This window comes from Niabella beijingensis, from assembly GCF_020034665.1.
Classification (GTDB): Bacteria; Bacteroidota; Bacteroidia; order Chitinophagales; family Chitinophagaceae; genus Niabella; species Niabella beijingensis.
In genome coordinates this window covers 858,607-973,949 of the sequence record NZ_JAIQDI010000001.1, presented here as the reverse complement: position 1 = coordinate 973,949, position 115,343 = coordinate 858,607, and the positions used below count along the sequence as shown (strand labels likewise).

The window sequence follows — 115,343 nt, the reverse complement described above, 5'->3', positions numbered from 1 at the left end:
GAAGTGCGGATTTTTCTGGTTCCGGCCACCCGTGGAATAAAAAAGGACAGGATTGGGCTCCTGGCGAACAAGATTTTTACTCCACTTTTCATTCCCGATTGATCGGGAGAAAAGTGGAAAACAAAATAAAAAAACTGTCATAGCATGGTTCGTGTTCTCACCATAACCGTCAATTTATGGCCCGAGCCTATGGCGCTCTGTTCTGTGTTACCCTTCTATACTGGGAGCTTCAGTTCGCAGTTGCTGAGATTGGTTGAGGCGAAGCCTCCTGACCTTCAAACGTGATACAGAAGGCCATAGGCCTGATCGCTCTATCAACTACGGAATTTATTCCGGAGATAGAACGCGCTAATGAGAGACAGAGTGCCATAGGCACGGTACATTTCAGGCAGGGGATCAGTATTGTAAGCTTCGCTTTTTGCTTAAGTTGACGGCTATGATGTCCTCACGAACCAGTTATTGAAATAAATAGTTACATGAAAAAGTGGATAGGCCTTTTTGGCATTATAAGTTTATTAGCTCCGCAGCAACAGGTTGCTGCTCAGTATCCGGTAATACCCAAATCCATGGAGGATTCTGCGGATGCGGTAATGGCCGGCTATCGTAAATTATCAGACGCCGCCTGGGAAAAAGCATTACCGGCTGTTGAAGCGGATGCAAAACGTGGCAAGCCTTTTGTTCCCTGGGCATCAAAATCCTCCGATCTGATAAAAGTAACACTCCCGGCTTTTCCGGGTGCTGAAGGGGGTGGGGCGTATACTCCGGGTGGACGTGGCGGAAAAGTATTTGTAGTGACCAACCTGAACGACAGTGGCCCCGGAAGTTTCCGCTGGGCCTGTGAGCAGGGCGGTGCGCGGATCATTGTATTCAACGTGGCCGGGATCATCCGGCTGAAAAGCCCGGTAAGTATCCGAGCGCCTTATGTTACCATCATGGGACAAAGTGCACCGGGCGACGGTGTTTGTATCGCCGGGGAATCGGTGCTCATCGATACGCATGATGTCATCATCCGCTTTATGCGGTTCCGGCGTGGTGCCACCGAAGTGACCCGCCGCGATGACGGGCTTGGGGGAAATCCGGTAGGGAATATTATCATTGATCATGTATCTGCCAGCTGGGGCCTGGATGAGAATATGAGCATTTACCGTCATGTATATGATCGTAAAGCGGATGGAAAAGGGGAGAAGCTGCCAACGGTAAATGTGACCATCCAGAATTCTATTTTTTCAGAAGCACTGGATACGTATAACCACGCCTTCGGCAGCACCATCGGCGGACGCAACAGCACTTTTATGCGCAATCTCTGGGCAAACAATATTGCCAGGAATCCTTCGGTAGGTATGGATGGTGATTTTGGGTTCGTGAACAATGTGATCTTTAACTGGTGGAACCGCAGTGCCGATGGCGGCGATAATAAATCGTTTTACAATTTTATTAATAATTATTACAAACCCGGTCCTATTACACCAAAGGACCGGCCGATCGGTTATCGTATTTTGAAACCCGAATCAGGCAGGGCGTTTAAAGACAGCCTGGTCTTTGGAAAAGCCTATGTAAGTGGAAATATTGTTGCCGGCAACGATCGGGTAACAAAGGATAACTGGGATGGCGGGGTACAGCTGGAAGATGTAAAAGACGCCGCAGAGTATCTGCAGCAGATACGGGTAGATCAGCCGTTTCCTATCGCTGCATTCCCGGTATTGCCTGCTGAAGATGCCTATGGCTATGTATTGGAAAATGCAGGGGCGCTGCTGCCGGTACGGGATGCGGTAGACAAGCGGATCGTCGAAGATGTTCGTACCGGAGCGATCACTTATAGTCCGGATGCACATACCGCTCCGGTATCAAAGTTTCTGAAGCGGCGGTTTCCGGCCGATTCTTATAAGAACGGTATTATTTCAGACATCAGCCAGGTAGGTGGTTATCCGGAGTACAAAGGCAGGCCTTACAGGGATTCTGATAATGATGGTATTCCGGATGTGGTTGAGAAAAAGATGGGGCTGGACCCACGGAACCCTGCAGATGCCGTAGCCATTGCGAAGAACGGTTATAGCAATGTTGAAAACTATCTGAACGGTCTTGTGGCATTGAAAACGGTAACGCCGGAGAAAGGGAAACCCCTGTCTTCATTTAAATAAAAATCGGGATACCTGGTTCAGGGTGTATTGCAGCTAAACGCTGATAGCTGAATATTTATGGCTGAGAGCTACTTCTCGATTCTCAACGCTCAATTCTCGGCCCAACTGATTAGCTTTGTTGAACGGTGATAAATTTGCAATAATGAAGTTTTTTTTCTTCGTTTTATTAAGTGTGCTGGTTACGGTCGTGAACGGTCAAAAACCAAAGCCTCCAAAACCGGTATTGCCCGTTTCGGTTGAAAAAGGCCAGCTGATCTATAATGCCGATTCCGTAACCGGTGACCGTATCCCGGATTATTCGTATTGTGGTTACAAGGCATCAGAAGCGGCTATTCCCTTGGTCCCGGTTAAGGCCGTGGTTCCGGTTAAAGCGGGTGATGCCACGGCACTCATTCAGGCTGCTATTGATTATGTGGCCACACTTCGCCCGGATAAAGAGGGATTCCGCGGTGCGGTGCTGCTTCAAAAAGGAATGTATGCAATAGAAGGGCAGCTGCTCATCCGTCAATCCGGTATTGTGCTGCGCGGTACCGGGGCGGCCGGCGAAACGGTGTTGAAAGGAACCGGATTCAATCGTGATGCACTGATACGGGTGGCAGGCAAAAATGATAAAATCGTTGGCGCTGAAGCGGCGGTAACACAGGACTATGTCCCGGTAAATGCCACGGCACTTGCGGTTGCAGATGGAAACAGTTTGAAACCCGGCGATCGCGTGGAGATCCGTCGTCCTTCCACCGCGGAGTGGATCGATGTGCTGGGCACGCGCAGCTTTGGCGGTGGTCTATCCGCCCTGGGCTGGAAGCCCGGAGATGCCGATCTGGTTTTCGAAAGAACGATTACTGCTGTTAAAGGGAATACGCTTACCATTGATGTGCCACTCACTAATTCACTGGATACAAAATATGGTGGCGGTACGGTAACCGCTGTTTCCTGGCCGGGCAGGATCACTAATGTCGGGATCGAGAACCTGTCGCTGGTTTCCGAATTTGATACAAGGAATCCCAAAGATGAAGACCATCGCTGGATGGCCATTACCATGGAAAATGTGGAAGATGCCTGGGTACGCCAGGTGTCCTTTAAACATTTTGCCGGTTCTGCGGTGCACCTGCTGGAATCGACACGACGCGTTACGGTCGAAGACTGTATTTCTACAGAGCCGGTTTCGGAGATCGGCGGACAGCGGCGTTATACCTTCTTTACCCGTGGTCAGCAAACGCTCTTCCAACGCTGTTATGCGGCCAATGGATATCATGATTTTTCGGTAGGACATACCGCAGCGGGTCCCAATGCATTTGTGCAATGCATGTCGGAACGGCCTTATAATTTTTCCGGGGCAATTGATAAATGGGCTTCCGGGGTCTTGTTTGATGTGGTGTCGGTAGACGGGAATGCGATCCGTTTTGGCAATCGTGGCCAGGATGGTCAGGGTGCGGGATGGGCGGCAGCAAATAGTTTGTTATGGAACTGTTCGGCGGCACGCATCGATTGTTACCGGCCACAAACAGCGCAGAACTGGGCGCTGGGCTCCTGGAGCCAGTTTGCGGGCGACGGCTACTGGGGCGAATCGAATAATCACCTTACACCAAGGAGTTTTTATTACGCGCAGTTGCAGCAGCGCCTGGGTAAACCCAGCCCGCAACAATCCTTTATTTTAAACATCGGTACGGAGGCTTCCAGCAGCCCTTCTGTGGAAGTGGCACAGGCGCTTACAAAAGAAGCCATACAACCAAAAGTACAACTGATCGACTGGATCAGGGAGGCGTCAAAACACAATCCGATCGCGATCGATGCAAAAGGTGCCAAGCTTATTGACAAAGCTTCATCAGGCGGCTGGTCGGTGGGACCTCCTGCAGCATATATAAACAAGGGCTGGCTGGTGGGAATGAACGGTCATGTGCTTACGGGAACCATACAGGAAGTACCCTGGTGGACGGGCGGCGTGGAAGGAAAGGACCTGGAACAGGCTACAAAAAAACTGGCGATCACCCGTTTTGTACCGGGGCGCGTAGGGCCGGGGCTTACCGATGACCTCGAAGCCGTGGTGGATTCGATGAAAGCCAATCATATTGTGGGTTTGAACCAGCACTATGGCCTGTGGTACGAGCGGCGCAGGGATGATCATGAGCGTATCCGCAGGATGGATGGCGAAGTATGGCCTCCGTTCTATGAGCTGCCATTCAAACGAAGCGGGGTAGATACGGCCTGGGATGGCTTGAGTAAATATGATCTCACAAAATATAATTCCTGGTATTGGAACCGCATGCGGCAGTTTGCGGTCCTGGCAGAACTGAACGACCGGGTATTATTGCATCAGAATTATTTCCAGCACAATATCATTGAAGCCGGTGCGCATTATGCCGATTTTCCCTGGCGTATGGCCAATAATATCAATAACACCGGCTTTAATGAACCCGTAAATTTTGCAGGCGACAAGCGTATTTTTTATGCGGAACAGTTTTATGATGTATCGAACCCGGTACGGAAAGAACTGCACAGGCGCTACATACAGCAATGCTTCCGGAACTTTACCGGAAACCCCAATGTGATACAGTTTATCGGGGAGGAGTTTACCGGCCCGTTGCATTTTGTAAAATTCTGGCTGGACTGTATTCGGGAAATGCCGGATCAAAAACACAATCAGAACAAGATTGGTCTTAGTGTAACAAAGGATGTGCAGGATGCCATACTGAAGGATCCCCGGTACGAATCGATGGTCGATGTGATCGATATAAAATACTGGCATTACCAGGCCGACGGTTCGGCGTATGCACCGGAAGGCGGAAAGAACCTGGCGCCGCGTCAGTGGGCGCGCTTACTAAAACCGAAGGCCAGCTCTTTTGAGCAGGTGTACCGCGCGGTAAAAGAATACCGGTTAAGGTATCCGGATAAGGTCATTATGTACTCAGCAGACGGTGCGGATAAATTCGGATGGGCGGTGCTGATGGCCGGCGGTTCGCTGCCGGTATTACCCTCCACAGTTGATAAGGAGTTACTGAAAGCAGCCACTGAAATGCGGCCCGCAACATCCGGGGAGTTTTCCTTGCAGGGTACAAATGGCCTGATCGTGTATGCCTTGCAGCACAATAAAGTTCCGGTGGATCTGAAGGGCTTCACCGGCAACGTAACACTTCATTACATCAGTGCAAAGACCGGGCAGGTCATAAAAACGGAATCTTTCACTGCAAGCGGAACCACCCAATCGTTTGAGCTTCCGGAAGGCGCAGCGCTGCTGTGGATCAGCAGGTGATCAGGACAAAGTATCTATTAGAGCATGTGGTAGGTTTTTTATTGTCCCGGCTGTGGTGCTCATGGCATCAGTCTTGCGTCGCACACTTCGGCACCCCGATATAGGGCAGCTTTTATGCTCCGAGCCTATGGCTCCCGGCTTTTTGTGGGTGGTGCTGATCAACAAACTGAAGTTTGTTGTTGACCAATTCAGACGAGGCGCAGCCTCTTCCCCTCACTTGTCACCTAAGTCACCCCGTCCCCACAAAACATCATTCAGCTTTTCCTGGCCAGAGCATGGATTCAGTGAAGGCCATCGGCTTGGGCGTTCTTACAACTCCGGAATTTATTCCGGGAGCCATCATATGCTGTGGAGCGCAGGAGTGCCATAGGTACGACCCATAGCTGGTACCTTGTCCCACGAGTCTGCCCGGTCACAGCCCTGGCAGTTTATGATCCGAGCCTACGGCTCTCAGCTTTTTGTGGGCGGCGCTGATCAACAAACTGAAGTTTGTTGTTGACCAATTCAGACGAGGCGCTGCCTCTTCCCCTCACTTGTCACCTAAGTCGCCTCGTCCCCACAAAACACCATTCCGTTTTTCCTGGCCAGGGGCATGGATTCGGTAAAGGCCATCGGCCTGGGCGTTCTTACAACTCCGGATCCGAACGTTCGGATTATTCCGGGAGTTATAACATGCTACAGAGCGCAGGAGTGCCATAGGCACGATCCATAGTTGACACCTTGTCCCTCGAGTCTGCCCGGTTACAGCCCTGGCAGTTTATGATCCGAGCCTACGGCTCTCAGCTTTTTGTGGGCGGCGCTGATCAACAAACTGAAGTTTGTTGTTGACCAATTCAGACGAGGCGCTGCCTCTTCCCCTCACTTGTCACCTAAGTCGCCCCCGTCCCCACAAAACACCATTCAGTTTTTCCTGGCGAGGGGCATGGATTCAGTAAAGGCCATCGGCCTGGGTATTCTTACAACTCCGGATCCGAACGTTCGGATTATTCCGGGAGTTATAATATGCTACAGAGCGCAGGAGTGCCATAGGTACGACCCATAGCTGGTACCTTGTCCCACGAGTCTGCCCGGTCACAGCCCTGGCAGTTTATGATCCGAGCCTACGGCTCTCGGCTTTTTGTGGGTGGCGCTGATCAACAAACTGAAGTTTGTTGTTAACCAATTCAGACGAGGCGCTGCCTCTTCCCCTCACTTGTCACCTAAGTCGCCCCCGTCCCCACAAAACACCATTCAGTTTTTCCTGGCGAGGGGCATGGATTCAGTAAAGGCCATCGGCCTGGGTATTCTTACAACTCCGGATCCGAACGTTCGGATTATTCCGGGAGTTATAATATGCTACAGAGCGCAGGAGTGCCATAGGTACGACCCATAGCTGGTACCTTGTCCCACGAGTCTGCCCGGTCACAGCCCTGGCAGTTTATGATCCGAGCCTACGGCTCTCGGCTTTTTGTGGGTGGCGCTGATCAACAAACTGAAGTTTGTTGTTAACCAATTCAGACGAGGCGCTGCCTCTTCCCCTCACTTGTCACCCAAGTCGCCCCCGTCCCCACAAAACACCATTCAGTTTTTCCTGGCAAGGGATATGCATTCAGTAAAGGCCATCGGCCCGGGCATTCTTACAACTCCGGATCCGAACGTTCGGATTATTCCGGGAGCTATCACATGCTATGGAAAGCAGGAGTGCCGTAGGCACGACCCATAACTGGTACCTGCTTGTCACCTAAGTCGCCCCGTCCCCGCAAAACATCATTCAGTTTTTCCTGGCCAGGGGTATGGATTCGGTAAAGGCCATCGGCCTGGGCCTTCAAACAACTCCGGAATTTATTCCGGGAGCCATCACATGCTGTGGAGCGCAGGAGTGCCGTAGGCACGACCCATAACTGGTACCTACTTGTCACCTAAGTCGCCCCGTCCCCGCAAAACATCATTCAGTTTTTTCTGACCAGGGGCATGGATTCAGTAAAGGCCATCGGCCTGGATATTCTTACAATTCCGGAATTTATTCCGGGAGTTATAACATGCTACAGAGCGCAGGAGTGCCATAGGTACGACCCATAGCTGGTACCTACCTGTCTCACGAGTCCTCTGGTCACTTAATGAAGAATAGCGAGTGCTTTACCTTTTAATTAATTTAAAAAACTCTTCGAGCGTTAAGTCTCTTGCATTGCAAATTTTTTCAAGAGTTTCAATCGTCATTGCATAGCCTTGATGGCCAACAATTTTTCTGGCAAGTTTTTCTTCAATATAATGATCCTTAGCAAACTCCGTGTATTTGTATTTGCCATTCGGATATTTATAATCCCGGAACCAATGATCAATTATATATTGGTTTATAACAAATTTTAGTTCCTTCATAGGATTAGTTGAAGCATTCGCCTTTGTGGGGTGGGTAGATGATTTTAATAATGCTATTTTCTTGCCTTTTTTATAATCTCTTCAGCCTTTGTCATAAGTTTTGAAAGAGGAATATTGTAGTATTCGCAAAGCAGGCTTAAGTTGCTGATGGAAATATTTCCAACAGCGGTTTCTATTCGGCCTATATGAATGGCGATATCTGTTCTGATTTTTATATCATTGACAACCTCCTCCTGACTAAGCTCAAGCTTCTCCCGAAGTTGCTTTGCTACAATAGCTATGCCTGTTAGTAATTCGTCATTCCGATATTGATTATGTGAAGTGGACAAGATATACTGAATTTTAATTGGTTTTTTTCTTTTTATCTCTTTTTAGAATAACTTTTTCAGGGAGGAAATCTTTGGGGGAGAGATTAAAATGATCGGCCAGCAAATTAATATGCGTGAGATTATATTTTGCTCGGTTATTAAGACTTTCTATGTTTCCTATGAAGGACTTGGATTTGCCAATGATATTGCCAATATCTTCCTGTGAAAGATTCTTCGCTTTTCTTAAATCTCTTACATAGTCAATGACATATTGCTCAATGGGTGATATATGTTCCTGCTCATTCACGTATCCGAAGTAATAAAAGAACAAAAAAAACATGCACACACATGTATGTGCAATTGTTTTTTTAATTAAATTTGTTTTGAAGATCTAAAAACATCAATATTTTAAGTATTTAGATATAACGACAGAGTTGATTATAATAATTTAAAGCATTCGCTTTGAGTCTCGACTTGAAAACTGGTAATTTTTAAATGAAACGAGATAATAAGTAGAATAGCTCACGACCTAGGCGTGGGCTCTCTTATTCGTTTCAGGGTATGCCAGTACCTCAAGTCGATAAGTTGAGCGCCACGCCTTTTTTGTGCGGGCGCCAGCCTAAAAATTTTTGTTATGGATAACGCCGTTGCTACACACCCACAAAACACCAACACCAGTTTTAATGAAGCGCAGTGGCTGCAAGCCCTTTTTCTGCTGGCAGATACACAAACCTGGCTGCAACAATTACAGGAGGGGCTTATTTGGCAGCTGCCGGTAAAAAACCGTAAAAAGCTGCTGCGCCAGGGCTGGTACCTGAGTGCCAAAGCACTGGCGCATATTTTAGAACGCCATTATTATAAAGTGCCCCGCCACCCCCTTACCGGCAAATTTACTATAGCCGTACCGCAGATTGTGGCCTGCATTAGAGATGCATGTCATCAGCCACCGGAACCGGTGCCGCGCAGCCAACACCTGCAACGGGTATGGGAGGCGGGCGTGCCCGTAGGTTATGATTCGGCTGGCAATACCGTAACCACCATTACGGTTATAGCCACCACCGGCGGGGAAATTATGACCGCCTTTCCCGGTACCATGCCGGTGCAAGAAGCTGTATCGTCACCCTGAGCGGAATGCAATGGAGCCCAAGGTGCTTTCAGCTATTGCTACTGCCTGTATTGCGGAGATTCCTTCGCTCCACTTTGTTCCGGTCGGAATGACAAATAATGCCTCACCCTAAAACAAAAAAGGCCATGAAAAACAAACACACTAAAGATCCGTTTAATACCCGTTGCTGGTTAAGCGAAACTATTACAGACCCTTACCAGGTGCTTGCCTGTTTGTTCTTTGAAGCGCATGTACATGACTTTCGCAAGCTGGTTAAAAAGCTGGTACATCATGCCGGTGGAGGAGGCGTATATAAACGCCAATCTCCGGCGGATGTATTATTATATATGAAAATGATCCGCTCGCTTATAAAAGCTGCAAATGTTTTAAAACATACAGAATGCAGCCCTGTTATTATAAATGAGGGCGATCTGCTCAATACAAAGAACTACCGCAGCCATTATGTTACGGCAGATGCATGGATGGAGTTTCCGCGCCACCTGTCAAAAAAAGAATACTGCAACCCATACCGGGCCTTTCAGCAGTTTTTCAATCACCTTCCGGTAAAAGATTGGGTACAATGCTGGGAGCAGGTAGTGGAGGCCGCTCTTTGCCGTGATGATGCTTTTACTCCCGTTGCACCGCTAAAAGTGTATAGCAGGTTGGCCAAACTGGTGGAAGCCGCGCATTTGGTGGATGTAAGGGAGGTTACGCATGTGGGTGGCCAGTTAAAAGGAAGGGCAGCCTCCTCTCCATAGTACTGTACAATGTGGCCCGGGAAACGGCTTTATTATATGGTGTACTTACCGGATGGAATATCTTTCTAAACTACTGGAAATATTTACCGGCAGACCGGTTTTATCCGGTATCCGGTCTATCTTTATTAGGTCGCTGTTAAGCACCATAGATGCTTGTCATTTTTTGATTGCGAAGTTTAACAGGCGGCATCATCTGACGCCCGTTGTTATGAGCAGACTATTTTACATCCTTATTCTTTTCCTCAGTATACCGGGCCCCGGCTTTGGTGTACAGGCGCAGGAATTATCTCTGTTAAAGATCTCAGAAAACCATCGCTTTTTTCAAACCGCAGACGGTAAGCCGTTTTTCTGGCTGGGAGATACCGGCTGGTTATTATTTGTACGGTTGACCCGGGAAGAAGCGGTTCAGTATCTTGAAACACGCAAAGCACAGGGCTTTAACGTGATCCAGGTAATGGTATTGCACGATGTAAAAAATGCACGGAATGTTTACGGAGACCTGGCGATCGAAAATGACGATGTGTCTAAACCCGTTACCACACCGGGAGCAGATCCTGCCGACTCTGTGGCCTATGATTTTTGGGATCATGTGGACTTTGTGATCCGTGAAGCGGCAAAAAGAGGCATCTATATGGCGCTGGTACCGGTTTGGGGCAGCAATGTAAAAGAGGAGAGTGTTAACCCGGCACAGGCGGCTGTTTTTGCAACATTCCTGGCGGAGCGGTATAAAGATCAGTCCAATATTATCTGGCTGAATGGTGGTGATATAAAAGGTACCGATGGTCTGGATGTATGGAATACGATCGGATCAACTATTAAAAAAAAGGATCCCAACCATCTGATGACCTTTCATCCCCGGGGGCGTTATTCTTCTTCCGACTGGTTTCACCAGGCAGCATGGCTGGATTTTAATATGTTTCAAAGCGGCCACCGTACCTATGCACAGGATACCAGTGTGAGCGAAAAGAATCATTTTGGAGAGGATAACTGGAAATACGTTAATGTAGATTACCGGCTGAAGCCGGTAAAGCCCACACTGGATGGCGAACCTTCTTATGAAAATATTCCGCACGGATTGCACGACAGCTTACAACCCAGGTGGAAGGCCGCCGATTTGAGAAGATATGCCTATTGGAGTGTGTTTGCTGGTGGCGCGGGCTTTACTTATGGCGAGAATGCGGTAATGCAGTTTAACGCAAGAGGATTTAAAGGCGCCAACTACGGAGTAACCCAAGATTGGATACAGGCCGTGCACGCCCCGGGCGCAGAACAGATGCAATTTGTTAAAGCACTACTATTGGCACATGATTATAACAGCCGCATGCCGGCGCAGGAGATACTTGTTGATAATAAGGGAACGCGTTATGATCGTTTGCTGGCTACAAAAGGAAAGGGGTATGCGATGGTATATACCTACAGCGGAAAACCGTTTAAGATAGATCTTTCAAAACTGGGTTTTAAACCGGCGCAGGCAAAATGGTTTTGCCCGGCAAACGGAAAATATACACCGGTTAAATTAAGCCGGACGGCCGGTGTGGCATCATTTGCTCCCCCCCGGGCGAAGACAGATGCAGAAGGTACAGACCGGGTGCTGGTATTGGAGGAGTAAGAATCATGCAATCGTCACCTTGAGCGCAGCGTAGCGAAGTCGAAAAGTCTTTCAGGATTTAGGAGATGCCTCGGCTGCGCTCAGCATGACGTTCGGTTGGTGTGTCTATTTTTAAACCCGGGGCGGCGAACAATAAAGTAACAACATTGAAAAGAATCGTAAACATACTTGTTATTCCGATCATTCTAAGCGCTTGTTCCAATAGGGTCTACCTCTTCACGTCCTTTCATGAGCCTGCGGATGCCGGTCTGCGTATGCTGTACAGTTACGATGGCTATCATTGGACCGATTTTGATACGGTTTTTCTAAAGCCGGCAGTAGGGCAGCAAAAAGTCATGCGCGATCCATCAATGGTGCAGGGACCGGATGGCGTCTTTCACCTGGTATGGACCAGCAGCTGGCGGGGCGATAAAGGATTTGGGTATGCTTCCTCCAAAGACCTGGTGCACTGGAGCCCGCAGCAATTCATACCGGTGATGGAACAGGAACCCGCAACCGTGAACGTATGGGCGCCGGAATTGTTTTATGACGATGCCGCAAAAGATTATAAGATCATCTGGGCCAGCACCATTCCCGGTCGTTTTGAGAGAGGAGCAGAGGAGGATAGCAATAACCACCGGATGTATATGACCACCACAACGGATTTTAAAACATTCACCCCATCAAAACTATTCCTGGATCCGGGTTTTAGCGTGATCGATGCTGTGATCGTTAAAAAACTGAAAAAGGATTATGTACTGGTGTTAAAGGACAATACAAGGCCGGAACGGAACCTGAAGGTAGCTTTTTCAAATACAGCGGAAGGACCCTGGCAAAATGTATCCAAGCCGTTCTCCAGCAATTTTACCGAGGGACCTTCGGTGGTGAAAGTAAAGGACCGGTGGCTGATCTATTATGATTCGTATCGTAAAAAGATCTACGAGGTAAAAGCAACAAAGGACTTTCATCATTTTGAGGACGTAACCGGCCAGGTTATGGTGCCGGAGGGGCATAAACATGGCACAATTGTGCCGGTGAAGAAAAAGGTAGTGCGGCGATTGGTTAAACAATTTAAAAAATGAAAACATATAGCCCGGGGTTGAAACCCTGGGAAAACAGCATGCAATTGAAACATTATATAACAGCATTTTTAGTTTTAGCCGGATGCATCCTGCACGCACAGCAGGACACCATCCGCTATACGGGCAAAACCTTATCCAATGTGGATTATCACCACGGGCAATTAACACCGGCCGTGGGGGTGCACAATATCCAGGTGTTCCGCGCCAACCGGCAGCACCCGGAGTGGGCGGGCGGCATGAACTGGACCTACAATCACCAGCCCATGCTGGTGAGCTGGAACAACACCTTCTATCTTCATTTTTTAAGCGATCCGGTGGGGGAACATGTGGCTCCGGGAGCTACCTTCCTGGTTACCTCAAAAGATGGTTATCAGTGGTCGGCTCCGGTAACGCTTTTCCCGGAATACAAGCTGCCCGAAGGCTTTGTAAAGGAAGGTCGTACCGAAGTGGCACACAACAGGTTTGCCGTAATGCACCAGCGGATCGGCTTTTATGTTTCCAAAGAACAACGGTTGTTTGCACTCGGCTTTTACGGGATCGCCCTGGGGCCAAAAGATGACCCCAACGATGGCAATGGTGTGGGGCGGGTGATCCGGGAAATAAAGAAGGATGGCAGCTTTGGTCCCATCTATTTTCTGCGATACAACCACCGTTTCAGCGAAAAGAACACCAATTTCCCGTTTTATAAAAAGGCAAAGGACAAGGGATTGATCGCGGCTTGTGAAGAGATCCTGGCTACACCGCTGCTGATGCAGCAGATGGTGGAGGAAGCCGACCGTAACGATCCGCTGATCCCGCTGAAAAAAGATTATAAAGCCTTTAATTACTACCATCTGCCGGACGGACGTGTAGTAGGACTTTGGAAGTATGCATTGACCAGCGTCAGCAGCAATGAAGGCAAAAGCTGGGAATACATGCCTACCCGCGCGCCCGGATTTGTAAATGCCAATGCAAAGATCTGGGGACAAAGAACAGGTGATGGTAAATACATAACCGTATACAATCCTTCGGAATTTCGATGGCCCCTGGCGTTATCGGTGAGTGATGATGGCCTGCATTATAAGAACCTGCTGCTGGTGAATGGTGAGATCACATCGCTCCGGTATGGCGGAGCCTATAAAAGCTATGGACCGCAATATGTACGGGGCATACAGGAAATAAACGGCAAAGCTCCGGAAGATCGTATATGGGTGAGCTATAGCATGAATAAAGAAGATATCTGGGTGGCAAAGATCCCGGTTCCGGTAACAAGTGAAGTGACAGCTGATGTGGCGGACGATTTTGATGCATTGAAGCCGGGCGAAGAATTGCAGCGCTGGAATGTGTACAGCCCGCTATGGGCGCCAGTTGCCATCGAAATGCTGAATGGCAAAAAAGTATTGGCACTTACGGATTATGATCCGTTTGATGTAGCGAAAGCCGAACGGGTAGTGCCGGAAGCTGCAAAAATGAAATTGGAGTTTAGTGTAACGCCGGGGCAAACAACAAATGGCCGGCTGGATATTGAATTGCAGGATGCAAAAAATACGGCTGCTGTGCGGATCTCCTTTGATTCAACCGAAGCCATCATTACAAAGGCGGGTTACCGGGACCGGGGGCTGGCAACCTACGAAGCCGGAAAGACATATGATTTTGTGATTGAACTGGATGCGGAAAAGCGGTTTTATACCGTTTCGGTCAATGGAGGTAAACCGGTGAACGGTATTTTCTTTGCGCCGGTGCATAAGATCCATCACGTTACCTTCAGAACAGGACCGGTGCGAAGATTTCCTGATGCAGATACGCCCACTGATCAGGAGTACGATCTGCCCGGGGCTGGGGAAAAAGATAAGAAAGCCGTTTACAGGGTTGGGTATTTCAGAACAGCAAAGCAATAGCAGTACATGCGTATAAAAATTTTCAATGGTATTTTCTTTTTGCTGATGGCAGCGGCTGCAGCCCAGGCGCAGGTGTTGCAACCGGCAGCCTTTAAACACTACGTGGATCATTTTAACGCTATGGAGCAGGAACCGGTGATACAGGCCATACCCAATACAGACTCCTGGAACTGGATGCAGCAAAATATTCCCCTGTTTGAGTGCCCGGATAAAAAATTGGAGGAGATCTATTATTTTCGTTGGTGGACCCTTCGCAAGCACATTAAACAAACCCCGCAGGGCTTTGCCTTTACCGAATTTCTGATCCAGCGGTCGTATGCGGATAAATACAATCTCATCAGCAGTGCATTGGGGCATCATATTTATGAAAGCCGCTGGCTGCATGACCAGCGCTACCTGGATGAGGATGTACTAACCTGGTATCGTGGTAACGATGGTAAGCCCTTAAAGAAACTGCGGTTTTACAGCAGCTGGAACACAGACGCGCTATACAATAGGTACCTGGTAAACGGAGATGCGGCCTTTATAAAAAAGATGTTCCCGGACCTGCGGGCCGATTACGAGGCCTGGGAAGCCGAGAAGCGATACCCCGGCGGCCTGTTCTGGCAATATGATGTGCGGGACGCCATGGAGGAGACCATCAGCGGCGGACGTAAGGAAAAGAATCCGCGTCCCTCCATTAATGGATATATGTATGGGAATGCAAAGGCCTTATCCGGTATTGCAGCGCTAACGGGTGATAATGTTGCGCGACAGTTGTACGAAGCCAAGGCTGATACCTTAAAGCAACTGGTGCAGCGGGAACTGTGGAATGATAAGGCACAGTTTTTTGAAGTACGGAAACAACCGGCTGATACACTGGCGAACGTAATGGAGGAGATCGGGTTTATTCCCTGGTATTTTAATCTGCCGGATGCGCAATACAGCAGGGCCTGGAGCCGGTTGATGGATGTGGCCCATTTTAATGCACCGGCGGGCATCACCACAGCCGATCGCAGTCACCCCGGGTTCCGTACCCACGGTTGTTGCAAATGCGAGTGGGACGGCGCCGTATGGCCCTTCGCCACGGCACAAACATTAACGGCCATGGCCAACCTGCTGAACCATTATCAGCAAAAGGTTGTCAGCAAAAAGGATTACTATCAGCAGCTGCGGAAATATGCCCTTTCCCAATACGCGAATGGTCAACCTTATATCGGCGAGTACATGGATGAGAAAACCGGCAAATGGCTGACCGCCGATGAGCGTGGGCGGTATTATAATCATTCCACCTTTAACGACCTGGTGATCACCGGGCTGGCAGGATTACGCCCCCGGGCGGATAACCGGATCGAAGTGAATCCGCTGCTTCCCGCAGGCGAATGGGATTGGTTTGCCCTGGACAATGTATTGTATCACGGAAAGATCATTACGATCATCTGGGATAAGACCGGAAAAAAATACGATAAAGGGAAAGGCTTATCTGTTTGGGCAGATGGCAAACTGGTACAACGAACAAAGCGGCTGACAAAAATCACAGGAATATTATAATGAGATACGGGCTGACGATAATATTGATGACAGTGCTGCTGACAAAGCTGAATGCACAATTGACCGTTGCAAAGATCATCGGGCATAATATGGTATTGCAGCAGGGACAGCCATTGCCGGTATGGGGGCAGGCTAAAGCAGGCGGAGTTGTAGCCGTACGGTTTAAAAAACAGCAACAGGAAACCAGGGCCGATGCCTCCGGAAGCTGGAAGATTGTGCTGAAGCCGGAGAACGCATCTTTTGAACCGGCTGTTCTCGACATCCGGTCAGGTAATGAAACAATAAGATTGCAAAACATCCTGGTAGGGGAGGTATGGCTTTGCTCGGGACAATCGAATATGGAGTTTGCCATGCGGAAGATCGGTAAGCTGCAACCGCCGCCGGGCGCAGACTGGCCGGTTGACGAACTGGAAACGGCACATAATACCCGTATCCGCATCTTTTTAGCCGAGCGTAAGAAAATGACACCCGATGCCACCCACTCCGGATGGAATGTGGCGGAAGGAACGGCGCTGCGCAGCTTTTCGGCAGCCGGTTATTTTTTTGCAAAGGAATTACAGGCAAAGCTGAAAGTACCAGTAGGCGTGATCTCAGCGGCTATACCCGGTAGCCGCATTGAACCCTGGATGCCGCGGGAGGCTTTTACCGCACTGGAGTTTTTCCGGGAACAAAAAGACAGCACGCACAAAATAGATGGCGACCCCGGTAAGTTCTATACTACGATGATTGAGCCATTGATACCGTTTGCCCTGAAGGGGTTTTTATGGTACCAGGGAGAGTCCAACTGTTTTTTAAATGAGCGGCTGCAATACAGCTATAAAATGAAGGCGCTGATCAACTACTGGCGTAAACAGTGGAACAATGAGCAGCTGCCTTTTTACTATGTGCAGATCGCACCCTATTATTATTCCAAAGCCACTGACCGGCCTTACACCGTGTACAGCGAGCCGGAGTTCTGGGAGGCACAGGCAGCAGTATTAAAGATGCCCCATACGGCCATGATCAGTACCCTGGACCTTAACGATGATCCGGCTGACCTGCACCCGGTAAACAAATGGGACCTGGGAAAACGACTGGCAGGCGCGGCGCTCAGTGCCACCTATAAAGTGAGCACAGCGGCCGCAATGGGCCCGGTATTTAAAAGCGCTGTAAAAAAAGGAAATACATTTGTGATCGATTTTGACCATAAGGGAAAAGGGCTGATGAGCAAAGATGGAACGACATTGCAGGGCTTTGAAGTGGAGAATGAAAAAGGAGTGTATACAAAAGCAGCTGCCCTCATTAAAGATAATAAGGTTTGGGTGCATGCAGCAGGAGTAACAGCGCCGCAGGCCGTGCGTTATGCCTGGCGGGAGGATGCCCCACCTGCATTGTACAACAAGGATGGCTTGCCGGCATTGCCGTTCCGGACGGATGATAAGTTAAATAAATCTTTCAATGCGGAGTGAGATAATTATTATGCCGTCATTTCGACCGGAGCGTAGCGGAAAAATCTCCTGCCTGCATTGTTACGCTGCCATTAGGTAACAAAGTGGCAGTGCTGCACTGGCCGGGAGGCCACGGCAAGATGATGCCCGGGAATATAAAGACAAAAGCCGGGATATGCACTGCCGTTGCAGTGAGTGACACAAGGAAGCCGATAGCAGCACTGCCGATGACAAAATAAAAACATGCGCAGACTTATTTATATATTTTTCTTATTCCTCTTTGTGAGCGCCAATGCCCAGCAAACGGAAGTGCAATACCTCTCCGGTAAAGGCAGCGATGATAGGGTGCAATGGGATTTTTATTGCACCGGCGGAATGAATGCCAATAAATGGACGACCATTGGAGTGCCCTCCTGCTGGGAGTTACAGGGCTTTGGGAACTACAATTACGGCTTTGCCAAAGACAGTGCTAAGGGAAAAGAACAAGGCTTGTACAAACACCGCTTTACTGTTCCTGCGGATTGGAAAGCTAAAATGGTGAACATTGTTTTTGAAGGCGTGATGACGGATGCCGAGGTAAAAGTAAACGGAAAGACGGCCGGGCCCTTGCACCAGGGCGCCTTTTATGCATTCCGGTATGATATCAGTAAGCTATTGAAATATGGAAAAGAAAACCTGCTGGAAGTAACGGTGGCTAAGCATTCGGCTAATAAATCGGTGAATGCAGCTGAGCGCGAGGGCGACTTCTGGATCTTTGGCGGTATCTTTCGCCCGGTATGGCTGGAAGCGTTGCCACAGCAGCATATCAGCCATGTATCCATCAATGCGGGAGCGGATGGGTTGTTCACTACCGTGATCAATACCAATGCATCCAAACAGGCGCTGGTGAGGGTCGAGTTCTACAATAGAGAAGGAGAAAAACTGCCTGATAACATACCCGGCACTTTTGATCTGCAAAAGGATACCCTTTTTGTAAAGGGCAAGGCAAATGCTGTTAAGCCATGGACACCGGAAACACCGGAATTGTATACCGCCGTTTTTACCTTGTATAAAAATAACCAACCGGTTCACCAGGTATCCCAAAAATTTGGTTTCCGTACAGTGGAGCTCCGCAAGCGGGATGGGATTTATGTAAATGGGGTGAAGGTAAAATTCAAAGGCATCAACCGGCATTCCTTCCGGCCGGAAACAGGGCGCACATTGAGTAAGCAGAACAGTATTGAAGATGTATTACTGATAAAAGAAATGAACATGAATGCCGTACGGATGAGTCATTACCCGCCGGATGATCATTTTCTGGATGTATGCGATTCACTGGGATTGTTCGTGATGGATGAGCTGGCCGGCTGGCACGGTCATTATGATACGCCTGCCGGAACAAAGCTGCTGAAGGAGATGATCGGTCATGATATCAATCATCCTTCGATCGTACTCTGGTCGAACGGCAATGAGGGCGGACATAATATTGATCTCGATTCGCTGTTTACGGAGTTTGACCCGCAACAACGGCCGGTGGTGCATCCCTGGCAATTGTTCAACGGTATCGAAACACAGCATTACCGGCAATACAATTACGGGATCGGCAATTATGATAACGGGCATGATATTGTACTGCCCACCGAATTTTTGCATGGACAATACGATGGCGGGCACGGTGCGGGGCTGGAAGACTACTGGGATAAAATGTGGCGGGATCCGCTGCATGCCGGAGGCTTCTTATGGGATTTTGCTGACCAGGCGGTGGTGCGGAAAGACCTGAATGATTCGCTGGATACCGATAAGCACCGGGGTGCGGATGGCATTCTGGGACCGCATCATGAAAAGGAAGGCAGTTTTTATGCCGTGAAGCAGATCTGGAGTCCGGTATATTTTGAGCGAAGGGAGATGACCCCGGATTTTGATGGCCGGTTAACGATAGAGAACCGCTACCTGTATACCAACCTGGATCAATGTAGTTTTAGCTGGGAACTGAAACGGTTTGGCCACACTACCCTAACGAATAAAAAAGGAGGAGCTGCTGCGCCATCCATTGCTCCGGGTGCCAAAGGGCTGCTGGAGCTGAAGCTGCCTGAAGACTGGAACACCTATGATGCATTGTACGTAACGGTTAAGGACCGGAACCAAATGGAGCTTTTTACCTGGAGTTTTCCGATCAGTCTGCCCGGTAAGAAGGCTGCCGAAATCGTAAAGAAAGCGGGAACAGGCGCCGTACAAATCAACACTATGGATTCGTTGTATCAGATCCGGGTAAAAGAATTGCAGATCAGCATCAGTAAAAATACGGGGCTGCTGGTGTCCGTAAAAAATGGGAACCGGAGCATACCGCTTACGAACGGACCGCGTATCCAGGAAGGCATTACCAACTTCAAAAACTTTTCGCACCGCTTTGAGGGAAAGAACCTCATTATTGAATCGGCATTTGATAAAAAAGAAAGCTTCAATACGTTGCAGTGGACCATTTATCCCAGTGGCTGGGTGCGGATGGACGTGCATTATTTTCCGCTGGCATTGCATACCAACATGCTGGGCGTGAATTTTGATTACCCGGAATCGCAGATGCGCTCGGTAACCTATATGGGTAACGGCCCTTACCGGGTCTGGAAGAACCGGATGAAGGGCACTGCTTTTGGTGTCTGGAACAAACAATATAATAATACGGAAACCGGTGAACAATGGGTATATCCTGAGTTTAAAGGGTATTATTCCAATTTTTACGGGGGATACTTTAATGGATCGGATCAGCGCTTTGCCGTAGCTACGGAAACAGAAGGTTTGTTTTTGCGGTTGTTCTCCGCAGCGCCAAAGACCGACCCCTGGCATAATTATGAACCGCTTTTTCCGGATGGTGCTATTTCGTTTATGCAGGCGATCCCTGCAATTGGGAATAAAACACAGACCAGCGAAACGACGGGTCCAATGGGTCAGAAGAATATATTTTATGATTATGAGAAAGATCCCGGCAGGGCGTTGAAAATGGTATTGTATTTTGATTTTTCATCAAACCCGGAAGCCAAATGAAGCGGTGGCAGATGATCATCGGATTATTAATGGTGCTGCCGGCGGCAGTACAGGCGCAACTGGCGGTGCAGGCGCTTAAGTGCGAGCAGCTGAAAAGTCCGGTTGGTATCGATGTTCTGCAACCGCGGCTGAGCTGGCAATTAAAAAGTGATCGGAAGAATGTAATACAAACCGCCTACAGGATCTGGGTGGCTTCCTCAAAAGCCTTGCTGGATGCGGGTACACCGGATCTCTGGAACAGCAGCAAGGTTGCTTCGGACCAGTCGGTACTTGTGGCCTATAACGGGAAACCGCTTACCACCAATGGCAGCTGTTTCTGGAAAGTACAGGTGTTTTCCAATAAGAACGACAGTGCATGGAGCACTACGGATCAATGGAGCATGGGATTGTTGCACCCTGGTGACTGGAAGGCAAAGTGGATCGGCTACGACCAGGCATCGCCCTGGGATAGTGTTACACAATGGTCGCGACTATCTGCAAGATATTTCCGGAAAGGATTCACGGTACAGCAAAAGATAAAAACGGCCGTACTGCACATTGCCGGTCTGGGTTTGTATGAATGCTACCTGAACGGGAAAAAGATCGGCGACCAGGTGCTGGCGCCCGTGCCTACGGATTACCGGAAGTCGGTACTGTATAACAGCTTTGATGTATCTGCCGGTCTGACCGGCGGAAAGAATGCCCTTGGTGTGGTGCTGGGCAATGGCCGTTTCTTTACCATGCGGCAAAATTACAAGCCCAAAAAGATCAACACGTTTGGTTATCCAAAACTATTGCTGCAACTGGACATTACGTATGCCGACGGAAGCCGGGAACAGATGCGTTCGGATGACACCTGGAAATTTACGGCAGATGGTCCCATCCGCACCAATAATGAATACGACGGGGAGGAATACGATGCCACCAGAGAATTTCCGGGATGGACAACCGCGTCCTTTAATGATTCAGAATGGGGCAGCCCACAACTGGTAGCCGCACCGGAAGGAACACTGCGGGCGCAGCTGACGCCGGGTATGCGGGTCATGGATTCCATTCGACCGGAAAAGATCAGCCGTTTAAGGGATAGCGTTTATATCCTCGATCTTGGTCAGAACTTTGCGGGGTGGCTGCGTATGAAAGTAAAGGGCATGCGCGGACAAAAAGTAACATTGCGTTTTGCAGAGAGTCTGCAACCGGATGGCTCCCTGTATACGGCCAACCTGCGGGATGCACGGGTCACCGATATTTATACCTTAAAGGGCGGTGATGAAGAGCAATGGCAGCCTTCTTTTGTGTATCATGGATTCCGTTATGTGGAAATTACCGGGTATCCCGGTGTTCCTGCAATGGATGATTTTACCGGATTGCTGGTGTATGATCAGATGACGACAACCGGTAAACTGGAAACCTCCAATGCCACGCTGAACCAGGTATTGAAAAATGCCTGGTGGGGCATTGCCTCCAATTATAAGGGGATGCCGGTGGATTGTCCGCAGCGCAATGAGCGACAGCCCTGGCTGGGCGATCGTACCCAGGGAGCGTTGGGCGAAAGTTATTTGTTTAATAATGCCACCTTATATGCCAAATGGCTGGATGATATCCGCGAGTCGCAGACGGAAGAAGGCGCCATCCCGGATGTAGCGCCGGCCTTCTGGAATTATTACAGCGATAATGTTACCTGGCCTGCGGCCTATATACTGGTGGCGGATATGCTGTACCGCCAATATGGCGACCGAGAGGCGATCGTGAAGCATTACCCTTCAATGAAAAAATGGCTGGATTATATGCAGCGCAAGTACATGAAGGGGGAGCTGATCACAAAGGATAAATACGGCGACTGGTGTGTGCCACCGGAAAGCCTGGAGCTGATCCGCTCGAAAGACCCGTTGCGGAATACCGATGGAACGCTGATGGCTACGGCCTATTATTATCATTTATTACAAACGATGAAACGCTTTGCAGCGCTCGCCGGCAGGTCCGGGGATATCGCGGGCTATAACCAGCAGGCAGCACGCATAAAAACAGCATTTAATAAAACATTCTTAAAGAACGGCGACCATTATGATAACAATACGGTAACCGCCAACCTGCTGCCGCTGTATTTTGGAATGGTGCCGGAGGACCGTATAACAAACGTCAGCGCACAGCTGATACAGAAGCTGCAACAGGATGGCATGCACATCAGTACCGGGGTGATCGGCACACAGTGGCTGATGCGCGGACTGACGAAGTATGGTTTCCCCGATGCAGCGTTTACATTGGCCACGAATACCACCTATCCCAGCTGGGGTTATATGGCGGAGCAGGGGGCTACTACCATCTGGGAGCTATGGAATGGAAACACGGCCAACCCGCAGATGAACTCGCAGAATCATGTCATGCTGCTGGGCGACCTGATCACCTGGAGTTTTGAAAGCCTGGCGGGCATCCGGACAGATCCGGAGACCGTCGCTTATAAAAAGATACGGATGCAACCGGTCTTTGTAAAAGGTCTGAATATGGTGAATGCTTCTTATGAATCGCCTTACGGATTGATCAAAAGCTCCTGGAAGCGGGAAGCCAATATAATCAATTGGGAAATTGAAATACCTGCCAATACAACGGCGGACATAAACATTCCATCGGATAAGATAACGGTACCGGGTCAGCCATTAAAAAAGGTAACAGATCTGAAGCGCCACTCAACCCATCTTGAACTGGGAAGCGGCCGGTATTCTTTTAAAATAATTATGGATCATTAAAAACCAGGAGATGAAAAAGATTCTAGGATTTTGTTTGTTGTTATGGTTGTTTAATCCTGTAAATGCGCAGGATACGGGTGCGGCGGATGAATTGCAGCAAAAGGCGCAACGATGGGTGGAAGGGCTGAAGCTGAACGACCCGGCTAAGGTTACGAAGGTTGAACAGGCAATAGCGACGCATCTTACAGCGGTAAGGGACTGGCACAACAGCCATCCGTTTACACAGGTTCCGGCGGGGCTAAACCCGGCTACCGGAAATAAATTGTCGGACCTCGACCGGCAGCTGATCGTATGTTCATCGAAGCCGGCAGCGATTCATACAGCGCTCATGCAGGTGCTAAATGCAGAATTGAATTCGGAACAGGTGGCTTTTATTCTCGATCAATACACGATCGGTAAAGTAGCATTTACCTTAAAAGGCTATGAAGCCATTGTGCCCGACCTGACGGAAAAGGAACGTGCAGAGATCCGCAAAAACCTGGAACAGGCACGTGAACAGGCGATCGACTATAAAAATATGAAAGAGATATCGGCAATCTTTGAGATCTATAAAACAAAATGTGAACAGTACCTCAATAACAACGGAAGAAACTGGAGGCAGTTGTTTAAGAATTATGTGGATAAGGTAAAGGCCGAAAAGGAAAAGAAAAAAAGTTGAGCTTTGTGAACGGGAAGCATTTTTGTCATGCTGAGCCTGACGAAGTATGACGGGCGAATCATATTTTTTACAGCGCCCTGATGCCATTTGCACTGCAGCACAAGTGTGCGACGCAAGTAAAGCCGCCACGGGCACTTTTGCCGGGCTAAAAATAATAACGGATAAAGAACCAATAACAATGATAAAAAAAGTAAACCTGTTGACCATTTGTTTGCTGTTGGTAACGGCGCTGGTTACAGCACAGACCAACCGCTGGAAACAAGGCATGCTGGTGGATGAATTTATTTATGATACGGCATCCTTTCCGCAGGCGCATGCTTCTACTATTGCCGAAACACCTGACGGGCTGATCGCTGCCTGGTTTGGCGGTACAAAGGAAGGGAATAAGGATGTCTGTATCTGGATGAGCCATTTGGTTAACAACAAATGGACGGCACCGGAAATGGTGGCCGATGGTGTGTTGAACGATTCCACCCGCTATGCCTGTTATAACCCGGTGTTATATTACGCGCCTACGGGCGAGCTGTTATTGTTTTACAAAATAGGGCCCAATGTAGCCGGGTGGACGGGCTGGCTGAAGCGCTCCCGTGATCATGGTAAAACCTGGAGTCAGCGGGAGGTCCTGCCGGAAGGCTTCCTGGGGCCGATCAAGAATAAACCCGAGCTGATCAACGGCGTTTTGATCTGCCCTTCGAGTACCGAACAGAACGGTTGGAAAGTGCATTTTGAATATACTAAAGACTGGGGCCGCACCTGGACCAAATCAGCACCCATCAATGATGGCGTGCAGTTCTCGGCCATACAACCTTCTATCTTAAAATATAAGAACGGAGATCTGCAGGTTGTAGGTCGCACGCGCAATACAGTGATCTATCAAAGCCGGAGTAAGGACAACGGAATAACCTGGTCGCCGATGTCTGCATTGGATCTACCCAACAACAATTCCGGTACGGATGCCGTTACGTTAAAGGATGGCCGGCAGTTGCTGGTATACAACCATGTGCTGCCGGACTCTAGCTGGAAGAAGGGAAAGGGACCGCGTACACCCTTGAATGTGGCGCTTTCAAAAGATGGGAAAAACTGGATGGCCGCCCTGGTGCTGGAAGACTCGCCCATCAGTCAGTATTCCTATCCCTCCGTGATCCAGAGTAAGGATGGTATGGTGCATATTGTATACACCTGGCGCCGGCAGAAAATAAAATATGTAAAGATCGATCCGTCAAAACTGAAACTGAGCCCTATAAAGCATAAGCGCTGGCCGGGCGCCATCAGTGCGAAGGGGGTGGTGACGGATGATTAAAGTACTATGCGCCGAGCTTACGGCTCTCTGCCCGATGATACTCCGCATACTGCGAACTGAAGTTCGCGGTTGGTAACTGGCCGGGGCGATGCCTCTGGCGTACTCTCAGAGAAAGCCTAAGGCCATCGGCCTGACCTATCTTCCAACTCCGGAATTTTATTCCGGAGACGGAACCCACTAACGGAGCGTTGAGTGCCATAGGCACGATCTGTCCACACGAAACAGTCATCGTAACACAAACCATCATGCTAACCAGGGCTATAGCTCATAAAGCAGCAAAGGCCATCGACCTGACCTATCTTCCAACTCCGGATCCGAACGTTCGGATTATTCCGCAGACGAAACCCACTAACGGAGCGCTGAGTGCCGTAGGCGCGGTCTGTCCACTCGGAACTATCCTCCTAACACAAACCATCCAGCTAACCGGAACTATAGCTCACAAAGCAGCAAAGGCCATCGGCCTGACCCATCTTTCAACCCCGGAATTTATTCCGGTGACGGAACCTGCTAACGGAACGCTGAGTGCTGTAGGCACGATCTGTCCACACGTAACAGTCATCGTAACACACCCCATCATGCTACCCGGGGCAATAGCTCATAAAGCAGCAAAGGCCATCGGCCTGACCCATCTTCCATCTCCGGAATTTTATTCTGGTGACGGAACCCACTAACGGAGCACTGAGTGCCGTAGGCACGATCCATATTACAACAACTCATGGAAAAGATACTCATCATCGTAACTGATCTCGAATTCTTTGAGTAGTTCCAGGTACTCTGCCAGGAATGTTCTTTTCTGGTGGTGCGCTTCCTGGTTTTGTACATACCGGTAGATCATGTCCACATCCCGCTGGTTGTACGAGAAGACGCCGTAGCCCCGTTGCCATTCAAAGCGTTCCCGGGTAAGACGATGATCATTGATGTACTTGGAAGATTTCGCTTTCACCGTCTTCATCAGTTCCGATATGGAAATGACCGGACTAAGTTTGAAAAAGCAATGCATGTGATCCTCCATACCATTTACAATAAGGGTTCTACTGTTGGTTCCGTTAATCAGGTTGCCGATGACGGCCTGTACCTGTTCCCGCCAGGATGCGTGGAGGACGGCAGCGCGATACTTCACCGCAAAAACTGCCTGAATGTATACTTGTTGGTAGGTGTTTGCCATAGGTTTTTCATTTTATAAAGGTTGCGTGTTTGCAATGTATACAGCGACTGTGGCCAATGCTATTTTCTCAGGCAAAAGATTCAGGTTCGTTCTTGATGACTGACCGGCAACCGCTTTTACTTCTTTTCCAATAACTTCTCCAGCCTTGCCATCATTTCATCCTTTTCCTTCAGCATTCGTTCATAAAGAGCAATTTTTTCTTCATGTAATTGAATAAGTTTGTCGATAGGATGAAATGTTGGGTTATGATTAATGCCATTCAAAATAGAACCATTATCAAATGTATTCGCGATGATATTAACAGCCATATCTTCATCAAAATTCCGAATTGCTTCTGCAGGTATTTTTAGTGCCGTGGAAATTTGTTGCAACAATACCGGATCAATGGTTTCTTTTTGTTCCAGTAAGGAGATTTTTTGCTGGTTCCAGTCATCGCCCAGCTCAAAAGCCAGCGCATCCTGTTTGATACCCAGCATTTCGCGGAAGCGTTTTACGTTTCGTCCTTCATGTACCTTCTTGTCCATAACATTAGTATTTACCATTGGTTCAAATTTAGCGTTTTTCTTTAGGATTTACCAGGTATAAAGTTAGGTAAAATACATAATATAATTGTATAATACCTGATTTGCTTGCATAGAGTTCATTTCGGAAGTAAATCTCATAAGAAGCATCGGTTGCTGTGGCCCGTTACCTCTGCTTGGGATAGAGCTATGCCGGATGTGCCGAGCCTACGGCTCTCTGCTCAGTGATACTCTGCTATACTGCGAACTGAAGTTCGCCGTTGATGACTGGCCGAGGCGATGCCTCTTACCCGCAACACAGAAGGCCCTTGGCCTGATCCTTCTTTTAACACCGGAATTTATTCCGGAGACAAAGCCTGCTAACGGAAGTCTGGAGTGCTGTAGGCACGGTTTGTCTGTGTGAAGTTGCTCTGCAGTCGACTACCCGGCTGATGGTCGGGCTATACTTCATGAGTTGCTATGTGCCGATCCTACAGCCCTCTGCTTGGGGATACTCAGCTATACTGCGAACTTCAGTTCGGAGTTGGTGATTTGGCTGCGGCGACGCCTTTTGTCCCCAACACAGAAGGCCCTCGGCCTGCCCCATCTCCCAACCCCGGAATTCATTCCGGGGGCTGAGCCCACCGGGCGAGCGCCGAGTGCCATCGGCACGGTCCATCTGCTCGCCCTCAAAAAATAACAAAATCCTACATCTGGTTAGTAGTATCCTACAGTCTATACATAAAAAAATATACAAACTTTATCGGTCTCAAAAAATGGATCCATGAAAGCGATTGCAGGAAAGTTTGTACCGGTAATGATCACGCCCTTCAACCTGAAAGCCGGTATCGATTATGACGCGGTAACGGAGCTGGTGGCGTTCTACCTGGAAGCCGGGGTAGAAGGCTTTTTCGCCAACTGCCTCAGCAGCGAAATGTTCAGCATTACAGAAGAAGAACGGCTGGCACTCACACAGCATGTGGTCAAATGTGTCAACGGACGCGTACCGGTGGTGGCTACCGGTTCCTTCGGACTTACGGTGGAAGATAAGGCACTCTTTACAAAAAAAATCTACGATACAGGTGTGGACGCGGTTATTATGATCAGCGGCCATTTTGCAAAAGTAGAAGAAGACGATGCGGTATTGCTGCGCAATTTTGAAAAACTGTTTGCGCTTACCGGTGATATCCCTTTAGGCATTTATGAATGCCCGGCACCTTACAAACGTATCCTGGGCGCGGATGTTTTTAAGCAGCTCTTACAGTCCAACCGGTTGGTCTATCACAAGGATACGTCCATCACGCATGAAAATGTAAAAGCCAAGCTGGATGTGCTAAAAGCGGCCGGCAGTACGCTTGAGTTTTATGATGCGCATACGCCCAATGCCTTGTTCAGTATGCAACAGGGCGCCGTGGGCATGTCGTCCATATCCGGAAATTTTTATCCCGAGGTGCTGGTGTGGATGGTGAAAAATGCTAGCAATCCGGAGCAACAGGAACTGGCAAAATGGTTGCAGGAGGAGCTGACCAGTGTAGATCCCATGATCCACCAGGCCTATCCCATGAGCGCCAAATATTTTCTGGAAAAACGCGGACTGCCGGTGCGTACCATCAGCAGAGCCTATGCTTTGCATCTTACTCCGGAGCAGAAAAAGCAAGTAGATGCGCTGTACGACCGGTTCCTGGGCTGGTGCAGCCGGTTAGGAATTCAGCCCGTGGGGGTATAATTTGCCGCGGTACCTGTCCGCACGTACCGCTTTATGATTAAATTTATTATTATTTCACCAGCTTCAGTACTACTATTATGCTTTACTTGCGTCGCACTCTTGTACTTTGGGTAACGCTGCTCGGCTTTTTTGCCGGGGCACAGGAAAACACGGATAACCGTTATGCCGAGCCGTTAGATCAGGTATTGAAGCATATTGAAACCCGCTATGGCATTGCCATCCGTTATCCGGATTCATTGGTAAAAGGAAAGATGCTCAACTATGCCCGTTGGCGTTTTCGTCCGGATGTGGAGGAAACGTTGAAGGACGTGCTGGCTCCCTTTGATCTGAAAGCAAAAAAAGACGGCGACAAAAAATATAAGATCGGAGATTACGAATATTATCGCTGGGCAGTGGAAGATGGCTGGGCCGAGCTGGATCGGATTGCGGCACAGTATAAAAATACAACGGAATGGGAGGCACGAAAAAAAGAATTAAAACAATGCATTCTTGAAAAATTGCAGCTGGCAAAATTACCATCCTGGCCCATCAGCAAGCCCATCATCACCCCGTTAAGAAAATACAACGGCTATTCCGTTGAGAATATTGCGCTGGAAATACTGCCCGGAGTCTGGATCAATGGATCCCTGTATAAACCTGCAAACTATAAAGGAAAGATCCCGGTGATCCTGAACCCGGATGGTCACTGGCCGCAGCAGCGGTACCGTGCCGATTGCCAGCTGCGTTGCGCGGCTCTTGCAAAGATGGGCGCCATGGCCTTTAGCTACGACCTGTTTGCTTGGGGTGAATCCTTATTGCAATTCAGGTCCCAAGATCATCGCCGGAGTCTCGCCATGACCATACAGGCATTGGGTGCTATCCGCATCCTGGATTATCTGTTAGCATTAAAAGATGCAGATACCAGCCGGGTGGGTATTACAGGCGGCTCTGGTGGCGGAAGTCATACGGTTCTGATGACGGCCATTGATGATCGCATAAAAGTGTCTGCTCCGGTAGTTTCGCTTTCATCTTATTTCTATGGCGGCTGCCCTTGCGAAAGCGGTATGGACATTCATAGTTGCGGAGGTGGTACCGATAACGTAGAGATCGCTGCCATGGCCGCACCGCGTCCGCAACTGGTGGTAAGTGATGGAGGCGATTGGACGGATAAAATGCCCGAACATGATTTTCCTTACCTGCAGAAAATGTACAGCTGGTATGGAAAGAAAGCCGATGTACAGAACGTACATCTGCCCGCGGAAAAGCACGACTTCGGTATTAACAAGCGGACTGCAGTATATCATTTTATGGCGCAATACCTGGGACTGAATATTAAAGCCATTGAAAATAAACAGGGGTGGATTGATGAATCAAAAATCACGATCGAAGAAGAAAATAAAATGTATGTCTTTGGTGATCATGGCGAACGATTACCGGCGCATGCGGTAAAAGGATTTGATAACCTGTCAGCCATTTTTGAAGCAGCAATAAAATAGTTCGTTACATGATTTAATGCAAGAGGCATCGCCTCGGCTTATTATTTCAGCAACGAACTTCAGTTCGTTGCTGAAGTGGCGACAACAAAGGCAGAGAGCCATAGGCTCGGTTCGTAAGCTGGTAACTATTCAAAATGTCTCCGTCTTGAACAAATGTTGCATAAAACTTACCGGAAATGAAAAAAATACTCTTATATCTCTTTATCCTTGCATTACCATTTGCCGGTATGGCCCAAAAATCTCAACGTTACAAAATCGCATTGATCGACCTGATGCTGCTGAAGCGCCAGAAGCTCAGCGCGCTGCCGCTCGCAAAGGAGCTGAGCGCGGATGGGATTGAGATCGATATGGGCGGACTGGGCAACCGGGAGACTTTTGATAACAAACTGGCAATCGATTCCGTAAGAACGCAATACCTTCAGAAAGCAAAAGAGCTGAACCTGGAAATTCCCTCCCTTGCTATGACGGGGTATTATGCACAATCCTTCTGCGGCCGGGAGCAGTATAAAAAATCAATTGCCGATTGTATCGCCACTATGAAGCAAATGAATGTTAAGACGGCTTTTCTGCCCCTGGGTATACAATGTGATCTGAAGAAGAATCCCGAAAAACGACCGTCAGTAGTAGCCCGTTTAAAGGAGGCGGGTAAGATGGCACAGGATGCCGGGGTGGTGATTGCGATAGAAACGGCGCTATCGGCAAAAGAGGAAGTAGCGCTGCTGAAAGAGATCGGCTCGCCGGCCATCAGGATCTATTTTAATTTCTCTAATCCATTAAAGGAAGGCCGGGGTCTGTTTAAAGAACTTCGCATATTGGGCGCTAAGAACATCGCCATGATCCATTGCACCAATAAGGACAGCGTATGGTTGCAGAACGATCCGCAGCTGGATCTTTACAGGGTGAAAAAGACCTTGGATCAAATGAGATGGAGTGGCTGGCTAGTGGTAGAGCGGTCCCGCGATGCACAACATCCCCGGGATGTAAAGTATAATTACGGCGCCAATGTGGCGTATCTTAAAAAAGTATTCCAGGGGCAGGAAAAATAAGAGGAGCGTCTCCCAGGTCGCCCGTCACCCAACCCAGGATGTAGTCAACACCCCCTCCAATAAACCATTTTTACCAATTATAAAACAATTTATTCACGAAAGGCCGCTACCGGATGGCACAGGATAGGGATTTGGATTTTATTTGCTAATCTTGCTGTTTTGACAAACGGTTTTCTTTGCGAACAGAATTATGAGTACAAATTTACTGCAGTATAACTCCCAATATCCTTCCGTAGCGGATCTGAAAAGAAAGGCAAAAAAGCGCATCCCGAAATTTGCGTTCGACTACCTGGAAGGTGGGTGTAACGACGAACTGAATGTATGGCGGAACGAGGAAGATTTTAAACAGATCTTCCTGATGCCTCAGTACCTGAAAAAACATAATGGTGTGGATATGCGTACCGAGTTATTCGGACATACGTATGACGCTCCTTTTGGTATTGCACCTGTGGGGCTGCAGGGGCTGATGTGGCCCAATGCCCCGGAGATCCTGGCCAGGGCGGCATTAAAGCATAACATCCCTTATATTTTAAGTACGGTTTCAACCAGCAGCATTGAGCGTATTGCGGAAGTTACGGAAAGTAAATTCTGGTTCCAGTTGTATCATCCTACCGAAAATGAATTGCGGGATGATCTCCTGCGCCGGCTGGGAGCGGTGAACTGTCCGGTCCTGGTGGTGCTCATCGATGTACCTTCTTTCGGGTTGCGGTATCGCGAAATAAAAGCCGGACTTTCCATGCCGCCCAAAAATACGATCAGCAATTTTGTCCAGGCCGCCATGCATCCCGTGTGGGGACTGGAAACCCTCCGGGTTGGTATTCCTTCCTTTGCCACGTTAAAGCCCTATATGAAAAAGGGAATGGATATGAAGAAGCTGGGGAAATTTATGAATGCTACATTCACGGGCCGGGTTGATGCGGATAAAGTGGCGGCCATCAGGGAAAAATGGAAAGGGAAACTGGTGGTAAAGGGAGTGGTAAGTGAGCAGGATGCGGAGTTGTGCGCAAAGATCGGGGTGGATGGGATCATTGTTTCCAACCACGGTGGCCGCCAGATCGATGCAGGGGAATCGACCATTCGTCCGCTGAAAGGACTGGCTGAAAAGTATAAAGACAAATACAAGGTGATGATCGACAGCGGTCTTCGCTCGGGCCCGGATATTGGCCGGTCGCTGGCCTGCGGTGCCGATTTTACCTTTATGGGCCGGCCTTTTATGTATGGGGTGGGTGCGCTGGGCAAAGCCGGTGGCGATCATACCATTGCAATGTTTAAAGCGCAGCTGAAACAGGTAATGGAACAGCTTTGCTGCGAAACCATCCACGATTTTCCGGCAGCGCTGATACAGTGATATGCTAGCGCTCCCGAATAGCGGGCTATGCTAACCGTTTTTTTTAATATGCATCGTGCCTACGGCACTCAGCACTCCGTTAGCAGGTTTTGTCACCGGAATAAATTCCGGTGTTGAAAGACAGATCAGGCCATTGGCCTTTAGCTTTCTCAGCATATTACCAGAGGCATCGCCTCGACCAGTCATCAACTGCGAACTTCAGTTCGCAGTATAGCAGAGTATCACGGAGCAGAGAGCCGTAAGCTCGGCGCATAGCCCCCATGAAGTATGGCCCGCTCATCAGCCGGATAATCGGCTATCGAGCGGTCACATAGGCAGGCCGTGCCTACGGCACTCAGCGCTCCGTTAGGAGGTTCCGTCTCCGGAATAAATTCCGGAGTTGGGAGATGGGTCAGGCCGATGGCCTTTACTGTTTTGTGAGCTATAGTTCTGGTTAGCATGATGGTTTGTGTTACGATGACTGTTTCGTGTGGACAGACCGTGCCTACAGCACTCAGCGCTCCGTTAGTGGGTACCGTCATCGGAATGATCCGAACCTTCGGATTCGGAGTTGGAAGATGGGTCAGGCCAATGGCCTTTGCTACTTTATGAGCTATGGTCCCGGTTAGCTGGATGGTTTGTGTTGGGAGGACAGTTCCGAGTGGACAAGCCGTGCCTATGGCATTCAGCGCTCCGTTAGTGGGTTCCGTCACCGGAATAAATTCCGGAGTTGAAAGATGGGTCAGGCCAATGGCCTTGAGCTATCTGAGAGCGCACGCCAGAGGCATAGCCTCGGCCAGTCACGAACTGTGAACTTCAGTTCGCAGTATAGCCAAGCAACATCGAGCAGAGAGCCATAGGCTCGACGCATAGCAACTCATAAAGTATAGCCTGCCCCTCAGCCGGTTAATCGGCTACCGAGCGGCTTCACGCAGACAGACCGTGCCTACGGCACTCAGCGCTCCGTTAGTGTGTTCCGTCTCCGGAATTCCGGAGTTGAAAGATGGTTCAGGCCGATGGCCTTTGCTGTTTTGTGAGCTATAGTTCAGGTTAGCCGGATGGTTTGTGTTACGATGACTGTTTCGTGTGGACAGACCGTGCCTACGGCACTCAGCGCTCCGTTAGCAGACGCTGTCCCCCGGAATAAATTCCAGAGTTGGGAGATGGGTCAGGCCGATGGCCTTTGCTGGATAAGGCTCAATGGCATCATGGTTCATAGCTTTCTCAGCATATACCAGAGGCATCGCCTCGGCCAGTCACCAACTGTGAACTTCAGTTCGCAGTATAGCAGAGTATCACGGAGCAGAGAGCCGTAGGCTCGATCCATTTTATAAAACACCGCCACCGATCATCAGCCGGAAAATGCCTACCAGGATCACAATGATACTAAGTGTCTTGCCGGTAGATGAACCTCCGATTATAGAGAAGATCAGGGAAAGTATGCCGATGGGAATGACAACCCAGTACAGCCAGCCGAGTAAGGGGATAAATGCCACAACCGCCAGGATGCTTGCTATAAGGGCAAATAGAACACAAATTGCTTTCATCATGTTTGCTTTTATTTAAGGATACAAAAATGGCGTTTTTAGAGTCCGATAACCAGTGCCGATCGGTAAAGCGGGCGAACCTGCCGGTAAACAGGCCTGCAACGCCCTTTAGTAAAATCTTCCAGCACATTAGTGGTTACACGCATCTTCAATAGTGCAGTTTCCAGTACATTTATTGATAAGTATTTAAGTTGGAAAACGGAAATAATGCCATTGTGAAACGGTTGTGCCTTGCTTTGATTACGGGAGTTTTTGCCTCGCTTTTTGCGGGTGGTCAGGTCTATGTTTCGCCACAGGGAAATGATGCCGCTGCGGGTACCATCGATGCGCCCAAGGCTACATTAGCGGCGGCCCTCCGGGAAGTAAGGGAAGCAGGCCGGACAAAACAACCGCATACACTTGATAAGATCATCCTCAAAGGCGGTACCTACTATTTAAAGGAACCGGTTTTGTTAAGGCCGGAGGACAATGGCAGCCCGTCAAAGCCGCTGATCATCGGAGCGGCTCCGGGTGAAGCGCCTGTTTTAAGTGGCGGCGTTTTAATAAAGAACTGGAAAAAAACTACCGGCCGGATAGAAGGATTACCGGAGGCGGCGCAGGGTAAGGTCTGGGTTGCTGACGTGCCGGTGGTAAATTACGTTTCCTTCCGTCAGCTTTGGGTAAATGATCAGAAAGCCACCAGGGCAAAAAGTACATCCGGCAATAGCATGCAGCGCATTTTGAACTGGGATAAAAAAACGGGGACTGCGATTATTCCGTTGCATTCTTTTGAAAACCTTGAGGTAACAGAAGGACTGGAATTCTTTATTCATCAATGGTGGGAGGTAGCCAGCTTGCGCGTCCGCAAACTGGAGAAAGCGGGTGATAGCTGCCGGGTTTATTTTCACGAGCCGGAAAGCCATATCCAGCATGAGCATCCCTGGCCGGCGCCCTGGCTCTCATCCGAGACAGGCAACTCTGCCTTTTACCTGGTCAATTCGCTTTCCTTTCTGGATGAACCGGGAGAATGGTACTATGATGCGGCAACAAAAAAGATCTGTTATTATCCAAAGGAAGATGAGGATATGACCACTGCGGAGACGGTGATCCCTGTTTTAGAAAATCTTTTTGTCGTGAACGGGACACCGGAATATCCCGTCGAAAATATTGTGATCAGGGGGATCCGCTTTCAGCACAGCGGCTGGAACCGCCCGTCCCTGCAGGGACATGTGCCGCACCAGGCGGGCTTGTACATGACTGAAGCCTATAAGCTGAAGCCGGCGGGCACTCCGGAAAAACCATCGCTGGACAACCAGGCCTGGGTAGGGCGACCGGAGGCTGCGGTTGCCGTATCCTTTGCAAATAATATCCGTTTTGAAGACAATCGTTTTGAACACCTGGCCGCAACCGGTCTGGATTTTAAGATCGGGGTAAAGTCGTCAGCGGTTGCCGGAAATCTTTTTAAAGATATCGGCGGAACGGGTATCCAGGGCGGTTATTATGGCGATGATGGTACGGAGATTCACAGGCCCTATAACCCCGCGGACCTGCGGATGATCTGCGAAAATATCGCGGTTTCCAATAATCTCATCACTGATATTGCCAATGAAGACTGGGGCTGTGTGGGGATCGGAATGGGATTTTCAAGACGCGTGATCATCGAACGGAACGAGATTGAAAATATCCCCTATTCAGGGATCAGCATGGGCTGGGGGTGGACACCCGCAAAAAATATCATGGAGCGCAACAGCATCCGGTATAATAAGATCCATCATTATGGCCGGACCAACTATGATTGTGCAGGGATCTATACATTAAGCGCGCAACCGGGAACAGTGATCGAGGAAAATGATATCGACAGTATTTATAAGGCGCCCTATGCGCACCTGCCCACGCATTGGTTTTACCTGTACACAGATGAAGGTTCATCGGGCATTACGGTGCGCAATAACTGGACGCCTGCTCAAAAATATCTGCAGAATAATAACGGTCCGGATAATCATTGGGAAAATAATGGTCCGCAGGTGGCAACAGCGATAAAAGAAAATGCCGGATTGGAGCAGCGTTACCGGGAACTGTTAAAGGAAAAAACAAGCGGCCATGTACACCAGGCGGTCAACCGGCAACGGAAGGAGTTGATCGAGCTGATCAGCAATAGCAAAAAGAAGATCGATGGAGAGAAGCTGAAAGCATTCTTACAGGAAAGAAAAGTACAGCAGGCAACCATTGGGCAGTGGCATGATCATACCGTGATCTATGGCCTGGTTACGGATGTGAACGTGCTGCGCGGACAACTGCAAAAAGCATTCCCGGAAACGACTGTTAAAGTATACCAGGACCTGGTGTATGAGTTTGACCGGCAGGCTCGTTGTCCCGGTGCAGGTATTGCAAAAGATTGGACGGATATCATCATGACCGCCAACCTGGTGAACGACTCCAAAAAGCAGCAGGAATATCTTGGCTACCATGCTACACAATTCGAAAAATGGCCGGAGATCTCCAACGGGTTTTGCAACGCCGATTTTCAGCAATTACGGGTATTTAAAAACGGAAAGCAATTGATGCTGGTGATCAGTATTCCGAAGGGGAAAAAGCTGGAAGAGCTAAACCCCAAAACAACGGAAAATAATCCGCGGGTGAATGAATGGAATCAAATCATGAGCGACTACCAGGAAGGGATTGAAGGAACGAAGAAGGGTGAAACCTGGGTGGAGTTTAGTGAGAAGTGAATAGAGAATCGGTTAGCTCCATAGGAGCGGTATATTTATAGCCGTGGTGAACAATGGATGATAGCCCAGCTCCGGAGGAGCGTAATATTTATAGCCCCGTTGGGGCAATTGGGATAATAAAAATAAACGTATGTTAAATATTGGGATCGTTGGATTAGGAGAAGGCCGCAGTACGATGTCGGCCGCATTGCAAAGCAAAAAAATGCAGTTGAAAATGATTTGCGATGCCAATGAAGCATTATGTAAACAACGCAGTAAAGAGTTCCGGTTTGAGCATTATACCACACATTATGAAGCATTGTTGAATGATCCGGACATCGACATTGTTGCTATTTATACCCCGGATCATTTACATGCGCAGCATGTGGCGCAGGCATTGCAACATGGTAAGCATGTAGTTTGCACCAAACCCTTTATTGATGATCTTGCTGATGCAAAGGATTTATTGAAGCTGCAGCAAAAGACCGGGAAGAAGGTGTTTGTAGGACAGAGCTCCCGTTTTTTTGAACCCTATAAGCGGCAGCGGGCGGATTTTGAAAAAGGCCTGATCGGTGAGCTGATCACGGTAGAGAGCCATTATAATGCCGATCACCGCTGGTTCCTGAAAAAGAAATGGGCCCTGGAAAAATCGTTTAAATGGCTGTATGGCGGATTGAGTCACCCGGTGGATTTTATCCGCTGGTACCTGCCGGATATCGAGGAAGTGATGGGCTATGGGATGATCAGTGCCAATGGAAGAAAGGCAGGATTGAAAAATGAAGATACCATGCATTTTATTTTCAGGAATAAGGACGGACGCATAGCCCGTGTAAGCGGCGCCTATACAGGGCCCATTCAACCTGCTTACCGTGAAAGCGGGATGAGCTGTATCCTGCGCGGGACGGAAGGCGCCAGCCAGGCCGATTATCATGAATTGCGTTATGCCATCACCAATAAAAAAGGAGAGCAGCAATTGATCACCTGGGGCGATCAGCAATTGAATCATTATTTCCGGTTTGAAGGGCAGAGCCATCATGCCGGGGAGTATCAGAATTATCTGGAATATTTTGCCGACGGTATCACCAATAATACAACGGCCTATCCGGATATGGCTGAGGGCATCGGGACGGTAGCATTATTACAGGCCATGGACCGGAGTTTAAAAACAAGGCAGCCGGTTTTGGTAAAGGCACTGCTGAAGGAGTATGGGTTGGGGAAGTTGCAGTGAAGAGTGAGAAGTGGGTAGGAAAAGAGAATAGTGAGAAGTGAATGGTGAAAAGAATATAGTGAATTGTGAATGCTGAGGAGTGAATTGAGCATGTTGGTCAATGGCTGGCGCCAGCTCCGTAGGAGCGCAACATTTATAGCCGAAAGCGCATGAGCCGCAAATGTTATGATGATTGGTAAACAACCCAGCTCCGTAGGAGCGCAACATTTGTAGATGTTTGTACCGTAGTACAAGCGTGCGACGCAAGACAGACGATAGAAGCACAGCAGCCGGGAACAAAAAATAAAAGGATAACAAATTCATGAATCATCTTGTTTCAAAATTACAGCCGATCGATTATGCCATTGTGGTGGTGTATCTTGTGGTGTTGCTGATCATTGGTTACCGCGCCAGCTTTGGTAAGAAGAAAAAGGATGAGACCCTGTTCCTGGCGGGCAAATCGCTCAACTGGTATAATATCGGGTTTAATATGTGGGGCACCAATGTAGGGCCGTCGATGCTGCTGGCCTTTGCCAGTATCGGCTATGCCACGGGCATTGTGGCCGGTAATTTTGAATGGTACGCTTTTGTATTCCTGCTGCTGTTGGCGATGGTGTTTGCCCCGCGCTACCTGGCCAGTAAGGTAACCACCATGCCAGAGTTCATGGGACAACGGTACGGCGAGGGCACGCGGAACATACTGGCCTGGTATGCATTGATAAAGATGCTGATCTCCTGGTTGTCGCTGGGCCTGTTTGCCGGTGGTTTCCTGGTGCGGCAGATCCTGGGCATACCGATGTGGCAATCGGTGATCGTGCTGGTATTATTTGCGGCGTTGTTTGCTGTAGCGGGCGGATTGAAAGCCATTGCACGGGTGAATGTCTTCCAGATGATCCTGCTGATCATTGTGTCCTGCATCCTTTGCGTGCTGGGCGTTCAGAGGGTGGGCGGACTTACCGCATTATTCGCCAAAACACCGGCATCTTATTGGAGTCTTGTTAAACCCGCATCGGATCCGGGTTATCCCTGGCCTGCCATTTTACTGGGTTATCCCGTATCGGCGGTTGCTTTCTTTTGCACGGATCAGGCCATGGTGCAATCGGTGCTGGGCGCGCGCAACCTGGAACAGGGACAACTGGGGGTGAGCTTTATCGGCTGGCTGAAGATCCTTTCTATTCCTTTGTTCATCATCCCCGGTATCGCCTGTTCGGTATTGTACCCGCAGCTGGCAAGTCCGGATGAGGCTTATATGACGATGGTCACCAACCTGTTCCCGGCCGGACTGAATGGCCTGGTGATCGTGGTGCTGATCGCGGTGCTGGTAGGCACCATTGGCTCTTCTTTAAATGCATTGAGTACGGTTTTTACAACGGATATCTATGTAAAGAAAATAAATCCTGCTGCTACCAACCGGCAGATCATTAAAGTGGGGCGGCTTACCGTGCTGGCGGGTTGCGGGTTTGCCATCTTAATGGCCATTGCCATTGACAGCATCAAAGGGCTTAATTTGTTTGATGTGTTCCAGGCGGTGCTGGGCTTTATTGCACCGCCCTTGTCGGCGGTGTTCCTGCTGGCGGTATTCTGGAAAAAGACCACACGCAGGGCCGTTAACTTTACGCTTTCCTGGGGATCGGCTATCAGTCTGGGTATCGGGATTGTTTACCTGTGGGTATTGCCGGCGAAAGAATATTCCTTCTGGCCACATTATTTGTTGTTGTCTTTCTTTATCTTCCTGTTGCTCGTTGTTGTTGCGGTGCTGCTCTCCGTTGCGGATCCGCATCCGGTGCGCACAGCAGTGGCCACACAGGAGCTGGCAACGCCTGCAAAGCGGGTAAAGATCGTGTGGGGTGCCTTGTGTATGGTAATGATCATTTTGTATTTAATATTTGGTTAGCATATGATGAATAAAAATAATGAACCCGGCAGTGATACTACTATGTGGCTTTACTTGCGTCGCACACTTGTACAGCAGTACAGGTCTCAGCTTTTCAAACCCTTCGTGCTACTTTGTGCCTTCGCGTCTTTGTGGCTTACCGCATCTGCACAAACCTGGATCTGGTATCCCGGTGATTATGAAATATGGCTCTCTAACGAAATGCAGAACCGGCGCACCGAGCGGGGCACTTTTTACCCGGTGTTCTGGAAGGTTGACAGTCATTACCCACTGGTGGATTTTCATAAGGAGTTTAACCTGGCTCGGCCGGAAACCGTAACGATCCATGCCGAAGGACAGTACAGCATTAAACTGGATGGCAGGGCGTTTTCCGGAACACCGGCGGCGATTGAAGTACCTGCCGGTAAGCACAAGATCAATATCAAGGTATTCAACCAGGCCACGCCACCTGTGGTGTTTGTAAAGGGACAGACGATCGTCTCCGATAGCAGCTGGCAGGTAACCTTTGAAGATAAAGAATGGATCGATGAAACGGGTAAGGCATCGGATCTGTCGGCCACCGTTTTTAAACATGCCGGCAGCTGGAATTTTAACGATGTGGCAGCACGGCCTTCAGCCTACAAACTGCCGGTAACCCCCGTGGCAGCTGCATCAGCAGAAAAAGTAAACGGGGCGTTGCTGGTCGATTTTGGAAAGGAAACCTTTGGCTTTGTAAAGCTGCATGGGGTAAAGGGAAAAGGTACGATATCCCTCTATTATGGGGAAAGCCGGGAAGAAGCACTGGATACAGCGGCTTCGGAGACCTTTGATCGGATCAATGTGGATATGTCGGCGGCTGCTGACACCATCAACCCGCATTCAAAAGCGTTGCGGTATGTTCATATTGTTACAAATGGAAACGTGCAGCTGGATCATGCTTCTCTTTTGTATGAGTACGCACCGCTGCAAGATAAAGGTAACTTCCGTTGCAATGATGAAGAAGTCAACAAGATCTATGAAGTATCGAAGTATACATTGCACCTGAGCACCCGGGAATTTTTTATCGATGGCATCAAGCGCGACCGCTGGATCTGGAGCGGAGATGCCTACCAAAGCTACCTGATGAATTATTACCTGATGAATGATAATGAAACGGTAAAACGCACGACCTATGCGCTGCGGGGGAAAGACCCGGTGACCGGTCATATCAATACCATTATGGATTATACCTTTTACTGGTTTATGGGAGTGTATGATTATTACCTGTACAGTGGGGATAAAGATTTTCTGGTGCAGAACTACGGGCGTATGAAATCGCTGATGGACTTTGTGTGGAACCGGCGGAATAAAAACGGCTTGCTGGAAGGGCTGCCGGGCGACTGGATCTTTATCGACTGGGCAACCGGGCTTAGCAAGCAGGGAGAAATCAGTTTTGAACAACTGCTTTTTGCGCGGGGACTGGAAACGATGGCGCTCTGTGCGGAGTTGGCGGGTCGCCGTCAGGATGCTGAGCATTATAAAGCAGCGGCGGTAGAACTGAAACAAAAATTATTTTCCATATACTGGAGCGATAAAGCAAAAGCGTTGGTGCACAGCAGGGTGAACGGACAGCCAACGGAGAACGTGACCCGTTACGCCAATATGTTTGCAATCTTCTTTAACTACTTCAATGAGCAACAGAAGCAGGCGGTTAAAACCTCTGTATTGCTGAATAAAAACGTTCCCGAGATCACCACGCCCTATATGCGTTTTTATGAACTGGAGGCGCTCTGCGCGCTGGGCGAACAGCCTTATGTATTACAGGAAATGAAAAATTACTGGGGTGGCATGTTGAAACTGGGCGCCACTTCTTTCTGGGAGGAATATGATCCCTCCAAAAAAGGAGCGGAGCATTATGCGATGTATGGAAGAAAATATGGCAAAAGTCTTTGTCATGCCTGGGGTGCCAGTCCGCTGTATTTATTGGGCAAGTATTACCTGGGGGTAAGCCCAACGGCTCCGGGTTATGAACAGTATGAAATAAAACCCGCATTGGGCGGCTTAAAATGGATGGAAGGTAAAGTGCCTACTCCCGCAGGGAATATCGAGCTGTATTGCAGCAATAAGGAGATTAAAATCGTAGCGCCGGTGGGTACCGGGAAACTGATCATTACCAGTAAGACAAAACCGGTATGCAAAGAAGGGGAAGTGATGAGCAAAGGAAATAACGTGTATGAATTAATGATCGGAAAGGACCGGAAATATACGGTCCGGTACCAGGCTATGTAAATTATGTTTGAAGAACCGGGTTATTGCAGGGTGTCCAAATGCTCTTTTTCGGTTGGTAAGGGGCCATAGCCCTCAGCTTAAGCGAAAAGCGAAGCTGATGGGATTGATCACATGCCGGGAATGTAACGTGCCGATGGCACCCAACACTTCGTTAGCGTGTTCTGTTCTCCGGAACGATCCGAGCGTTCGGATCATTCCGGAGTTGGGATAAGGCAGGCCGATAGCCTTCTGGATTGTGTTGAACAAGAGGCATCGCCTCGACCAATCATGAACTGCGAACTTCAGTTCGCGGTATGGGAGGCTAACATCGAACAGAGAGCCATAGGCTCGGACCATAACCATGTTGCAGCAATGAACCAGGTAATGGAAAAAGCAGAACGTGTTTTATAATATAAAGTGATTAGACTTCAGATCAGAAAGCAATATCAGTGAAACGTATAATTGAATGAGCTGTTAAAATGAAAAAGTATTTTTTGATAGTGTGTGTTATCCTGTGCAATATCAGCGCTGCTGTGTATGCTCAAAAGGGACTGGTGAACACCGGTAAAAGTCCTTATGTGGCTTTATCAACAGTAGGACTGGGAGATGTACGATTCACCAACGGTTTCTGGGCGGAGCGCTTTGCGGTTTGCCGGGATGAAATGGTGCCTGCACTCTGGAGGACCTATACCAGTGACACGATCTGTTATGCGTTTCAGAATTTCAGGATTGCGGCGGGACTGGATACCGGAAGTTTTCGGGGACCTTCTTTTCATGATGGCGATTTTTATAAGACCCTGGAAGCACTGGCCGCTATGTATGCGGTTACAAAAGATCCGCAACTGGATCAGTGGCTGGAGAAGGCTATAGCGGTGATCGGTAAAGCACAGCGGGCAGACGGATATATCTATACAAAGAATATCATCGAACAGCAGCAAAGCGGTGCACAGAAGATGTTTGATGATAAGCTCAGTTTTGAGGCCTATAATTTCGGGCACCTGATGACCGCGGCCTGTGTGCATTTTCGTGCTACCGGTAAAACCAGCCTGCTGAATATTGCTGTTAAAGCAGCGGATTTCCTGATCGGTTTTTACAACACCGCTACGCCGGAACAGGCGCGTAACGCGATCTGTCCTTCACATTATATGGGACTGGCCGAGTTATACCGGACCACACAACAGCAAAAATATCTTGATCTGCTGAAAAAGCTGATCGATATCCGCGGCACGGTGGAAGGCACGGACGATAACAGCGACCGGGCACCCTTCCGGGAGATGGAAAAAGTAGTTGGGCATGCCGTAAGGGCTAACTACCTGATGGCAGGAGTGGCGGACCTGTACGCGGAAAATGGTGACAGAAGTTTAAAACATACATTGGATCAGTTATGGAATAATGTCATCAATACAAAGATGTATGTAACCGGAGGCTGCGGCGCGTTATACGATGGCGTCTCTGTGGATGGTACTTCTTACAATCCGGATACGGTGCAGAAAGTACACCAGTCCTATGGCCGGGACTATCAGTTACCGAATCTGAGCGCCCATAATGAGACCTGCGCCAATATCGGCAACGTGCTCTGGAACTGGCGGATGTTCCTGCTGACGGGGAAAGAGCAGTATATGAATGTGGTGGAGCTGGCGCTTTATAACAGTGTGCTGAGTGGGGTGAGCCTGGATGGAAAGAATTATTTTTATACCAATCCGCTGGCCGCAGCAAAAAATTACCCCTACCAGTTGCGATGGAGCGGCGGACGTGTGCCCTATATCGGCTTATCCAATTGTTGTCCGCCCAACCTGGTACGAACCATAGCAGAAGTGGGCGACTATATGTATAGTATGGGTAAGGACGGGTTGTATTTAAATATCTATAGTGGCAACCAGTTAAAAACAAAGTGGCGGGATGGCAGCGCCGTAACGCTTACACAGCAAAGTAATTACCCCTGGGACGGCAATGTCACGATCACCGTTCAGAAGGCACCGGCGGCAATGCCCATTCATCTGCGTATTCCCGCATGGTGTAAAACGGCTGTTATAAAATACAACGGTATCGCACAACGTGTTACCGGCGGTCAATATATAGGGCTGGATAAAAACTGGAAAACCGGGGATAAGATAGAACTGATCCTGGAAATGCCGGTGCAGCTGATGGAAAGTAACCCGTTGGTAGAAGAAACCCGTAACCAGGTGGCGGTAAAGCGCGGCCCGGTGGTGTATTGCCTGGAATCACCGGATTATATAGGAGGGGCAATAACACAGGTACTGATCCCTTCGGGTATAAAATGGAGCCCGGTTCCGGTCACTTTAGCGCGTGCAACATTTATGGCATTAACCGGAACCGCCAGGAGGATCCCCAATGAAAATTGGAAGCATACCCTCTACAGGGAAGTCAACAGGGAGCAGCAACCGGTAATGGTAAAGCTGATCCCCTACTATGCCTGGGCCAACAGGGGACCATCTGATATGCGTGTATGGTTACCTTTGGTACGCTGACAGTTCGCTATTTAGTTGAGGACAAAATAAGAGAATGAATATTTATATTTAGCGCCATCCTGAGCGCAGCGTAGCGAAACTGAAGGATCTGTCGATTTGGGAAGATGTTTCGACAGCGCCGCTGCTGCGCTCAACATGACGAAAGTATGAATGATGGTAAAAATCATCCGGAATGAGTGATCAACAGAAAAAAAAAGGATGGATCAGGCAGGTGCTCCTTTGCCTTTTTGGGGCGGGCAGCATCCTGGTAGCGGATGCCCAGCAGGCGGATGCAGATGTAACGGCAGTTTTTGCTCACCCGCCGGAAGAGGCAAGGCCCTGGGTGTTCTGGTACTGGATGCATGCCGCCGTTTCTAAAGAAGGGATCACCGCGGATCTGGAATCGATGAAGGATGCAGGTATAGGCGGTGCCTACCTGATGCCGATCGGCGATACTTCTGTGAAACTGCCCTATGAGCACCCCGTGCGGCAACTGACACCGGAATGGTGGGGGATGGTCAACCATGCCATGCAGGAAGCAAAGCGCCTCCATCTAAAACTGGCCATGCATTTCAGCGACGGTTTTGCGCTGGGCGGCGGACCATGGATAAAGCCGGAACAGTCTATGCAAAAGCTGACCTGGATCAAACGGTATGTGAAATCAGGATCAAAAGAGCCCATAAAGCTGGATCAGCCACAATCGAACGAAGGTTATTACCGGGATGTGTCCGTGTTTGCTTATCCCGCAAAAAACTTCGCTGCTTTTGCAGACAAAAAGGTCAGGCCGTCAGTAACCACCAACACCGGCGTCAACGCTGATTTTTTAATAGCACCTGATCCCAACAATAAGCAAAGTTTTAAATCTGATTCTGCTGCATGGATCCGGTATCAATACCCTGGGCCTTTTACTGCCCGGTCGGTGCGCATTCATATTGGTGGCAATAACTACCAGGCACTGCGCCTGATCGTGGAAAGCAGTGATGACGGGCTGCAATTTAAAACGGTTACCCGGCTGGAGCCGCCCCGCCATGGCTGGCAGGATACGGATGAGGACTATACGTTTTCCCTGCCTGTTACTACTGCGAAATATTTCCGTTTTGTTTATGATAAAACGGGATCTGAACCGGGAGCGGAAGACCTGGATGCCGCTAAATGGAAACCCTCCTTAAAAGTAATGGGTATCTATTTAAGCGATGAGCCGGTGATCAACCAGTATGAAGCAAAAAATGGTAGTATCTGGCGCGTGACTGCAAATACGGATGCCGCGCAGGTTCCGGACCGGGACGCAGTCCCCTTAAAAAAGATGATCGATCTCTCCGGTAAGATGACACAGGACGGAACGCTGAACTGGACACCCCCGGAGGGCAATTGGGTGATCGTTCGCGTTGGGCATACGAGTACCGGTCATGTAAACGCTACCGGCGGAGCCGGGAAAGGACTGGAGTGTGATAAGTTTGATCCGGATGCCGTAACACTTCAATTCAATAACTGGTTTGCAAAAGCGTTTGAAAAGACCAACCCGGGACTGGCAAAAGAAGTGCTGAAAATTTTTCATGTAGACAGCTGGGAATGCGGCAGTCAGAACTGGAGCAGCAATTTTCTTTCTGAGTTTCAGAAACGGCGCGGGTATGAGCTGCGTCCGTACCTGCTGGTGATGACCGGTGTGCCGCTCGAAAGTGCCGCAGCTTCTGAAAAGATCCTGCATGATGTACGTACCACCATTGCCGAACTGGTGCAGGATGTGTTTTACACAACGTTGAGAACGCTTGCTCATGAAAAAGGTACCGCTTTCAGCGCGGAGAGCGTGGCACCTACCATGGTAAGTGATGGCTTGCTGCATTATAAGGAAGTGGATATTCCCATGGGAGAATTCTGGTTGAACAGCCCCACGCACGATAAACCCAACGATATGCTGGATGCCATCAGTGGGGCGCATATCTATGGGAAAAATATCATACAGGCAGAGGCGTTTACCACATTGCGGATGAACTGGAGCGAGCACCCCGGTAATATCAGGGTGCTGGGCGATCGCAATTTTGCAATGGGAATCAATAAAATGGTATTGCATGTGTTTGCCCATAACCCGTTCATGGATAAAAAACCAGGCGTAACACTTGACGGGGTTGGCCTGTATTTTCAACGGGATCAAACATGGATGAAACCCGGTAAAGCCTGGATCGATTACCTGGCAAGAACCTCCGCTCTATTACAGTTGGGAAAGCCGGTTACGGATATTGCTGTCTTCACCGGTGAGGAAGTACCGCGGCGTTCGGTATTGCCGGAGCGGCTGGTGAGCACATTGCCTGGTCTTTTTGGCGCTCCTGCTGTAGCGTATGAAAAAAAGCAGATCGCGAATGAAGGGCAACCCATGACCACGATCCCTTCGGGTGTGTCACATGCCGCAAATATTGCGGACCCCGGTAATTATATAAATGCCCTGCGCGGTTATAAATACGATTGTGTTAACCCGGATGTTTTATTACAAATGCGTGTGGAGAACGGAAGGGTGGTAACACCAGGCGGTGCTTCTTATGCAGTATTGGTGATACCGGGGAAACAGGCCATGAATCCCAACAGCCGGTTGCTTTCAGTTGCAGTGGCAGAAAAGATAAAAGAACTGGTACAGAGCGGAGCCACAGTGATCATGGATAAAGGATTTGATACCCCGGTCGGGTTTAAAGAAGATCCGGCGGAATTAAAGACGATACTGAAGGATTTGTATGGTACGGAGCATCACCGGGGCAAACTGATCGCGGCGCCCTACCGGCAACCCGACCTCCGGAGCCTCGGGCTGGAAAAGGATGTGGAGGTGCTGAAGGGCGGAGATACGGTCGCCTGGGCGCATCGCCGGCTGAATGATGAGGAACTGTACTTTATATCCAACCCCTTTGAACGGAAACGCAGGCTTGAAGTGGCGTTCCGGGCAACAGGCGTCCCGCAGTTCTTAGACGCGGTTACCGGTATGGTAACCGATAGGGTACGCTGGCGCAGGGAAGGTATGCGTACGGTTGTTGCGATAGAGCTGGAGCCGAACGCCTCCGTGTTCGTGCATTTTAAGAAAGCTCCGGTGTCGCAATTGTCACCCGCAAAACAATTAATGCCGGAATGGAAGGTGCATGCGGTAGTAGCAGGCAACTGGAAGATACAGTTCGATCCGGCTTTTGGCGGCCCTGCAACAAAGGTCAGCATGGACACATTAAAGCTTTGGAATACTTTTGACGAGCCGGGTATCAAATATTATTCCGGTACCGCAGTGTATAAAAATCAATTTGACTTGGGCACTATTAACGCGGGGCAGCCCGTTTGGCTGCAGCTGGACAGTTTGTATAATATGGCTTCAGTAAAAGTAAACGGGGTGGATTGTGGTACGGTCTGGACCTGGCCGTTTTGCATAGATATTTCAAAAGCGGTAAAAAGGGGCACCAATACCCTGGAATTAGCCGTGACCAATACCTGGGCCAACCGGCTGAAAGGCGATCAGCAATTGCCGGAAGAAAAACGGATCACCTGGACCACGGCACCCATTCGCCTAGAGGATAAACCCTTGCTGCCGGCGGGTTTGAAGGGCATGGTGCGGATCGTTCAGTAGTTTTCTATATGCATCGAGCCTACGGCTCTCAGGTTACAACGTATTTCCCAGCAACGAACTGAAGTCCGTTGCTGGAAGACCAGTCGAGGCGCTGCCTCTTGTTGTATAGAATGCGACTGGCACCAAACTTAAAAGATCGGTCTGCGTATGGTCTATGCCTTCAGTTTGCAATATGCCGATAGGCAACGAACTGTACGTTTGTTGTTGCAGGATGAGGTAAGGTACTCTCTGTTTGCCCGAGTAGATAAAGACCATAGGAATGTTTTTTGATTCTAAGTATCCGGAATCAACTTGATAAAATGAAGGTGCAGTAATTTGAATAGAATACAAAAAGATACGAAGTTTCAAACATCTGTAAATAGATCCGTATAGGTCGAATCTATGGCCTTTAGTTTACAATATACGGCAGGCAACGAACTGTACGTCTGTTGTTGCAGGGTGAGGTAAGGTACTCTCTGTTTGCTTGCGTAGATAAAGACCATAGGAATGTTTTTCGATTCTAAGTATCCGGAATCAATTTCATGAAATGCAGGTGCGGTGATTTGAATAGCGTACAAAGAAATACGAAGTTTCAGGTATATCTTAAATGAATCTGTATTTCTCTGGCTAAAGCCTTCAGTTAGCAACCGGCAGGCAACGAACTGTGCGTTTGTTGTTACAAAGTGAGGTAAGGTGTTCTCTGATTACTCGCGCCCATAAAGCCATAAGAGTGTTTTCGACTCTGAATATCCGGAATCAATTTCATGAAATACAGATGCAGTGATTTGAATGGAATACAAACTGATACGAAGTTTCAAACATCAGTAAATAGATCCGTATGGGTCGAATCTATAGCCTTTAACGAACTGTGCGTTTACTGTTACAGGATGAGATAAACCGCTCTCTGTTTGCTCGCGCAAACAAAGGCCATAGGCCTGTTTTCCGATCTGCCGGCATCGGAATTTATTCCGATGACAACGTTGCAACATTATTCTAAGTGCCGTAGGCACGAAACATAATGCCTATATAATTTATAAGGCAACCTCCTGTGTATCTTATTCCAATTCCTCCTTAAAAAAACGGATGCTCCGTCCCCAGGCCAGTTCGGCAGCCGCTTTATCATAGCGCGGCGTGGTATTGTTATGAAAACCATGATTGGCATTCGCATACATATAGGAGGTATATTTTTTATTATTGGCTTTTAATGCGGCCTCATAGGCCGGCCAGCCTTCGTTTACGCGGGTATCCAATGCAGCGTAATGCAGCTGCAATGGCGCCTGGATTTTCGGAACATCCGTAGCTTCAGGTTGGGTACCATAAAACGGAACGGCTGCTGAAAGGTCAGGAATACGTACGGCCATCATATTTGCGATCCATCCTCCAAAACAAAAACCCACCACGCCTACTTTTCCATTACAGTCAGGATGATTTTTGAGATAATCATAAGCTGCAATAAAATCTTCCAGCATTTCATTTTTATCACGTTTGGCTTGTAATGCGCGCCCCTCATCATCATTGCCGGGATAACCACCCAGCGGTGTTAAGGCATCGGGTGCGAGCGCAATAAAGCCTTCAAGAGCCGCTCTTCGCGCCACATCTTCTATATAAGGGTTCAGTCCGCGGTTTTCATGAACTACAATAATACATCCGGTTTTCGTTTTCAGTGATTCCGGTTTTGCAAGTAAGGCTTTCATAGATCCGCCGCCCTTTGGGGAAGGGTAATGAATGTATTCGGTCTTTAGTCGTTTGTCTTCCGGTGAGATGGTTGCCGTTGTCTTATAGTCGGGCATTAAAAAGCTCATAAGTGCCGGTACCGTAAGTCCGCCTACTGCATAGGCCGACAGCTTTTGCATAAAGCTGCGCCGGTCGATGCGATTGTGCGCATAGTCGTCATAGAGGTCAAATACTTCCTGGCGGATCGCTTCTTTTTTGATGGGTTCCATGTTTACAGTTTATAGGATTGAATGATCTGTCTTATTCTTCCGCGGTGCGGAAATGTTTCAGGGAGCTACTTCAAATTTACACTGTTTTCCGGAAGTTTGTTGACCGGATGAATAAAAGCTCGGGGGATATCCTATAGTAGGTCAGATGCTGAGTGCCACCGGATCGACGGATGCCCAGGTTGTAACCGTCAAAAATCAATGCAGCATGTTTATCACATCTTTTTCCCGGCTTTGCGGGATGACCTTAAGTGCGGTAAGCTTTCCGTTCTTTAAACTGCCTTCCACGGTTGTTTGCTGCGGGGCATGTAGTTTGAAGGATACATCCCATTCTTTTGGCCACGCCGGAAAAAGAAAGATCTTGTCATCAACAGACTGCAACAACATCTCCTGCAATCCGATCATCCCGGAACCACCCCAGTTGTGATCCGGCACCCAGTCATATCCCGGTCCCCAGAAAGCCGGGAAACGGCGGCCGCTGTCTCTTAATTTTAATGTGGTCAGCCTTTTCGCTTCTGCTGTCAATCCGAGCCGGGCAGCAAAGATGTTGTCCTGTTTCCAGCCTGCATGACTTCTGAACTTCAGGGCAAAGCTGTCCAGCAAATAGGTATTGACGGCTGTATCCAGTCCTGGTCTTCCCACTCCAAAAATTCCCCAGGGAAAAACGGGATAGAGCATGGATGATTCAGTATTGTTCACCCGCGCCCAAACCTGCGCAGGAGCGATGGTGGTCTTGCCGTGGTATTGCATGTACGGGATCGGGGGAATCCTTTTCAACAATTCTTCAAAATAAATTCTTTCTTCACCTGTTAACGGCACTGATGCCGACAGCAACTTTTTGGTCACTGTTTTTAACGCCGCAATAGTAGAGCTGGCGTTGTACGCCAGTTTGAAGGTTTCGGCACCGGATCCCGGGTACAGTATCAGGTGGCCGTGCTGATCCAGTGTTTTATTCCCTCTTTTTTTTGCCAGGTACCGGTAGTGCTCGTCAAAGAAAACAAGACAGCTTTTGATCAATGGCAGATAGGATCTGATATCCATTCCTTCATAGTCGGCGGCTTCCAGCATCATCATGCAAAATTCCAGCGCGGCGTCCCATTCGTATTCCAGCCAGGCATTGTATTCCATACCGGGATCAAAGTCATCTGGTCGCTTCCAGCCATATTCCGTGGGATTGGGCAGACCAAAATTCTCGATCTGTTCGTTAAAATTGGCGCCTTTATGATTCCAGTACATCTTGCTGCGGAGTTCGGCTGTGGGCAACAACCGGTTGTAAAAATCAAATTGTGACCTCATCAGATCCACATCCCCGCTTTTAAGCATCGGCCAGTATACCAGGCGCTGGTTCTGCGCGGTAAAAGTGCCGCCACCCCAGTTACGATGATCCGGTGTGCCTTTAATACTGTTGTCCGTAAAAACAGGATCAACCGTGAACAGTCCGCCATTGAATTTTGTAGGATAAGCACCATAGGCGTTGGCCGCCAGCAGGTACCGGAAGAGCTGGTAATTGCGCCCGATCTGCCAGGCGGTGTCGGCCGGGTCTTTTTTATCCGGATTGATGCAGATATAGCTCCGGTTCCAGAATTGCTGCCACCACTGTAATGTAGCGGTCTGGTCCTTTGCGGTATGACTTTTCCGGGCCAGTTGCTGCAGCTCATTCAGCCAGGTATGCACACTGGTCGTTTGCTTGTTGTGCAAAACGATCCGTAGCTCATGGTGTTTTTCCGCGCTGCGGCTTCGCAGGCTCCAGCTTCTGAAAGGGGTACCCGTGTAAACACCGGTATCTGTGGTGCCGGTAATAAAACCCGTTCCTTCGATGAGGCCGCCGGAGGTAAGTCGCTGGAGTGGATTGAAAAGCTGTTGTTTGACCGCCTCCAGTTTTTGCTGTGTTACCGTTGCATCAAATACGGTCGAATCCGTATTGCGGTGAAAAAAAAGGATTTGGTTATTATCAAAGCCGACAGTATCTTTTTTGGTGATCACTTTTACGTGACCAGCCCATTTCCAGGAGTTGGCATTGTTCTGTTTTCCCTTTTGCAGCCGGTCGGCAAACCGCCAGTTCTCATAAACCGCCTCGGCAGAAACCGGAACCGAGCTGTTGATCTTGATATGGATCACCGGCTGAAAAATTGAGATCCAGACCCGCAGCTCCGCAGTTCCCTTCTGATTGGTTGTCCGGATGATGGCCATGCCTTTTTGCAGATCCAGCTCCTGCCGGAACGTTCCGTTTTCAAAGAGGTTAGGGGATAAGCGGATCCGCAACCGTCCCCCTTTCAGCAATGTATTATTTTCGTCAAAAGCACCGCTGCGGGAAAAATAGAGCAATGCCTCATTGTGTTCTACCCAGAGATTGGTCCCGATAGAACCACCGCCAACGGGCATGGATTCCGATGCATTTTTGCTCTGTGTATTCCATACAACAGTATAATCCCGGACTGCCGGCTGTGCCGGGATGGAAGACGTGACGAAAAAAAACAGGGCTGAACAAACAAGCAACCGGAACATACTATATAATTGTTATTAATACAATTATAAAATTAAATCAAATATCCCTGTATCAGCGGGATTTACGGTCTTTATTTTTGCGGATTGTTGCTGCAAGGCTTCCATCAGCGCGATCCGCGGGCAACCGCGGCGATTTCTGCCGGTGATAACATTAAAGTTGACGGTAAGCCAAAAGTTTATTATTATTGACCAGATTTTTTGCCTCACGGACATGGAACAAGCGGAAAAGAAACAGGGATCCTTTAAAAATATCTGGTACGGCATCGGGCGTAAACGGATTGAAATTCCTTTTCCTGTGCTCCGCGATAAGATCCTGAAGGATCCGTTGCTGAACAGTTTGTACATATCCAGCCTGGGATTCTATCCCAATGCCAAGGCGCATTTTTCCAAGCGTAAGAAAGGACTCCCCGGCAATATGTTATTCTATTGCGTGGATGGGCATGGTTTTTTTGAATACCGGGGAGAGCGTTTTGATGTTGGACCCAATGCGTTCTTTATGCTTCCCTGTAATGAGGCGCATGCCTACGGGTCGGCTGAGAAAGACCCCTGGAGTATTTACTGGATCCACTTCGGCGGAATGAACCTTCCGTATTTCAATGAGATGAATGCAGTAAAGGACAGTTTTAAACCCACGCATGTGAAGGATAACGGGGAGATCCCGGCGTTGTTCAATAAAATGTATGAGGCGCTGGAACTGGGGTACAGTGCAGACAATCTGTATTTTGCCAACCTGGGACTACGACAGTTTTTTTCTTATTTTATCTATAACAGCCGGCATTACCCGGCAGTTGAAAAGAAAGAACTTGATGCGGTGGATAGCGCCATTTTATACATGCAGGAGCGGCTACAGGAAAGTATCACATTAAAGGACCTCAGCCGGCACTCGAATTATTCCGTATCCCGTTTTTCAAATTTATTCAAGCAGAAAACCGGCTATGCACCAATGGATTATTTTATGCAGATGAAGATCCAGCAGGCCTGCCAGCTGCTTGATTTTACGGACAAGGCCATTAAGGATGTAGCGATCACTATGGGTTTTGACGATCCCTATTATTTTTCAAAACGATTCAAACAGGTTATCGGAATGCCCCCGTTGAAGTACAGGGCTATAAAAAAAGATTAAAAAAGTTTATGAGAAAGCTTAACGTATTTGGAGTTCTGATCGTACTGGCAATGATTTCATGTGCCCCGAAAAGTGCACCCGTAAAAAGCGATGCCGGCAAAAATGCCATTACCTTTATGACCTACAATGTGCACCATTGTAATCCTCCTTCCAAATCAGGTGTTATCGATGTGGATGCCATTGCCGCAGTGATCAAACGGGAAAACCCGGATGTGGTGGCCCTGCAGGAAATCGATGTGAACACAAACCGTTCTGGAAAGATAAACCAGGCGGTTTTGTTGTCAGAAAAGACAGGGTATCATTCTTTTCATTTTTCAAAATCGATCGATCATGACGGAGGCGACTATGGGATCATGATCCTTTCGAAATATCCGTTATCAGATATGTCAACGCATAAATTGCCAACAGACCCTGCAACTGGTGGAGAGCCGAGGGTGTTGTCACTGGCCATAGTAACGTTACCCAACGGGAAAAAGATACGTGTAGCCTCCACGCATGTGGATTTCAAAGGCGCAACAAACGGAAAGCTGCAGGTGGCGGAGATCAACCGCCTGCTGGCGAATGAAAAATTGCCTGTGATCATCGGCGGTGATTTTAATGCCACAGAAGACAGCGAACCTATCCGGTTACTGGATAAGGTGTTTACACGCACCTGTACGAACTGCGCATTTACCATTCCTGAAGTAGCTCCCCGGAAAGCGATCGATTTTATCGCCTTCAAACCGGCTGCTGCTTTTACCGTTACTGAACACCGGGTGGTGCCTGAAAGTTATGCTTCTGATCACCGGCCGGTGCAGGCTGTGCTGAAGATCGAGTTCTGATTGGTGCTGTTCAGTTCGGATATTACGGCCGATTGGGAAAGGACTCCGGCATCTGTTGAAGCAGCACCATGCCTTGGAGCATATGATGTGGTGATAAATGAAACAGAATATCTATTTTGCAGATTTTGACAGGGCCTTTTAAACAAACAGCCTGCGGCAGAGTCAAACGATCATGTTCTTGCGAACGAAACCGGTTCTTATGCGTAAAATTTTTCTTTTTTCTTGCCTGTTGCTCGCGTCCGGCGTACGGGCACAACCCCGCAATCAACCTCCCAATATCATTTTCATCCTGGTGGATGATCTGGGTTATGGCGATGTTGGTATCTTTCATCAGAATGCCCGGAAAGCTCAGAAGGACCCAGCTGTACCTTTTATGCTAACACCCTCGCTCGACCGTATGGCCGCCAACGGGGCCATCTTTACACAGCAATATGCCAATGCCCCGGTATGTGTTTCCTCAAGATCCTCCCTGCTGACGGGTGTTACACAGGGGCATGCCGTTGTACGTAACAATCAGTTTGATAAAGCCCTTGAAGACAATTACACCATGGCTTCCACGCTGAAAGCAGCGGGGTACAGTACTGTGGCCATCGGGAAATGGGGGCTGCAGGGAACCGGGAAAAAAGACTGGCCGGGGCATCCGCTGAAAAGAGGTTTTGATTATTACTATGGATACATACGGCATAGCGACGGGCATGAGCATTACCCCAAGGAAGGTCTCTACCGGAAACCCAAGGAGGTATATGATAATATGGTGAATGTTACCGGCGGACTGGATAAATGTTATACCGGTGATCTGTGGACGGCACGTGCCAAACAGTGGATCATTGATTACAAAAAGGAAAAGAAGCCTGCTCCGTTCTTTATGTACCTTGCCTATGATACTCCCCATGCCGTTATAGAACTGCCTACACAGGCCTATCCCGCAGGAGGCGGCCTCACCGGTGGTCTGAAATGGACAGGCAAACCGGGACAGATGATCAATACGGCCTCAGGTGAAATTGATTCCTGGATGGCTCCCGAGTTTAAAAATGCACAATACCTGGATAAAGCCACCGGTAAGATGACTCCCTGGAAGGACGTACATAAGCGGTATGCCACGGTGGTGCAGCGCCTGGATGCGCAGGTGGGCGATATACTCCAGTTATTGAAGGACCTGAGGATCGATGATAACACCATCGTGGTATTTACCTCCGATAACGGCCCTTCACAGGAGTCGTACCTGAAAGAAGATTATACTCCGGAGTTCTTCCAGGGCTATGGTCCCTTTGATGGGATCAAGCGGGATCAATGGGAGGGAGGAATGCGCACGCCTACCATTGTACAATGGAAAGCAAATATAAACCCCGGTAAAACGGTTGCACAGCCTTCTTTCCTGTCCGACTGGATGCCTACCTTCCTCGATGCGGCGGGTAGGGCGGCGCCTGCAAGAACAGATGGTGTATCGCTGCTGCCGGCGCTTACCGGTAGCGGAGTACAGCGGCAGCAACTACTCTACTCTGAATATTTCTTTGACGGCAAAACACCGGGTTATGCTGATTTTGAGGAAAACCACCGCAACCGGATGCGGAATGAGATGCAGTTTATACGTGAAGGGGATTATGTAGGCGTGCGTTATGACATCAAAAACAGCAATGATGATTTCGAGATCTATGATGTGGTAAAGGACCCGAAAGAAAAAGCGAACAGGGCGGCAGCACTTCCGGAATTGCAGCAACGGTTTAAAACAGCTGTTCTGCAGCGCCGGATCTCCTCGGCTGCGGCGCCACGCCCCTATGACAGCACCCTGATCCCTCCGGTTTCAGAAAAAGGAGCCAGGAAGGGAATACAGTACCGGTTATATAAGGGAAGCTTTTTATGGGTACCGCAGACTGCTGCATTAAAAGCCGTAAAATCAGGTACCGGTGCAATAAAGATGACCGGCAATCTGTTGTCCGGTGCCGATGCAGGAACTTTCAACGGATACATCCGGGTACCGGCCGATGGTGCTTATACGTTCTTTCTGAGATCAGGGGGAAAGGCTTTTATGCGGCTGCATGATATTGCGCTGCTGGATGCAGATTACGGCTATGTTCCCGGAACGGAAATACAACATACACTTTTACTTAAGGCAGGTCTGCATCCTGTCAGGTTGTTGTTTAAAAAGGAAGGAAAGCACATCGGGGGAGAATTGTACTGGAGCGGACCCGGATTTGCGAAAAGGCCGGTAAAGCCGGAAGATTTTTATTAGCCAGGGAAGGCAACTTTAATGTTTCCCCGGTCCGGTTGTCTGCATAATTGCAGTAATTCAGATATGTTTTACAGAATCATTGGCATATTGCTTTTGGCAACAGCCTGCTTTCCGGGAAAGGCGCAGACGCCGCCGAACATTGTGTTCATTCTTGCGGATGATCTCGGGTATAAGGATTGTGGTTTTACGGGAAGCACGGTTTTTAAAACTCCGGTCATCGACGGACTTGCCCGCAAGGGGCTGGTATTTACCCAGGCCTATGCGGCAGCCGGAAACTGTGCACCATCAAGGGCCTGTTTAATGAGCGGACTTTACACGCCCCGGCACGGTGTATATGCGGTGGGCAGCACGGTACGTGGCCCTAAAGACCGGATGCGGTTGTTGCCGGTTCCCAACACCACCAGTCTCCGTCCGGACATTATTACCATGGCAGAAGCGCTGCAAGTGAAAGGTTATGCCACAGGCCTGTTTGGAAAATGGCACCTGGGTAAAGGAACCGACACCGGTCCGCTGGCGCAGGGGTTTGATGCTTATACGGACACAAGATTGCCCAATCCGAATAAAAAAAGAAGCGAACCGGAGGATCCCAAAGGGATCTTTTCGCTTACAAATGCAGCGCTGGATTTTATATCGGAAAAGAAGCAGCAGCCGTTTTTTGTTTTTCTGTCGCATCATGCCATCCACACCGCGCAGGAAGCAAGACCTTCAAGCATCCGGCAGTTCCGCAAACAGGGACTGAACGAACGTCAGGCGCTGTATGCTGCCTGTATCTATGACCTGGATGCAAGCATCGGAAAAGTAATGCATTATCTGGATACGGCAGGACTGGCATCAAATACACTGGTGATCTTTACCAGTGATAACGGCGCCACGCAGGAGTCTTCACAGGAGCCACTGCGGGGCAATAAGGGATGTTATTACGAGGGCGGGATCCGGGAACCATTCATCGCTTACTGGCCCGGCAAAATAAAGCCGGGCGTCAACCTTACCCCTGTGATCAATATTGATCTGTATCCGACTTTTCTTGAGGTGGCCGGAGGAGTTGCTCCGAAGCGGGATGGGGAGAGCCTCCTGCCGTTACTGTTGGGAAAAGCTGCCGGTACCCGCCGGTCTTCGCTGTTCTGGCATTTTCCCGGTTACCTGGATAAACCGGTGATCCGGGGCAGGGACACCCTATTCCGTTCGAGACCGGCAACGGTGATACGGAAGGGTGACTGGAAATTACACCTGTATTATGAGGAATGGCTGCTGGATGGCGGTACCGCTTCGGTTGACCGTAATAATGCCGTTGAATTATACAACCTGAAAACGGATGAAGGAGAACGGCACAATATTGCATCCCGCAATAAAACAAAGCGCGACGAGCTGCTGAATGACCTGTTGCAATGGTTAGAGCAGACAAAGGCCCCGCTGCCGCAGCAATTGAAAGATCGTAGACAACTGGATCAAAAGGAAGCGGATGCGACCGAGTGATCAACATTCTTATTACTGCAGGTCGCGCAGCCAATACGCAGACGAACGAGCTGCTGAGATCAGCAGAGAAAAAATAAATGTTCGTTATTTTGTCGTAGGACCAGCTACCTTCAACACCCCGTTCTGATCGATTTCCATAGGATCAATAAATACCACCCGTTCATCACCTGTCTTGCTGGTGCGGGCGTGATATACGCAGTACATTTGTTTACCATCAGGCGAAAAGGTTACGCTGTTATGTCCGGTTCCGGTAACAATGCCTCCGCTTTCACTGTTCTTTTGCAGTACCGGGTTGTTAGCGGCTTTTTTAAAAGGCCCCAGCGGTTTTTTGGAAGTGGCATAACCCACTGCATAGTTCCTACCACCAAAATAATTAGCGGAATACATCATATAATAAAGATCCCCGTGTTTAAAGATAAATGATCCTTCGGTCCAGCGCCGGTTCACTTCCTTTGATGTTACGGAACGGCTTTCCCATTCCGATTGATGGTCGCTTCTTTTTACCGGCGGACGTAACAGTAAAACCGGTTCATCCGTAACACCGCTGAAATCAGGCTTTAGCTCCACACCATATACCCAGCTCTCTTCGACTTCACTGAACCATCCCTTTTTGCGGGCCCAGTCGGCTATTTCACTTTTTACAGGGTGTTTATAACAACAACGGGAATAATAGAGGTATATTTTCCCATCGGGCTCAAATAAAACATTGGCATCAATAATGGGATAGCCCGGATCAAAGACCGGGCGATCGTTCAGATCCACGAATGGTCCTGTGGGCTGATCTGCAACAGCCACACCGATCTTAAAGTTCTCCAGCTCATTGTTGGGGTTCTCCTTCCACTGGGCACTGTAGAACAGGTAGAATTTTCCATTGCGCTCATATACTTCCGGTGCCCAGAAGGAGTGAACACCCCAGCCGTTTTTATTGTCGCTGAAATAAACCTGGCCTTCCGGTTTCCAGTTTACCAGGTCGGTGGAGGAGTAAGCACTGAAGCCCTTTTTAGCTCCGCCACCGGTGCCATACATGTAATATTTATCGCCCTTTACATGCAATACATAAGGATCACCAAAGGTTACGGGCAAGGGATTGTTTGAAGCAGCAGTTGTGTTTTGTGCACCCGCAGTGCTAAGAAGGAATAAAAAAAATAATAACGGAATTGCATGTTTCATATACAAATAGGTTTAATGAGTTGCGTTTACTTCTTTTTGCCAGGCCTGCAGCGCCGTATCCAGTGTGGCAACTCTATCAGGATAACGGACAGACAGATCCGTTTGTTCACCCGGATCCTGATCCAGGTTGTACAATTCTTTATGCCCGTCATCAAAAAATGAGATCAGCTTCCAGGATCCGCTGCGGATGCTTCCTGCCGACCGGCCACCCAGAAAATGGGGTTTATCCAGGGGATAGTGCCAGTAAAAATTCCTGGCAGGCAATGTAGTTTGCGGATCGCGGAACAACGAAACGAATGAAATACCATCCAGGGGCTGATGGCGGCCTGTTGCACGGGTCAGCTCCAGCAGGGTGGGATAAATATCATAATTGGCAAGCGGCTGGCTGCATACGGCAGCGGGTTTTATTTTCCCGGGCCACCAGGCGATAAAAGGTTCACGTACGCCGCCTTCATATAAAGTGCTTTTGCCGCCGCGTAGCGGGGTATTGGTGGTAATAGTGGTCTCGCCGCCATTATCACTCGTAAAAATAACAAGGGTATTTTGATCCAGTCCCAGTTCTTTCAGCAGCCGCACAATAGCTCCCACACCCTCGTCGATGACCTTTAACTGTGCCGCAAGGTGGGGGTTGTTATGGGTGGCCTTTGATCCGGCTGGCCATTTTTTATAAGGATCGTTTCCGGGGTTCCCTTTGGTGGGCGGACTGGTGCCGGCATCTTTTTTTTGCTGGAAATGGCGGACGATTTCCGGTTTACCATGCACTGTTGTATGTGTTGCATAATGACTGAGGAATAAAAAGAAAGGCTGTTCCCGGTTCCGTTGAATAAATTCGAGTGCTTCCTGGTTCTGCCGGTCGGTAATGTACTCCTGTGCCCCCGGCAGCCGTTTTGCAATTTCCCGGTTGAAATCATAAGGATAGAAGTACGTGCCTTCACCAATGCCGCGGTTCTCGCTTACCAGCACCTCATCAAAACCATGCTGATCCGGAAGGGTTTCCTCCGGCGCGCCTTCTTTCACATAACCCGAAAGATGCCATTTGCCGACGATACCGGTGTGATATCCCTGTTTTTTCAGCAGTTCCGGAAGGGTAACATAACCGGTATCCAGGTGCTGCGCCGCCCTGGGACGCAGGTAATCCGTAATACCGATACGGGCGGGGTACAAGCCCGTCATTAATGCAGCGCGGTAGGGCGAGCACACCGGTGCCGCCGCATAAAAGCTGGTAAACCGCATCCCTTCCTTTGCGAGCCGGTCCAGCGCGGGGGTTTCATTAAATGTATTCCCATAACTGCCCAGTTCACCATACCCCAGATCATCAGCAAGTATATAAATGATATTGGGCTGTTGCTGTGCCTTTATACAAAGGGATAACAACAGCAGAAAAATGATCATATGATGCTTCAATCCCGGAAAACACATAGCGATAGAATAATTGTTCCCGCAATATAAACAACTCTTCCTGATCTCTATGACACAAATGTGGCCGGAGGCTGCAACAAATGTCGCAACTGCTGTAACAATTGTCGGGAAAAGAAAATTGATAGCTGATTGTTTGGTCCGGAAAATAAAAGTCTATTAAATTTGTAGACTTTTATATTTTTTTACCAATTATTTAAAAAGAGCATAATGATTTCAGTTTTAAAGGAATGTCCGTGGTACAACCGGCTGTCCGGTAATTACAAGACAATTATTACAGCAATTACTACAATAATGACAGGTCGCGGATGTGGATGCGGCTATCTTGCATCGACGATTGAAGAACGGATTACCGCCAAAAAAACACCACATTTTTTTATTGAATTGCTAAAATGTCATTATGAGAAGTAAGGTATCATTCAACTGCAGCCTGAAACAGTTGCTGCTCCTGTTTGTTGTTGTGCTGACCGGGACCACCGCGATGGCACAGGACAACAGGATCCGGGTAACCGGAACCATAAAGAATTTATTGGGAGACCCGGTACCGGACGCTTCTGTTGTCGTAAAAGGCCGCAGCACAGGTACCACCTCCAAACCGGACGGAACCTTTTCGCTCAATATGTCCGGGAGCGCAGTATTAGTCGTTTCGCATGCACAGTATAAGCGGGTGGAAGTGGCGGTCCGCAACAAAACACAATTGTTTATTACCCTCGATTCCACCATATCCGATATGGATGAGGTGGTGGTGGTGGGATACGGACAGCTGAAAAAAAGCGATGTGACCGGCGCTATCAGCAAACTGGACCTGGATAAGGAAATGGACAACCGTTTTATATCCGTGACGGAGGCGCTGCAGGGACGCATGGCCGGGGTACAGATCATCAACAATACCGGGGAGCCCGGCGGTGGTGTCACCTTCAATATCCGGGGTAAAACCTCGGTAACCGGCGATAACCAACCCCTGATCGTGATCGACGGGCAGCCGGTAGAATCCAGCTACGGATCTACCAAGGCCGGGACGGGAACGGATGGCGGCCTGGATATTTCGGCTGCCAACCCGCTGGCGGCTCTGAACCCGAATGATATAGCCTCCGTGGATATCCTGAAAGATGCTTCTTCGACGGCTATTTACGGGTCAAGAGGCGCCAACGGAGTGGTGCTGATCACCACCAAGTCAGGCAAAGCTGGCAATAACGGCCGGGATAAACTGACCTATACCACAAGGTTTGATTGGAGCAGTTTGCCCCGGCAAATAAAAATGCTGGGTGCCCGTGATTTTATGACCTATAAAAATGAAGCCAACCTGAATGACGGGAAGGATTCTGTTTATACAGCACATGTAATGGATTCCATACTGGCCGGTGGTACCAGCATGAACTGGCAGGATGCTATTTATGAAACGGCCCTGTCCCAGGATCACCAGATCTCCTTATCCGGCCGGGACGGACGCAATGATTACCTGGTAAGCGGCAATTATTCGGATCAGCGGGGGATTGTTAAAAATGCCCAATACAAACGCTATGGTTTCCGGGCTAATTTTTCGAGGCAGGTGAACGATAAACTGAAGATCAGTATTAAAAATTATTTTTCGATGGCGGACCGGTACTACGGGCAGCAATCGAACTGGACGGGTATCATGGGTTCATCTGCGGTGATGGGCGCATTGGTCACCAATCCGCTGCAGGAACCTTTTGAGGCGGACGGGGATCTGGATGAAACATTTGCCAACAACCCGGTACTGGTGACCACCCTGGTAAAGGATAAAACGCAGATTCGTACGCTGATCAGCAACCTGAGTGTGGATTATGAAATTGTAAAAGGTCTGAAATATACACTGCGCGCAGGTTTGAATGATATGTACTCGCTCCGGAATGTTTATTATCCCCGTGGTACATTTGTGGGCAATACGGCGCCTAATGGCTATGCCACCCGTGCGGATAACTCCAATACCAATTACCTCGCGGATCATCTGTTTACATACAGAAAGGTGCTGGATCAAAAACACTCACTGAATATTGTGGCCGGTTATTCTTATCAGCGCTGGGTCAATAAATCTACCAGTGTAACCAATATGAACTTTCCTTCCGATCAGATGACCTATTACAATTTCAACAGCGCGTTGTCGCCCGGAAGATTCCTCACAAATGGTCCACGGAATAAAGTGCTCCAGTCGTTCCTGAGCCGGGTCAATTATACATATGACCAGCGATATGTGGTGATGCTTACCGGAAGGGCAGATGGATCATCCCGTCTGGCGCCCGGAAATAAGTGGAATTTTTTCCCGGCCGTGGGATTGGGATGGAATGCCTCCAACGAGGCCTTTTTTGAGCCCTGGAAAAAAGTGGTATCCACACTGAAATTCCGCGCCAGCTATGGCGTCAGCGGCAATGAGAATGTAGCCATCGGCGCTACGCAGGCCAAGTATGGGATCGACTATGTAGTACTGGGAAGTGGTATTGCACCCGGCTATGTGCTCAGCGATTTTCAGAACCCCAATCTTGGCTGGGAGAATACCAAACAAATGAATATTGGGATGGATCTTTCCTTCTTAAAAGACCGCCTGAGTTTTTCGATCGATTATTATAAAAAGAATACAACTAACCTGCTCATCAATCTGGCCTTGCCCAGTTCCTCCGGATACAGCGATATGTTTACCAACATCGGGGAAGTGCTCAACAAGGGTGTGGATGTTGAAGCTACCTATAATGTATTGAACAAAGGACCGGTTACCTGGAACATCTCCGCCAACTTCTCCAAATATTCCAATAGGGTGCTGGATATGGGATCATTGGGTATCACTTACGGCCGTGTGTATGTGGTGGCAGGGGCCATTATCCTGAGCCAGCCCCTGCAGGTGGCAAAAGTGGGGTACCCGATCTCTTCTTTCTGGGGATATAAGACCAACGGGATCTATCAGACACAGGAAGAAGTAGAGGCCGGCCCCGAAAAAGGCAAGGCAAAACCAGGTATGACACGGTTTGTTGATGTGAATGGTGACGGCCAGATCACCGAGGATGATAAGACCATTATTGGTGACCCCACGCCCGATTTTACCTACGGCATGAGTCATGAGTTCACGTATAAGAATTTTTCATTCGGTTTTAGTATCATCGGCAGCAAGGGCAATCAGCTCATCAATCTGAATCAGTGGATGGTGGGTGCCAACAATACGAGTGGTAATTTTAATGCCACACAGGAGGCCTGGGATAATCGCTGGACAGGGCCCGGCACCAGCAATCAATATACAAGGCCTACCAATAATACCATCCGCTTTTCCCAGCGGTTCCCCGATTGGATGGTGGAGGATGCTTCCTTTTTGCGGATCCAGGCGTTAAGGCTGGGATATGCCTTCAATTTAAAAAAGAAGGCGCCCGTCCAGGGACTGCGGGTATTTGTTTCCGCCACAAATCTTTACACCTTTACCAATTATTCCTGGTATGACCCGAACATCAATGCATTTGACAGCGATGCGCTCGGCAGCGGTATGGATTATGGTACGTTGCCGCTGCCACGTACGTTCTCGGCAGGATTGGAACTGGGATTATGATCATTTATTCATTGTAAAAAAAGAATTCATGAAATATATTATTGCGTTACTACTGACAGTCGTTGTACTGGGAGGCTGTAGTTTAAAGGAAGACTTGCTTGATGTGCCCACACCAACCACTATCAGCAGCGAACGGGATCTGGAAGTGGTGGTTAAAGGACTGTATGCACGCCTGAATAATTCTAATGCCTTTAAGTTCCGGGGAATGGCCATGCTGTTCCTCTCGGCCGATGATCTGTATGCAGCGGCATCGGGTGAGTTGCTGCCGTTTTCAGACCGTACGCTTACTTCCGTCAATGTGTCTGGGTTCTGGAGCGTATTGTATTTTACTATCGGCAGTGCCAATGATCTCATTGCGCAGCTCGATGAAAAGGAACTGGATGCGGCAGCAGAGCAGAGGGCTTACGGTGATGCGTATTTTATAAGAGCATTTTGTTATTATTACCTGGTCCGCTTATATGGCGGTGTGCCGTTACGGCTGAAGGCTACAGATGTCACCTCCGATTTCTATCTGCCTCGCAGCTCAGTGCAGGAGGTATATGGCCAGATCTTTTCTGACCTGGAAAAAGCGGCGGCGTTGCTGCCCCTGGCAAAAAATATTCCGGCGGCAGAGCTGGGCCGAGCATCCAGGGGAGCCGCACAGGCCATCTATGCACAGGCAGCGCTCACACTGGGCAATCAGCTGGCATTGAAAGCACAGGATGGGAATACATATTACCGGAAAGCGATAACTTATGCCGATTCTGTGATACAAAGTAACCAGTATCAGTTATTGGCTAACTACAAAGAGTTGTTTGATATTAACCGTGAAAATGATGCCTACAATGAAGTTATCTTCGGCGTGCGGTTCATGGTAGATCAGCAGGACCGCGCCCAACCCGCAGCAGGGTCGGAGTTCGCATTGCGTTTTGGTGCGCCCAATACACACCAGGTTTGCGGCAATCCACCCAACGGAGCCGGGGATGGCTCTATGCGGGTGATGCCCTGGGTAGCAGATTACTACCGTACCGGCGATTACGATTCGGTGATCAGTGGTGTGAAGGTGATCGATTACCGCAATGAGGGCGCTTTTTTTCAAAAAGGGTATAACGTTGCGCAGAAAAAATATTATGCGGTTTATCCCAATCTTCCTGCTGCGGATGAAGGCAGTATTACCACTCCATTGATCAGCAAATACATTGATCCCAATGGCAAAGACGGTCGCAATAACGGGAATGATTTTTTTGTGATCCGCTTTGCGGAGATCTACCTGATAAAAGCCGAGGCGGAGAATGAACTGAACGGACCTACGGCAGCGGCGCTTGAGGCCTTCAATAAAGTAAGAGCAAGGGCACGGAATGCGAACGGCGCGCAGCGGGCCGTGCCGGCTGATATTGTACCGGGGATATCCAGAGATGCCTTCCGGATGAAGATCTTTGATGATCGTGGCCTTGAGCTGACGGGAGAGGGACAGCGTTGGTTTGACCTTGTTCGCATGCGTAGTCCACTGAATTCGTCCCAAACCATGTTTGAATACCAGTTTAAAGAAGTGCTGTCAAAATATCCGCAGAAGATGCCGACTTATAACACGGCCACAAAAAAATATTCCAACGAGTTTGCTGTCAATGCGCCACAAATGAGTATAGAAATCCCCAAAAACCTGTTATACCCGTTACCGGCCGACGAGATCACGCAAAATCCGAATATCGGAACCGCCAATCAGAATCCCGGGTGGTAATTTTAAACCCATGAATCAAAAGAAGGTCTAACTTTAAATTTAAATAACGAATGTTCCGCTTCTCCGTTTTTATATTTTTAATGAGTGTTTCGGTATTTGCCCGGGCACAAAACAAGCCAAATATCGTCCTGATCATGGCCGACGATATGGGATACTCCGACATCGGTGCCTATGGCGGGGAAGTCCGCACCCCTAACCTGGATCGACTGGCAAAGGAAGGCATCCGTTACCGGCAGTTCTATAACGCGGCCCGCTGCTGTCCGACAAGAGCCTCCCTGCTGACCGGGTTGTACCCGCATCAGGCAGGTATGGGCTGGATGGCGGCGGCAGATCTGGGCACCGGCCCCGCTTACCAGGATAACCTGAATAACGAATGCGTAACCATTGCCGAAGTACTAAAGACCGCTGGATACCATACTTACATGACCGGAAAATGGCATGTTACCAATGAACGTAAGATCGATGGTGAAGTAACCGACAACTGGCCGAGGCAAAGAGGATTCGATCGCTATTTCGGGATCATCCCGGGTGGCGCCAATTATTTCACCCCCATGATCTATAGTGATAACAGGCGTTATAAAGCACCGGATAATTTTTATCTGACCAATGCGATATCGGATACCAGTGTGCGTTTCCTGAAAGAGCATTTCAGTAAAGAGGGCAGGGATCCGTTTTTTATGTATGTGGCCTATACTGCTCCCCACTGGCCCCTGCATGCATTTAAAGCAACCATTGATAAGTACAGGGAGGCTTATAAAAAAGGATGGGATGCAATACGGGCAGACCGATTTAAAAGACAAAAAGAGATCGGTTTGTTTGCTGCTGGAACAATAAGTACGCCGAGGGATGCGACGGTTCCCCCCTGGGACCGGTTAACAGAAAAAGAAAAAGAAGAAATGAGCATGCGCATGGCGATCTACGCGGCGCAGATCGATATTATGGACGAGGGCATCGGGAAAATTGTGCAGACACTTAAGGAAAATAACGCACTGGACAATACGCTGATCTTCTTTCTCAGTGACAACGGCGCCTGTGCGGAATTTATCAGCAGCGGTAAAAGTAAAGCGGTGGACGGAACGGAAGAAACATTTGAAAGCTATCGCCTGCCCTGGGCAAATGTAAGCAGTACACCGTTTCAGCAATATAAACATTTTACACATGAAGGCGGGATCGCCACGCCACTGATCGTACACTGGCCTGAAGGCATTGCCCCCGGTCTAAATAACAGGTTTGTTTCCGATTACGGCCATATCACTGATATCATGGCTACCTGTGTTGCGGTATCCGGTGCGCGCTATCCTTCCGTGTTCCATGGCCATGACATTCATCCGATGGAAGGAAAAAGTCTTTTGCCACATTTCTCAGGGCGGTCCAACAACCGCGGAAAGATCTACTGGGAGCACGAGGCCAATATTGCCCTGCGCGACGGGAAATGGAAGCTGGTGGCTAAAACACCGGAGGATGCTTCGTTTTCAATAGACTCGCTGCAACTCTATGATATGACTGCAGACCCTACAGAGACGAACAATCTGGGCAGCAGGGATCCGGAACGGGTAAAAGCGATGTATACGGATTGGGAACAATGGGCGCATAAGATCGGTGCTTTTCCGCTGGATACCCGGGAATATGGTGCACGTATGCAGGCGTACCGGAGAAATATCAACGGTCGTTTTGACGACAACCTGGGCGGCTGGAACATCCACTGCGCAGAAGACATGAAAGGCTCCATTACGGTTGATGATAAAAGCCGGATCACAGGAAAAAGATCCGCATTTATTTCGGTGCAGCAGGCTGCTGCAAAGCCGGCAGCGCTTTCCATGCTATGGCCTTTTAAGGCACAGGAAGGCGAGCGGTTCCGGTTACGGCTGAAGGCGCGGTCGGATAAAGATACCCGTTTTTTTGTCCGGCTTGAAAGCACCGGACCCGGTGCCCACAGGATTGTTGACCAGGAACTGAATATAAAATCAGACACGAAAAGTTTTGAGTTTACATCCGCTGCAATTCCCCGGAACGGGATGTACCGCGTGGGGCTTTATTTCGGAACTGCCGCTTCCGGATCGCAATTGTGGATTGATGATGTGGAACTGATTGCTGTAAACGAATAGTTATGTTATTAAAGAAGATCTTTTTTGTTGCGGTTGTTCTCGGGGCGGTAATGCCTGCGGGAGCGCAGTCTGCAAAACATGTGGTACTGATCAGCATCGATGGCTTGCGGCCTGAATTTTATCTGGATCCCTCCTGGCCGACGCCGCATCTGAAGCAGTTAAAACAGCTGGGGGCATATGCAAGGCAGGTGACAGGTGTATTTCCCACGGTGACCTATCCTTCACATACGGCCATCATCACCGGACAGCCTCCGGGGAAACACGGTATTTACTACAATGCGCCGTTTGAAGCACCGAAAGGCCGCTGGTACTGGGAAGACAGCGCCATAAAAGTGCCCACATTGTGGAAGGCTGTGAAACAGGCGGGGCTTACATCCGGAGCCGTCATGTGGCCGGTGACCGTTGGAGCACCGGTAGATTATAATTTCCCCGTCCGCCGCGCAGACGGCGATGAGAAAACGGACCAGCTTTCTGTTACAAGACCCTATGTAACACCGGCCGGATTGCTGGATAAAATGGCAGCAGCAACCGGTGCACCGGTCACTGCCGAAGATTTTAAATACAGCAATATTGATCATACCATCGGACGGATGGCGGCTTTTATATTTAAACAGTATCAGCCCTCCCTGCTGGCAGTCCATTTTGTACAGGCAGATCATGCGCAGCATGAGCATGGCAGGGATGCCCGTGAAGTAAAAGAGGCCGTGGCCGCTATCGACAGCATGATCGGACTGGTGATGACTACCATAAAAGAAACGGGACAGGAGTCCGGTACCACGGTCATTGTAACGGGCGATCATGGTTTTGTAGATGCTACGCAAAGTGTTGCACCCAATGCGCTGCTGGCGGAAAACGGGCTGATCAGTGGCAATGACTGGAAGGCAAAATTCTATACGGCTGGCGGATCCGCATTCCTGTATACAAAAACACCCGGAGATACCGCCGTTACACAGCAGGTGGCACAGCTGCTGCGCCGTATACCCGGATCGGATAAGTTGTTTCGCATCATTACAAAAGAAGAGCTGGCGGCCATAGGAGCCAATCCTGAGGTGGAACTGGCGCTGGCGATGAAGAAAGGTGTGGTGGCAAATAATGCGGCAAAAGGTCCGCTGGTACGCAATAAGCCGCTGGGAGGTGCGCATGGTTATTATCCGGATTTTAATGAGATCTATACCGGTTTTATCGCTTCCGGCTACGGAATCAGACAGGGCGCGGCCCTGGAGCAGTTGCGCATGCTGGATATTGCGCCGCTGATCTGCCGGTTGCTCGGTATTCCTTCCCTGGTGGAAGGAACAGGGAAACTACCGGATGTTTTTCAAACAGATAAATAAGTGCCCTATCCGCCGGTTATTTTCTGAACAGTGTTGAATGACCCGGTAAAAAACACCGGTATATTATTCCGATCTGCAGACAAATAATAAAAAGGGGCAACACCACAATGGACGCAGCGTTGCCGTTGATGTATTTTATAATAAAACCTTGAACACAAACAGATGAAAAAAACAAGATGTTTCTTTTTGATTTTGGTAAGCCTGTGGACGATCAGTACAGCAGCACAGCAGCGGCCGAATATCATTTTTATTATGGCGGACGATCTGGGGTCGGCCGAGCTGGGATGCTATGGCAATACGTTTAATGAAACGCCGAACCTGGACCGGCTGGCAGGAGAAGGGGCCCGTTTTACACAGGCCTATTCGGCGGCGCCCATCTGCTCGCCTTCCCGTGCGGGGATCATGACAGGCCGATACCCTGCCCGGGTGCGGATCACCGACTTCCTGGACAATAATGCAGACCGTTACCTGGATCCGGCACGATCCTATACGATCAACAGGGCGCTGGCGGCGGCGGGATATCATACCGGCATTGTAGGCAAATGGCACCTGGATACTAAATTTGATCATCCTAAAGGGAACCCGAAGCAACATGGCTTTGATGAAGTGATCGGCTCTGAAACAAAGTATATTGCCGACGGGGATTATTTTTATCCTTATGATAAAATAAGTACGTTTGACAAAGGAGAAGAGGGGGAGTATCTTACCGACCGGCAATGCAGCGAAGCGGCTGATTTTATCCTGCGGAATAAAAAGAAACGCTTCTTTCTGTATCTTACATTTTACAGTGTGCATACCCGGCTGGATGCTCCGGAAGAGCTGGTAAAAAAATACAAAGCGAAATTTGATGCAAAATATGGAGAAGGGAAATCGGAAATTTTGTACGGTCCGCAGAACCAGCGGCATGAAGCCGACCACCTGGATAACCCGTATCTTGCTGCAATGATCGAACGGATTGACGCAGGAGTGGGAACGGTTATGGAAACGCTGAAGAAAGCGGGACTCGATAAGAATACACTGGTGATCTTTTTTTCGGATAACGGCGGCGTTTGGCATCTTGGAAATAATGGGGTGCTGCGTGCGGGTAAATCCTGGCTGTATGAAGGAGGTGTCCGCGAAAACCTGATCGCACGCTGGCCTTCGGGGATCCGTCCGAATACGACGATCGATACCCGTGTGATGGCGACCGATTTTTATCCCACCTTCCTGGAACTGGCGCAGGCCAGGGGGCACAGGGAGTATCTGCCGGATGGTAAAAGTATTGTTCCGCTGCTGAAGGGGGAAAAGATGGAAGAACGGGAACCCTTCTTCTGGCACTACCCCTCCGAAACCGGCCGTTGGGTAAACCGTATGTGCAGCGCCGTGCGCGATGGGGATTATAAGTTGTTATATTTTTACAAGGCCAATCGTACGGAGTTATACGATCTTAGGAACGACCCTTCGGAACAGCACGATATTGCCGGCCAGCTTTCGGAGAAAAGAGACGCACTTAAAAAGAAACTGGATCAGTGGCTGAAAGAAGTAAATGCAGAAGTACCGGATACTGCAGCGAGAAAGAAACCGAAAAAATAAACGGATTGTGCGGTTTGTCAGATAACAGGATACAGGTACCTGGAATTTTTACAATAATTACGGGGAGGGTCCGGTTGCTGGTCTTCTTCCTGCTGTTACCGGCCACGTTATTACAGGGCCAGCAGGTACTGTTCAAAAATTATAGTGTCCGGAGCGGGATGTCTTCCAATACGGTATGGAACATCCTGCAGGATGACCAGGGATATATGTGGTTTGGGACCAAGAACGGACTTAACCGCTTTGACGGATACAACTTTAAGATCTATCAGGTAAGGGAAGATAAAGATCATGCGGACAATAGCCTCATTCATTCTGTTTGTAAGATCAATAGTACGACCTTTTGGGTCGGAACAGAAGAAGGGCTGTACTCCTTTGACCTGAGCCGGGAAAAATTCGAGCGTATCGCCTTTGCAAAAAAAGACCTGATCTTCGATATCCTTAAATCATCTGGCGGGGAGATCTGGGTGGCAACCCGGAGCAATGGTGTATACCGCTTTGATCCGCGCAGAGGCACCGTGATGAATTACCGTGCGGCAAAAGGGGGGCTCTCACTGAACCAGGTACGGAAGCTGGCCGAGGACAATAACCGGCATATCTGGATGGGTACTTTTGGTGAGGGGATCGATGTGCTGGATCCGGTAACGAACCGTTTCCGGCATCATAAAGCAGACGGGGGTACAGGCACCCTGTCGAGTAATTTTATCCTTTCGCTTTATAAGGATCCGGAGGGGACGCTTTGGGCAGGCACCCTCTCGGGCGGATTAAATAAGTGGACGGCGAAAGCGCAACGGTTTGAAGTGTTTCGCACGGGAGGTGAAGGCTCCATCAGCGACAATATCGTGCGTGCGATCTATCAGCCCATGCCGGGGCAGGTATATGTGGCAACCGAGAAGGGATTAAATGTTCTGAATACGGCCACGGGCATTTTCACCACCTATAAAAATAACCGCGGCGACCCGTATACCATAAGCGATAATGCCGTTTATTCAATCTGTGAAGACCGTCAGGGAGGGATCTGGGTAGGAACTTATTTTGGCGGGGTGAATTATTTTTCACCCGGTGATGCATCATTTGAATTGTATTATCCGAACGGCAGTACCTACGGACTTTCCGGCAGTGCCGTGAGTTGTTTTCTGGAAGACAAACCGGGAAGGTTCTGGGTCGGCACCGAAAATGGGGGACTGAATTATTTTGATACGGCATCCGGCCGTTTTTTCAGATATCCTTTTGCGCCCTATACGCAACCACTTTCCTACACCAATATTCATGCGCTGTACAAAGACCGTGGCAACCGGCTTTGGGTGGGTACTTTTTCGGGAGGATTGAATGTTGTCGATTTAAACAACGGTCAGGTAAACCGGTATTATCATGATCCGGCCGAACCAGGCAGTATCAGCTCCAACAGTATCTACAGTATCTATGAAGACCGCAGCGGTACTATCTGGGTGGGGACGGTAAAGGGCCTCAATACTTTTGATCCGGTAACCAGGCAGTTCATAAAAGTAACAGACCTGGATCTGCAGAACAGCTGTATCTATAAGGTGTATGAAGATTCGGACCGATGCCTGTGGATCGCCACCTATGAGAACGGGCTGATAAAGAAAGATCTAAAGACCGGAAAATGGGAGCAGTTCAGAACCTCAAGCGGCTCGGAAACGATCAGCTCCAATAAGATCATTTCCCTCTGTGATAATGAGGGGGGCGTCCTCTGGGTGGGCACCGATGGTGGCGGGCTGAACCGGCTCCACAAGCAAACCGGAACATTTACCAGATACGGGCCGGCGCAGGGAATGAGCAATGTGGTCTTTGGTATCGTTCCGGATGATTCGGGTTATTTATGGCTCTCAACCAATAACGGATTGCTCCGGTTTTCGGAAAAAGACAACCGGATCTGGTCCTATACCGGGCTGAACAATCTCCAGGGCAAGCTGTATAATTACAATGCCTACTACCGTTCCAGCAACGGTCGTATTTTTCTTGGTGGTATCAATGGATTTAATACTTTTTATCCCGGAAAGATCCGCACTGAGACAACCGGAAACAATCTCATTCTTACCAGCTTTAAAATCTTTGATCATGAACCGGATCTGAGTGACCGCAAAAGTGCGCTGCAGCAGCTGGTTGGATTCACCCGGAATATCCAGCTGTCTTACAGCCAGTCCGTGATCAGTTTTGAATATGCACTGCTCGATTTCAAAGATCCCAACAAAATAAAATATGCCTATAAAATGGAGGGGTTCGACAAGCAATGGAATAATGTGGGTACGCAGCGTGTGGCCACCTATACCAATCTGCCTCCTGGGGAATACCTGTTTAAAGTAAAAGCTACGGATATCTATGGCAACTGGAATGATAAAGAAGCATCGGTAGTCATACGGGTCCGCCCGCCTTTCTACAGGACCAACCTGGCATATGTGTTGTATATGGCGCTGCTGGTAGCGGGTATTTTTTTGTTGCGTAATTATTATAAACAACGGGAACTCCGTAAAAATGAAGTACGCCTGGAGAAAATGAAGGTTCAGCGGGAAAAGGAATTCTATCAGCAGAAAATAGATTTTTTTACAACGATGGCGCACGAGATCCGTACACCGCTTTCCCTCATAATGGCGCCGCTGGAAAACCTGAAGGATGCGGAACTGCAGAGCGAACAGCGTAAGCAGCTGCATGTAATGGAAGAGAATAGTGAGCGGTTACAATCGCTCGTGAACCAGCTGCTTGATTTCCGCCGGATTGAAAGTGATATCTATACCATACGGAAAGAACCGGTGGAGCTGATCTCCTTTGTTCAGGCGTTGTACGCCCGCTTTGGTACCATTGCCGCGCAGAAGAAGCTGAAGTTCCTGCTGACAACGGATATAGACCGGCTTACCATTGATGCAGATCCGGAGGCGCTCCAGAAGATACTTACCAATCTGCTGATGAATGCCTTCAAGTTCGCTGCGGCTGCAGTGGAACTGAAAGTGACCCAGCAGGAACCGGATGCCAGGGGGAACCGTTCGGTGGCCCTGCATATAAAGGATGATGGCATCGGTATTCCGGAAACCGAATTAACAGCTGTATTTAAACCATTTTACAAGGTCAGCGGAGACGGCGCACAGCTAAAGAATATAGGGGGTACGGGTATCGGGCTTTCGCTGGCCAAAGCGCTGGCAGAGAAACACGATGGTTCGTTGACCGCAGTAAATGGTAAAGACGGATTTACCACTTTTATCCTCACCCTCCCTTTTGAAACGGGGATAAACGGAGAAGGGCCTGTTGCAGCAGCGGAGACGGGAAGCGCTGAAGAAGAGACCGGGCGACCGGCAGTTCTCATTGTGGAAGATGATCTGAACATGCTCGATTATATTTCAGCGAACCTGAAAGGTGAGGGGTACCATACCTGCTGCGCCATCAACGGAAAAGAAGCATTGGGTATTTTACAATCGCGTCAGATCGATCTGGTATTATCCGATCTGATGATGCCTGAAATGGATGGGATCGTTTTATGCCGCCGGATCAAAGAGCAGATCAGCAGCAGCCATATACCGGTAGTCCTGCTTACGGCAAAGGGTACTACCGAGGCGGAACTGCAGGCATTGGAGAGCGGCGCCGATGCTTATATCATGAAGCCTTTCAAATGGAAGCAGATCACGGTCACTATAAAAAACCTGCTTGAAACAAGGGCCCGTTTAAAAGAGAAATTCAGTGCGCATCCGTTTGTGGAAGCGGATACCCTTTACAATAACACGAATGATAAGATTTTTGTAGAAAAGATCACAACAATCATTGAGGAGCGACTGGATGATTATCAATTGTCGGTGGAAGAACTCAGTAAGGCTGTGGCCATGAGCCGCTCCACCCTGCATAAAAAACTGAAAGCCATTTCCGGGCACAGTCCGAATGAATTCATACGGGTGATCCGTCTAAAAGAAGCTGCCAAATTGTTATTGTCCGGCAATTGTAATGTTTCAGAAGCCGGCTACCGGACAGGGTTTAACTCGCCTTCTTATTTTACCAAATGTTTTACGCTCCAGTTCGGAGCCACGCCAAGCGAATTTGTAGAAAAATATTTATCCGATCATGCAAATAAAGATTCAATCTTCCGGAAGGACCAGGCATAGTGCGTGGTTCCTGTTCTTTTTTGTCCTGCTGCAGTTGCAGTTGCAGGCTCAGGACTCCCGCCCCAATATAGTGATCATCGTGGCCGATGATATGGGTTGGGGGGATGTAGGGTTTCATGGCAGTGAGATCCGGACCCCTCATATCGATCAGCTGGCCCGCGAGGGCGTAATCCTGAACCGGTACTATGTCAGTCCTATCTGTTCCCCGACACGTGCAGGTATCATGACCGGGCGGTTACCCGAGCGGTACGGGCTGCGTGAAAACGTGATCGCCCCATGGCTGAATTTTGGTGTGGATACAACAGCGGAATTTCTGCCGCAGATGCTGGCACAGGCCGGCTATAAAAACCGGGCGGCGATCGGTAAATGGCATCTGGGGCACTCCAAAAGAAAATACCTTCCGTTGCGCCGCGGATTTACCCATTTTTACGGGCATTACAACGGCGCTATCGATTACTTTACGCACAAACGCGAAGGAGAGCTGGACTGGCACAACGACTGGGAAACCGCGCGGGATACCGGCTATACAACCGATCTGATCACCAGGGAAGCTGTTAAATGCATCTCCGATTATAAAGGCGAAGGCCCCTTCTTTTTATATATAGCCTATAACGCACCGCATGGGCCCCTGCAGGCAAAGGAAGGTGATCTCCTGAAATACGGCTTCGACCCGTCACAACCTGTTTTTGGCAAGGAACAAACGGGTAATGAAGGCGCTATGGGAAGGGGCAATACACGCCGGCAGACCTATGCGGCAATGGTTGCGGCCCTGGATGAAGGAATCGGTCATATATTGAAGGCACTGCGGGCGGCAGGTATTGATGAGAATACTCTCGTATTATTTCAAAGCGACAATGGTGCGGCTCAAAAAGAAGGCGGACGCAATCAGCCGCTGCGGGGCTTTAAATTCCAGGAATGGGAAGGCGGGGTAAGAGTGCCTGCAGTAATCAGATGGCCGGCCGGTTTCAAAGGAGGCTGGACCTGCGAACAGGTGGCGGGATATATTGATATCGCACCAACCCTGCGGGAAATCGCCGGAATAAAAACGGCGCCTCCGCAACCTTATGACGGGCGTTCCATCGTACAAAGTCTTACAGAAAAGAAAAATACCGGACGTGAGCTTTATCTCGGCAACGGAACCCTGATCAAAGATGAATGGAAACTGGTAATTCCGAAAACCGGCAATAAGACCACGCCGGCAGCTGATGCTCCGCAGCTCTTTGCCATAGATAAAGACCCGTATGAAAAAGAGGACTTGAGTGCCCGATACCCGGAACAGGTAAAGGCGCTGCTGGAACTCTCAAAAAAATACCGGACGATCGTGCCTGCTGAAAAGGTTCCGCCATATGAGCAGGGCAGAAAGACATTTAAGGCCCCCTCCGACTGGAATATCCGCGAATAAGCTGTTTTTTTTTACAGTTGCCGGACATTGAAAAACAGGAATTTGTTGCGAAAATGTATACTAAATCGGTATATTTCCCGTTTAATGTTCAAATCAGGACACTATGGGTAAGATATACCAGATCGAGAACAGTGTGTTAAAAATTGCCGTTTCTGAAACGGGGGCGGAATTGCAAAGCATCATTGATAAAAGCACGGGTCAGGAATATATGTGGAGTGGCGACCCTGCGGTGTGGGGAAAGCATTCTCCGGTGCTGTTCCCGATCGTGGGAACACTGAGGGATAATACCTATCGGTACGAGGGGAAGGATTATCACCTGAACCGGCATGGATTTGCACGTGAAATGAACTTTTCGCCGGTCGGGCAACTGAGGGATGAGTTGGTGTTCTCCCTGAAAAGTAACGGGGAAACCTTAAAACTGTATCCTTTTGATTTTGAGTTGAAATTGAAATACCTGCTTGAGGGAAAGACACTCAAGGTAACCTATGATGTCGGTAATTCCGGTAATAAAAAAATGTGGTTCTCCATAGGAGGGCACCCTGCATTTAAATTGCCCCTGTTCCGGGGAGATGCTTATGCAGAATATTACCTTGAATTCGAAGAAAAAGAAACGGCCGGAAAATGGCCGATCGAAGAAGGCGGTCTGCTGGCACAAACACCGGTACCCTTTTTGAACAATTCAAATGTCCTGCGGCTGAATAAAGGGCTGTTTGCAAAAGATGCAGTGGTACTGAAAGAGCTGAAGTCCAGGAAGCTGGCCGTGCGGTCTGAAAAAAACGGGAAGGGATTTGATTTTTCCTGGGAAGGCTTTCCTTACCTGGGTATCTGGGCTGCCCCGGGCGCCGATTTTGTCTGTATTGAACCCTGGTGCGGGATCGCCGACACAGTAGGCTTTGATCAGGATGTGACAAAAAAAGAGGGCATTGAGATGCTGGAACCGGGTCAGCACTTTGAAAGGAGCTGGATCGTAACAATAATTTCATAGCACCTAAAGCAGTAATACAAAAAGTAGTTTGTTATTTTTAGGATGTCTTTACAGGCGTTCCGGGTTGTGATTAAAATACGCGGATGAATCTATTCAAACGAAAAAAAAAGGAACAAAGCTTTTTTGAAAGAGTACTGGAGGACGAATCCGCTTACGGGATCCGTACAAAAGAAGAGAGCCTTGATTTTCTGATCGCTTTTTTCGGGGATCTGCGGCCTGCTGCAAAGGAACTGCACCTGGCAGACACAAGGATGAAGGACATGATCGTCTTTCTCGAAGCGCATCCTACCCTGGTCGCCAAATTACAGCAGGCCATCCTTGTACAGCTGATCAATGCACGACTGGAGGGGGCGTTCACCGAAAGCGGTATCCCCCTCAGCAGCGGTTTCTGGGATGAGCTGATCGGCAAACTGAAGCATAAGGTCCTTCCCAAGGAGCAGGATAAAGATGATTTTATATACGTACTGGACCGGGTATTTTACAAAAAGAATGATCATGTATGGATCGAAGCCGTCCGGCGCTCCACCTGGATGAGCTTTTTTGAATTACTCCAATTCACCCTTCAGGCCAAAGACCAGCGGTTAACGGAACACCTGATTGATGCGTTGACGGTATTGTCGTTCCAGGTGGCAAATGACGGACTTGAAAAGGAAATCGCCGGCTATATTGCCCCGTTCCATTCAAGACAGGAGAATCCGTTCCTGTTGCAAAGCCGCCTGCTGCACGAACTACAGCAGCAGGTAAAGAATGATCCGTATAATATGCGGGAAGTGACCAACCGGTTGAAGCTCGTACTTTTTGAAATTGAAAATGAGATCCACTATATCCGCCAGCACCAGGATCAGCGGGGTACCAGCATCCGGCAAAGTTATTTGCTGCTGATCCTGAGTGCCCGTATCGAACGCATGCAGATCCTGCTGGACACGATTGATAATGATGATCATTTTGACATAGGCCGGTTTGTAGATCTTTTTAAACTACTGGTGCGGAATGAAAATCTTAAGAACAGTCTCCGTCAGTTTATTTCCCAGGGTGTGGGGTATATCGCTTACCAGATCGCAGAACACAAAGGACAAAAGGGAGGCAAATACATTACCACTACCCGGAAGGATTATCTGAACATGCTGATCAGCGCCATGTGGGGCGGATTGATCATCTGCTTTGTGGCCGTCGTTAAAAACATACTGGCCAGGCTGCATTATGCCTATTTCTGGCAGGGCTTCTGGTACAGTGTCAATTACAGCGCTGGATTTGTCCTGATCGATCAGACCGGTTCCACGCTGGCTACAAAGCAACCGGCCTTTACCGCGAATGCAGTGGCGGTTTCACTGGATTCAAAAAAAAGCCTGGATCAGCTGGATCTTCAAAACCTGGCGTTGACAGTAGCCAAAGTGATCCGCAGTCAGACGGCCTCTTTTGTCGGAAACCTCATCATCGTATTTCCCGGTACTTATCTGCTGGCATGGACCTATCATCAGCTGATGGGGCAGAAACTGGTAGAAGGCAAGGCCGCTTTTATGCTGTTACAGGAGCAGCATCCTTTTCAGAGCCTTTCGCTGTTGTACGCCTGTAATACCGGTGTGTTCCTGTTTTTAAGCGGGATTATTGCAGGGTATGTGCAGAATAAGATCCGTTTCAGCAATATCGGCAACCGGTTAACTCATCATCCCGGGCTGCATACCAGCACCTCTGCGGCAAAAAGAAGCCGCTGGGCCGGTTTTATTGAAAAAAATGCAGGAGCTTATGCGGGTAATATCAGTCTGGGTTTTTTCCTTGGAATGGCGGCCAATGTTGGTAAAATATTCGGAGTGCCATTCGATATCCGGCACATCACCATCTCATCCGGAAATATGGCGATAGGTGTTTACGGGCTGGGCATCGCAAACATTCCCACAAGATACCTGGTGACGGTATTTCTGGGTGTTATGGGTATTGGTTTCTTTAATTTCCTGGCCAGTTTTTCGCTGGCGTTTTTTGTTGCGGTAAAGTCGAGGGGCATTCAGCTGCGCCGTTACCCCGAGCTGATCAGTATCATCGTGCGGCATTTCTTTAAAAAGCCGTTGTCTTTTATCATTCCGCCCAAGAACACCGCACAGCAATAATCTGCTGCAGTTCGGTTATTTTTGTTGAATTGGAGGTTGTTTATGACTTAATTATGAAAAGAAAGACAGGAACTTTTTTTATTGCATTATTCATTACACTCGGCTCTTTTGCGCAGGAAAGGGTTACACTCAGTGGTACGGTAAAGTCGGCTGCAAGCGGGGAAACACTGATCAATGCAAGCGTGGAAGTACAGGACAATGCTGCGGGCACTACTTCCAATGAGTATGGATTTTACTCACTTACCCTGTCGAAGGGAAGCTATAAAGTTTCTTATTCTGCTGTTGGCTATGAAACGGTAACGGAAACTATCCAGCTGGATGGTGATAAGATACAGAATATTCAACTGCCGGACCTGGTGGTGGACCTGGAGAACATCCAGGTAACGGCCAATACAAAAGGCCGCACGATCCGCGGAACACAGATGGGGGTGGAACGGCTGACGATGAAGGAGATCAACACGATCCCCATGCTGCTCGGAGAACGGGATATTTTAAAAGCGATCCAGTTGCTGCCGGGTATAAAATCAGCAGGCGACGGGAACAGCGGTTTTTATGTAAGGGGCGGATCAACGGATCAAAACCTGATCCTTCTCGACGAAGCCAATGTATACAATGCCTCCCACCTTATGGGATTTTTTTCCACCTTTAATTCGGATATCGTAAAGGATGTAACAGTGTATAAAGGAGGTATGCCGGCACAATACGGCGGCCGGCTCTCATCCGTGCTGGATGTGAAAATGAACGAAGGCAATAACCAACGCTACGCGGTGAGCGGCGGCGTGGGGCTGATCTCAGCAAAGCTGAATGTTGAAGGGCCGATCCAGGAAGATAAATCCTCCTTCCTGGTGTCGGGAAGACGGACCTATGCAGATCTTTTCCTGCCGGTATTCGGTGATTCTACCAATAAGAATACGCGTCTGTTCTTTTATGATATCAATGCAAAAATGAATTATACGCTCGGGAAAAAAGACCGGCTGTATCTTTCCGGGTACCTGGGGCGGGACGTGCTCAAACTCGAAAAACAATTCGGACTGGACTGGGGCAATAAAACAGGAACATTGCGCTGGAACCATATCTTCAATGACCGGTTGTTTTCCAACACCTCTTTTATCTACAGTGATTTTAACTATAATATTGCCATTAACAATTCCAATAATGATCTGAACATTTTTTCACAGATACGCGACCTGAACCTGAAGGAAGAGATACAATGGTATGCAGGAGCCCGGCACTCGCTCCGTTTTGGATTCAATACCATTTATCATACCATCACACCGGGTGAAATAACCAGCTCGGGCAAAACAAGTTATAATAACCTGTACCTCCAGGACCGTTATTCATGGGAAAATGCCGCTTTTGCCACAGATACCTGGAATGCTGCCTCCTGGCTTAACCTTACATTCGGACTGCGGCTTTCTTCCTTTGCTATTTTGGGCCCCGGTGATTTTTATGAAGTAGATAAAGATGGAACCATCACGGATACCCTGAGTTATGGAAAAGGTGCGCTGGTAAAAAATTACTGGAACCTTGAGCCCCGTCTGGCAGCCAGTTTTATTCTTAACAACAGTACATCCATAAAAGCCTCATATGCCCGTAATACACAGAATCTTCACCTGATCTCCAACTCTGCGGCTAATTTTCCTACGGACAAATGGGTAGCAAGTACCAACACCATTAAACCGGAGATCGTTGATATTTATTCGCTGGGTTGGTATAAGAACCTTTCCGGCAACCGGTATGAGCTGACCACGGAGGCGTATTACAAATCGTTTCAAAATCAGATAGACTACCGTACCGGTGCGGATGTGTATACCAATGACGCCATTGAAACACAGCTGCTCTCCGGCATCGGGAGGGCTTACGGGATCGAACTGTTGTTGAAGAAGAAACAGGGACGGTTTACCGGCTGGGCAGGGTATACGCTTTCAAAAACCGAACGCCGGATTGCGGGGATTAACGGCGGCGAGTGGTACAATGCCCGGCAGGACCGCACGCATGATGTGGCCATTGTAGCCAACTACCAGTTGAATAAGAAATGGAATCTTTCGGCAAACTGGGTATACTATACCGGTGATGCAGTTACCTTTCCAAGTGGAAAGTATGTGATCGATAAACAGATCGTTTTCTATTATACAAAACGGAATGCGCACCGGATGCCGGCCTACCACCGGCTCGACCTTGGAGCCACCAGGCAGTTAAAGACAAGGCGGAAAAATACATCGTCGGAGCTGGCTTTTAGTCTGTTTAACGCTTACGGCCGGGAGAACGCTTATCTCATCACTTTTCAGCAAAACGACAAGAACCCGGATGTAACGGAAGTGCTGCAGACCTCGCTCTTCCGTTTTGTACCCTCTGTTTCCTGGCATTTTAAATTTTAGAAGATGAAAAAAAACGTCTTTTTTGTTTACAGTTTGCTTGGCTGCTTTCTTTTTGTTGCAATGGGTTGCCAGAAAGTGATCGATGTAAATCTCAATGGCGTAAGCAAAAAATATGTGATAGAAGGAACAGTAACAGATAAGGAGAATTCATATAACGTAATCGTTTCCCAGACCCTGGATGTGACCGATTCCAATGTTTTTACCGGCGTTGAGGATGCCGTGGTAACGATTAGTGAGGATGGAAAAACACCGGTATTATTGGAGCATAAAGGCAACGGACTTTATGAAGCCGATACTTCCGGCAAGCCCGGCAGCACCTATCGCCTGTCGGTAAAAATAGGAGGCAAGACATTTACGGCCAGCTCCACTATGCCGCAAAAAGTGGCTTTTGATTCCTTGTATACGATACGCCGCCAGTTCCTGGGCCGGCAGCAACTGATCGCAACCGTGGAATTCAAAGACCCGCCGGGGGAAGGAGATGCATACCGGTTCACACAGTATGTGGATGGACGCAAGGAGAATACCATTTTTGTTACGAATGACAAACTGATCGATGGAAGGAACGTGGTGTATGAGTTGCTGATTTTTTCGGATGACGGTACGTCGGACCTGAAACGGGGAGATAACCTTCGTGTGGATATGCGGTGCATCAGCCGGGATAATTACGATTTTTGGTACAGCCTCGCCCAGAGCTCCCTTGGGCAAAGTCAAAGTGCTTCTCCCGGAAACCCGCTCTCCAATATTCACGGCGGAGCATTAGGTTATTTCAGTGCCAATACATTTGATAAAAGAGAGATCTTAGTTAAATAGCAGCTCCAGTCATTTAATTAAATTCAAAACAATGAAGCCGTCACATATTGAACATATTGGTCTGGCAGTCCGGAACCTGGAAGAAAGCATCCGTTATTGGGAAGATGTGTTTGGCCTGGAATGTTACCGGGTAGAAGAAGTAGCCGACCAGAAAGTGCGTACTGCCTTTTTTAAAATCGGTGATACAAAAATTGAGCTCCTGGAGCCCACGGATGACGACGGGCCGGTTGCCCGGTTTATTGAAAAAAAGGGAGAGGGCGTGCACCATATTGCATTTGCGGTTGATGATGTGGCAGCAGCCCTGCAATCTGTGCAGCAGAAAGGGGTCGATCTGATCGATGTTCAACCCCGGCCCGGAGCGGAAGGGTTGAATATTGCATTTCTTCACCCGAAATCCACGCATGGGGTGCTCACAGAATTATGCTCAAAGCTAGAGAAAGAAAAATAAAAGAAGCCGGGGGCTATAAAATAATTTCAGCCGTTTTTTTTCGTGATCTCTCCGGGAGGGATATAATAAGCGGAATGCCGCCGGTTGCTGCCCGGGAACTGTAGGTAATGCTGAGCGCAGGAGGCTGCTTTAATGTTTGGGTAGCAGTGGGCGGAGCTCCCTGGATAAGGGAAAGCGCCTTATTCAGTAATGGCTCCCTGGAATCGCCAATAGGATATAGTGGTAAGGCACCAGGGTCCGGTAGCATATAGTCCGGCGGGATACCGGCGGCATAGTTGCCTGCTCCCCGGGCGTTATACATTTTAAAAACCATGGGATAAAGAATCAGGTCGGTTATTACTGGTGGATTCCGGTCATCTTTTATTTCAAGGGATGCCATATCTTTTCCAAATGTTGTCTCGCCGATCTGGATGACTTTTATATAAGGTTTAAGGTTGTTGATAAAAAGTTCAGCCGCGGAAATAGTATGCCTGCCTGTTAATATATATACCCTGGATATCGTTAAGCGATGGGCTGCAAGCTGGACCCAGCTGAAGTTGTAGCCGTCGGGTTGTTTTTGCAGCTCATTGCTGAAACTGCTGTTGATTGTTCCCGCGTGATTATTTCCTTTAAAGGTGACAAACAACTGGTCCTCTTTTACCGGGGCCACCAGGGCTGCTAAAAATGCTGTAAAAGGAACACTTCCGCCGGTATTATAACGCAGGTCGATCACCAGATCGCGAACACCGGAGGTCCTAAAGAGCTCGAACGCCTCGAGTATTTCGTAAGCTCCGTGAAATTCAAAACTGTTGAGGAACAGGTAACCGGTTTTAGTATGCTCTGCTGCAAAAATTGCCTGTTTGTACACGACAGGTTCGGCGATATACCCTGCGGCAATGGCTACCGTTGTGTTGTCATCCTTGGTAATAAGAATGGATTTTTGTTTTATGGCCTCCTGAACCAGGAGTGCTATATTGTCGCTGGTGACCGGCTGGCCATTGAGGGCTTTAATGAGCTGGCCCCTTGTAAGCCCTTTAGCTGCTGCTTCAGAGCCGGGAACGGTTTGTATGATAACTACCTGGAACCGGTCCTGGTTGACAACGCCTACAATGTCTATACCAAAGGTATTCATCAGCGTGCCTGCAATACTTGAGGGATCTTTTTTGTAATACAGCGTGGAAAACCGATCTGCTGTATTCTTTAAAGCATTAAAGAAACGGACAGGATCCTGATTAAGAACGGGGCGGGCCGGAAGTTCCGAGTTCCAGTAATAGTATTTTTGCAGTTGCTGCAGGATCCAGGTGTTAATGGCGGTTTCCGTAGGAAGGTCTTCTTGCGGCAACTGATCTTTTTTTTTGCAACCGGCATAAAGCAGGCAGAGCAGTAAGGATCCTATAAAAAGAGGTTTGATCATTGTGTTATTGCCGGCTGATATCTCTTTTTAAAAAATGAAGTGCATCCTGCAGGTGCCGTTTTACGGTAAAGCTGGAGATGGAGAGCTGCGCAGCAATTTCTTTATTGGAAAGCCGTCTTTCGCGCGACAAAATGAAGACCCGCTGCATGGCCGCCGGCATTTTGCTGACGGAACGGTCGATGGATTCCTGAACCTGTTTGGCACGCACAATATCCTCACCTGTTGCGGTTTTGGAAGCTGTTGATAAGGCTGCTTCTTCTTTTTGCCGCCGCATTTTTGTTTTGCGCAGGTCATCAAGAAAAAGATTTTTGGCATATGTATATACCAGCGGCCGCAGATCGGAATTGCTGTCTATCTGATCCCAATTGTTCCACAGTTTTATAAAAGCTTCCTGTAAAATATCTTTGGTACGGGCTTCATCTTTTATGATTTTCAGGAAGGCAGGATACAAAAGATCATATAGTTCATCATATAAACTGCTGAAGGCCTTTTTTTTACTATTGGTGTTAAACAGCGACATACTGTTGTTTTACTTAAAACGATGGTCAGGTACTGCCGGTCAAAAGTATTTCAAACAGCTATTCCTCCATATTATCTTAATATTAATTCAAAAAAACACCTGGTTCTTTATTGTCCGGGAAACGTGTTTATGGTACGTTATTACAAAACCATGAATATAGATAAGGAATTACTCCACAGGTATTTTAACCGGCAATGTACGGACCTGGAGCAGCAGGCGGTGGAAGATTATCTGGCGGGGGAGGATACCCGGGTATTTGATGCTTATTTTGCCAGTTTTGCCCGCGCGGCAACAACTGTGGACGGCACGTCGGTGACAGCGAAAGAAGAAAAAAAGAAACTGTTTAGAAGAGCAGGGGCATCTGTTCCCCAATCCAGGAAATTGAGCTATGCGGCAGCGGCAGTTTTTTTATTGGCTGCCGCATGTGGTTACCTGTATTCGGTCTTGTCCAAACCCGTTATGTCTCATGTTGCAGCAGAAACATGGGTACAACTCAGCAATCCTTCCTCCACATCGGTGCACCGCGTAAAGCTGGAAGACGGCAGTATCGTTTTTCTGAACAGTCATGCAAGTCTTTGTTACGACAGGTCGGTATTTAATAAAAAAAAGCGGGAATTGAGTCTTGATGGTGAAGCTTATTTCGAAGTGGCACATGATCCCACGCGACCTTTCATCATCCGTAACAGAGATATTGTCACCACTGTAAAAGGCACAAAGTTTAATGTAGAGGCTTATGGAACCGAGGAAGAAATGCATGTTACGCTGATGGAAGGAAAAGTGGTAGTACAACAACATGACTGGAGCTACACGATGAGGCCCAATGAACGGGTAAGCATCGACCGCCGCAGGAATAAGCAGGTGGAACCTGTAAGAGCGGCATTTTTTAACCGCTGGATTGAGAACGGGGAAATCGCCTTCGATAATGTGCCGCTGAAAACGGCATTGGAGCGGATCGGAATCTTGTATAATATTTCAATTGCTGCAGATAACAAACTGCTGGATGATAAATATGTACAAGGTGTTTTTAAAAGACAGTCGGTGGCCGATGTACTTGAAAAAGTGCTATTCATTCATGGCCTGCACTACAAAAAAGAAGCAAGGCAATACACGATTACTCATTGAATAAAAAGCTTCGGCAATCCAAACCCTCAATAAATCTTTAACAAAATAAAATCCGGTTTTTGAAATGATGCAGTGCTGTCAGAACAGGTATGCGTCCAGGTGGAAAATGAGCCTGGGGAGATGTTTTACAATGAGTTTGTTTTTTTGGCTGACCGGTATCAGCCTGCCCGCGCAAACCGTAAAGATCCCCCCTTATCCGGTGACGCTGCATCAAACGGCCACCGATCTGCATAGGGTTTTTTTAGCAATTCAAAAACAATGTGCAGCCCGGTTTTCCTACGATAAGAAAATCGCACAAAATATCTCTATAACAGCCGTTGACTATACCGATACACCACTGAACGAAGTGCTGGGGCACTTGAAACAATTCGCCCGTTTGTCTTTCATAGCCGAAGGGAACAATATTGTCGTTCAGATTTTTGAAAAGAAGAAGCCGATTGATAAGGATACTACCCTGGTTGCCGGCAGGGTGGTAGACGACGAAACCGGTGATCCGCTTATAAATGCAACAGTGACCATCGGAACGCATCAGCTGATAAGCGATGCCAACGGTGCTTTTAAAATAACGCTGGAGCAGGGTACATACGCTGCAACGGTTTCCTCTGTAGGGTATACCATAAAAAAAATAACAGGTATCGAACTCAACAAACGGCCCTTTCTGGAACTGAATATCACCCTGACACGCCAGAAAGATCAGCTGGCAGGGGTGGTGGTTACTTCTTCTGTGCGCAAGGAAAGCATTGCATCGCATTTTCTCCGGCAGAAAAATGCGGCCTCGCTTACAGACGGGATCTCATCAGAACAAATCGCCCGGACACCCGACAACAATATGGGGCAGGTACTGAAACGAATTACCGGTATTACCACCATCGACGATCGGTATGTAATGGTTCGAGGATTGGGTGATCGCTATAACCAGGGAATGATAGACGGGATCGTGGTTCCCAGTACCAGTATGAACCGGAGGGACTTTTCCTTTGATGCCATTCCCCAGGAAGTAGTGAGCAATGTTGTGGTCAATAAAACGGCTACTCCCGATGTATCAGCAGAGTTCAGCGGCGGGCAAATTAGCGTGAACACGCTGGATATTCCCGTTAATAGTTTTACAATCATTGGCCTTGGTCTGGGAATGAATGACCAGGGGACGGGTAAGGATTTTTACCGCCTGGGCCGCTGGGGAAAATACGATTTTTTCGGATTTGAAGACGGAAGCCGTAAACTGAAAACAAAAATAATATCCTGGCAGTTTCCCGGGTCGGGAAATGATGTGCCGCCACCCGGCGAGCCCGGAAACGGCTCCGATGAGGGAAGGGCTTTTGATGGTGACCGGGAAGTGCCCTATAATAGTTTTGACGCCATCGCTCAAAGCAAAAGAATAAGTGCCGACGGACTGAGATTGTACCGGTACAAAACCCTGCCGCTCTACAATGGACGTATTACACTGGGAAGAGTATATCCGCTAAATGATAAGGGGCTCCGGATCGGATTTGTGGCGGGAGCCAGTTTGCGCAACAGCCAGACAGTAGTGCCTTATAATAATGTAAGAGGGCAGCTCAATGGGGTAAGTTACCTGGATTCCGTGAGTACGGATCCCGACCAGGCCCGTGCTATGCACGGCAGCGGGCTTACTTACAGGCATAACAGTACATTGGGACTGGTGTTAAACACCGGCCTGCAGGGGCAACGCTTTAAGGTAGCGTTTAAGAACCTTTTTACCAGTGTGCTGAATGATGAGTACAGCGAACGCTATATGTATGATTTTGCAGTTGTTTCAGATGTGCGTACCGACCAGCCATCGAAGGTGCTTTTTCAACAACCGGAACTGACACAGGTGCGGCAGCATTTACTGGAAGGAGAACAGAAAACGCTTTCCGGACTGAATATTGATTATGGAGCTGGTATTATAAAGATACGCCAGCAGATACGCGATCAACGTATCATGAACTATTCCCGGATAACCGTTGATGGCACCGGATATTATCAGGAGCCGTTTATTTACAGCGCAAGTCAAACGGGTGAGAGTGCTATCAGCAAGCCACAGCGGTTCTGGACTTTTGTAGATGAAACAGACTATAACTGGAAGCTGATCTTAAGCAGGCAGTTCGGAGCGGATAAAAAGATCAGCAGCCTGTTGAAGCTGGGGTATAATGGTTGGTATAAGAGCAGAACGCTGAACACCGTTATGCTCACCATGTACACCTCCAGGGTTAATAACGGTTATAAATTCCGCTCTTCTTATGATTATCTTTTTAATCCTGCAAACATGGGCGCAGGAGCGGGTCAGGCATATTATAATGCCATAACGTTAAATAATGTTCTTTTTAAAGGAGACCTTAAGAATCATTCCGTTTATGCAATGGCTGATCAGCGTTTTTTTAAAAAATGGCGGCTTATTTATGGATTGCGTGCCGAGTATTTCAATTTAAGTTCTAAGGATGATGACTTTTTAAGAAAGCGGTATGGAGGCGAGATCCCTTTCTGGGCCTATCGCCCCAATTATTTTAATGACAGGGAATTAAAAGAGAAAGACTGGCGCTTGCTGCCTTCTGCCAATCTTGTTTATAGTCTTACGCCCAAAGTGAATATCCGCGGTGCATACAGTCGTACAGTCATCCGGCCCGATTTCAGGGAGACCTCTTATTTTGGAATGTACTCTTTTGACCTGAATGCTACAATAACCGGGAAAAAACTGGTTTCAACAATAGTAGATAACCTTGACATACGTTTTGAATGGTATCCTTCGCCAACGGAGATCTTTACGGTCGGAGGTTTCTATAAGCACCTCGATAAACCCATCGAGTTGATGGCAGATCCGGCCGGAGCAAGGTATTATATGTTTATTAACCAGGATCATGCAAAAAATGCGGGCCTGGAAACAGAATTTCGCAAGTCACTGGATTTTATCAATGCATCGGCAGACTGGCTAAAAGACTTTTTTCTTTTTGGCAATGCAGCACTTATAAGATCGAAAGTGATCCAGGCTACCTATCCCGTGGCGGGAACGCTTCCCGACGGATCTGAAGCCTGGAAATATTATACAGATACAGGTTCTGTTGCGCGCCCCCTTATCGGCCAGGTGCCCTGGATGATCAATACCGGGTTGGCCTACCAGGGAGATCTGTGGGGGATCACGGCGAGTTTTAACCGGACCGGTTACCGGACAAACCTGGTCAATCTGAACCCGGGAGAAACGGAGTACGAGCAGGGGCGTAATCTCCTCGACCTTCAGGTGTATGCCCGCTTTTTAAAACAGCAACTGGAAATAAAGATCAATTGCAGCAACCTGCTGAATGAATACCGTTTTTATTATCAGAATCTGCAGGCATACGAAAGCAGTAACACCGCAGAAGGCAATTTTGCCGGCTGGAAATTGAAAGGTGGTCATTCAGTAGCATACGAGAAAGAGAAAGGGGACCGGATTACCTACCGGGAAAAGAGCGGCAGAAATTTCAGTGTGGCTGTAACCTATAAGTTCTAAAGACCGGCAGGATACCCGATGTTACTGCAAGGTTTGTAAATAATTCATACTTCCCGGCCCTGTTGCCCAACCGGGTTTTACTCACCAGGAGTAAAGACCATAAAATAATAAAAAACAGGAAAGCCGGAAGAAGGAATACATGAACCCGCCGCAATATGTTGCCTTTTTGAAGCGGGCCATGCAAAACAGCAAAACAAAGGTAACAAAAAAGTAATCATTTTTTATGTTAACGAAAACCCAACTTAAAAGCGTTGCTGTTGCAGTTGTTGTTGCAGCAGCAGCTGTTACCGGTTGTAGAAAAAACAACACGGATGAAAAATTCAACGGACCAGCACGCGCGGGCTTACCCTCAAAGCCCCAGAAGCACATTCCGGTGGACGGGAACAGCCTGATCACGGTAAAATTCCTGTCGAAAGACACGGTATGGCTGATCGATGGTGTTTCTTATGTAAAGCCCGGTAATACCCTCACCATTGAAGCCGGAACCTTCCTCACATCCGGCACTGCAAAAACGTATAACGACCCGGCCTATGGTCCGCAAACGCTGAAAGGTGTATTGGTAGTACCCCGCAATGCCAGGCTGGTGGCCAATGGTACTGCTGCTGCTCCCATTGTATTTACTTCTCCCAAAGCTACCGGCCGCCTGGCGGGGGACTTTGGTGGAGTGGTGTTGCTCGGTAATGCACCCACCAACCAAACAAATCCGAGGGTAGAAGGTATCCCCGATCCGCTTCCCGCAAGTGTGAATGTAAACTTTGGTGGCACCAACGCTGCGGATAGCTCCGGTTCATTAAAGTATGTAAGGATTGAGTTCCCGGGCTACCTGTTGTCGCCCAACAACGAAATCAATGGCCTTACCCTTGCCGGAGTAGGTAACAAAACGGTACTATCCAATATCCAGGTTTCCTGGAGTAAGGATGATGCCTATGAATTTTTTGGCGGTACCGTAAATGCGGATCACCTGGTGGCATTGTCAACGGAAGATGATGACTTTGATTTTGACTTTGGTTATCAGGGTACGATCCAGTACGGGATCAGTCTGAAAGATGTTAAAGCTACTTACAGTCTCAGCGGAAGCCCGGCCACAACGGATGCCAATGGCCTGGAAAGCGATAATGATGGTACCGGAAGTGCGGCCACACCTACTACCAAACCGGTATTAAGAAACTTCACTTTTGTGGGACTTGCAGTAAAAGATTCTGCTGCTAACAGACTGAAATACGGTAACCGCTGGAGAAGAAGGTCGGCTCTGGATATTCAGAATTCCGTTATCATAGGGTATAACACAGGAGTGGCATTTGAAAATATCACAACAACCGGAAGCCACTTTAGCAACAACGTGGTACACGGTTATACCACCGGTGTTGTGGTAACACCCGCAGGAGCTACCCCCGCCGGATATGTTGGTAATACCTTCTTTACCGGATTGTCGAACCAGGTGCAGTTCTCCGGTAGTCCCTTTTATACAGGTGCTGCCTATAATCCTTCGGTGCTGAAATCCGCCACAGGTGGAAATATTGCCACAAAAGGTGCGATTCCTGCTTCCGGTGCCGTATGGACGCTGGGATGGACACAGTTTAACCCGCAGGGATATTAAATGCATGCTGCTTTTTTTAATGCTGAGATATAAGAAACCAGAAAGCTGACCGGTATACAGGCGGGCAAACCTTCGCCCGCCTGTATTTTAAAATCAACTATATGAAGCAAGTCTCCGTTCTCTTTACCTGGGCAGTTCTGCTGATCGTTGCTGTGGCCTGTCGTAAAGGCGTGGATGTAAGTAAGGAGAACCGCCTCCAGCTGGAAAAATACAGCCGGGTACTGTTCCGCAGTATACCGGAACATTTGGAAATACAATACAACAAAACGAAGCCCCCTTATTATCTGGATGGTTTTTATTTTTTGCCCCCGGGTAAGGGTACCGTGCAATTGATCGATAGTACGGGCAAAATGACCCTTAACCAGGAAGTGCAGATAGCACCCGGCAATGATATGCTCGACTATGTACCTGTTTCAGATACCAGTTCCCTGCTGATGAAAAATACCCAGAGTGAAGAGCTGATGCCGGATCCGGGCTATATAAAACTGAAATTCCTTAACCTGGCAAAAACGGCAATTGGTGAAGCACCGGTTGATATTGTGATAACGCAATATCAAATTGTGCTGCGGGAGATACCCGAAGACCCCTGGTTTATTGAGGATACCGTGATCATCGCCCGGGATACGTTAGCCGACATTGACAGCGGACCGTTTACAACGGCATATAAATTGTTTAAGCCCAGGTTCAGACCCGGAGCAGGACCTTATACCAATTATCTTTCGATACTCAGAAGTTCCGATAAAATGGTTATCCCTGCACGGGGCGCATTTGGCAGCCTGCTGGATATTAATGCAGCTACATCCAGTTATTCGGATGAGCATAATACGGTGTTTACCTATATCTTCACAGATGAAGGCAGAGACGACTGGACCGGTATGAACATCACGGGATTACGTCTCATGTTTGTCGACAAGGGGAAGTAGCAGTTTTAAGACAGGAACAATATGAAAGGCATTGTTCACTCGCAACATATAAAAACAATAAAACGGTTGCAGCACCTGGCATTGGCACGAAAAGGTACAGATCATGCCATTGTTCAGGATATCCGCAAACTGGAAAAAGCCTATGCGGTTTATAAGGAACAAATGGATCTGCTGAGTAAACAGATCAGTACCTACAACCACACCGTGCAAACAACAATTAAAAAATTGAAACAATAGCAGCCCGGTAATTGCCGTATGCCGGTACCGGATGCCCCGCAGGTATTATCCGGGTGTTGGAATTTTTCCTATTTTTATACCAAAACTTCTTGCAGCTAACAAAAAAGCATAAGACAACTGCGCAGTTCCTTGCCTTGGCATTGCTGGGATTTTTTAGTTTTTTAATGCTGGAGATCACACTGCGGTACATTCCGGCCAGCACTAGGGCCTCCTTTCTGCAGATCAAACAGACGGAAGTGGAAAACCTCTGGTATTATTTACCGGTATTTTATACGCATGTTTACACTTCAATGTTCTGTCTGGTAGCAGGGTTTACCCAGTTCAGCCGGTACCTGCTGCGGGAGCACAGGAGCGTGCACCGGATAACCGGATATGTTTATGTGCTGGTGGTACTGTTTTTTTCCGCGCCCACGGGTTTTATAATGGGGATACATGCTAATGGCGGCGGGCTGGCCATCTTCTTTTTCATAACATTATCAGTACTGTGGTGGGCATTTACGTTGCGGGCTGTGATGGCGGCGCGGCAGCAACAGTTTCGGGAGCACCGTTTTATGATGATCCGCAGCTATGCACTCACCCTTTCTGCTATTACCCTGCGCCTCTGGAAATGGATACTGGTACAGTTTTTCCATCCTTCACCAATGGATGTGTATGTGATCGTGGCTGGTCTGGGCTGGATCCCCAACTGGCTGGTTGCAGAATATATTATTTATAAAATCAAATCAAAATGAAATACGCTTATTTTTCAGCACTGTTCTGCATGGTACTGCTTTTCTCCTGTAAGCCTAAAAAGAAAACGGCCGCGGCCGATGCGCCTGTTGCTGCGGCGCAGGAGCTGCCCCCGGAGCTGCATACGGATCTGTATGGAAACTGGGTGGGCGATTTTGTCAGTGTAGTTGAGGGCGAGCAGGATTATGAGGATGTGGCCCGGATCAATATCCGGCTTACCCGGATCACTGAGGATGGGGTGGAAGGAAGAAGCGTTGTAAAGGGAAACGACCGCCCGATGAAAGGAACGCTCACCCTTACAGGTAATAAATATTCATTCATAATGGATGAGCCCGGCAGCGACCGGCACGACGGACGGTTTGAATTTTCCATCACCGGTGATACCCTGAAGGGAAAATGGAAGGCTTATAAAGCGACCGAAGTCAGGAATCCCGTAAAGGAATTTGTGCTGGTCAAAAAACCTTTCCGCTATAATGCCAATCTGATGCTTCCCGAGGATTGGGATTATGTGGATTATGAGAACGGGCGGACAAAAACCGAGCTGTACACCAACGAGGACGGAACGGTGGATACTTCGATCAACAAAGTATACCGGATGGCCTCGGAGGAGGTCTATAAAATAAACGGATCCGTAAAGGAACTCACGGAAAAAGAAATCAAAAACCTGAAAAAACTGGATCTTGAGATCATCCGGAATACCATTTTCGCCAGGCATGGCTATTCGTTCAGAAACAAGGGGGTGCGGCAGTTCTTTGACCAGGTGGAGTGGTATGTGCCGGTAACCAACAGTATTGACGGGGTGCTTACGGGAGTGGAGCAGAAAAATGTGGCGCTCCTGCAACGGTTTGAAAAATATGCCCGGGATAATTACGACACTTTTGGCCGCTGACAGGTTCAGATATCTTGATCCGGATCATGTGAAGATTTTTTTGAAATCATGGGGGCTTTGATTAGTTTTACATAAGAATTGTAAAATAACATGGAATGCACATTTGGAAAGTCTGCCGGCTGTGTTCCGGAGGCTTCTAATTCTCGGCTGACCTTATCCACTGGCACCTTTTGTTTTACGATCTTTTTAGATTTAAAAAGTATATGAAACAACTTATGGAAGGGCCTGCTCCAAAGGAGCACCCTGCTTTTATGAGGAAATGGAATTACCTATTGGGTTCCCTGGCTTTCCTGCTGCTTTTATCCTGTAATGATTCCAAACCCAGGGCTAAGAAACTGGGGGCGGATCTTGATATCCCGGATTCTGTGGAGATCAACCTTAAGGATCCGCAAAAGGAAAAAGAACCGGAAAAAAAGAAACGGATCTTTATGACCTTTGATGATGGTCCGAACCTGGGTACCCGCAACCTGCTGACCATCCTGAAAGAGGAAAATGTGCCGGCTACCATGTTCCTGATCGGGTTGCACACAAAGGCAAGCCCCGAACAGAAACTGATGTGGGAGCAGTTGCAGATTTTTCCGGGAATTGAACTGTTCAATCACAGCTATTCCCATGCCTGGAGGAATCGCTTTACCGGATTTTATAAGAACCCGGACTCCGTCATTTCTGATTTTAACCGCGCCCAGGCGCTGATGATGCTGAAGGAGCCGATCGCCCGTACACCCGGCCGCAATGCCTGGCGTATCGACAGCATCAGTCGTACAGATCTTTTAAAGAACAAATCCGTAATTGACTCGCTGCAGAAAAAAGGCGGCTACGTGCTTATCGGCTGGGACCTGGAATGGCAGTTCAACCACAAGAATTCACAGGCGGTGCAAAGCCCGGATCAGCTGATCGCACAGGTAGATCATTTATTTGCATCCAATAAGACCCTGAAACCCGATAACCTGGTGATCCTGGCACACGACCAGATGTGGAGGAGTTCCGCAGATTCGCTGAAGCTGCATGAGTTCATAAGAAAGTTAAAGGCGAAAACAGGTTATGAGCTGGCACTCATTACCGAATATCCGGGGGTAAAAGAAGCCCTGGCCAATCAAAAACGGTTCTGATCCTAAAATAACTAAAAAAAAATATAAGGCAGGTGGTGATCCCACCTGCCTTTTGATTTGTTGACAGTACTTACCATTTTTTATATAAATTCGTCAGTATTATGATAAATGTAACGGGAAAAATGAAGCGGTGTTTGGTTGCCGGCTTCGTGCTGCTTGTGAGCCTGAACGTATGGGCGGCAAAAGTGGATACGCTGGAAGTGTACAGCCCTTCCATGAAGAAGCCCGTCAAAACCTCGGTGATCCTGCCGGATGGCTATACAAAAACCAAAAAATACCCGGTGGTATACCTGCTGCACGGGTACAGCGGCAGCTATGCCTATTGGCCGGGCGTAAAGGGTGCATTGGATGGTGCAGATCTTTACCAGATGATCCTGGTCTGCCCGGATGGCGGCTATGGCAGCTGGTATTGGGATAGTCCTGCAGATCCTTCTTTTCGCTATGAAACCTTTGTTTCTCACGAGCTGGTAGACTGGGTAGATAAAAATTATGCCACCATTGCCACGTCAAAAGGAAGGGGCATTGCCGGCCTCAGCATGGGTGGACACGGTGCATTATATCTTGCCATCAAACATCCGGATGTGTTTGGCGCCACAGGAAGTATGAGCGGCGGGGTGGATATCCGGCCTTTTCCCAATAACTGGGATATGGCCAAACGGCTGGGAAAATACAAGGACTATCCCGAACGCTGGGAAAAAAACACGGTGATCAATATGCTGCACCTTATTGAACCCCGCACATTAAAAATTATTATTGACTGCGGAACAGAAGACTTTTTCTATAAAGTGAACGAGAATCTGCATCAGGAATTGCTGTTACGTAATATTCCGCACGATTATATTACCCGGCCGGGCGCTCATAACGGAGCGTACTGGCAAAATGCGATTTATTATCAGCTGTTGTTTATGAACCGGTGCTTTACCGAGCCCGATACGGATAAAAAATAAAACATCCGTTTGCAGCGCTATGTTGTCGGACGGAGCAACGATAGATAAAAAAACAGAATAGTATGAGCCAGGAAGCTTTTAACGGTTTGGTGACAATAATGGATGAGTTGCGTGAAAAATGCCCGTGGGATCGCAAACAGACGATCCGGACCCTGCGGCAGATGACCATTGAGGAAACCTATGAGCTGGGGGATGCGATACTGGAGGAAGACTGGAGCGCAATAAAAGAAGAACTGGGCGATCTGCTGCTACATATTGTTTTTTACTCAAAAATAGCAGGAGAGCAGGGACAGTTCACCATCAATGAGGTCATAAGCGGGATTACCGAAAAGCTCATAAAGCGACATCCGCACATCTACCCTCCCGAGGAGGGCATGAAGGGACTGAAAGAAGTAAGATCGGAGGAAGATGTAAAACAGAACTGGGAAGCGCTGAAACTGAAAGAAGGAAAAAAATCAGTGCTGAGCGGCGTGCCCCGTTCACTGCCGGCAGTTGTTAAGGGCATGCGGTTGCAGGAAAAAGCCAGGCAGGTAGGGTTTGAGTGGCATACAGCCGATGACGTATGGAAGAAAGTTGCTGAAGAAACGGCGGAGCTGGAAGAGGCCGTGGCGCAGCAATCATCTGAAAAAATGGAAGAAGAATTCGGGGATCTTTTGTTTGCGCTGATCAATTATGCCCGGTTTTTAAAAATAGATGCCGAGGCGGCCCTGGAACGCACGAATAAAAAATTTATTAACCGGTTTACCAAAATGGAGGAATCGGCGGCCGGGCAGGGCCGGCAGCTGTCTGAAATGACGCTGGAGGAAATGGATGCTATATGGGACCGGATAAAAACAGAAGAATCGTAAATGAAACGGAGGAGCAGAAATAAATATTTATGGGAGCTGGTGCTGCTGGCAGCCGCTGCGGTGATCTTCGTTACCGGCTTCCTTTTAAGCTCCACCTATCTGAAGGATACGTCCCTGGATGCGCAGACCCGGCTTTTTGAAAAAGAGATCCGGACGCGGGTGCACCGGTTTGATCAATTGCTGAAGCGGACGGAATTGATGGACCGGCTTACACAGTCAAGAGAAACATTGCGGGATCTCAATAACATTCCGGATAAGGACTTTTATTTTTACCTCTACAAGAACGATCAGGATAAATTGTTCCTGCGCTTCTGGAATACAGGCATCGTTGTGCCATCGGATGAGCTGGTATACAGCGATAAGGAAGAGCAGGGTGTAAGGCTGGCCAACGGATATTATTACGCGCTCCGGAAAACGGTTCCCGGACACCCGGATTTTACCGCTATCTGCCTGATCCTTATAAAGTCCTCTTTTTTTGTGGAGACCGATTATCTGAGGGATTCCTATCCGTTCAACAAGGCGATGGACCGCCGCATGGACATTACCGTCACAGCCACGCCTTATGTAATAAACGGGATCGGAGGGAGTCCGGTTTTTTATTTAAAAGAAAAACAGGAACCAAAAATTGTCCGGCAACTGAATGAATTATCCGAAGTTGAATCTGCCAGGATCCAGGAGCAGAAAGGCAATGATAATCTGTATGAAGACACCGAAATGTCTGTAGTGCTGAAGATCACGGGATTGTTCCTGTTATTCCTTTCCCTGTATCTGTTACTGGCCAAACGCTTTGCCGCCTCTGATTACAAACGCCAGATCTGGCTGCTGGTGGCCTGTTTGCTGGCCTTCCGGGTGGGTGTTTATATAATGACGTGTATCTGGGACTTCTCCGGGTTCAAACTGTTCGACAAGAGTCTGTATACATCCGGTTTCCTGTTGCCGGCATTCGGGGATCTGCTGATCAACAGCCTGCTCTTCTGCTGGATCTGTGTGTTTGTCTGGAACCGTCTTTCAGCCCGCCCTTTTCACACGGAAAAGTACGCGCGGAATACGGTACTGACAGCGGGGGTAAGTTGCCTGGTGATCCTTATTACGGCCACATTCAGCATCACCAGCGTCATCCGGGGGCTTATCGGAAAATCCAGGATCTCTTTTGATGTAACCAATATAGACAGCCTCAGTATTTATACGATCGTAGGGTTTCTCATCCTCGCCTGTCTTATCCTGGGTTTTTATTACCTGAGCAGAACGCTCTATAAATATATCCTCGGAGCATTCGGCCAGCGGATCCTGCTGGTCTATTTCTGGATGTCGGTACTGGGATTGCTGTTCATCACGGGATTTGTAAGAGGTGCCGATGTGAACTTCTACATGCCGGTGTTGCTGTGGCTGCTCATTTACACGTACATTTTTACAAAGGAAGCACGCATTAACCGGTTTATCAAATTCAGCGTTTCGGGTACAGTGCTGTGGATTTTCATTTTTTCCATCAGCCTCTGTCTGCTGATGCTGAAGGAGATCACAAAGGCCGAGCTGAACCTGCGCACCTTATATTGCCAGAAGCTGGCGACCCAAACCGACCCTGCAAGTGAACGGTTGATCAGTATTGCGAATAAATACCTGGACAGTAATTATTTCCGGAATAATTTTCACCGGTTGTATGATGAAGATCAGAATGTATACCTGCGGGATAGTATCCGCCAGCGCAATTACATCGGGTATCTTAATAATTACGTTACCAACCTGTATATTTTCGACAGCCTGGATAACTCCCTGTACAATTCGTTCCCGCAAACGGTGGCCTCGCTGAATACCACCATTGCCAATAAATCGAAGCCCACCTCATTGCCGGATATGTACTTTTACGAGTCGGAGGAGTTCGACAACTTTGCCTATATTACCCGGAGGGTGATCACCCATCCGGAAACCGGCCGGCTGATCGGAACTGTTTATATTGTTTCAAATCCGCGGAAGTTTGCAGTAGCCAATATCAAACCGGAGTTGTTCAAGCAATTCAAGCAGGGGGAAATTTCCAATTCGGCCGTATATCAGTATGCGATCTATCACAACAATCAGCTTACGTCCTCTTCGGCCTCAAAAAAATACCCGTTCACCACCACACTTACCCCAAGCCAGTTCCCCCAGAAAAAAGTGGATGTCCGGGAACGGATGGGGTACAGCGAAGTATGGTACCGGGCCAGTGCATCAAAGGTGATCATCATGGTCCGGAAAAGCGAAATGTTTCTGGAGGCCACCACCTTGTTCTCCTATATTTTCTGTTCTTTTTTGTTCCTGGTGGCGCTCATCAATGTGCTGATGATCGTGCTGGGATCGTTCATGAACAAGCGGCTGCTGCGGAATTCCACGTTCTTTCCAACCATCCGCAGCCAGATCCACGGCACATTTATCCTCATCAATGTGCTGGCCTTCGTGGTAGTGGGTGCTGCAACAATTTCCTTTTTTATCAATCGTTTTGAGGAATCCAATAATGATCGCCTGAGCAGGACCATGAATATCATGCTCAATGAGATCAATCTGCACGACAACCCGAACGATAGTCTGCGGATCATATTGAGAAGGGAGCACTTTAATGAAGATCTGTTCCAGGCCAATATGCTGAATACGGTTATAAAACGGGTGTCTGATATTCACGGACTCGACGTGAATGTATATGACTTTACCGGAGAGCTCAGGGCCACCAGTCAGCCGGATGTATACAGCCGTGGTGTTCTGAGTACCCGGATGGCGCCCCGTGCTTTTTACAGCCTGTTAAGATTGCGACGTGCCCAGTATATACAGAAGGAGCAGGTGTCCGAGCTTGCTTACAATACCATTTATGCACCGGTGGGGGCTAATGGCGCGCAGCCTTATGCCTATCTCAGCATTCCTTATTTTACCTCACAGCAGGAGCTGAACCAGGAGATATCCACTTTCCTTATCACACTCATCAATCTTTATGCATTTATATTTTTATTGACGGGGTTACTGGCCCTGCTGATCACCAACCGGATCACAGGATCCTTTACGGTGATCAGTAATAAAATGAAACAGGTGAGTCTGTCGAGGGTTAACGAGGAGATCGTATGGGAACGCAATGATGAGATCGGACAGCTGGTGAAGGAATACAATAAGATGGTATCCCAGTTAAAAGAAAGCGCCGATCTGCTGGCAAAATCGGAGCGGGAAGAAGCGTGGAGGGAAATGGCAAGGCAGGTGGCGCATGAGATCAAGAACCCGCTTACCCCAATGAAACTGAGTCTTCAGTATCTGCAGAAAGCGATCGCTGAAAACAGTGCCAATGTGCAGCAGCTCACATCAAATGTGGCAAAAACGCTTGTGGAGCAGATCGATTATCTTTCGAAGATCGCTGCTGATTTTTCGCAATTTGCCAATATCAATCACATAAAAGAAGAAGTGTTTGATCTGCATGAGGTATTAGAGCCGCTGGAACATATTTACAGCAAAAACCCGAAGGTGGCCTTTAAATGGAAGAAAATACCGGAAGCTATTATGGTAAAGGCCGATCGAACACAAATGAACCGGCTGTTTACAAACCTGTTTGTAAATGCCATTGATGCCTGTGAAAAGAACCCGGAGGCGGTCATCACCGTAGAAGAAGCAATGGCCGGAGGTGCTGTTGTGATCAGCATTGCGGATAACGGATCCGGGATCAGCGATGCGATGAAAGGTAAGATCTTCACTCCCAATTTTACTACAAAAAGCTCCGGAACCGGTCTGGGACTGGCCATGTGCAAAGGGATTGTTGAAAAAGCCAACGGAACGATCTGGTTTGAAACCGAACCGGGCGTGGGAACAACGTTCTTTGTAAGATTTCCGGTGGCAGGGGAGCTGTGAGCCTTCTGCTATCAGCAACCAGTGATCAGCCTTCAGCTATCGGCGGTCAGTTTCGGCACAGATTGCACATTTCAGCTCTCAGGTCTCAGATCTGATGGCTCACAGCTGACCGCTCAACTCGTTATCGTTGCCTTTCTGCGGGTGGTGAAGGACTCAAATTGTTCCAGTGAAAAACTGCTTAGATTGTACGCAGCTGTAAGCCCGCCTTTTTGTGCGGCAATGACCCCGAAACGGATATCGTCAAAACCTTCAATCGTGTGCGCATCCGGATTAATGGATAGTAGGGCGCCCTTATTCATCGCATATTCGATCCAGCTCCAGTCCAGGTCAAGCCGGTGCGGGTTGGCATTGATTTCGATAACCACCTGGTTGGCTACGCAGGCATCAATGATCTTTCTATGGTTGATGGGGTAGCCGTTACGACTGAGGAGCAGCCGGCCGGTAAGGTGTCCCAGGATGGTGGTATACGGGTTCTCAATTGCCTTCATCAGGCGCTCCATGGCCTTTGTTTCATTCATATACAGGTTGCTGTGTACGGATGCGATCACCAGGTCAAATGTTGCCAGCACCTCGTTGCTGTAATCCAGGCTGCCATCGCCGAGAATATCGCATTCGATACTTTTATAGATCCTGAAGGGGGCCAGTTTTTTGTTTAGAGCATCAATGGCCTGTTGTTGCTGCTGGATACGGTCTTCTGTAAGTCCGTTGGCATAGGCTGCGGATTTAGAGTGATCGGAGATCACCAGGTATTCCATCTTTTTTTCCATCAGGGCACGGGCCATTTCTTCAAGCGTATAAAGCCCGTCCGACCAGGTACTGTGGTTATGAATAATGCCTTTTATATCGTTCAGCTGGATCAGTTGCGGCAATGCATTCTTTTCAGCCCGGTCAATAATGGTGGCGGATTCCCGCAGGCAGGCCGGGATATAAGGGAGGTTTGCATTTTCAAAAACAGCAGTCTCACTGTCGAAGACGGTATCTTCGAACGTTCCCGGATAGAACCGGTTGCAAAAAGTTTCCAGGAATTCCGGGGAAGATGAGGTCTTAAGCAGGAACTGGGGGATCTTTTCCTGAAGCGGATAGATCCGCAGCCGCAGTCCGTTATTAAGTTTGTAGAGGATGCTGTTTTCTGTTTCTTCCAGCAATTCCGGGGGGTAGGCGGTCTGGAATTTTTGTTTGATGAGCTCCGGTTTTTCCGCAATGATAAATTCGAGTTCGTATAATGTGGGCAGCTGACGGTAATAATTACCGGTGTTCCACACGGTTCCTTTCCCAAAACCAGCTTCAAGATAGGCCAGGACCGAAGGAAAGATCTCATAAACCTGGGAATAAAGGAAATGTCCCTTATTCTGATTGTAGAACTGAATCGATTCCAGGATCTTTACCTGTGTCTTTTCCCCAAAACCTTTATAACGTGTCAGCCGGTTCTCATTACAGGCATATTCCAGTTCACCCACAGAAGCAATGCCCATCTCTTTCCAGATGATGTGGATCTTTTTGGGGCCGAGACCTTTTAGTTCCAGCATTTCTGCAATACCGGCTGGTGTGGCTGCAAGCATTTCCTCCAGTGCCGTCATTTTGCCCGTATCGATCAGTTCAATGATCTTTCCGGCTACAGATGCTCCCAGGCCTTTGATCGAGCTGTAAGAAGCCCGGTCGATATCTGTCAGCTGCTCTTCCAGCCGTTCGATATGAAAGGCAGCAATGGAGTAGGTTTTGGCTTTGAACGCATTTTCTCCGTTGATATCCATTAATTTGGAAAGCAAGGTGAAATGATCGGCAATGGTACTGTTGTTCATAACTGCAAAGTAGGAAAGAGGCGGCAATAAAAAAAGCCTTCCACTGGGGAAGGCTTTCGAATTCTTTTCAGAAAATTCTTATTTTTTCTTTGCTGCTGCTTTCTTAGGAGCCGCTTTTTTTGCTGCTGCTTTTTTAGGAGCCGCTTTCTTTGCTGCTGCTTTTTTAGGAGCTGCTTTTTTTGCTGCTGCTTTTTTAGGAGCTGCTTTCTTTGCTGCTGCTTTTTTAGGAGCTGCTTTTTTTGCTGCTGCTTTCTTAGGAGCTGCTTTTTTTGCTGCTGCTTTTTTAACTGCCATTTTTTTTGAATTTAATGATTAGTAAATAATGGATTATCGGCGGTAAAATTATACAATTATTTAATGCCGCCAAATTTTTTTTCCACAATTTATTCAGTCACAGCAAAAAAGCATTATGCCTGGGCTTCGTTTACAGATACAAATGTTCTGTTCTTTCTTCCTTTCTTGAATTCTACAACACCATCAGACAGTGCAAACAGCGTGAAGTCTTTTCCAACGCCAACATTTTTACCGGGATGGTAAACAGTGCCGCGTTGACGAATGATAACATTACCGGCAATAGCAGGCTGGCCCCCGAAGATCTTTACTCCAAGACGCTTGCTTTCTGAATCGCGGCCGTTTTTAACGCTACCTTCTCCTTTCTTATGTGCCATTTTTTATGAGTTTAATAGTTGATACAGTATTAAAAAGTAAACAGGATGATAATACATCAGCCGGTTTACTTCTCAAGTATTAACATGCTTATTAAGCGATGCCTGTTACTTTGATTTTTGTGTAAGCAGTACGGTGACCTTTCTTTTTATGAAAGCCTTTTCTTCTTTTTGTTTTGTAAGCGATCACTGTATCCCCTTTAACGTGGTCTACGATTTCTGCGCTTACTTTTGTGGCAACGTCACCGCCAACAGATAACTTTCCATCGATGTGGGCCAGTAAAACCTCAAGGTTTACCGCATCACCGGATTTGCCTTCAATATGTGGCACAAACAGGGTTTGATCTTTTTCAACCTTGAACTGTTGACCGGCCACCTTAATAATTGCTATCATTGTCTAAAAATTAGGACGGCAAAGGTAGGAAGATTTTTTAATTTTACAAACAGATCGGCCAAATATATATTACCGGATCTATTCCTTCTCTGTCAACAAACATTATATTTGTACTTCCGGTATCCCGGCAGCATCGAAAAAATGGATTAATGCAATGAAATTCAAATCGTTCCTGGCCAAGCCCTTTGCATCGATTGTTTCCAAAAATATAAAAAAAGGAATGCATACGGCGGTTGAGGATCAGGAAAATATTCTCAAATACCTGATTAAGACGGCGCGGCTCACCCAGTTCGGAAAGGATCATAATTTTTCGGAACTAAATGATTACAAGCAGTTTAGGCAAGCGGTCCCGGTCCGGAACTACGAACAGCTCAAATCGTATATCGAAGAAGTGAAAGCAGGCAAGCACAATGTGCTCTGGAAGGGGCAGCCCCTGTATTTTGCCAAAACATCCGGTACGGTAAGTGGTACCAAATACATCCCGATCTCCAAGGAATCGATCAGTAATCATATAAACGGCGCGCGGAACGCCCTTTTGTGCTATATGGCAGAAACAGGGAATACAGGCTTTGCAGATGGAAAACTGATCTTTCTGAGCGGTTCACCGGAACTGGAGCGGGTGGGAGGTGTCCCCACCGGGCGCCTCAGTGGCATTGTGAACCATCATGTGCCCCGTTACCTGCGTAAGAATCAGCTGCCGGAGTATGAAACCAACTGTATCGAAGACTGGGAGACCAAGCTGGGCAAGATCGTGGAAGAGACCATCCATCAGAACATGACCCTGATCAGCGGTATTCCGCCATGGGTACAGATGTATTTTGATGAACTGATAAAGCGCTCCGGCAAACCCGTGGGCGAGTTGTTCCCGAATTTTTCTGTTATGGTTTACGGAGGCGTGAATTTTGAACCTTACCAGGCGAAACTGCTTCAAAGCATTGGCCGAAAAGTGGACGGTATTGAAACCTTTCCCGCTTCAGAAGGCTTCTTCGCCTTCCAGGATACGCAAACGGAGCCGGGGTTGCTGCTCAATACCAATAGCGGCATCTTTTTTGAGTTCATTCCCGCGGATGAGATCGGAAAGGAAAACCCGAGACGCCTGTCGCTGGGGGAAGTGGAGACGGGGGTTAATTATGCATTGATCATCAACAGCAATGCGGGTTTGTGGGGATATGATATCGGCGACATGGTGAAATTTGTATCCCTGGATCCGTACCGGCTGGTGGTTACCGGGCGCACCAAACATTTTATTTCCGCGTTCGGGGAGCATGTGATCGGTGAAGAAGTGGAATACAGCCTTTTAAGGGCGGCCAAAGAGCATAATGTACACATTACGGAATTTACGGTTGCGCCTTATGTAAGCGCCGATGCCGGAAAATCCTATCACCAGTGGTTCATCGAATTTGAGAATGAACCGGAGGATATGCCCGGCTTTTCTCAGAAAGTAGACACCTATCTGAGAGAAAAGAATTCGTATTATGATGACCTTATCTCGGGCAATATTTTACAACACCTGATCATTACACCGGTCCGGAAAAACGGGTTCATCGATTACATGCGGTCGGTCGGCAAGCTGGGCGGACAAAACAAAGTACCCCGCCTTAGCAATGACCGTAAAATTGCGGAAGGACTGTCGCAATGGATCAGGAATTAAGCATTTTTTTATTCCTGAAACAGCCCCTATCTTAGCCGCTTTAAGTCAGAAACACTAGAAACGCAAATAGGAGACGAACGTATGATAAAACGAATAGCCATTTTTGGCTCTACCGGTTCTATCGGAAAGCAAGCCCTGGATGTAATAGAAAAGAACCCGGATAAATTTTCGGTAGAAGTATTAACGGCTTTTTCAAATGATCAGCTGCTGGTCGAGCAGGCCCTTGCCTGTAATCCCAATATTGTGGTAATAGGCGATGAGAGCCGGTACGGAGCGGTAAAAGATGCACTTGGCAAAACGGATATTAAAGTGTTTGCAGGAGAGGACGCACTGGAAGAAGTGGCCGCTATGGATGTATATGATCTGATGCTGGCAGCAATCGTGGGATTTGCGGGGTTCAAACCTACTATAAAAGCGATTGAGAACGGGAAGGCCGTCGCCCTGGCCAATAAGGAAACCCTGGTGGTTGCCGGTGATATCGTAATGAATATGGCGGTGGAAAAACGGGTACCCATCATACCTGTGGACTCCGAACACTCTGCCATCTTTCAATGCCTGATCGGGGAAACGCGTAACAAGATCGAAAAAGTATACCTTACCGCATCGGGTGGTCCCTTTATCGGGCGCAAACCCAATTACCTGGTAAATGTAAAAAGAGAACATGCCCTTCAGCATCCCAACTGGGAAATGGGGGCAAAGATCTCCATAGATTCTGCCACCCTGATGAATAAAGGGCTGGAAATGATCGAAGCCAAATGGCTTTTCAACCTCAAGCCCGATCAGATCGATGTGCTGATTCATCCCCAAAGCGCTATCCACAGCATGGTACAGTTTGAAGACGGCAGCATCAAGGCGCAGGTCGGATTGCCGGATATGCGGCTGCCGATCCAGTATGCCATGGGGTTCCCGTCGCGGATCCTCAATGACCACCCCCGTTTTGATTTCAAACGGATGAACACGTTTACGTTTGAAGAACCGGATCTGAAAACATTCCGCAACCTGGCCCTGGCCATGGAAGCGCTGGAAACCGGCGGCAACCTTCCCTGTGTGATGAATGCCGCCAATGAGATCGCCGTATACGCCTTTTTGAAAAACCGGATCGGTTTCCTCGAAATGACCGATGTGATCGAAAAGGTAATGCAGCAGGTCACCCATGTGAAAAAACCGTCCCTGACCGATTATTTAGACAGCGATGCGGAGGCACGTACACTGGCGGCGGATATCATCCGGTTATAAGCAGTTGTTAATTGTTACGGGAACCGGATATTTGGGATTTGATAGTTGAAGTTTAGAATTTTTATCACCCTATCTTTGCACCCGGAATAAAAATTATATATCTTATTAATAATACATGGTTTTATTAGCTTTTAACTGGTCGGCCTTTGGCGCTAATGTAGGTCAGTTTATTTTATCCTTCTCCATCCTGATTGCTTTACACGAATTCGGGCATTTTATCACTGCCAAATGGTTCGGCTGCCGCGTTGAGAAATTCTACCTGTTCTTCAACCCCTGGTTCTCCCTCTGGAAAAAAAAGATCGGCGAAACGGAATATGGTATCGGCTGGGTGCCGCTGGGGGGCTATGTGAAGATCAGCGGGATGATCGATGAAAGTATGGACAAAGAGGCGATGAAACAACCGGCCCAGCCCTGGGAGTTCCGCTCAAAGCCCGCCTGGCAGCGTCTGATCATCATGCTGGCCGGGGTGATCATCAACTTCGTGCTGGCGCTTATCATTTTTGCCATGATCCTTTTTGTTTGGGGAGAGGAGAAACTGCCGGTGGCAAATATGAAATACGGTATCGCAGCGGATTCCATGGCACTGAAAGTAGGACTGCGCGACGGGGATGTAATCACTAAGGTGAACAACCAGGAACTGGTTTATTTTGATGACCTGCCCAAGCGGCTGCTGCTGAATGAAAAAAATGCGCTCAGCATAAGAAGGGATGGAAAGGATACCGTGATCAATTTTCCTCCGGGCTTTTTAAAAGAACTGACCCGGAACCAGTTAAAGAATTTTGTTGCGGTGCGGTTCCCGAACGTGGTCGACAGTGTGGACAAATCCATTGCTAAATTTACTTCCGGCAATTTACTGAAGGGCGACCGCATCATCGGTATTAACGGTACACCTGCATTGTACTATAGCGACTTTGCAAGGCAGGTGAAAAACTATAAGAACAAAACGGTCACGCTGAATGTACTTCGCAATAATACGGATACAGTACAGGTAGGGGCTAAACTCAATGATGCCGGAAAAGTGGGGTATAGCACCCAGTCGGCATTGAAATTCATCACCTTTGAAAAAAAGGAGTATGGTTTTCTGGAGTCCATCCCCGCAGGTATTAAATACGGTGTTAACCGCTTGCTGGAATATATTGAAGGGATCAAGCTGCTGTTCACTTCCAAGGAACATGCCGTAAGTGATAACCTCGGCAGTGTGATCAGCATCGGTAAAACATTCGGCGGATCCTGGGACTGGGAACGGTTCTGGACGATGACGGGTTTGTTCTCCATTATCCTGGCATTTATGAATGTGCTGCCCATACCGGCGCTGGATGGCGGTCATGCCCTGTTCACGCTTTATGAAATGATCACCGGGCGGAAGCCGGGCGATAAATTTATGGAGTATGCACAGATGGTGGGTATGGTGCTGCTGCTGGGGCTGATGGCCTATGCATTGGGACTGGATATTTTCAGGCTCTTCAAGTAGCCGGTTTATATAAATACAGCAATGAAAAACCTGGGAAGGACAATAGGTTATTGCCTTATCCTGGCAATACTGGTGCAGGCCTGTAAAACCGATCAGGAAAAAACAACAACTGCTCCGGTTGCTGTATCGGCACAGGATAACAGCATGTCCGCAAAACAGCCTCCTGCACTGCAACACACGGCATTGGATACGGGAAGTGCGGCTTACCATTTTTTAAAACAACTTGTGATGGGCGAAAGTCCGGATGGCCGGTACAAAGAGCTGAACCTGGACAGTCTGCCTTTTTCCATTGCGCTGGAAGATGAAGGAATGCCGTATTCCGTTTATTATTCGATCGTTGCCCGGGAGGACCTGAACGGGGACCGGATACCGGATTATATCATCCGAAGGGAATCGGAAGGCATGTTGGGAGGAAGCGCACAAACAAACGGTCAGCTGGACTATTACATTATGAAGGACAGTCTTCAATATGGTCAGCATCACTCCATCTTAACCTATGCTCCTTTTTCGTATAATATCATTTCAGATTACCGGTTCGACAAAGGGATCCTTACGGTTTCGCTATCAAAGAATTTCCGGAACTACCCGGATGCAAATGAGACCGCGCCACGGGATTTTCATTTTGTGTATAAGGAAGGCAATCTTTATGAAACCAGCTACCTTACCAACTGCGTGCTGGGGGGACGGAAGGATAAAAGCATTTTCAATAACGGCCCGGTAACAGTGATCCGGAAGCGCAGTATCGACGAACATAATTTTACCGAAACGCTGGAAGAGAAAATGAGTGCAGGGGATACCAGTATCACTGCCTGCTTAGCGGGTTGCGATAATACGGAGCTTTACTTTGAGGTTGGGATGAAGCACAGCAACATGGATACCAGCAGTGCCCTGGCAAAAAAAGAACTGTTGCTTACAGTGCTGCGTTCGCTTGCCGGCAGCACCCGGTTCGGTACCGAACTTACCCGGCTGGCACAGTTCTATGAAGCGAATGATTACCGGGAGGGCGGGACTGATGCAGACGACCGGTTGTCGGGCACAAACTGGATCCAGCGCCGATCGGATGGTACCCTGTTGGTGCGAATCGGTATAGCCATTACTGAAAATGAAAAGCAGGGCGATAACTGGGAGGTGCTCAACCGGGTGAAGTAACCGGTTGAGGATGCTACAGAAGCACAGAATGCTTTGCGGTTGTTGAGGGTTGTGTTCTAAATCGGAGACCCTGGCCGCCCTGTTTCACCAATAGGTACAAACTTAATCGAACAATATAAATCTCCTTTTTAATCCGTATCTTTGTATGCTGATTTCTGGATGAACAATCGTCAGGGGGCGTTTGTCCCGATAGCTATCGGGATTGACAGCGTAAAAACGATATTTATGGCCTATGTATACATTCTGTATTCACCTGCAGCAAAGAGATTTTACATCGGTAGTTGTCTTGAGCTCAGCGATCGTTTGAACGAACATCGGGACAAGAAGCATGCGGGAAGTTTTACTGCGCGGTATTCGGATTGGGAGCTTTATTTTACAATTGCAGATCTTAGTTATCTTCAGGCACGGAAAGTGGAGCAGCATATCAAGAAGATGAAAAGCCGGAAGTATATAGAAAATCTTGTCCTATACCCTGAAATTGCGATGGGCCTGATTGAGCGTTATAAATCTCCTTTTTAATCCGTATCTTTGTATGCTGATTTCTGGATGAACAATCGTCAGGGGGCGTTTGGTTTTGACAGCGTAGATCTTTGAAGGTAGAAGCATGCCGGGCGTTGTGTAATTAGCCCGTTAATCTGAATACTCAAATTTTAAATGGCAATACTCAGTATGCCATGGCTGCCTAATCAGTGATTAAGTAGTCATTAGGGCCGCGTTGAGCCGGTTGTTCTGTTACCACGCTCCGCCGCCGACTCATCAAACAAAAACAGGATGCTGTTACCTCAGGCTGTGCCGGTAGCAAAAGACCCATACAGCTAAGTAAGGAATTGGTTTGTTCTTTCCCTGCTCCTTACCGACAATTAATATAAGAAATAAGCATGTAGAAGGCTTTTGAAGGATATGTTTGGACAGGGGTTCGACTCCCCTCGCCTCCACGATACCTGTGGGTTGCCGTGAATGATCACTGCTCCACAGGTTTTTTATTTGAAGTTTATGAAAAATATCTTTTTTGATATGGACGGAACCCTAACGGATTCCAGTCAGGGCATACAAAATGCCGTGCTTTTTGCACTGGAAAAGATGAATATCCGTGAAACAGATCCGGAATCCCTCCGACAGTTTATCGGCCCTCCCTTACACCATACATTTAAAACCCGGTATGCACTTGCCGACGAAGCGGTGAATAGTGCTGTCGCTTTTTACAGGGAATATTACCAGGATAAAGGCCTGTATGAAAATAATCTATATGATGGGATTAAGCCCCTGCTGGAACAACTGGCTGCTGCCCGGCACCGGCTTTTTGTGGTTACCTCCAAACAACAGGCTTTTGCCCGCACTATTGCCGGGCATTTTAAACTGGATGTTTTTTTTGAAGACATTATCGGCAGCAACCCGGATCATACAATGGCCGACAAAACAGCATTGATCCGGCACACATTGACATTATATGAGCTGGATCCGGCTGCCACTGTTATGGTGGGCGACCGGAAATATGATCTCATCGGTGCCCGGAATAATGGAGTGACCGCGGCCGGCGTATTGTATGGGTACGGTACCGAGATGGAGCTGAGGGAACATAAGGCCGATCACCTTCTGGCGACGGTGGACGCGCTGGGGCGTTTTCTGCTTAACTAAAAATTGATACCGGTTTTTGACAGATGGATTTGCCGGTAAGGATATCTTGCCTATCTTTCTCCAATGAAACGAATCCTCTTTATTGGCCTTTACTGCTTTTTTGTAAAACTGGCTGCTGCCCAACCTTCTTTTCAATTTGCCCAGATCTCCGACCTTCATATCGGCTCTCATGATGCAGATGAAGATCTCCGCAGAACGGTAAGAGACATCAATGCGAACCCGGATATCCGCTTTGTGATCGCTTCCGGGGATATCACAGAATTCGGCGCCGATACGGAAATACAGCTGGCCAGGCAGCTACTGGATTCGCTGAACAAGCCCTGGTACATCGTTCCGGGCAATCATGATGATAACTGGTCGGAAAGCGGTACCAATACCTTTAACCGTATATTCGGCAATGAAGTATTCGCCTTCAGTTATGAAGGCATTCATTTCCTGGGTGCCAATTGCGGCCCCAATATGAAAATGAGTCCGGGCCAGGTGCCTTACGGCAATATTGTATGGCTGGATTCGGTGCTGGCCACCATCCCTGCAAGAGAACCGATCATATTCGTAGATCACTATCCGCTGGATTCTTCATTAAATAACTGGTACGAGATCGCCGACCGGCTGAAGAGACACAATATACAATTGTATATGTGCGGGCACGGACACCAGAACCGGCAATACGATTTCGAAGGCATCCCCGGGGTAATGGGGCGCTCTAACCTGAGGGCTAAGGACAGCATCGGCGGCTACAACATTATTACCATAGAGAACGGACGCGCCACTTACCGCGAACGAAAACCGGGGCGGGAAACAAAGAAAGAATGGGCAGTTGTGGAATTAAAGGACCATCATCTGGATACAGACACACAAAAATGGTTCCGGCCGTCTTATGCCGTAAATCAACAGTATCCGCAGGTAAAAGAAGTATGGCGGTACCAGGATTCGTCGGATATTGGTAACGGTTTTGTATTGTATAAAAACCGGATCCTTACACCCGACAGCCGCGGAAGGGTGCTGGCCATTGATCCCGCTGCAAACCGGGTGGTATGGCGGTTTGTGACCGGGGGAAAGATCTACGCAGCGCCGGCGATTGAAAAGAACCGGCTGGTGATCCCTTCCACAGACGGAACCATTTATTGCCTTAATGCCGACAATGGGAAACTGCTCTGGTCAACCGCCACTGAAAAGTCCATCGTTGCCACGCCGGTTATAAAGGAAGGAACTGTTTTCGTAGGGTCTTCCGAGGGAAAATTCAGAGCGCTGCGTCTTTCGGATGGCAAGCTGATCTGGCACTATGATAGTGTCCGGAATTTTGTAAAAGCTACACCGCTCTATACAGATGGCAAACTGATCTTTGGCAGCTGGGGCAATCAGTTATATGCACTCAACAGTAAAACCGGGAAAGCGGAATGGGTCTTTACCGATGGCTATGGAAACCGGATGCTTTCGCCGGCATCCTGTTTGCCGGTAACGGCCTTTGGCCGCATCTTTATAGTGGCGCCGGACCGTTATATGAGCGCATTGGACGCTGCTACGGGCAGGCTGATCTGGAAACACCGCTGGAACGAGCATTCCGTACGGGAGTCGATGGGGTTATCGGCAGATAAAAAACTGGTATTCGCCAAAACCATGCAGGGACACCTGGTAGGGATTGATACAAAGGCCGACAGTGCCGTTATTGTGTGGAAAACCGGGAATGTTTTTAACTACGAATTGAACCCTTCAAAAATAACCGAACGGAACGGACGGGTATATGCTTTCAGCGATAAAGGGGTTATTGCCGCATTTGACCGGAAGACCGGCGCTACCGTATGGGTGCATAAAGTAGCAAATTGCCTGATACATGATCTTCAGTTTATCAATGACCGTAAAATTGCGGTGACGACCATGGATGGAAAAGTAGTACTGCTTCAGATCAATAACTAATGCAGGATCCGGATTACCATATTATTCGTTCCGGTGACGGCTCCGACAGTGTCGGTGTTGGCGGAACGGATATCAGCTTTCATTCCGTGCGGGGCGCTTTTACAGAGTCTGCACAGGTATTTATCGGGAACGGATTGAACTATTACCTGGAGCTGCACCGGCCCCGGGAGCTCCGCCTGCTGGAGATCGGTTTTGGTACCGGTCTGAATACCCTGCTGACCGCACTGGCACTACGCACACAGGAAGTAAACGTATACTATACGAGTTTGGACCGCTACCCGTTAATGCCGGCTGTTTACGGGCAGCTCAACTACGGTTCATTTACCAATGCACCTGATTTATACCGGCAGCTGATGACAGCTCCCTGGGATACGGAAATTTTATTACAGGAAGGGCTGCTGCTTAAAAAGGTTCATGCAGACCTGCTGGATTACCAGCCCGGCCGGAACATTGATATCTGCTATTTTGATGCGTTTGCCCCCGGGGACCAACCGGAATTATGGACAGCGGATGTGTTTAAAAAAATACGCAGTGCTATGAAAGATGGGGCTGTGCTGGTGACCTATTGCTCCAAATCGGCAGTGCGTAAAACCCTTCAGGAAGCGGGGTTTGTGGTGCAGAAATTAAAAGGGCCTCCGGGGAAACGGGAAGTGGTGCGTGCCGTTGCGGCATCAATGACTCTGACTGACTGAAGTTTTGTTGCCGCGTACCCGGCGGATCATTTTGCGGATCATCCAGATAAAGAACAGGATGAACAACACGGCCATGATCACAGGAATAAGAAAGCTGAGTACGGATCCCCCGATGGCCGCGGCATTCTCCCCGGTAGCTACCACATTGTTGCCCACGCCAAGCGTGGTCTTGCTGCTTAGTAACCGGAGCAGCCCGGTACCGGATGCGATCAGTCCCGCACTGCCCCCGCCGGCAATGATACCTGTGATCCATTTCATCCAGTCGTTTTCAATGGGGATTACCGAGGTAGCCAGCAGCGTACCAGCAACAGCCGCCAGGGGAGCAGCAATGGTGTCCAGGATATTATCAATAAAAGGGATATAATAGCCCGCAATCTCAAATACAGTGGCGATCCCAAGGGTGATCAACGCCGGCATGGAAGACAACCACACAAAATTTTCGGAAAAATGGAACAGCTCAAAACGGCCGGCCAGTCCGGCAATCAGCATGGGAACAAAAACCCTGAAGCCGCAGCAGGCGGCCAGTGCAATGCCCAGCGCAGCAGCTGAGAAGGTCTGTACGTCCCAGTTCATATAGTAATTTACAAAATTTCCGGCATTCCGCGAATTTTTAATACGGGAGTCCTTTACCGGCATTGTGCTGCGGTTTTTTTATTGATATTTGATTTTTGTAAATTTGCATATGGAATTTCTTGAGACCATTGTGCAATATTACAGATCCACCGGCCGTGCAGTGCCCGATGATCTGATCAAATCGGGCGGAAAATCACAACATTTCAATGTGCTGAAACGGCAAAACAGCCTGCGGTCATTGCCGTTTCACCGCAGGGATTATTACAAGATCTGTCTTTCCACAGGAGGTGCAGTATTCCGTACGGGCGAAGGCGAGGTAACGATTGACCAGCCGGTGATCTGTTTTACTGATCCGGATATTAAAATGGGTTTTGATACGTACCGCGAAGCACAGGGCGGCTACCTGAGCGTCTTTAATGAATTGTATCTGACACCCGACCTGAAACGCGAATTTAAAAAAGTGCAGAAAGTGCTGGGGAACCAGCTGTTTCCTTTCCTGTTGCTGTCCGGTGATGAATACAATACGCTGTACAGTTATTTCCAGCTGATGGAAAAGGAGTACTGCAGCACTTTGCCGTATAAAAAGGAGCTTATGCTCAGCTTTTTACGGTTGATCCTGAACACAGTGATCCGGTTTCAGAAGGCACGCAGTATGAGTGATGAAAAATCAGAACGTCCGGACCGGCTGGTATCCGGTTTTCTGCAATTATTAAATGGTCAGTTTCCCATTGATGCCCCGGATACCGTACTCCGTTACCGGAACCCCGGCGATTTTGCCGGACTGCTGCACGTACACGTGAACCACCTCAATCATACCGTCCGGAAGCTGACGGGCAAGTCTACCAGTCGCATCATCCAGGAGCGTATGCTGGAAGAAGCAACGGACCTTCTGAAAAACTCCGACTGGAATATTTCAGAGATCGGCAACAGCCTGGGCTTTGAATACGTACAGCACTTTTCACAGTTCTTTCGAAAACACACCGGTGAAAGCCCGGGACAATACCGGAAAGCTTTTTTTATTCATGTTTGATTTCTGTATAAATTGATTTGAATCGGGTACCCGTAAAACGAACAGGGCGCGGTAGCTTTACTGCTTCATTTTAAAAGATCGTTTTATGCGGAAGATCACCAAGGGGCAAACAGGAATACCTACAGTGCTGGCGTTTTTACTGATCCCCATTTCGGGGCTCGCCATGGATATCTATATACCTTCGTTCCCTCAGATGGTGGAAGGGCTGCATACAACAGCTTCCCATATCCGGCTGACCATGACGGTGTACCTGATCAGTTATGGCGTTTCCCAGCTTTTTGTGGGAAGCCTGGTGGACAGTTTCGGAAGGTACCGGATCGGGATGACCGCCCTGGCGCTTTTTGTACTCACCAATTTCCTGATCACAC

The 115,343-nt window shown here is 48.4% G+C and carries 79 protein-coding genes and 1 other RNA gene (1 of these 80 running past the window's edge); 62 read left to right on the top strand and 18 right to left on the bottom strand.

Going from position 1 to position 115,343, the window contains the following annotated elements:
• The first annotated feature begins 476 nt into the window (after window positions 1-476).
• Window positions 477-2,138, top strand: a complete 1,662-nt coding sequence (locus tag K7B07_RS04115) for a pectate lyase family protein (protein WP_223707714.1) — start codon at window positions 477-479, stop codon at window positions 2,136-2,138.
• Window positions 2,139-2,280: 142 nt separating this feature from the next.
• A complete protein-coding gene (locus tag K7B07_RS04110; protein WP_223707713.1) occupies window positions 2,281-5,385 on the top strand; it encodes a DUF6298 domain-containing protein in 3,105 nt (1,034 codons plus the stop codon).
• 2,115 nt (window positions 5,386-7,500) lie between these two features.
• Here K7B07_RS04110 and K7B07_RS04105 read toward each other — a convergent pair.
• From K7B07_RS04105 to K7B07_RS04095, 3 genes are read right to left on the bottom strand one after another with little or no spacing between them, the layout of a single operon-like run.
• Window positions 7,501-7,740, bottom strand: coding sequence for a helix-turn-helix transcriptional regulator (locus tag K7B07_RS04105; protein WP_223707712.1), 240 nt, complete (start codon window positions 7,738-7,740; stop codon window positions 7,501-7,503).
• Window positions 7,741-7,793: 53 nt separating this feature from the next.
• Window positions 7,794-8,069: a helix-turn-helix domain-containing protein gene (locus K7B07_RS04100; protein ID WP_223707711.1), complete on the bottom strand. Its 276-nt coding sequence runs from the start codon at window positions 8,067-8,069 to the stop codon at window positions 7,794-7,796.
• Between the two features lie 13 nt (window positions 8,070-8,082).
• Window positions 8,083-8,355: a helix-turn-helix domain-containing protein gene (locus K7B07_RS04095; RefSeq protein WP_223707710.1), complete on the bottom strand. Its 273-nt coding sequence runs from the start codon at window positions 8,353-8,355 to the stop codon at window positions 8,083-8,085.
• A 327-nt stretch (window positions 8,356-8,682) separates the two neighbouring features.
• Between K7B07_RS04095 and K7B07_RS04090 the strand changes: the two genes are divergently transcribed.
• The 12 genes from K7B07_RS04090 to K7B07_RS04035 all read left to right on the top strand — a co-directional run bounded on the left by K7B07_RS04090 (window position 8,683) and on the right by K7B07_RS04035 (window position 25,782).
• Window positions 8,683-9,174, top strand: coding sequence for a hypothetical protein (locus K7B07_RS04090; protein ID WP_223707709.1), 492 nt, complete (start codon window positions 8,683-8,685; stop codon window positions 9,172-9,174).
• 125 nt (window positions 9,175-9,299) lie between these two features.
• Window positions 9,300-9,911, top strand: coding sequence for a hypothetical protein (locus K7B07_RS04085; protein WP_223707708.1), 612 nt, complete (start codon window positions 9,300-9,302; stop codon window positions 9,909-9,911).
• Between the two features lie 208 nt (window positions 9,912-10,119).
• Window positions 10,120-11,520, top strand: coding sequence for a glycoside hydrolase family 140 protein (locus K7B07_RS04080; RefSeq protein ID WP_223707707.1), 1,401 nt, complete (start codon window positions 10,120-10,122; stop codon window positions 11,518-11,520).
• A gap of 146 nt (window positions 11,521-11,666) precedes the next feature.
• Window positions 11,667-12,581, top strand: coding sequence for a glycoside hydrolase family 43 protein (locus K7B07_RS04075; protein WP_223707706.1), 915 nt, complete (start codon window positions 11,667-11,669; stop codon window positions 12,579-12,581).
• The gene (locus K7B07_RS04070) at window positions 12,578-14,458 is read left to right on the top strand and encodes an exo-alpha-sialidase (protein WP_223707705.1); all 1,881 of its coding nucleotides are present in this window, start codon (window positions 12,578-12,580) and stop codon (window positions 14,456-14,458) included. The genes K7B07_RS04075 and K7B07_RS04070 overlap by 4 nt, the downstream gene beginning before the upstream one ends.
• A gap of 6 nt (window positions 14,459-14,464) precedes the next feature.
• Entirely contained in the window at window positions 14,465-15,988 is a 1,524-nt protein-coding gene (locus K7B07_RS04065; protein WP_223707704.1) for an MGH1-like glycoside hydrolase domain-containing protein, read from the top strand.
• Entirely contained in the window at window positions 15,988-17,436 is a 1,449-nt protein-coding gene (locus K7B07_RS04060; RefSeq protein ID WP_223707703.1) for a sialate O-acetylesterase, read from the top strand. Before K7B07_RS04065 ends, K7B07_RS04060 begins: the two co-directional genes overlap by 1 nt.
• Window positions 17,437-17,658: 222 nt before the next feature.
• A complete protein-coding gene (locus tag K7B07_RS04055) occupies window positions 17,659-20,433 on the top strand; it encodes a glycoside hydrolase family 2 protein (RefSeq protein ID WP_223707702.1) in 2,775 nt (924 codons plus the stop codon).
• Window positions 20,430-23,153: an alpha-L-rhamnosidase gene (locus K7B07_RS04050; protein ID WP_223707701.1), complete on the top strand. Its 2,724-nt coding sequence runs from the start codon at window positions 20,430-20,432 to the stop codon at window positions 23,151-23,153. Before K7B07_RS04055 ends, K7B07_RS04050 begins: the two co-directional genes overlap by 4 nt.
• A 10-nt stretch (window positions 23,154-23,163) precedes the next feature.
• Window positions 23,164-23,811: a DUF3826 domain-containing protein gene (locus K7B07_RS04045; protein ID WP_223707700.1), complete on the top strand. Its 648-nt coding sequence runs from the start codon at window positions 23,164-23,166 to the stop codon at window positions 23,809-23,811.
• 178 nt (window positions 23,812-23,989) lie between these two features.
• Window positions 23,990-25,111, top strand: coding sequence for a sialidase family protein (locus K7B07_RS04040; RefSeq protein WP_223707699.1), 1,122 nt, complete (start codon window positions 23,990-23,992; stop codon window positions 25,109-25,111).
• Between the two features lie 245 nt (window positions 25,112-25,356).
• Window positions 25,357-25,782: a hypothetical protein gene (locus K7B07_RS04035; RefSeq protein ID WP_223707698.1), complete on the top strand. Its 426-nt coding sequence runs from the start codon at window positions 25,357-25,359 to the stop codon at window positions 25,780-25,782.
• Between the two features lie 32 nt (window positions 25,783-25,814).
• Here the strand turns inward: K7B07_RS04035 and tnpA are convergent, their stop codons facing one another.
• Both tnpA and K7B07_RS04025 read right to left on the bottom strand, forming a co-directional pair.
• Window positions 25,815-26,276: an IS200/IS605 family transposase gene (gene tnpA / locus K7B07_RS04030; RefSeq protein WP_223707697.1), complete on the bottom strand. Its 462-nt coding sequence runs from the start codon at window positions 26,274-26,276 to the stop codon at window positions 25,815-25,817.
• 116 nt (window positions 26,277-26,392) lie between these two features.
• The gene (locus K7B07_RS04025) at window positions 26,393-26,800 is read right to left on the bottom strand and encodes a helix-turn-helix domain-containing protein (RefSeq protein WP_223707696.1); all 408 of its coding nucleotides are present in this window, start codon (window positions 26,798-26,800) and stop codon (window positions 26,393-26,395) included.
• A gap of 760 nt (window positions 26,801-27,560) precedes the next feature.
• On the opposite strand from K7B07_RS04025, the gene K7B07_RS04020 reads away from it, so the two are divergent.
• From K7B07_RS04020 to K7B07_RS04005, 4 genes are all read left to right on the top strand, one after another.
• Window positions 27,561-28,502: a dihydrodipicolinate synthase family protein gene (locus tag K7B07_RS04020; protein ID WP_223707695.1), complete on the top strand. Its 942-nt coding sequence runs from the start codon at window positions 27,561-27,563 to the stop codon at window positions 28,500-28,502.
• Between the two features lie 77 nt (window positions 28,503-28,579).
• Complete coding sequence (locus K7B07_RS04015) at window positions 28,580-29,977, top strand: alpha/beta hydrolase family protein (RefSeq protein WP_223707694.1); 1,398 nt, start codon at window positions 28,580-28,582, stop codon at window positions 29,975-29,977.
• A gap of 176 nt (window positions 29,978-30,153) precedes the next feature.
• Window positions 30,154-31,023 carry a sugar phosphate isomerase/epimerase family protein gene (locus K7B07_RS04010; protein WP_223707693.1) on the top strand — a complete coding sequence of 290 codons (870 nt, stop codon included), beginning with the start codon at window positions 30,154-30,156 and terminating at the stop codon, window positions 31,021-31,023.
• A 190-nt stretch (window positions 31,024-31,213) separates the two neighbouring features.
• The gene (locus tag K7B07_RS04005) at window positions 31,214-32,371 is read left to right on the top strand and encodes an alpha-hydroxy acid oxidase (RefSeq protein WP_223707692.1); all 1,158 of its coding nucleotides are present in this window, start codon (window positions 31,214-31,216) and stop codon (window positions 32,369-32,371) included.
• A gap of 221 nt (window positions 32,372-32,592) precedes the next feature.
• On the opposite strand, the gene K7B07_RS04000 is transcribed toward K7B07_RS04005, so the two are convergent.
• On the bottom strand, window positions 32,593-33,063 hold the full coding sequence (locus K7B07_RS04000) for a hypothetical protein (RefSeq protein ID WP_223707690.1): 471 nt from the start codon (window positions 33,061-33,063) through the stop codon (window positions 32,593-32,595).
• 615 nt (window positions 33,064-33,678) lie between these two features.
• Entirely contained in the window at window positions 33,679-33,900 is a 222-nt protein-coding gene (locus tag K7B07_RS03995; RefSeq protein WP_223707688.1) for a hypothetical protein, read from the bottom strand.
• Between the two features lie 233 nt (window positions 33,901-34,133).
• On the opposite strand from K7B07_RS03995, the gene K7B07_RS03990 reads away from it, so the two are divergent.
• From K7B07_RS03990 to K7B07_RS03965, 6 genes are all read left to right on the top strand, one after another.
• On the top strand, window positions 34,134-36,605 hold the full coding sequence (locus tag K7B07_RS03990) for an L-rhamnose mutarotase (protein ID WP_223707686.1): 2,472 nt from the start codon (window positions 34,134-34,136) through the stop codon (window positions 36,603-36,605).
• 130 nt (window positions 36,606-36,735) lie between these two features.
• On the top strand, window positions 36,736-37,812 hold the full coding sequence (locus K7B07_RS03985; RefSeq protein WP_223707684.1) for a Gfo/Idh/MocA family protein: 1,077 nt from the start codon (window positions 36,736-36,738) through the stop codon (window positions 37,810-37,812).
• A 301-nt stretch (window positions 37,813-38,113) separates the two neighbouring features.
• Window positions 38,114-39,685, top strand: a complete 1,572-nt coding sequence (locus K7B07_RS03980; protein ID WP_223707682.1) for a sodium:solute symporter family transporter — start codon at window positions 38,114-38,116, stop codon at window positions 39,683-39,685.
• 3 nt (window positions 39,686-39,688) lie between these two features.
• Window positions 39,689-41,932: an alpha-L-rhamnosidase-related protein gene (locus K7B07_RS03975; protein ID WP_223707680.1), complete on the top strand. Its 2,244-nt coding sequence runs from the start codon at window positions 39,689-39,691 to the stop codon at window positions 41,930-41,932.
• Window positions 41,933-42,390: 458 nt separating this feature from the next.
• On the top strand, window positions 42,391-44,400 hold the full coding sequence (locus K7B07_RS03970) for an aceric acid hydrolase (protein WP_223707678.1): 2,010 nt from the start codon (window positions 42,391-42,393) through the stop codon (window positions 44,398-44,400).
• Window positions 44,401-44,572: 172 nt separating this feature from the next.
• Window positions 44,573-47,968 carry a glycosyl hydrolase gene (locus K7B07_RS03965; RefSeq protein ID WP_223707676.1) on the top strand — a complete coding sequence of 1,132 codons (3,396 nt, stop codon included), beginning with the start codon at window positions 44,573-44,575 and terminating at the stop codon, window positions 47,966-47,968.
• A 1,034-nt stretch (window positions 47,969-49,002) separates the two neighbouring features.
• Here the strand turns inward: K7B07_RS03965 and K7B07_RS03960 are convergent.
• Both K7B07_RS03960 and K7B07_RS03955 read right to left on the bottom strand, forming a co-directional pair.
• Window positions 49,003-49,890: a dienelactone hydrolase family protein gene (locus K7B07_RS03960; protein WP_223707674.1), complete on the bottom strand. Its 888-nt coding sequence runs from the start codon at window positions 49,888-49,890 to the stop codon at window positions 49,003-49,005.
• A 195-nt stretch (window positions 49,891-50,085) separates the two neighbouring features.
• Entirely contained in the window at window positions 50,086-52,392 is a 2,307-nt protein-coding gene (locus tag K7B07_RS03955; RefSeq protein WP_223707672.1) for a DUF5703 domain-containing protein, read from the bottom strand.
• 211 nt (window positions 52,393-52,603) lie between these two features.
• Between K7B07_RS03955 and K7B07_RS03950 the strand changes: the two genes are divergently transcribed.
• From K7B07_RS03950 to K7B07_RS03935, 4 genes are all read left to right on the top strand, one after another.
• Window positions 52,604-53,515, top strand: a complete 912-nt coding sequence (locus K7B07_RS03950; RefSeq protein WP_223707670.1) for an AraC family transcriptional regulator — start codon at window positions 52,604-52,606, stop codon at window positions 53,513-53,515.
• 8 nt (window positions 53,516-53,523) lie between these two features.
• Window positions 53,524-54,336 carry an endonuclease/exonuclease/phosphatase family protein gene (locus K7B07_RS03945; RefSeq protein ID WP_223707668.1) on the top strand — a complete coding sequence of 271 codons (813 nt, stop codon included), beginning with the start codon at window positions 53,524-53,526 and terminating at the stop codon, window positions 54,334-54,336.
• A gap of 199 nt (window positions 54,337-54,535) precedes the next feature.
• On the top strand, window positions 54,536-56,566 hold the full coding sequence (locus tag K7B07_RS03940) for a sulfatase-like hydrolase/transferase (protein ID WP_223707666.1): 2,031 nt from the start codon (window positions 54,536-54,538) through the stop codon (window positions 56,564-56,566).
• 63 nt (window positions 56,567-56,629) lie between these two features.
• The gene (locus tag K7B07_RS03935) at window positions 56,630-58,039 is read left to right on the top strand and encodes a sulfatase (protein ID WP_223707664.1); all 1,410 of its coding nucleotides are present in this window, start codon (window positions 56,630-56,632) and stop codon (window positions 58,037-58,039) included.
• A gap of 84 nt (window positions 58,040-58,123) precedes the next feature.
• Here the strand turns inward: K7B07_RS03935 and K7B07_RS03930 are convergent, their stop codons facing one another.
• A complete protein-coding gene (locus K7B07_RS03930; RefSeq protein WP_223707662.1) occupies window positions 58,124-59,209 on the bottom strand; it encodes a glycoside hydrolase family 43 protein in 1,086 nt (361 codons plus the stop codon).
• Between the two features lie 12 nt (window positions 59,210-59,221).
• The gene (locus K7B07_RS03925) at window positions 59,222-60,601 is read right to left on the bottom strand and encodes a sulfatase (protein WP_223707661.1); all 1,380 of its coding nucleotides are present in this window, start codon (window positions 60,599-60,601) and stop codon (window positions 59,222-59,224) included.
• Window positions 60,602-61,025: 424 nt separating this feature from the next.
• Here K7B07_RS03925 and K7B07_RS03920 point away from each other — a divergent pair, with 424 nt between their 5' ends.
• The 12 genes from K7B07_RS03920 to mce all read left to right on the top strand — a co-directional run bounded on the left by K7B07_RS03920 (window position 61,026) and on the right by mce (window position 83,122).
• Window positions 61,026-64,172, top strand: a complete 3,147-nt coding sequence (locus tag K7B07_RS03920) for a SusC/RagA family TonB-linked outer membrane protein (RefSeq protein WP_223707659.1) — start codon at window positions 61,026-61,028, stop codon at window positions 64,170-64,172.
• A 28-nt stretch (window positions 64,173-64,200) separates the two neighbouring features.
• Window positions 64,201-65,889, top strand: a complete 1,689-nt coding sequence (locus K7B07_RS03915) for a RagB/SusD family nutrient uptake outer membrane protein (RefSeq protein ID WP_223707657.1) — start codon at window positions 64,201-64,203, stop codon at window positions 65,887-65,889.
• A gap of 50 nt (window positions 65,890-65,939) precedes the next feature.
• Window positions 65,940-67,994, top strand: a complete 2,055-nt coding sequence (locus K7B07_RS03910; RefSeq protein WP_223707655.1) for an arylsulfatase — start codon at window positions 65,940-65,942, stop codon at window positions 67,992-67,994.
• A 2-nt stretch (window positions 67,995-67,996) separates the two neighbouring features.
• Entirely contained in the window at window positions 67,997-69,325 is a 1,329-nt protein-coding gene (locus K7B07_RS03905) for an alkaline phosphatase family protein (protein ID WP_223707654.1), read from the top strand.
• 162 nt (window positions 69,326-69,487) lie between these two features.
• Entirely contained in the window at window positions 69,488-70,897 is a 1,410-nt protein-coding gene (locus K7B07_RS03900) for a sulfatase (RefSeq protein WP_223707652.1), read from the top strand.
• A 14-nt stretch (window positions 70,898-70,911) separates the two neighbouring features.
• Window positions 70,912-74,997, top strand: a complete 4,086-nt coding sequence (locus K7B07_RS03895) for a hybrid sensor histidine kinase/response regulator transcription factor (RefSeq protein WP_223707650.1) — start codon at window positions 70,912-70,914, stop codon at window positions 74,995-74,997.
• On the top strand, window positions 74,957-76,399 hold the full coding sequence (locus K7B07_RS03890; RefSeq protein WP_223707648.1) for an arylsulfatase B: 1,443 nt from the start codon (window positions 74,957-74,959) through the stop codon (window positions 76,397-76,399). The genes K7B07_RS03895 and K7B07_RS03890 overlap by 41 nt, the downstream gene beginning before the upstream one ends.
• Before the next feature lie 103 nt (window positions 76,400-76,502).
• Window positions 76,503-77,384, top strand: coding sequence for an aldose 1-epimerase family protein (locus K7B07_RS03885; protein WP_223707646.1), 882 nt, complete (start codon window positions 76,503-76,505; stop codon window positions 77,382-77,384).
• Window positions 77,385-77,467: 83 nt separating this feature from the next.
• Window positions 77,468-79,486 (top strand): site-specific recombinase, encoded by a 2,019-nt coding sequence (locus tag K7B07_RS03880; RefSeq protein WP_223707644.1) that lies wholly within the window; start codon window positions 77,468-77,470, stop codon window positions 79,484-79,486.
• Window positions 79,487-79,539: 53 nt separating this feature from the next.
• Window positions 79,540-81,864: a TonB-dependent receptor gene (locus K7B07_RS03875; RefSeq protein ID WP_223707642.1), complete on the top strand. Its 2,325-nt coding sequence runs from the start codon at window positions 79,540-79,542 to the stop codon at window positions 81,862-81,864.
• A 3-nt stretch (window positions 81,865-81,867) separates the two neighbouring features.
• Window positions 81,868-82,674 carry a DUF4249 domain-containing protein gene (locus tag K7B07_RS03870; RefSeq protein ID WP_223707640.1) on the top strand — a complete coding sequence of 269 codons (807 nt, stop codon included), beginning with the start codon at window positions 81,868-81,870 and terminating at the stop codon, window positions 82,672-82,674.
• A gap of 31 nt (window positions 82,675-82,705) precedes the next feature.
• Entirely contained in the window at window positions 82,706-83,122 is a 417-nt protein-coding gene (mce, locus tag K7B07_RS03865; protein ID WP_223707638.1) for a methylmalonyl-CoA epimerase, read from the top strand.
• A gap of 13 nt (window positions 83,123-83,135) precedes the next feature.
• On the opposite strand, the gene K7B07_RS03860 is transcribed toward mce, so the two are convergent.
• A complete protein-coding gene (locus K7B07_RS03860) occupies window positions 83,136-84,443 on the bottom strand; it encodes a S41 family peptidase (protein WP_223707636.1) in 1,308 nt (435 codons plus the stop codon).
• Window positions 84,444-84,519: 76 nt separating this feature from the next.
• Entirely contained in the window at window positions 84,520-85,035 is a 516-nt protein-coding gene (locus tag K7B07_RS03855) for an RNA polymerase sigma factor (RefSeq protein WP_223707634.1), read from the bottom strand.
• A 129-nt stretch (window positions 85,036-85,164) separates the two neighbouring features.
• On the opposite strand from K7B07_RS03855, the gene K7B07_RS03850 reads away from it, so the two are divergent.
• From K7B07_RS03850 to K7B07_RS03800, 11 genes are all read left to right on the top strand, one after another.
• Window positions 85,165-86,157: a FecR family protein gene (locus K7B07_RS03850; RefSeq protein WP_223707633.1), complete on the top strand. Its 993-nt coding sequence runs from the start codon at window positions 85,165-85,167 to the stop codon at window positions 86,155-86,157.
• 130 nt (window positions 86,158-86,287) lie between these two features.
• The gene (locus tag K7B07_RS03845; protein WP_223707631.1) at window positions 86,288-89,635 is read left to right on the top strand and encodes a TonB-dependent receptor; all 3,348 of its coding nucleotides are present in this window, start codon (window positions 86,288-86,290) and stop codon (window positions 89,633-89,635) included.
• A gap of 223 nt (window positions 89,636-89,858) precedes the next feature.
• Window positions 89,859-91,232 carry a hypothetical protein gene (locus K7B07_RS03840; RefSeq protein WP_223707629.1) on the top strand — a complete coding sequence of 458 codons (1,374 nt, stop codon included), beginning with the start codon at window positions 89,859-89,861 and terminating at the stop codon, window positions 91,230-91,232.
• Window positions 91,233-91,333: 101 nt separating this feature from the next.
• Entirely contained in the window at window positions 91,334-92,155 is an 822-nt protein-coding gene (locus K7B07_RS03835) for a hypothetical protein (protein WP_223707627.1), read from the top strand.
• A gap of 21 nt (window positions 92,156-92,176) precedes the next feature.
• Window positions 92,177-92,392, top strand: coding sequence for a hypothetical protein (locus K7B07_RS03830; RefSeq protein WP_223707625.1), 216 nt, complete (start codon window positions 92,177-92,179; stop codon window positions 92,390-92,392).
• Window positions 92,393-92,481: 89 nt separating this feature from the next.
• The gene (locus K7B07_RS03825; protein ID WP_223707623.1) at window positions 92,482-93,123 is read left to right on the top strand and encodes a DUF2306 domain-containing protein; all 642 of its coding nucleotides are present in this window, start codon (window positions 92,482-92,484) and stop codon (window positions 93,121-93,123) included.
• Complete coding sequence (locus K7B07_RS03820; RefSeq protein ID WP_223707621.1) at window positions 93,120-94,010, top strand: YARHG domain-containing protein; 891 nt, start codon at window positions 93,120-93,122, stop codon at window positions 94,008-94,010. The genes K7B07_RS03825 and K7B07_RS03820 overlap by 4 nt, the downstream gene beginning before the upstream one ends.
• A gap of 203 nt (window positions 94,011-94,213) precedes the next feature.
• The gene (locus K7B07_RS03815) at window positions 94,214-95,119 is read left to right on the top strand and encodes a polysaccharide deacetylase family protein (RefSeq protein WP_223707619.1); all 906 of its coding nucleotides are present in this window, start codon (window positions 94,214-94,216) and stop codon (window positions 95,117-95,119) included.
• Window positions 95,120-95,241: 122 nt separating this feature from the next.
• The gene (locus tag K7B07_RS03810) at window positions 95,242-96,066 is read left to right on the top strand and encodes an alpha/beta hydrolase (protein ID WP_223707617.1); all 825 of its coding nucleotides are present in this window, start codon (window positions 95,242-95,244) and stop codon (window positions 96,064-96,066) included.
• A gap of 62 nt (window positions 96,067-96,128) precedes the next feature.
• Window positions 96,129-96,914, top strand: coding sequence for a nucleoside triphosphate pyrophosphohydrolase (mazG, locus tag K7B07_RS03805; RefSeq protein WP_223707615.1), 786 nt, complete (start codon window positions 96,129-96,131; stop codon window positions 96,912-96,914).
• Window positions 96,915-100,766: a sensor histidine kinase gene (locus tag K7B07_RS03800; RefSeq protein WP_223707613.1), complete on the top strand. Its 3,852-nt coding sequence runs from the start codon at window positions 96,915-96,917 to the stop codon at window positions 100,764-100,766.
• Window positions 100,767-100,879: 113 nt separating this feature from the next.
• Here the strand turns inward: K7B07_RS03800 and K7B07_RS03795 are convergent, their stop codons facing one another.
• The 4 genes from K7B07_RS03795 to rplU form a co-directional block, all read right to left on the bottom strand.
• Window positions 100,880-102,565, bottom strand: coding sequence for a DNA polymerase/3'-5' exonuclease PolX (locus K7B07_RS03795; RefSeq protein ID WP_223707611.1), 1,686 nt, complete (start codon window positions 102,563-102,565; stop codon window positions 100,880-100,882).
• Window positions 102,566-102,643: 78 nt separating this feature from the next.
• Entirely contained in the window at window positions 102,644-102,859 is a 216-nt protein-coding gene (locus tag K7B07_RS03790; protein WP_223707609.1) for a hypothetical protein, read from the bottom strand.
• Window positions 102,860-102,972: 113 nt separating this feature from the next.
• A complete protein-coding gene (rpmA, locus tag K7B07_RS03785) occupies window positions 102,973-103,233 on the bottom strand; it encodes a 50S ribosomal protein L27 (protein WP_223707607.1) in 261 nt (86 codons plus the stop codon).
• Between the two features lie 91 nt (window positions 103,234-103,324).
• The gene (rplU, locus tag K7B07_RS03780; protein ID WP_223707606.1) at window positions 103,325-103,624 is read right to left on the bottom strand and encodes a 50S ribosomal protein L21; all 300 of its coding nucleotides are present in this window, start codon (window positions 103,622-103,624) and stop codon (window positions 103,325-103,327) included.
• 154 nt (window positions 103,625-103,778) lie between these two features.
• Here rplU and K7B07_RS03775 point away from each other — a divergent pair, with 154 nt between their 5' ends.
• From K7B07_RS03775 to mnmC2, 9 genes are all read left to right on the top strand, one after another.
• On the top strand, window positions 103,779-105,275 hold the full coding sequence (locus tag K7B07_RS03775) for a GH3 family acyl-acid amido synthetase (RefSeq protein ID WP_223707604.1): 1,497 nt from the start codon (window positions 103,779-103,781) through the stop codon (window positions 105,273-105,275).
• Window positions 105,276-105,356: 81 nt separating this feature from the next.
• Entirely contained in the window at window positions 105,357-106,511 is a 1,155-nt protein-coding gene (locus K7B07_RS03770; RefSeq protein ID WP_223707602.1) for a 1-deoxy-D-xylulose-5-phosphate reductoisomerase, read from the top strand.
• 115 nt (window positions 106,512-106,626) lie between these two features.
• On the top strand, window positions 106,627-107,982 hold the full coding sequence (rseP, locus tag K7B07_RS03765; RefSeq protein ID WP_223707600.1) for an RIP metalloprotease RseP: 1,356 nt from the start codon (window positions 106,627-106,629) through the stop codon (window positions 107,980-107,982).
• 21 nt (window positions 107,983-108,003) lie between these two features.
• Window positions 108,004-109,131 (top strand): hypothetical protein, encoded by a 1,128-nt coding sequence (locus tag K7B07_RS03760; RefSeq protein WP_223707598.1) that lies wholly within the window; start codon window positions 108,004-108,006, stop codon window positions 109,129-109,131.
• Window positions 109,132-109,356: 225 nt separating this feature from the next.
• On the top strand, window positions 109,357-109,650 hold the full coding sequence (locus K7B07_RS03755) for a GIY-YIG nuclease family protein (protein ID WP_223707596.1): 294 nt from the start codon (window positions 109,357-109,359) through the stop codon (window positions 109,648-109,650).
• Between the two features lie 41 nt (window positions 109,651-109,691).
• Window positions 109,692-110,069, top strand: a transfer-messenger RNA (tmRNA) gene (gene ssrA / locus K7B07_RS03750).
• Between the two features lie 55 nt (window positions 110,070-110,124).
• Window positions 110,125-110,766: an HAD hydrolase-like protein gene (locus K7B07_RS03745; protein ID WP_223707594.1), complete on the top strand. Its 642-nt coding sequence runs from the start codon at window positions 110,125-110,127 to the stop codon at window positions 110,764-110,766.
• Window positions 110,767-110,829: 63 nt separating this feature from the next.
• Window positions 110,830-112,680: an outer membrane protein assembly factor BamB family protein gene (locus K7B07_RS03740; RefSeq protein ID WP_223707592.1), complete on the top strand. Its 1,851-nt coding sequence runs from the start codon at window positions 110,830-110,832 to the stop codon at window positions 112,678-112,680.
• Window positions 112,680-113,372 (top strand): tRNA (5-methylaminomethyl-2-thiouridine)(34)-methyltransferase MnmC2, encoded by a 693-nt coding sequence (gene mnmC2 / locus K7B07_RS03735; protein ID WP_223707590.1) that lies wholly within the window; start codon window positions 112,680-112,682, stop codon window positions 113,370-113,372. Before K7B07_RS03740 ends, mnmC2 begins: the two co-directional genes overlap by 1 nt.
• Here the strand turns inward: mnmC2 and K7B07_RS03730 are convergent.
• On the bottom strand, window positions 113,352-114,008 hold the full coding sequence (locus tag K7B07_RS03730; protein ID WP_223707588.1) for a DUF4126 domain-containing protein: 657 nt from the start codon (window positions 114,006-114,008) through the stop codon (window positions 113,352-113,354). The genes mnmC2 and K7B07_RS03730 overlap by 21 nt on opposite strands.
• A 46-nt stretch (window positions 114,009-114,054) precedes the next feature.
• On the opposite strand from K7B07_RS03730, the gene K7B07_RS03725 reads away from it, so the two are divergent.
• Together K7B07_RS03725 and K7B07_RS03720 are read left to right on the top strand one after the other, a co-directional pair.
• Window positions 114,055-114,975, top strand: a complete 921-nt coding sequence (locus tag K7B07_RS03725; RefSeq protein WP_223707586.1) for an AraC family transcriptional regulator — start codon at window positions 114,055-114,057, stop codon at window positions 114,973-114,975.
• Between the two features lie 85 nt (window positions 114,976-115,060).
• Window positions 115,061-115,343, top strand: partial view of an MFS transporter gene (locus K7B07_RS03720; protein ID WP_223707584.1) — the beginning only. 929 nt of this gene lie beyond the right edge of the window; only the first 283 of its 1,212 coding nucleotides appear in the window; the start codon lies at window positions 115,061-115,063; the stop codon falls past the right edge of the window.

Bases quoted from the DNA above. Each gene is read 5' to 3' on its own strand.
- K7B07_RS04115 (WP_223707714.1), top strand. From the start codon at position 477: ATGAAAAAGTGGATAGGCCTTTTTGGCATTATAAGTTTATTAGCTCCG.
- K7B07_RS04110 (WP_223707713.1), top strand. From the start codon at position 2,281: ATGAAGTTTTTTTTCTTCGTTTTATTAAGTGTGCTGGTTACGGTCGTG.
- K7B07_RS04105 (WP_223707712.1), bottom strand. From the start codon at position 7,740: ATGAAGGAACTAAAATTTGTTATAAACCAATATATAATTGATCATTGG.
- K7B07_RS04090 (WP_223707709.1), top strand. From the start codon at position 8,683: ATGGATAACGCCGTTGCTACACACCCACAAAACACCAACACCAGTTTT.
- K7B07_RS04085 (WP_223707708.1), top strand. From the start codon at position 9,300: ATGAAAAACAAACACACTAAAGATCCGTTTAATACCCGTTGCTGGTTA.
- K7B07_RS04080 (WP_223707707.1), top strand. From the start codon at position 10,120: ATGAGCAGACTATTTTACATCCTTATTCTTTTCCTCAGTATACCGGGC.
- K7B07_RS04070 (WP_223707705.1), top strand. From the start codon at position 12,578: ATGAAAACATATAGCCCGGGGTTGAAACCCTGGGAAAACAGCATGCAA.
- K7B07_RS04065 (WP_223707704.1), top strand. From the start codon at position 14,465: ATGCGTATAAAAATTTTCAATGGTATTTTCTTTTTGCTGATGGCAGCG.
- K7B07_RS04060 (WP_223707703.1), top strand. From the start codon at position 15,988: ATGAGATACGGGCTGACGATAATATTGATGACAGTGCTGCTGACAAAG.
- K7B07_RS04055 (WP_223707702.1), top strand. From the start codon at position 17,659: ATGCGCAGACTTATTTATATATTTTTCTTATTCCTCTTTGTGAGCGCC.
- K7B07_RS04050 (WP_223707701.1), top strand. From the start codon at position 20,430: ATGAAGCGGTGGCAGATGATCATCGGATTATTAATGGTGCTGCCGGCG.
- K7B07_RS04045 (WP_223707700.1), top strand. From the start codon at position 23,164: ATGAAAAAGATTCTAGGATTTTGTTTGTTGTTATGGTTGTTTAATCCT.
- K7B07_RS04040 (WP_223707699.1), top strand. From the start codon at position 23,990: ATGATAAAAAAAGTAAACCTGTTGACCATTTGTTTGCTGTTGGTAACG.
- K7B07_RS04035 (WP_223707698.1), top strand. From the start codon at position 25,357: ATGCTAACCAGGGCTATAGCTCATAAAGCAGCAAAGGCCATCGACCTG.
- tnpA (WP_223707697.1), bottom strand. From the start codon at position 26,276: ATGGCAAACACCTACCAACAAGTATACATTCAGGCAGTTTTTGCGGTG.
- K7B07_RS04025 (WP_223707696.1), bottom strand. From the start codon at position 26,800: ATGGACAAGAAGGTACATGAAGGACGAAACGTAAAACGCTTCCGCGAA.
- K7B07_RS04020 (WP_223707695.1), top strand. From the start codon at position 27,561: ATGAAAGCGATTGCAGGAAAGTTTGTACCGGTAATGATCACGCCCTTC.
- K7B07_RS04015 (WP_223707694.1), top strand. From the start codon at position 28,580: ATGCTTTACTTGCGTCGCACTCTTGTACTTTGGGTAACGCTGCTCGGC.
- K7B07_RS04010 (WP_223707693.1), top strand. From the start codon at position 30,154: ATGAAAAAAATACTCTTATATCTCTTTATCCTTGCATTACCATTTGCC.
- K7B07_RS04005 (WP_223707692.1), top strand. From the start codon at position 31,214: ATGAGTACAAATTTACTGCAGTATAACTCCCAATATCCTTCCGTAGCG.
- K7B07_RS03995 (WP_223707688.1), bottom strand. From the start codon at position 33,900: ATGATGAAAGCAATTTGTGTTCTATTTGCCCTTATAGCAAGCATCCTG.
- K7B07_RS03985 (WP_223707684.1), top strand. From the start codon at position 36,736: ATGTTAAATATTGGGATCGTTGGATTAGGAGAAGGCCGCAGTACGATG.
- K7B07_RS03980 (WP_223707682.1), top strand. From the start codon at position 38,114: ATGAATCATCTTGTTTCAAAATTACAGCCGATCGATTATGCCATTGTG.
- K7B07_RS03975 (WP_223707680.1), top strand. From the start codon at position 39,689: ATGATGAATAAAAATAATGAACCCGGCAGTGATACTACTATGTGGCTT.
- K7B07_RS03970 (WP_223707678.1), top strand. From the start codon at position 42,391: ATGAAAAAGTATTTTTTGATAGTGTGTGTTATCCTGTGCAATATCAGC.
- K7B07_RS03965 (WP_223707676.1), top strand. From the start codon at position 44,573: ATGAGTGATCAACAGAAAAAAAAAGGATGGATCAGGCAGGTGCTCCTT.
- K7B07_RS03960 (WP_223707674.1), bottom strand. From the start codon at position 49,890: ATGGAACCCATCAAAAAAGAAGCGATCCGCCAGGAAGTATTTGACCTC.
- K7B07_RS03955 (WP_223707672.1), bottom strand. From the start codon at position 52,392: ATGTTCCGGTTGCTTGTTTGTTCAGCCCTGTTTTTTTTCGTCACGTCT.
- K7B07_RS03950 (WP_223707670.1), top strand. From the start codon at position 52,604: ATGGAACAAGCGGAAAAGAAACAGGGATCCTTTAAAAATATCTGGTAC.
- K7B07_RS03945 (WP_223707668.1), top strand. From the start codon at position 53,524: ATGAGAAAGCTTAACGTATTTGGAGTTCTGATCGTACTGGCAATGATT.
- K7B07_RS03940 (WP_223707666.1), top strand. From the start codon at position 54,536: ATGCGTAAAATTTTTCTTTTTTCTTGCCTGTTGCTCGCGTCCGGCGTA.
- K7B07_RS03935 (WP_223707664.1), top strand. From the start codon at position 56,630: ATGTTTTACAGAATCATTGGCATATTGCTTTTGGCAACAGCCTGCTTT.
- K7B07_RS03930 (WP_223707662.1), bottom strand. From the start codon at position 59,209: ATGAAACATGCAATTCCGTTATTATTTTTTTTATTCCTTCTTAGCACT.
- K7B07_RS03925 (WP_223707661.1), bottom strand. From the start codon at position 60,601: ATGATCATTTTTCTGCTGTTGTTATCCCTTTGTATAAAGGCACAGCAA.
- K7B07_RS03920 (WP_223707659.1), top strand. From the start codon at position 61,026: ATGAGAAGTAAGGTATCATTCAACTGCAGCCTGAAACAGTTGCTGCTC.
- K7B07_RS03915 (WP_223707657.1), top strand. From the start codon at position 64,201: ATGAAATATATTATTGCGTTACTACTGACAGTCGTTGTACTGGGAGGC.
- K7B07_RS03910 (WP_223707655.1), top strand. From the start codon at position 65,940: ATGTTCCGCTTCTCCGTTTTTATATTTTTAATGAGTGTTTCGGTATTT.
- K7B07_RS03905 (WP_223707654.1), top strand. From the start codon at position 67,997: ATGTTATTAAAGAAGATCTTTTTTGTTGCGGTTGTTCTCGGGGCGGTA.
- K7B07_RS03900 (WP_223707652.1), top strand. From the start codon at position 69,488: ATGAAAAAAACAAGATGTTTCTTTTTGATTTTGGTAAGCCTGTGGACG.
- K7B07_RS03890 (WP_223707648.1), top strand. From the start codon at position 74,957: ATGCAAATAAAGATTCAATCTTCCGGAAGGACCAGGCATAGTGCGTGG.
- K7B07_RS03885 (WP_223707646.1), top strand. From the start codon at position 76,503: ATGGGTAAGATATACCAGATCGAGAACAGTGTGTTAAAAATTGCCGTT.
- K7B07_RS03880 (WP_223707644.1), top strand. From the start codon at position 77,468: ATGAATCTATTCAAACGAAAAAAAAAGGAACAAAGCTTTTTTGAAAGA.
- K7B07_RS03875 (WP_223707642.1), top strand. From the start codon at position 79,540: ATGAAAAGAAAGACAGGAACTTTTTTTATTGCATTATTCATTACACTC.
- K7B07_RS03870 (WP_223707640.1), top strand. From the start codon at position 81,868: ATGAAAAAAAACGTCTTTTTTGTTTACAGTTTGCTTGGCTGCTTTCTT.
- mce (WP_223707638.1), top strand. From the start codon at position 82,706: ATGAAGCCGTCACATATTGAACATATTGGTCTGGCAGTCCGGAACCTG.
- K7B07_RS03855 (WP_223707634.1), bottom strand. From the start codon at position 85,035: ATGTCGCTGTTTAACACCAATAGTAAAAAAAAGGCCTTCAGCAGTTTA.
- K7B07_RS03850 (WP_223707633.1), top strand. From the start codon at position 85,165: ATGGTACGTTATTACAAAACCATGAATATAGATAAGGAATTACTCCAC.
- K7B07_RS03845 (WP_223707631.1), top strand. From the start codon at position 86,288: ATGAGTTTGTTTTTTTGGCTGACCGGTATCAGCCTGCCCGCGCAAACC.
- K7B07_RS03840 (WP_223707629.1), top strand. From the start codon at position 89,859: ATGTTAACGAAAACCCAACTTAAAAGCGTTGCTGTTGCAGTTGTTGTT.
- K7B07_RS03835 (WP_223707627.1), top strand. From the start codon at position 91,334: ATGAAGCAAGTCTCCGTTCTCTTTACCTGGGCAGTTCTGCTGATCGTT.
- K7B07_RS03830 (WP_223707625.1), top strand. From the start codon at position 92,177: ATGAAAGGCATTGTTCACTCGCAACATATAAAAACAATAAAACGGTTG.
- K7B07_RS03820 (WP_223707621.1), top strand. From the start codon at position 93,120: ATGAAATACGCTTATTTTTCAGCACTGTTCTGCATGGTACTGCTTTTC.
- K7B07_RS03815 (WP_223707619.1), top strand. From the start codon at position 94,214: ATGAAACAACTTATGGAAGGGCCTGCTCCAAAGGAGCACCCTGCTTTT.
- K7B07_RS03810 (WP_223707617.1), top strand. From the start codon at position 95,242: ATGAAGCGGTGTTTGGTTGCCGGCTTCGTGCTGCTTGTGAGCCTGAAC.
- mazG (WP_223707615.1), top strand. From the start codon at position 96,129: ATGAGCCAGGAAGCTTTTAACGGTTTGGTGACAATAATGGATGAGTTG.
- K7B07_RS03800 (WP_223707613.1), top strand. From the start codon at position 96,915: ATGAAACGGAGGAGCAGAAATAAATATTTATGGGAGCTGGTGCTGCTG.
- K7B07_RS03795 (WP_223707611.1), bottom strand. From the start codon at position 102,565: ATGAACAACAGTACCATTGCCGATCATTTCACCTTGCTTTCCAAATTA.
- K7B07_RS03790 (WP_223707609.1), bottom strand. From the start codon at position 102,859: ATGGCAGTTAAAAAAGCAGCAGCAAAAAAAGCAGCTCCTAAGAAAGCA.
- rpmA (WP_223707607.1), bottom strand. From the start codon at position 103,233: ATGGCACATAAGAAAGGAGAAGGTAGCGTTAAAAACGGCCGCGATTCA.
- rplU (WP_223707606.1), bottom strand. From the start codon at position 103,624: ATGATAGCAATTATTAAGGTGGCCGGTCAACAGTTCAAGGTTGAAAAA.
- K7B07_RS03775 (WP_223707604.1), top strand. From the start codon at position 103,779: ATGAAATTCAAATCGTTCCTGGCCAAGCCCTTTGCATCGATTGTTTCC.
- K7B07_RS03770 (WP_223707602.1), top strand. From the start codon at position 105,357: ATGATAAAACGAATAGCCATTTTTGGCTCTACCGGTTCTATCGGAAAG.
- rseP (WP_223707600.1), top strand. From the start codon at position 106,627: ATGGTTTTATTAGCTTTTAACTGGTCGGCCTTTGGCGCTAATGTAGGT.
- K7B07_RS03760 (WP_223707598.1), top strand. From the start codon at position 108,004: ATGAAAAACCTGGGAAGGACAATAGGTTATTGCCTTATCCTGGCAATA.
- K7B07_RS03755 (WP_223707596.1), top strand. From the start codon at position 109,357: ATGGCCTATGTATACATTCTGTATTCACCTGCAGCAAAGAGATTTTAC.
- K7B07_RS03745 (WP_223707594.1), top strand. From the start codon at position 110,125: ATGAAAAATATCTTTTTTGATATGGACGGAACCCTAACGGATTCCAGT.
- K7B07_RS03740 (WP_223707592.1), top strand. From the start codon at position 110,830: ATGAAACGAATCCTCTTTATTGGCCTTTACTGCTTTTTTGTAAAACTG.
- mnmC2 (WP_223707590.1), top strand. From the start codon at position 112,680: ATGCAGGATCCGGATTACCATATTATTCGTTCCGGTGACGGCTCCGAC.
- K7B07_RS03730 (WP_223707588.1), bottom strand. From the start codon at position 114,008: ATGCCGGTAAAGGACTCCCGTATTAAAAATTCGCGGAATGCCGGAAAT.
- K7B07_RS03725 (WP_223707586.1), top strand. From the start codon at position 114,055: ATGGAATTTCTTGAGACCATTGTGCAATATTACAGATCCACCGGCCGT.